We start from the raw sequence: 96,427 nt of genomic DNA, 5'->3' as shown, positions 1-96,427 counted from the left end.
GGGCCGAGGAGGGCGAAGACCGTGCCTTCGGGGACGGTGAGGTCGATGCCGTCCAGGACGGTCTTGTCGCCGTAGGACTTGCGCAGCCCGCTCGCCGCGATGGCCGAGGGCTTGATTGTGGGCATGGGCATGACAGAAGTAGGCATGAGGCCCTCCTGAGGAAGGGATGAGGGATGAGGGGGCTGGGGAGCGGAGGTGGTGCTCAGGCCTTGGCGCGGCGGATGTCGATGTTGCCCCAGTTGGTCCGCGCGCGGACCTTGACGGTCTCCTCGGTCTCCTCCGGGGCCTCGGAGGCGGTGAGGGTGTTGCGTACGTGCCCGCGCTGGGAGGTGACGTCCAGCCAGGCGGCGGTGCCCGAGCGGATGCCGATCTCGATGGAGCCGTTGGAGGTCTCCAGCCGGACCTCACCGCGGGAGACCTCGGAGATGCGGAGGGCGCCGTTGGTGGCGGTGCCGGTGACCGACGACTCGGCGTGCGCGATGTCGATGCTGCCGTTGGCGCCGCTGACGCGCAGTTCGCCGGTCACGGTGTCGACGGTCGTGGCGCCGTTCGAGTTCTTCAGGACGGCGGGGCCGTCGATGAGGCCGATGCGCAGGTTGCCGCTGCTGCTGGTGATCTCGGCCGCGCCCTCGACCCGTTCCACGGTGGTGTGGCCGTGCGACGCGTTCAGGTGCAGGGGGCCGGTGGTGTCGAGGCGGACGTCACCGGCCGTGGTCTTCGCGCGGACCTCGCCGAGCCGTCCCTCGCCGATCAGGGTGGCCGCGGCGCCGGTCATGTCGATCCGCGACCCGGTGGGCAGTTCCACCGTCACGTCGACCGTTCCGCCGCGCCCCAGCAGGTTGGCCTTGGGGGTGGTGATGGTCAGGACGCCGCCGGCGTGGGTGACCTCGGTCTGGTCGGCCGCCCGTACGTCCAGGTCCTTCTTGGGGTTGCGGGGCCGTACCTCGACGACGGTGTCGGGACGGTCGCTCGCGGTGAACTGGAGGGAGCCGGCGTAGACGTAGGCGGTGACCGAGATCGGTGCGGGCGTGTCGAAAGAAGGCATGGCTGTCCCGTCCTCTTGGGTCTTCAGGTCGTCCCCGCAGGTGGGACGCGGTGTGGGTGAAGTGGTGCGGGTGAAGTGCGGTGAGGGTGGGACGCGGTCAGCGCACCCAGCCCGTGATGCTCTGTCCGGTGCTCTGGGACTTCTCCGGCGTGCGCGGCCGGGAGGGGCCGACCGCCGCCGACACGGCCCGTACCAGCCAGGCGTTGACCGACAGGCCCTCGCGGGCCGCGGCCTCCTCGGCGCGGGTCTTGAGGTGGGCCGGCAGGCGCAGGTTGACGCGGGCGGTGCCGCCCTCGTCGCCCTCGGCGGGAGCCGGGGCCGGGAGGGGTTCGGTGGTGGCGTCCGGCTCCGCGGGGGCGCCGCCGGTGGGCGGCGGCGTCACCACGAAGTCGGGGTCGAGGCCCCGGAGCCGTACGTCGACCGAACCGGGCGCGAGCTCACGGGTGATCTCGTCCGTCGCGGCGGAGAGCACGTTGAGCATGGTCAGCCGGGCGGCCGACTCCAGGGGAGCGGTGAGCCGCTCGGCCAGCTCGCGCGCCTCTTCGCCACCGGCTTCGGCGGCCACCGCGAGCTCGCGGCGGAGGGTGTCGACATACGGGGTGAGGTCCATGACGTCATGATGGCACCACTATGGCGCCATATGCAAGCCTCAAGGCGAGATGCAAGGGGTGTCTTTGCTTGACACCCACTCTGACCTGCGTAGACGCGAAATGGCGCCACATGGCACCGAGTGGTGTCATGTGGCGCCATGGTGTGGCGCAGGTGGTGTCAGCTCACGCCGCGTCCCGCACCCTGCCCGTGAACTCCGGGCCCGGGACCCGCTCCCAGGACTCGTCGTACGTGAAGAGCGCGGCCCGGAGGGACTCGGTCGGCTCGGCGGCCCCGTCGCGGACGGTGGGGACGCTCACCTCCGCCGTCGTCTGCCCGGCGGGGACGGAGAGCCACAGGCTCGTGTCGCCCTCGACCGTCGCGGACAGCGGCCTCGCGGGATCCGGCTTCTCCCCGAAGTTCGCCTCCAGCCAGGCCGGGTCCACGTCCTTGGTGGACAGCTCCTGGCCGTCGGTGACCGGCTTGAGGAGGATCCCGCCCGAGATCTCGACGTCGGCCAGCTCGGAGAGCGTCACCCGCCACCTCAGGGCCGAGCCCTCGGTCACGTCGTCCGCGACGGGCGTCAGGCGCATCGCGGGCATGGTGTCGTCGTTCCGCGCGGTCACGCCGCCCCGGTGCGCTCCGACCACGGTGCCGCGCACCGCCTTGACGAAGGCGTCGTACCGCACGTCGTAGCCGTAGCGCGTGTTGCCCCGCACCTCGACCGGTACGTCGATGTCGTGGCGTCCCGGCCGCACGGTCACCGTGCGGGACGTGACCCGGTCGGTGCCCGGTACGGGGACGAACAGGCGGACCTGCCCGCTGCCCCGGCCGGAGACCGTCACCGGCACCCGGTAGGTGCGGACCCCGGAGTCGCCCTCCGCGACCGTCAGGCGGCCGACGTCGACGCGCGTGAGCGGCGCAGGGTTCACCGCCGGGGTGCCGGGGCGCCAGCCCCAGGCGTCCATGAGCCAGGCGCGGCCGGCGCCGCCGCGCGGGGTCAGTTCGAGCGCGCCGATCCGCTTGAGGTCGAGGCCCGCGCGGGTCGCGGCGGACAGCGGTACGCGGACCTCGCGGCTCCAGTACGCGGCGGTGCGCGGGCTGCCCGGCAGTCCGTCGACGCGGACGCGGCCCAGCTGGGCGCGGCGGCCGGAGCCGTCGGTGACGGCGACGTCCAGCGCGGTGCCGGTGCTGTTGGGCGGGACGATCACGCGCAGCGCCAGGGACTGGGCGCCGGCGAGGGAGACCGGCCGGGACGGGCGGACCGTGACCCGGGCTCCCGTGCCCGTCCACTTCAACGCGACGGCGTCACGACCCGGTTCGGAGGCCGTCTCCCAGTACGCGAAGTGCGGCGACCAGCCCTCCTCGGGCGACAGGCAGGCGCGGGCGGCGTCGGGGTCGACCTGGGCGCAGAGCCGGCCGCCGCCGGAGACGGTGACCGAGGAGCCCGGCAGGAACGCCGGTGTGCGGCGGGCGCCGACGGCGTGGGTGAGGACCCGCGCCGGGCCCGCCGAGGGGGCGCGGCGGCCGGTGCCGTCGAGCAGCGGCCGGACCGCGTCGTCGCCGCCGACGAACAGCCGGGCGGAGGCCGCGATGTAGGTGGCGCCGACGGCCTGCTGCTGCGTGGCCGTCAGACGGGTCGCCGTGCCGGGGGAGCAGACCGGGTCGGTCCCGTCCTCGGAGGAGAAGTCGTCGATGGCCGGCGCCTTCGCCTGCCCCGGAGTCCACTCGCTGTTGAAGAAGTTGTGGTTGGCGCCGATCACATAGGCCGCGCTGTGGAGGGCGGCGCCCTTGCCGACCCCTCGGGTGCCGTCGACGTAGATCTGGCCCTGGAGGTCGGACACGTCGCCGTCGCAGCCCGGCAGGATGGTCGTGGACGGCACGTCGGGGACCGGGTTCTGGCCGAACACCGTGGGCCCGATCAGGACGTTGCCGCGGATCTTCCACCGTACGGGGCCCCGGTAGCCGTCCTGGGCGGCGGGCGGCGGGTTCAGGCTGTCGAGCGCGGCCCGGTTGACGCCCTCGCCGCCCCGGGAGTGCCCGACGAGGAGCACCCGCGAGAGGTCGGCGGGCGCGGTCTTCCGTACGGCGGCGGGGGCGGAGGCCCGGTTCGCGGCCCAGTCGGCCCAGCGGGCGAGGTGCAGCCGGACCAGGGAGGAGCGGGCCTGGGCGCCGGCGTCCTCGATGTCCCCGTCCTGGCCGTTGACGCCGTTCGCGGCGATGGACACCGTCACGTACCCCTGGGAGGCCAGGAGCCGCTGGGCGCGCAGGTATCCCTGCTCGCTGGGTATCGGGCGGGTGCCCGCCGGGCACGGCCAGGCGAGCCGGACGTCCTCCGTGCCCGGGGTGTAGCAGGTGGCGTGGCGGCCGTGCAGGAAGAGGGTCACCGGCCGCTTCCCCGGGGCGTCGGCGGGGCCGACGACCGTGGCGCGCATCTCGACGGGCTGCGGAAGGCCGGGCAGGCGCACGGAGCGCAGGGCGTACTCGCCGCCGACGGTCCGGTAGCGGCCCGGCACTCCGGGGTCGACCGGGTTCGCGGGCAGCGGGGCCGGGTTCACGGCGGCGGGGGCGAGGGGGCGTTCGGTGGCGGCGCCGGCGCGTCCCGCCGCGTCGAGCCTCCGTCCGCCGGCCGTCACCCGCAGCTCCGCGCCCCCGTCGAGCCGGACGCCGTCGAGGGGCAGGGCGTAGGAGCGGCCGTCGGGCCGGGGCAGCGGATGGCCGAGGAGCCGGTCCCCGGAACGGAACTCGACCCGGGCGTCGCCCACGGGCACGCGCTCGGGCGACGTCCAGACCAGCTGCCTGCCCGTACCGTCCCCGGTGATCCGCCAGCCCTCGGGGAGGAGGACACCGTCGAAGCGGTCCCCCGGGGCCGCCGACGGTGATCCGGGTGAAGGCTGGGCGGACGCCGGCCAGGGCGCCGCCGCCGTCAGGGCGAGCAATGCCACGGCGGTGGTCACGCCGCGTGTGACACGTATCAAAGCGGTCTTCCTCACGATCGGTCTCGTCGGGGCGCCGGGAGGAGGCCGGATTCCCGGCCCTCCCGCCGCCCCTCTCGTGTCGTGAGGACGGTGACGGACCCCCTTCGGTTGTCCCACGCGGCGTCAGGACGGTGTCAGGGGACGGGTTTCGGCGCGAAAGGGCCGGCCCGGGTGGCGTGAAAGCCACCCGGGCCGGCCCCGGAGTCGCGCTGGGAACCAGCGGCGAGGATCAGGCGATGTCGAACCGGTCCAGGTTCATGACCTTGTCCCACGCCGACACGAAGTCCTTGACGAACTTCTCCTTCGCGTCGTCGCTCGCGTACACCTCGGCCAGCGCGCGCAGTTCGCTGTTGGAGCCGAAGACCAGGTCGGCGCGGCTACCCGTCCACTTGACCGCGCCGGTGGCCGTGTCACGGCCCTCGAACGTGGTCTGGTCGGCGGAGGTGGACTTCCACTCCGTGCCCAGGTCGAGCAGGTTGGCGAAGAAGTCGTTCGTCAGCTTGCCCGGGGTCTCGGTGAGGACACCGAGCGAGGTCTGCGGCTGCGTGACGCCCAGGACGCGCAGGCCGCCGACGAGGACCGTCAGCTCGGGCGCGCTCAGGGTGAGCAGGTTCGCCCGGTCGATGAGCAGGTACTCGGCCGGGAGGCGGTTGCCCTTGCCCAGGTAGTTGCGGAAGCCGTCCGCGGTCGGCTCCAGGGCGGCGAAGGACTCGACGTCCGTCTGCTCCTGGGTGGCGTCCACGCGGCCCGGGGTGAACGGCACCTCGACGGGGTGGCCCGCGTCGGCGGCCGCCTTCTCGACCGCGGCGACGCCCGCGAGGACGACGAGGTCGGCGAGGGAGACGTGCTTGCCGTCGCTCTGCGCGGAGTTGAAGGACTCCTGGACGCCCTCCAGGACGCGCAGCACCTGGGCCAGCTCGTCCGGGTTGTTGACCTCCCAGTTGCGCTGCGGCTCCAGGCGGATGCGGCCGCCGTTGGCGCCACCGCGCTTGTCGCTGCCGCGGAAGGAGGAGGCGGCGGCCCAGGCGGCGGAGACCAGCTGGGTGACCGTGAGGTCCGAGCCGAGGATCTTCTCCTTGAGGGAGGCGATGTCCGCGGCGTCGACGAGCTCGCCGGTGCGCGCCGGCAGCGGGTCCTGCCACAGCAGCACCTCGGACGGGACCTCGGAGCCGAGGTAGCGCACGACCGGACCCATGTCGCGGTGGGTGAGCTTGTACCAGGCGCGGGCGAAGGCGTCCGCGAACTGGTCCGGGTTCTCGTAGAAGCGGCGCGAGATCTGCTCGTAGACCGGGTCGAAGCGCAGCGACAGGTCGGTGGTGAGCATCGTCGGGAGGTGCTTCTTCTCCGGGTCGTACGCGTCCGGGATGATCGCCTCGGCGTTCTTGGCGACCCACTGGTGGGCGCCCGCCGGGCTCTTCGTCAGCTCGTACTCGTACTCGAAGAGGTTCTTGAAGAAGCCGTTGCCCCACTGGGTCGGCGTGGTGGTCCAGGTGACCTCCAGGCCGGAGGTGATGGCGTCGGGGCCCTTGCCGGAGCGGAAGGTGCTCTTCCAGCCGAGGCCCTGGTCCTCCAGGGAGGCGGCCTCCGGGTCCGCGCCCACGTGGTCCGCCGGGCCGGCGCCGTGGGTCTTGCCGAAGGTGTGGCCGCCCGCGATGAGGGCGACGGTCTCCTCGTCGTTCATCGCCATCCGGCGGAAGGTCTCGCGGATGTCACGCGCCGCGGCGACCGGGTCCGGGTTGGCGTTGGGGCCCTCCGGGTTGACGTAGATGAGGCCCATCTGCACCGCGCCGAGCGGGTTCTCCAGCTCGCGGTCGCCGGTGTAGCGCTCGTCGCCGAGCCAGGTGGTCTCCGGGCCCCAGTAGACGTCCTCGTCGGGCTCCCACACGTCCGCGCGGCCGCCGGCGAAGCCGAAGGTCTCGAAGCCCATCGACTCCAGGGCGACGTTGCCCGCGAGGATCATGAGGTCGGCCCAGGAGATGTTCTGGCCGTACTTCTTCTTCACCGGCCACAGCAGACGGCGCGCCTTGTCCAGGTTGCCGTTGTCCGGCCAGCTGTTCAGCGGCGCGAAACGCTGCTGGCCGGCGCCGGCGCCGCCGCGGCCGTCGCTGATGCGGTAGGTGCCGGCGCTGTGCCAGGCCATCCGGATCATGAACGGGCCGTAGTGGCCGAAGTCGGCGGGCCACCAGTCCTGCGAGGTGGTCAGCACCTCGGCGATGTCCTGCTTCACGGCGGCCAGGTCGAGGCTCTCGAAGGCCTGCGCGTAGTCGAAGTCCTCACCGAGCGGGTTGGCCACGGCCGGGTTCTTGGCGAGGATCTTCAGGTTCAGCCGGTTCGGCCACCACTGGCTGTTGCCACCGCCTTGGGTGGGATGGGCAGCGCGGCCGTGCGCGACCGGACAGCCGCCCTGGCCCTCCGCCTTCGCGTCGGTGACGATTGCTTCGTGGTTCTCAGACATGGGAATCCTTCCGGACCTGGCGGATCACAGTGCTCAGGAAGTGCGTTCGGCGGACGGGCCTGGCGCGGGTCTCACGTGTGCTTCTCCCGCCGTGCTGGAGTCTTCCTGTCCCTTGGCCATTTACGAAACCGATCCTACGATGGACGAAGTCCAAGTCAAGAACAACGCCAATTTTGCCCGATTGACGATGACGATGAGGTGAGACATGAGCGATCTGCTGGAGCGACTGCGCGCGCGTGGCTGGCGGATGACGTCCCAGCGCCGGGTCGTCGCCGAGGTCCTGGCCGGGGACCATGTGCACCTCACGGCGGACGAGGTCCACGCGCGCGCGGTGGAACGCCTCCCGGAGATCGCCCGGGCGACGGTCTACAACACCCTCGGCGAGCTGGTCGCCCTGGGGGAGGTCGTCGAGCTCTCCACGGACGGACGGGCCAAGCGCTACGACCCGAACGCGCGCCGCCCGCACCAGCACCTGGTCTGCTCGAACTGCGGGATCATCCGCGACGTCCACCCGACGGGGGACCCGCTCGCCGTCCTGCCGCCCGAGGAGCGCTTCGGCTTCACGGTCTCGAAGGCGGACGTGACGTACCGGGGGCTCTGCCCGGGCTGCGCCTGAGCCCCGGAGAACGAGGAGGAGCCCTCCACCGGCGACGGTGGAGGGCTCCTCGGTGCCCTGTCGGGCAGCTGACTACTTCAGGACGGCGAGCGCCTCGTCGTAGCTCGGCTCGTCGGCGATCTCGCCCACGAGCTGCGCGTGCAGCACCGTGTCGTTCTCGTCGAGGACGACGACGGCGCGGGCGGTCAGACCGGCCAGCGGGCCGTCCGCGATCTCCACGCCGTAGTTGGTGTGGAACTCGCGGCCGCGGAGCGTCGAGAGGTTCTTGACGTTCTCCAGGCCCTCGGCGCCGCAGAAGCGGGCCTGCGCGAAGGGCAGGTCGGCGGAGATGCAGAGGACGACCGTGTTGTCCAGCTGTCCGGCCTTCTCGTTGAAGGCGCGGACGGAGGAGGCGCACGTCGGGGTGTCGACGCTCGGGAAGATGTTGAGGACCTTGCGCAGGCCGGCGAAGTCCTTCAGCGACTTGTCCGCCAGCCCCTCGGCGACGAGCGTGAAGTCGGGGGCCTGGCTGCCGGGGGCCGGCAGAGCGCCGTTGACCTGCACGGGGCTGCCCTTCAGCGTGACCTGGGCCATGGGGATCTCCTTCAGACGTAAGAGTGGCAACGGGGGGAATCGTACGGAAGCCGGGCCCGCTCCCACGACACGGGCCGCCCCGCCGGGCTGAGTATCCGTACCCGGGCGCCTGAGTACGGGACCGGGCCCCCGGCCGCCGCCCGGCGTGTGACAGTGGTTCCGGCGGCGCCGGGGGGCTCCGCGCGTCACGATGCGGGGGGTAGGGCATGGACCTGTTCGACGTCGAGGTGGGCGGCGAGGACGAGCACCACGTGGGGTCCGGAGGCGGCTGCTCCTGGGGCACCGTGGTGCTCCTCGGTGTCGCGGTCCTGCTGGCGGTCCTGACGAGCTGGTTCTTCGACCTGCTCGGCGACGTCTTCTGACGCGGCGGGATCTTCTGGAGCGCCGCCCGGCCGGAGGCCTCAGCCCCGGCCCGCCGTGAAGCGGGACGGCGGTGTGCCGAAGGAGCGGGTGAACGCGGCCGTGAACGCGGCGGGGGAGGCGTACCCGAGGCGGCCGGAGACCTCGCTGACCGTGGCCGTACGCAGCAGGGGCACGGCCGCGAGGAGCCGGGCGCGGGAGCGCCAGACGGCGGGGCTCTCGCCCGTCTCCGCGCGGAAGCGCCGGGTGAACGCCCGCTCGCTCAGCGCGGACCTGGCCGCCCATTCGGTGTTGGTGACCGCGGCGTCCGGGGCGGCCAGGTACTCCCGGCACAGCGCCGCGAGGTCCCCGGAGGCGGGGAGCGCGACGTGGAACGGGAGCGGGGAGCGCGCGGCGATCTCGTGCAGCAGCAGCGTCGCGACGGCGCCCTCCCGTCCCGAGGGGCCGTAGTCGGCCGGGAACTCGACGGCCGCGAGCAGCAGTTCGCGCAGCAGCGGCGGCACGTCCACGACCGTGCAGCGCGCCGGCCACCACGGGACGGCGCCCGGTTCCACGTACAGGCTGCACGTGCTCACGCCCAGCATCCGGACCCGGTGCGGGGTGGCGGCCGGGATCAGGACGGCCCGCTCGGGCGGGACCGTCCACGTCCCGTCGGCGGTGTCGACGACCATGACGCCCGTGGCCCCGTAGAGGAACTGCGCCCGCCGGTGCTCGTGCCAGTCCAGGACCCGCCCGGCCGGATAGTCGGTGCCGATCGGCAGGACCGCCCGGTCGAGGTGGTCGACGTCGTCCAGCGGGATGTTCCTCACCGGCCCACCGTACTGGCCGGGACGCGAAGGAAGACGACCGGCCATCGCATGCGGGAACCCCCGGCGACCTGATGGTCTTGCCCCATGGACATGGTGACGCTGATGGCGATCGGGCTCCTCACCGGGGCGACGACCGTCCTGTTCGGGTTCGGCGGCGGGTTCGTGGCGGTCCCCGTCGTGGTGTGGGCGGACGCCGCCCTCGGCACGGCGGCCCTGCCGGTGGCCACCGCCACCTCGGCCCTCGTGATGGTCGTGAGCGCCGCCTTCGCCACCGCCGTCACCCCACGGCCCGTGCTCCTCGCCCTGCGCGGCAGCGGCGCCCTGCTGCCCCTGCTCGCGGCGGGCGCCTGCGCCGGGGCGTACGCCTCCCGCTTCGCCCCGCCGGCCCTGGCCCGCTGGGCGTTCGTCGCGTACATCGCCCTGACCGCCCTCGACCTGCTGCTCCGGCCCGGCTTCCTGCGCACCGCGAGCGGGACGGGCACCGCGCCGGTGCGGGGCCTGCCGGCCGCGGCCGGCGCCCCGATCGGCGCGGTCGCCGCCTTCCTCGGGGTCGGCGGCAGCGTGATGACCGTCCCCGCGATGCGCCGGGCCGGTCACCCCATGAAGGTCGCGACCGCGCTGGCGAACCCGCTCACCCTCGCCGTCGCCCTCCCCGCCGTCGCGGTCTCCCTCGCCGCCTCCCCGCCCCCGGCCGCCCTCGCGACCGGCCCCGGGACAGGCCTGGTCGGTCTGGTCGACCCGTACGCGGCGGGGGCCCTGCTCCTCGGAGCCCTGCCGGTCATCGCCGTCCTGCGCCGCCGCCCGCCCCGGATCCCGGACCGCCTCCACGCGTGCGCGTACCTCGGGCTGCTCGCCGTGGTGGCCCTCGCGATGGCGCTCGGCGCTCCCTGAGCCCGCCGTCCGTCCCGGTGCCCCTACCCCGGCGCCCGGCGCAGCGCCCGGACGGCCGGCACGGAGAGCATGACGGCGATCAGGACGAGACCCACGGCCGAGGAGAAGAGCAGGACGCGGTCGGCGCCCAGGCTGTCGGCGGCCGGGCCGGACAGGGCGCGGCCCAGGGGGATGACCATGATCGATCCGGCGACGTCGTAGGCGGAGACGCGGCTCATGACGGCGAGGGGGATGTGGGTCTGGACGCTCGTCGCCCACATGACGCCCCAGAAGGCGAAGCCGCAGCCGGCCACGACACCGGTGAGCGCGGTGACGGTGAACGACCAGCCGAGGGCGGGCGCCAGGGGGTTGAGGGAGAAGAAGAACATGGCGCACGCGCCCGCGACGAGCGGACGGCGCGGCCGGACCCTCATGCCGAGCAGTCCGCCGACGATCGTGCCGGCGCCGTCGGCGGAGGCGATCCAGCCGTAGCCGCCGGCGCCGTGCTGCTCGGTGAGCAGGGCCGCGCCGAGCGGCAGGGCCGGGCCGAAGACGAACAGCCCGTAGACCGCCCAGACGGCGATGACCCCCCACAGCCAGGAACGGGACCGGAACTCGTGCCATCCGGTGGCGAGTCGCCGCAGCATCGGCTCGTCGCTCTCGTCCCGGGCCGTGCAGAGCTTCCGCAGCGGCGCCAGGCCGAGCGCGCTGCACGCGTACGCGGCCGCGATGACCACGAAGGACCCGGCGACGTTCCAGTACGCCACGAGCAGGCCGGAGACACCGGGGCCGAGCAGGGTGCAGATCGACTCCGAGATCCGGAGCAGCGCGTTGGCCCGCTGGATGTCCTCGGCGACCCGGGGCACCAGACTCGCCAGACCCGGCTGGAACATGGCGGTCGCGGCGCCGCTGAGCGCGAGCAGCGCCATCATGTGCCACAGCCGCATGTCGCCGGCGGCGAGCAGCACCGCGAGCGCCAGCATGGCCGCCATCCGCACCACGTCGGCGCCGACCATCATCACCTGCGGGGTGAACCGGTCGGCGAGCACGCCGCCGAACAGCACGAGCAGGACGATCGGCGTCATCCACGCGGCCAGCGCGTAGCCCACGCCCGCCGCCCCGTACCCCGCGCCGAGCACGGCGGTCGTGAGCGAGACCATCAGCATGCCGTCGGCGAGGAGCGAGGTGCTGCGGGCGGCGAAGAACAGCCGGAAGCGATGCGAACGCCACGGGCTGGGAAGGGAGTCCTCCTCCCGCTCCACGGTCACGTCATGGTTCGTCGTCATGTCACACCCGCCGGCCCCGGCCGGCCCCTTCCATGAGAATCGGCTGCCGGAGCCACGCGCCGGTGCGGTCCGCCCCGGCCGGTGCGTCCCGCACGATCACGTACCGGCGCGGGGCCAGCACGCCGGGGTGGCCCGGGAGGGCCTCCATCAGCGCCGCATGCGCCTGGGCCGGGGTGAACGGGGAGCCGCCGCAGGCGAGGAAGGCCGTGAGGCCCTCCTCGTCCGGACCCTCCGGCGCGACGTGTACGGGTACGCCTCCCAGCGCCCGGCTCAGGAGGTCCGCCACCTCGGGCGGCGACACCCACGAGCCGTCCACCCGGCGCCAGTTCCCACCGCGCTCGACCGGCCGGACGCCCGTCACCCCGGTGAGCTCCGCCAGCGGCACGTCCCCGGTCGCGGCCGCCTCCAGGAGGCGTACGAGACCGGTGAGGAAGCCCTCGGCCTCGTCCGGCGCGAACAGCGCGGGATCGACCCACAGGCCGAGCCGGAGCACGGGCGCCGTCTCGTGGACGAAGGTCAGCACACGGGCCGGCAGCACCTGCGCCGGCCCCCGGACCACGTCGAGTCCGGGCCCGTCGGAGTCCTCCGTGGATCCCGTGGGGAGGGCGCTGACGTCGTTGAAGACGACGTCGCGCGCGAAGCGGCTGCCGCGCTCGTACGTGACGGCGTCGATCATCTCCCAGAGGCGGGCCGCGTCGAACCGGCTGTGCCGGTAGGCGTTGAGCGCCGCTCCCCACGCCGCGCGCAGGAGCGCGTCGAAGGAGGGCACCCGCACGTCGAGGGAGAGCAGCGCGTCCTGGGACACGGTGTTCACCGAGCGGGCGAGCCGGGGCAGGAACCGGTTGGAGGTCGGCACGGCGGCCACGCAGGAGGACTGGCCGGTGCGGTGCGCGAGCAGCGCGCACCAGGCCGTCAGGAGCACCGTGGACGGCAGGCCGCCCGTGCGCTCGGCCACGAGGGCGAGCGCCCGCGCGCCGCGCGTCGAGCGGAGCGTCAGCTGCTCCGCCTCGACCTCGGTGCCCACGGCGCCCGGCTCCGCGAACATCGCCTGCGGGCCGGTGCGGATGATCCGCTCCCAGTGCCGCAGGGACGCCTCGGCCTTGCGGAGCCCGCCCGGGGTCGCCTCCTCGGCGGCGAGGTCGAGCGGCGTGAAGGCCGTCACGGCGGGGAGCGTCCGGCCGGCGAGCAGATCGAGCCAGTCCTCCTCCAGGACGGAGAGGGCGCTGATGTCCGTCACGGCGTGGCTGGCCGCCAGGGCGACGGACAGCGGCACGCCCTCCACGGCGATAAGGGAGATCCTCAGGCCGAAGTCCCGGTCCAGGTGGAAGCGGTCGACACGGGCCCGGCGGGCCACGTCCTCGGCGTACCCCTCGGGGGGAAGCTCCTCGTGGTCGAGGACCGTGACCGTGAACTCCCCCTCGGACGACACGACCTGCTCGCGCGGCACCTCTCCCGGCGCGTGCGGGAAGGTCGTGCGCAGCGCCTCGTGCCGCACCACCAGGGCGCGCAGCGCGTCGATCGCCGACTCCGTCGTGGTTCCCCCGGGGACGGGCCACACGGCGTGGATGTTGATGTGCTCGGGCTCGTCCCGCAGCATGCAGCGGATCATGTTGGCCTGGCCCATCGTGACGGGGCCCCGGCGCGTCTCGCCGCCCTCGTGGCGGACGGTGACCGTGTACGTCTTCGTCATGTGAGTCGTGTGAGTCATGCGACGCCCCCCGAAGCGGCCTCGTGGACGAGGTCCGCCCAGCTGTCGATCAGGAGGGCGAACTCCGCCATGTCCTCCCGGACTTCGTCGACGAGCCGCTCGCGGCGGGCGGCCAGGAAGTCGGCCGCCTCGGCGTAGCGGCCGCCGAGCTTGCGGTAGGAGCGGTCGACGACGTCGAGGCGCTCGGCGCTCTCCAGCGGATCGAGGCGCGTGCTCTCCCGGACGAGGGCGGCGACGGCGGAGGCGCGGAGCCCGCCCCCGGTGTCGAGCAGCGAATCGCCGGCCGCCCTGGTCCCCGCGTACACGGAGTGGAGGTGCGGGGCCGAGAGCAGGAACTTGGCGAACCTCAGCTGGTAGTCGAGGAAGCCGCTGTCGGAACGCCGTTCGCCGGTGTGGAAGTTGACGATGTGCCGGTTGTGCAGCACGCCGGGCAGCCGGGCGTCGTGGACCAGGTGGAGCAGGAAGTAGTCGCTGCCGATGGTGTCGGTGGCGGGCGGCAGCGGCACCCGGCCGTACACCTCGCGGGCGAGGGCGATGTTGCACATGTCGACGCGCGTGGGGCTGACGGTGGTGAGCGTGGTCAGGTCACCGGTGAACGCGGCGGTCCCGGCGCCCCGGAACGCCTCGGCGATGAGGTTCCCGCGCCAGATCTCCGGATAGCCGTCGGGGACGGACAGGCCGATGACGTCCTCGTAGACGAGCGGGTCGAGCCGGTGGATCTCCTCGACGTCCACGGACATCTCACCGACGAAGGAGCCGCCGACCAGAGCCACCGGCCGGTGCGCGGACGCCGGGTCGATCCTGCTCCGGGACACGAGCCCCGCCACCTCGGCGGCCGGCCGGCCCAGCGCGGTGAGCTCGTGGTGCAGGGGGAAGACGGGCTCCCCGTCCAGGTGCTGGTAGCGGCTGTCGGAGTCCCTGCGGTGCGTCGACGCGCAGCCGAGCGCCTCCGCGAACAGGAAGGCGCGGTTGGTGCAGGCGCCGTACGAGACGCGGGACGGCAGCATCAGGCCGAGCAGCCGCTCCGGCTCGGGGGCGCCGGAGCGGACGATCGTCTCGCGCAGGAAGGAGCGCTGCGCGGCCTCGTCGAGGTGGTGGACGGTCACGCCGGGGACGCGGGGCAGCGCGGCCACCGTCCCCCGGTGCTCGGCGAGGACCGGGGGAGCGGAGGAGTCCAGGATCAGCAGGTGCACCTCGACGCCGAAGTGCCGGGCGCCGTGGGCGGCTTCCTCCGCGACGGCCCGGATCGTCCCGGGGCAGGCGCGGTGGGTGGGCAGGGTCAGGCAGACACGGCGCACGCCGACTCCTCGCCCGCTCCCTCGCCGGAGCCCCTGCCCGCGACCGCGACCTCGTCGGTGGCCTCGCCCGTGTCGTGCCAGGAGGTGAGGCCGAGCAGACGGCTCCCGAGCTCGTTCAGGACGGCCGTGGGGTAGCGCTTGGACTCGTGCAGGACGGGGTCGCCGACCAGGGTGCGGTTCCAGCGCGGGGTGCGCAGGTGCCGCCAGGACTCGACCCGGGACTTCCGCAGCTTCGCGTGCTCCTCCAGGGCCGGCATCATCGACAGGTACTGGACCGCCCGTACCTGGTCCGCCGAGGTGTTGCGGGCCACGCCGTGGGCGAGGAGGCCGTTCCAGATCAGCAGGTCGCCGGGGCGCAGATCGGGCCGGACGACGGGGAACTCCGCGCGGTCCACGGCCGGGCGGACGGGGTCGCGGTCGGCGGGCTGGCCGAGCTTCCACTCCTCGAACCGGCGGAAGAGCTCGGGGCAGCACTGGAAGCCGCCGGACTCCGGGCTCGTGTCGTTGAGCGCGATGATCCCCTGCACCCGCTGCGGGGGCACGCCGAGGGTGGTGTCGATGTCCCAGTGCAGGTCGATGTCGAAGCCCCGGTCGGTGGGTTCGATCAGGGCGCGGTCGCGGTTGCGCACATTGGGCGGGTTGAGGTTGAGCCGGTCCTGGGTGACCCACAGCTCCTCGCAGTCCCACACGTCCACGAAGGCGTCGTACACCCGCTGGGACTGGCGGCTGTCCCAGAGCAGCTGGTGGTGGTACGCCTCCACGAAGCCGTACACGTGCAGCTGCTGGTCCAGCTTGGAGCGGAACGGCCGGTCCTCGTACCAGCTGTCCGGCCGGTCGGGGTCGAGGCCCTGGAAGTCCCAGGCGAAGTCGAGCAGGCGCCGCGCCGCCTCCGCCGGGATCGCCTCGCGGACGACGACGTAGCCGTACGTCTGCCAGTGGGCGAAGTCCTCCTCGGAGAGCACCCGCAGCGGCCGGGACTTCCGCAGCTCCCGCAGGGTGGTCTGCGCGAGGTACGACTCCCCGTCCGCGCTGAAGTACGGCAGGTCGGAGGCCGCCCGGTGCAGATGGGGGCGGCGGGCGCGGCGGGGCGGAGCGGGTGTCGTCATGGGTTCCTCCAGAGGCGGTGGCCGGAGGTCAGTCGGCCACGTCGTTCAGAAGAATTGGTTTAGACCATCTCTTCTGTCAAGTGTTCGATCGGCGTGTCGAGTTGTCGGCACAGGCGACTCGTCAGGGCGACGGCTTTGGTCTAGACAACCATCGACGGGCTGGCTTAGGGTCGCCATGCGCAGTCCCGCCCCTGATGGAGCGTCAGGCGGCTTCTCCGCCGTGCCGCGGTCGACGAGGACCCCACGCCGTGACTGTTCGCCCACGCCCAGAGGGAGCTTTTCCATGAGCACACCCGGCATCGCCGTCCTGCCCGACGGCGGCCTCAAGAGCCCCGGTCCCGGCCTGATCACGCTGGACCCGGTCCACACCGCCCTGCTGCACGGCCTCGACGAACTGCTCACCGGACTGGCCGCGCGCCTCTCCGCCCCCGAGGTGGTGGGCCCGCCGCTGCTCTCCGTCGAAGGCCTCGCGCGCCTCGACTTCTTCCGCAACTTCCCCCATCTCGGCGTCTCCGCCGGACGGTTCGCCCCCGAGGCGCTCGACGGCCTCGCCGCCGGAGAGGCCCCGGGCGAACTGCCGCTCCGGCCGACCGGCCACCTCCTGCCCTCCGCCACCTGCTACGGCCTGCTGCTCTCCCTGGAGGGCCGGGACGTCGGCGAGGGCGGACTGCGGCTCTCCGCGGCCGGCCGCTGCTTCCGCAACGAGACCCACTACGACGGGCTGCGCCGCCTGTGGGGCTTCCACATGCGCGAGGTCCTCTACCTCGGCACCAAGCAGGGCTCCCTCGAGCACCTGGAACACGGCGCCGAGTTCATCCAGGAACTGGCCGGACGCCTCGGCCTGGGGCTCGACCGCGCCGTGGCCGACGACCCCTTCTACGACAAGGGCGGCTCCCGCGCCCGGCTCATGGCGCTCGACCCCGTCAAGCACGAGTTCAGCGCCCCCGACGGCACCGCCATCGCCTCCGTGAACCGGCACCGCAACTTCTTCGGCGAGCGCCTCGACATCCGCGCGGGCTCCGAAGGCCCCGCCTACAGCGCCTGCGTCGCCTTCGGCGTCGAACGCTGGGTGCATGCGATGGTCCTCGCCCACGGCACCCCCGAGCGGGCCCTCGACCGGCTGCGCGACGCGCGCGCCTGACCCCTCCTCCCGACCTCCCCGACCCCGTACCCCGGCACAGCAAGGAGCGCCCCCATGGATCCCATCGCCGCGTGGCTCCACGAGAAGAACCCCGGCCTCGACGGCCCCATCGACGTGGACGAGGACCTCATCGAGGCCCGGCTCATCGACTCCATGGACTTCCTGGAGTTCATCGACCTCCTGGAGGAGCTGTCCGGCAGCTCCATCGACCTCCAGGAGGTCACCATCGACGACTTCCGCACCATCGGGCGCGTCCAGGAGCGCTTCCTGAGTGCCGCCACGTGACCCCTCGCCCGCGCTGGCCGTGGTGGCGACCACCGGGGAGGTCCTGGACCACCCCGGACTGCACGAGGGCCTGCTCGCGCCCTGGGAGCGGCGACGGCTCGACCGGATCCGGGTGCCGCGCCGCCGCGACGACGTGCTGGCCGCCCGCCTCCTCGTCCGGCTGTGCGTCTCCCGGTTCACCGGGCTCCCGCCGCACGCCTGCGGCCCGGACCAGTTCTGCGACGGATGCCGACGGTACGGGCACGGCCGCCCGTACGTGAGCCGCCACCCCGGACTCGGCGTCAGCCTGAGCCACGCCGACGGTCTGGCGGCGGCGGCCGTCGGCCCCGGCCCGGTCGGCGTCGACGTGGAGCCCGCCGCGCGCAGGCCCGGCCCCCTTCCCGTCCTGCGCCGGCTCCTGACCGCGTCCGAGCTGCGGGAGGCGGAGGCCGGCCCGGACCCGGAGGCGGCCCTGCTCCGCCTCTGGGTGCGCGGCGAGGCCCGGTTCAAGGCGGGCGGTCAGGAGGGCCTGCGGGTCCGGGAGTGGACCGACCCAGGACGGGCGGCCGTCGCGGCGTTCGCCGGTACGCACCCGGTCACGGTCATCGCATGCGGGGGCCCAGCGTCCGGACGACCTCGGTGAGGACCTTCTCGGTCCAGTTCCGCTTCGACCGCGGGTACTCGCCGACGCCGTCCGCGGTGGACATGCCGCTCACCTCGAACTGGTACGGGCCCTGGTGGCAGGTGGGCCCGTCGGAGACGTCCGGCAGGAAGCAGCCGTCGGTGCCGAGCGAGGTGCCGAGGTCCCGGAACTCCTTCTTGTACGCGCCCTCGCCCGCCCGCTTGCGCGCGTCGGCGAGGTCCTCGGCGTAGTGCCGCCCGACGAGCGCCGGATCGGCGACGGCCGTGAAGGTGACCTTGATGCTGCTGTTGTGCTCGCTCTCGTACTCGGACGGCAGCCCGAACCTGAACTCGCAGCCGCCCGCCGGGACGTCACCGGTCGTGCCGGGATCGGACTCGGACAACGGGTTGAAGTCGATGATCGTGACCTTCACCGGCTCCCGCGCGAAGCCGGTCGCCTGCGGAAGGATCGACCGGATCTCCGTGTCGCTCAGCACCTCGCAGGCGTTCGGCCACTGAGCGAGCGGCAGCGCGCTGTTCGCGGCCGGCCGCGCGTCCAGCTTCGGGCCCGAGGGCTTCGCCGCGCCGAACTCCAGCGGCGGCGGCTCGCTGCTGCATCCCGCGAGCGCGAGGGGCGCGGCCACGGCCAGGACGAGGCACCACCGGTTGACTCTGGACACGTCACGTTCCCCCGAGAGTGAAGACGCCGGATCGAGGGGCCCATTCTGCCCACGGGCACGGCACCGCCCCCCGGCCTTCACCGCATCTCCGCTGTGATCCTGATCTCCGCTGCGTTCCTGACGACAGGCCGACGTTCCGCAAAGCCCCCCCGCGCGCCCCGGACGGCCGAATGCCGCGACCGGGTCGGGCGAATCCGGTGCCCGGGGCGTGGCCCGGCGATCCGGCGGTGGTACGTCGATGGCCATGCAGCCAGGCACACCCCCGACGGTCAGCCCCTTCCTCCGTACGGCCGCCGCCTACGCGTGGCGGCTGCTCGTCGTCGGCCTCCTCGTCTACGGCCTGTTCGCCGTGCTCGGGCGCTTCCACGAGATCGGCGTGGCCGTCTTCCTCGGCCTGGTGATCACCGCGCTGCTCCGGCCCGTCGCCGACCTGGCCGCCCGGGTGCTGCCCCGCTCGGCGGCGGTCGCCCTCACCCTGCTCGGCGGCATCGCGCTCGTCCTCGGGGTGTTCGCGCTGGTCGGCGAGGCGGTCGCCGGGGAGTGGACGGGGCTCGTACGCGAGTTCAAGGACGGCGTCGGACGGATCGAGCACTGGCTGGAGCGGCCGCCGTTCCGGCTCGACCCGGACGCGCTCTCCGGAGTGCAGGAGAAGATCGGGCAGTTCCTCTCCAGCCACCGTTCGGCCCTGCTCAGCGAGGCGGTGAGCGGCGCCGGCCAGCTGGTCGCCGTCCTCACCGCGCTGGCCCTCGGCCTGTTCAGCGCGGTCTTCTTCATCCACTCCGGGGACCGCCAGTGGGCCTGGTTCCAGGACCAGCTGCCGGCGTCGGTGCGCGACCGCGTGGGCATCGGCGGGCGGGCGGCCTGGAGCACCTTCACCGGCTACACGCACGGCATCGTCCTGGTCGCCGCCGTGAACGCGGTGCTCGTCGGCCTCGCCCTCTGGATCCTCGGGGTCCCGCTCGCCGTGCCGCTCGCCCTCCTGGAGTTCCTGGCCGCCTTCGTCCCGCTGATCGGCTCGCCGATCGCCCTCGCGATCGCCGCCGTCGTGGCCCTCGCCGCGAAGGGCCCGCTCATCGCGGGCATCGTCATCGCCCTGATCGTCGTCATCGGCCAGATCGAGGGGCATCTGCTGCACCCCCTCGTCATGAGCTGGGCCGTGCGGCTCCACCCGCTGGTGGTGGCCATCTCGGTGACCGCCGGTTCGATCGCCGCCGGCGTCGTGGGCGCGGTGGTCGCGGTCCCGCTGGTCTCGGTGGTCTGGTCGGTCCGCACGGCGCTCCGGGACGCGCGCGGTTGAGTCCCGCTGGTGCGCGCGGGATCGTGCGGGCGGACCGCCGAGTCCGCCGGACGGGGCCGGTACTGTCGCATCCATGCTCGAACTGATCACTCCCACCGCCCGCCTGCATGCGGCCTGGACGGAGGCGTACGCCGAATGGCCCGCCGGCGCGCGGCAGGACGGGGCGGGGCTGCGGCTCGCCCCCGAGACCGGCCTCGACCGGCCGGAGGTCTTCGCCGCCTGGGCGGCGCGGCTGCGCGAGCAGGGCGACACCACGGTGCCCGCCGCCCCGGGCCGGGTCCACGCCACGTACCGGTGGATCGTCGACGGCGACACCTGCCTCGGCGCCGCCGAGCTGCGGCACTCGCTCAACGACTTCCTCCACGAGGCCGGCGGCCACATCGGCTACAGCGTCCGGCCGTCCGCCCGCCGCCGGGGCGTGGCGACCCGGGCCCTGGGACAGCTCCTGCTCCGGGCCCGCGACCTGGGCCTGGACCGCGTCCTCGTCACCTGCGACGAGGACAACCCGGGCTCCGCGCGGACGATCGAGCTGGGCGGCGGCGTCCTGGAGGACGTCCGGACGAGCGAGTACGGCACGAAGCGCCGGTACTGGATCGCCCCGCCCCCCGCGCCGAGCGCGCGGCACCGGGTCGCCGCAGAGGACGGGGAGCGCGCCGGATGATCGCGGAACTGCTTCCGGACGCCGTCGTCTCCGCCTGGCGGCGCGACGACACCGAGCCCGTCACGCTCTTCCCCGAGGAGGCCGCCGCCGTCGCGCGCGCCGTCGTCGGACGGCAGCGCGAGTTCGCCACCGTACGGCTGTGCGCGCGGCTCGCGCTGCGCGGCCTCGGCCTGCCCGAGACGCCCCTCGTGCCGGGCCCGCGCCGGGAGCCGCAATGGCCGCACGGGGTGGCCGGAAGCATGACCCACTGCGCGGGATACCGGGCCGCCGCCCTGGCCAGGACCACGGACGTGCTGTCCCTCGGCATCGACGCGGAACCGGCCGCCCCCCTGCCCGAAGGGGTCCTGAACCGCGTGTCCCTGCCCGAGGAACGCAGCCGGCTGCGGACGCTGGCGGACCGCGCGCCGGACGTCCCCTGGGACCGGCTGCTGTTCAGCGCCAAGGAGAGCGTCTTCAAGACCTGGTACCCGCTGACCCGGAGCGAGCTCGGATTCGACGAGGCGTCGGTCGACTTCGAGCAGGCCCCCGGGGACGCGGCCTCGGGCACGTTCACCGCCCGGCTCCTCGTCCCCGGCCCGGTGATCGGCGACACCCGGCGGAACCACTTCACCGGCCGCTGGCTCGTCCGCGAGGGACTGGCGCTGACCGCGATCACCCTGACCCGGCACTAGGGCCTGTCCGTCCCTTCCCGTCGGGTCCAGCCCGCACGCTCGCCGCATGCCGATCGCACGCACCGGACGACCCGGCCCGATCCGACGCGAAGGGGCGGACAGGCCCCAGGACCCGGAACCGGGCGGCGCCGCCCGGCGTCCGTCCCGGGCATGAGCGAGAACCCGTCACAGGAATCGCGGGACCTGGCGGTGAGCGCCGTCGGCTGTCTGCTCGCCGTCGTCGGCGTCGTGGTCGCGGGCGCCTTCGCGCTGCCCCGGGCCGCGTACAGCATCGACGGCGGCTTCGAGAGCCACGCCCGGGACTGGGGCGTGATCCTCGTCGACCTGCCGCTGATCCTCTTCACCGGTCTCGTCGGCCCTCCGCTGGTCTGGGCGGCGGCCACCCGGTGGCTCCGGCCGTGGGCGGCGGCGCTCGTCTGCGCGGCCGCCGCCGGACTCGCGCTGTGGGGCCTCGCGACCTGGTGGCAGCCCCGTCAGGGTCCCGACCCGGGCTACGGGCCCGGCATCTGACGGCCGCTCCCCGGTGGTGAACGGGTGTACGGAACCCGAATTAGGGTTTCCCCGTGCGTGTACTCCTTGTGGAAGACGACGAGCCGGTCGCGGAGTCCCTGCGGCGCGGCCTGCTGCGCTACGGATTCGAGGTGGAGTGGGTCACCACGGGGACGGCGGGGCTCGCCGTCACGACCCCGTACGACCTGGTCCTGCTCGACCTCGGCCTGCCCGACACCGACGGACTCGACGTCTGCCGGGCCCTGCGGCGGCGCGGTGACGTGCCGATCATCGTGATCAGCGCCCGCAGCGACGAGACCGACCGGGTCGTCGGCCTGGAGATCGGCGCCGACGACTACGTCTCCAAGCCCTTCGGGGTCCGCGAGGTCATCGCCCGGATCCGGGCCGTGATGCGCAGGGTGCGGCCGGCGGAACAGCCCACCGGACCCCAGCGGTACGGCGCCCGGCTGAGCGTCGACCGCAAGGCCGCGCGGGTGTGGCTGGACGACGCCGAGGTGGCGCTGACGCCCAAGGAGTACGACCTGCTCGCCTTCCTCACCGAGGAACCGGGCGCGCTGATGTCCCGCGAGCAGATCATGGAAGCCGTCTGGGACGCCAACTGGTTCGGCCCGACCAAGACGCTCGACGTCCACGTGGCGGCGCTGCGGCGCAAGCTGGCCGGGGCCGTGACCGTCGAGGCGGTCCGCGGCGTCGGCTTCCGCCTGGTCGTGGAGCCCGTGGACCGCCTGTGATCAGACGCCTCATCGTCAGCTACGTGGCCCTGGTCGCGGTGGCGCTCGCCGCCTTCACCGTGCCCGTCGCGTTCACGCTCACCGCCCAGCTGCGCGGTGACACCGAGGAGTCCGTACGCCGCGAGGCCACCACGATGGCGCTGCTCCTCGGGGACGGCGACGCGCCCGCCCGGCAGGCGCTCGCCCGGATGTCCGCGGCGTACGCCGACGAGACGCCCGGGACGGTCGAGGTGGTGGCCGCCGACGGCAGGAGCGCGCTGCCGCCGCTGCCGCTGCCGGCGCACCCGGACGACCCGGCGTTCGGCGCGGCGCTGGCACAGGGCAGGACCACCGTCGACTGGGGGTCCCGGCTCGTGTGGGGGCCGGAACTGGTCGTCACCGTGCCCGTGCACGCCCGCCGCGAGGCGGGGGAGCCGGAACGGATCGTCGGCGCGGTGCGCGTCCGGTACGCCACCGCCGACCTCAGCGACCGGCTGTGGCGGATCTGGGGCTTCCGGGCGATCCTCGCCGTCGGCGTGCTCGCGGTCGCCGCCGGTCTCGGCGCGATCGTCGCCCGGCTGCTCACCAAGCCGCTGCGTCAGCTCAACGACATGGCCAGCCGGTTCGGCGACGGCGACCTCACCGCCCGCTCGCCGGTCACCGGCCCGCAGGAGACGCAGACCCTGGCCCGCACCCTCAACCAGGGCGCCGAACGCCTCGACACCCTCGTCGCCTCGCAGCGCATCTTCGTCGCGGACGCCTCGCACCAGCTGCGGACCCCGCTGACGGCGCTGCGCCTCTCGCTCGACAACATCGCCGACGGCGTCGACGACGAGTTCGTCCGCGAGGACGTCGAGCAGGCCACCGCCGAGGTCGTACGGATGAGCCGCCTGGTCAGCGGCCTCCTCGTGCTCGCCCGGGCCGAGGCCAAGGTGTCCGCGCCCGAACCGCTGGCGCTGCGCGAGCTGGTCGAGGAACGGCTGAAGGTCTGGCGCCCCGCCGCCGACGAACGCGGGGTGACCATCGTCCTGACCGGCGACACCGAGGCCCCGCCACGGGTGCTCGCCGGACCCGGCAACCTCGACCAGGTCCTCGACAACGTGCTCTCCAACGCCCTGGAGGTCTCCCCGGACCGGGGGACGATCACCGTACGGCTGGAGGCGGGCGGCCCCGAGGAAGCGGTCCTGGAGGTCCTCGACCAGGGCCCCGGCATGTCCGCCGCCGAACAGGCCCGCGCCTTCGACCGGTTCTGGCGCGGCCAGGGGCTGACCGGCCGCTCCGGTTCCGGCCTGGGGCTCGCCATCGTCAAGCAGCTGGTCACGGACGACGGCGGAGCGGTGGCCCTGCGGGACGCGCCCGGCGGCGGACTGTGCGTACGGATCGGGCTGCGGACCGCGGCCGAAGGACCCCGGTGGATCAGCCCTCGGCCGGGAGCACCGAGGAGTGGTGGTTGACGATCAGCCACGTGCCGCCGCGCTTCTCGTACACATAGGTGTAGCGCGCCTCGACCGGCTTGGTGACACCGGTCTTCGGGTCGGTGAGGTGGAAGCGGTAGAGACCGGCGTCGATCGCCGAATCGGAGTCGAGGACGTCGATCTCCGTACGGATCTTCTCGCCCCGCGGCTTCTTCTGCAGGAAGTGCTCGAAGTAGTCGGCTATCTCCGCGTGGTCCGTGCGGATCCGCGGGGAGGCGGTCGGCAGCAGGACGGCGTCCTCGGCGTACAGGTCCGTGACCCGCTCCGGGTCGCCGGAGCGCAGCGCCGCGTTCCAGCGGTCGAACAGGCCGGCGATCTCCCGCTCGGTGGCCTTGGCGCGCCGGTTGTCCTTCTCCCTGACCTCGACCTGCCGGCCGTCCTTCCCGTCGGCCTGCGCCACGCCGACCCCGGCGGCGAAGGTGCCGAGGGCGGCGACGGCGAGACCGCCGGCGAGGAGGGCGGGGGTACGTGGCATGCGCTTCATCAGAGGCTCCTGCTTCGAGTGAACGTCCCCCGGACGCCGGTGCGTTCCGGGGTGCTGCCACTCTCGCCGCGCGCGGGGAAGCCCCCGTACAACGGACGTCAAGCGTCCGTCCAAGACTGGGGAAAGGCGGCCTAGCGCCGGGTCCCCGCCGTGCGCGCCACGACGAGGAGGAAGAGCCCGCACGCCGACACGAGGAGCCATCCCGGGTGGGCCGCGGCGGCGAGACCGGCGGGGCCGGTGCCCGCGACGAGTCCGCCGGCGACGGCGATGCCGACCGCCACGCCGACCTGGCGTGAGGTGGAGGTGATCGCCCCCGCCACCCCGGCCCGGGACGGCGGCAGACCGCCGACCGCCGTGTTGGTCAGGGGCGCGTTGGCGAAGCCGAAGCCGATGCCGATGAGCAGGAAGGCGAGCAGGATCAGCGGTACGCCCGTGTCCCCGTCCAGGCCCACCAGGCACAGACCGCCGGCGGTGGTGAACCCGCCCGCGAGGAGCAGCGGACGCCGGGGCCCGACCCGGCCCACCAGGACACCGGACCAGGGCGCGCACAGCGTCGCCCCGAGCGCCATGGGCAGCGTCGCGGCGCCGCTCGCGAGCGGCGTCCAGCCACGGCCGTGCTGGAGGTAGAGGGTGCTGAGCAGCAGGGTCACGTTGAGGGCGACGAAGACGGCCGTCGCGCCGAGCACCGCCGTGACGAACGGCGGCCGGCGGAACAGGCCGAGGTCCATCAGGGGCTCCTCGCGCCCCCGCTCGACCCGGACGAAGCCGGCGACGGCCGCCGCGGTCAGCGCGTACCCGGCGAGGGCGGCGGGGGACGACCAGCCGATGCGGGGCCCCTCGATGAGGAGGCCGACGGTGAGGCAGAGCAGCACGGTGAGGAGCGCCTGACCGGGCAGGTCGAGGCGGCGGGCGCGCTCCCCGCGGGACTCCGGCACGAACAGGGCGACCAGGACGAGCGCGAGGACGACCACCGGCACGTTGAACCAGAAGACCGCGCGCCAGCCGAACGCGGCGATGAGCGCCCCGCCGGTGACCGGGCCCGCCGCCATGCTCAGCCCGAAGACCGAGGCCCACACCCCGATCGCGCGGGCCCGCTCACGCGGGTCGGGCATCGCGGCCACCACGATCGCCAGCGCCACCGGACTCAGCATCGAGGCCCCGATCCCCTGGACGGCCCGGGCGGCGACGAGCACCCCGAGGGACGGGGCGAGGGCGCAGGCGACGGAGGCGAGACCGAAGACGAGCAGCCCGCGGCGGAAGACCCGGCGGCGTCCCAGGCGGTCGGCGAGGGCGCCGGAGACGATGAGCAGACTGGCCATCACCACCGTGTAGGCGTCGACGACCCATTCGAGCCCGCGGGTGCCCGTGCCGAGGCCCCTGCCTATCTCGGGCAGTCCCACGTTGACGATGGTGGCGTCGACGCCCACCAGGAACATGCTGAGCGCGCAGACGGCGAGGACCGTCCAGCGGCGGCGCGCGCTGAGCGGGACGGGTGGAGCGGCCAGGGATGTCGTGCGCACGTGAGTTCCCCCTTCGACGAGACGGACGCTGACGCTGCCCAGACTCGGACGGGGGAGAGACACCGGCAAAGAATTTTGCGGAGACCGCAAAAAACGGTCAGGGGGAGGCGGTGAAGAGGTCTCCGGGGGCGTCGTCGAGGACGAGACCGCTGTCGAAGCGGACGCGGACCGTCAGACGGAGCCTGCGCTCCTGGTACGCGGTCCACTCGGGCTCCAGGGCCTCGACCTGCTCCTCCAGTTGCCGCCTGCTGGCCGGGGGCATCTGGTGGCCGAAGTCGTCCAGGAGGGACTTGAGCCGCTCGTACTCGCGGACCTCCCGGCTCTGCGGACGGTCCTCGTCCACCCGCTCGACGGTGCCCTCGGCGCCGGCCGCGAGAGCCAGGAACCCGGCTTCCGCCCCCGTGTCCGAGACGGTGACCGGCCCGCCCAGCCGGAGATCCACCGCCAGTCGCACGCGTCGGCCCTCGTTCAGCGTCATGGTTCGTTCGTCTCCAGGTCGTCGGGGTGCCCATTGTCCGGCATCCGGGCCTTGGGGCCGTCCCGGTTACGCGCGTGACCCCGTACGGGTGGACTCGCCGCCCCCGTACGGGAGGGGAGGGCCACCGCCCCGGCCCCCGGTGGTGATGTGGCCGTCCCGAAGCCCTCGTGACCCGGAAGAGGCACCCCCGACATGCGACGTACCCCCTCCCGACGGCTGTTCGCGGCGACGCTGCTCGTGGCCTCCGTCCTCGCGCCGATGACGCCGGTGACGGCGGCGCCCGCCACCGCCGCCCACGCCGTCACCGCCCAGCGGCACGGCGAGGACGACTGCCCGCCGGGCGGACTCGGACCCGAACTGACCGCCCGGCTCGACAAGGCCATCGAGGACGTCCGCGAGCAGGCCGGCATCCCCGGCGTCGCCGTCGGCCTCTGGATGCCGGGCAGGGGCGGCTACCTCCACGCCACCGGCGTCGCCGACAAGGTCACCGGCGAGCCGATGACCACCGACGGCTTCGTCCGCATCGGCAGCGAGACCAAGACCTTCACGGTCACCGCCCTCCTGAAGCTCGTCGACGACCACCGGATCGGCCTGGACGACCCCATCGCCCGCTACGTCCACGGAGTGCCGAACGGCCACCGCATCACCCTGCGCCACCTCGCCGAGATGCGCAGCGGCCTCTTCCCGTACACCTCCGACCCGGACTTCATCCACGACCTGCTCAGCGATCCGCAGCGCCACTTCACCCCGGAGGAGGCGCTCGCGTACGGCTTCAAGCACAGGAACACGTTCAAGCCGGGCGCGAAGTTCGAGTACTCCAACAGCAATCTGGTGCTCCTCGGCCTGGTCGTCGAGAAGGTCACCGGCCGGCCGCTCCCCGAGTTCCTGCGCAACCGCGTGCTCCGCCCGGCCCACCTGCGCCACACGCTCTTCCCGACCGGCCCGGAGTTCCCCGAGCCGCACCCCCGCGGCTACACGAACCAGACGCTCAGCGGCGCGGTCGTGGACTCCACCGACTGGAACCCCAGCTGGGCCTGGGCGGCCGGGGCGATGATCTCCGACCTGCGCGACCTGCGCCACTGGGCGAAGGTCCTCGCCACCGGCGAACTGCTCAGCCCCGAGACGCAGGCACAGCGGCTCAGGACGCTGCCGACGGGCTTCCCCGGCCTCAGCTACGGCCTCGGCATCTTCGACGCCAACGGCTGGATCGGGCACAACGGCTCGATCCCCGGCTACGAGACGGTGACCGTGTACCTGCCCGAGCGGGACGCCACGCTCGTCATCATGATCAACACCGACATCACCAGCCAGGGCCAGGAGCCCTCGACGCTGCTCGCCCGCGCGATCACGTCGATCGTCACCCCGGACCACGTCTACGCCTCCGCGATCCAGCCGCGGTAGCCCTGCCGGCGCGCCGAGGGCCGGCAGGGACCGCGTCGACGACACCGGGTCAGGCGAGGACCACCGGTTCGCCGCTGAGCTCGACGCCCGCCGCGCGCAGCTCGTCGAGCGCGACGGCGGTCGTGCCGGCGGCGACCCCCGCCGTGTAGTCGAGGAGGACGCGCACGTCGAAGCCGGCACGGGCGCCGTCGAGGGCCGTCGCCTTCACGCAGTGGTCCGTCGCGATCCCGACGACGTCGACCCCGCCGACCTCGCGCTCGCGCAGCCAGTCGCCCAGCGGCGTGCCGCCCTCGGTGAAGCCCTCGAAGCCGCTCTTCGACGCCGAGTGGGCACCCTTGTAGAAGACCTCGTGCACCTCGCCGGAGTCGACGACGGGCGCGAAGTCCGGGTGGAACTCGCCCCCTTCGGTGCCGACGACGCAGTGCACCGGGAAGGAGTTCTCGAAGTCCGGCTCGTCGGAGAAGTGGCCGCCCGGGTCGATGTGGTGGTCGCGGGTGGCCACCACGTGCGCGTACCGCCCGTCGGAGTCCCGGATGAGATCGGCGATGGCGACGGCACGTCCGGCCCCGCCCTTCACGGGGACGTCGCCGCCCTCGCAGAAGTCCTTCTGTACATCGACGACGATCAGGGCACGGCGCACGGCAGCGGCCTTTCCTAGAGGCGGAGGTGTGTCCTCCGTATGCTCCCGTCCACGACGGCCCCGGGGCGCGGCACGCGCCCGCCGTTCACCCGATCGGGATCACTCCACCACACCCCTGACGACGCCCAGGTCGACCAGGTCCCGGGGGCGCAGACGGAGCTGGTCGGCGGTGGTCGCCGCTTCCTCGGGGGCCCGCTTGAGGATCGCGGCGGCGGCCTCGGGCGCGATGACGGAGAAGTAGCTGTCCGGCGTCGCCCAGGTGTTGCCCGGGGCGGCGAGGGCGAGGGCGCCGCCCGAGCCGCCCTCGCCGATGAGCAGCGAGGTCAGCGGGGTACGGGCGGAGGCGACGGCGGCGAACAGATCGGCGATGGCCGTCCCCGCGCCCGCCCGCTCCGCCGCCGCGTCGTTCGCCGCGCCGGGCGTGTCGATCAGGGTGAGCACCGGGATCCCGAGCCGGTCGGCCAGGCGCACCAGGCGGGCCGCCGTGCGGAAGCCGGCCGGGCGGGTCGCGGTGCCGCACTGCGCCGCGTAGGCCGCGGTACGGCCGTCGGGGAGCCGCCCGAAGCCGCACCGCATGCCCGGGTCGACGCCCCCGCACCGGTCGCCGGAGATCTCCTCGCGGAGGGTGAAGTGGGCGTCGAGGTACGCACCGGCCCGGGGCCGCTCCGGGTGCCGGGCGCGCGCCACGGCCTCCCGGCCGCTCACCTCGGGCGAGGCGTCCGGGGCGCCGAGCGCGGACGGCGGGGGGACCGGGCCCTCGGCGGGGCGGACGAGCAGCGAGAGCCAGCGCCCGAGGGTCTCGCGCAGCGCGCCGGGCGGCACGATCGCGTCGATGTGGCCGTGGGCGAGCTGCGCCTCGGCGGTGTACGCGGCCGGGTCCGCGTCCGGCGGCCGCACACGGGAGCCGGCGAAGCCGACCTGGGCGCCCGGCAGGGCGAGGACGACGTCGGCGCCCGCGCCGAGCGTGGCCCAGCCGCCGCCCGTCGTCGGATCCCGCAGCACGGCGATCTGCGGCAGCCCCGCGGCCCGGGTGCGCTCCGACTCGCCGGCCAGGCGCTGGAGTTGGAGCAGGGCGCGCATGCCCTCGTGCATCCGGCTGCCGCCGGTGGCCGGCAGGACGACCACGGGCAGCCGTCGCTCCCGGGCCAGGGCGTGGGCGGCGGCTGCCCGCGCGCCCGTCCGCTCCCCGAGGGACCCGCCGAGGAACCGGAACTCGAAGGAGATCAGCACCGCCGTCACCCCGCCCACCGTGCCCGTGCCGCAGACCACCGACTCGGTCTCGCCGGTGCGGTCGGCGGCGCGGGCGTGCGCGGCGGAGTAGCCGGGCCAGCCGAGCGGCCCGTCACCGGTCAAGGGGCCTTCGTCGAAGGCGAGTTCGCTGAAGTCGTCGGTGACGAGGGCGATCGCCTCGCGTGCCGTCCTCGGGTCGCTCATGCGGGCCTCGCCGCTCCTCGCTGGAGTGTGTACGGGATGGTGCGCTGCTGCACCTCCACCGTACCGCCCGGTAGCCTTCAGCCGCCCGGGACGAAGGCGGGTCGGCGGGCGATCCGCCGCCGGTCGGCCTCCGTGCCGAAGCGGAGGTCGATGGCCCGGGTGGCCTCCGCCCACTCCCGCATGGTCCGCACCGGCGCCAGGGCCTCCCGCACGAAGGGGTCGTCCCAGCGGGCGACGGCCCGCCGCCACAGCTCCGCCGGGGGATCCGTCAGGACGTTCCCGACGGTCCCCTCGTAGGCCGCCATCGCCCGCACCGCGCCGTCCGGTTCGATCTGGAGCACGGGCAGGCACACGCCCGCCGCGATCAGGTCCGGACGCATCTGCAGGGCCAGGTTGTCGGTGCTCGTCACCCGGACGCCCGGCGGCGCGAGCTCCTGGAGCCGCCGCCCGTACTCCGCACTGCCCAGGAGCCGCACCTGCTCCTCGGACAGCAGCTCGTGCTCCGCGAAACCCGCCCGGCTGGCGAGCCCCTCCGGGACGACCGCCCCGAACGACACCTGCCCGAGGCCCGGGAAGCGGGGCGCGACGGCCGTCAGGAACTCCTCGACCTGATGGGCGTTGCTCCGCATGACCACGTAGTCGACGCCGACGGCGGCACCGCCGCCCCCGGTCAGCAGCCCGAGGGCGGCCACCGCCCGGTCGAAGGAGCCGCGCCGGCCGCGGATCCGGTCGTGGACGGCGGCCGTCGCCCCGTCGAGACTCACGCTCACCGCCGTGAAGGCGCCGAGGGCGGCCTCGGCCGACGCCCGGTCGAGCGTCCAGCCGCCGGTGAACAGCGACACCGGCACCCCGGCGGCCGTGAACCGCTCCGCGACCGCGAACAGCTCCGGCACGAGCAGGGGTTCACCTCCCGCCAGGCAGACGCCCTCCGTCCCGAGGGCCAGGATCGCGTCGGCGGCCCGCAGCATGTCCTCGCCGGAGAGCCGGCGCGCCGGGCGCCGCCCGGACTCGGAGTAGCAGTGCGTGCACCGCAGGGGGCAGGCGTACGTGATGTCCCACAGGACTTCCAGCGGGTGGTCGGGGATCTCCACGTCGGCTCCTTCAGCGCGGTACGGGGTCGTGGTCGCCGTCCGGGTCGAGGACCACCCAGAGGCGTCGCCGCTCCGGCTCCTCCTCGGCGCCCGGGGCCGGATCGGCGAGGGCGAGGCGCGGGAAGCGGGCGAGCAGGGCGCCGAAGGCGATCCGGAGCTCGGCACGGGCGAGCGCCGAGCCCAGGCAGTGCTTGTGCCCGAGCCCGAAGGCCAGGTGGGCGTTGGGCGCCCGGCCGGAGTCGGAACGGCCGGGATCGTAGCGGTCCGGGTCGAAGCGGTCCGGGTCCTCGAAGCGCTCCGGATCCCGGTTGACGGCCGCGAGCGCGCAGTGCACCCCGCCGCCGCCGGCCAGCGCCGCCCCGTCCACCTCGGTCGCGGCCGCGGCGTACCGGGACGCGAGCGTCGTCGGGGTGACGTGGCGCAGCAGCTCCTCCACCGTCGCGTCGAGCCGGCCGGGCTCGGCCACGAGCCGCTCCCAGTGCTCCCGCCGCCGAAGCAGCAGCTCCAGGCCGTCGGTGATCAGCCGGGTGACCGGGCGGTGGCCCGCGACGAGCAGGAACCGGACGGCGGCGAGGACGTCCTCCCGCAGCAGCTCGGCGTCCGCGCTGCCCTGCCGGAGCATCGCGCTGATCAGGTCGTCCCCGGGCGCCTGGGCCCGCGCCGCGATCAGCTCCTTCAGATACCGGGACAGCGCGTGGCCCGCGCTCTCCGTGACGGTGCTCGCCCCGCCGTACTCCGCGACCCAGCCGTACAGGTAGTCGCGGACGTACCCCCGCTCCTCCCGGGGGATGCCCAGGAGTTCGCAGAGCACCGCGACCGGGAACGGGCGTGAGAACACCCGCACCAGGTCGACGGCCTCGCCCGGCGGCACGGCCGCGAGCAGCCGGTCGGCCTCCCGCTGGACGCGCGGGACGAGCGCCGCGACCCGGCGGTGGGTGAGCTGACGGGAGACCGTACGGCGCAGCCTGAGGTGCTCCTCGGTCGGCAGGAAGAACAACTGCTCCTCGTCGCAGGCCTCTTCGTCCGCGCCGGTGCGCATGGACACGGCGAGCGGGTGCTCGCCGCGCAGGGCGGGCTCGACCAGGACGGCGGCGGCCACCTCGTACCGGGTGACCATCAGACCGTCCTCGCGGCCGCCGAGGCTGACCTCCACCGTGCCGCTCTCGCGCAGCCGCGTCAGGGCCGCGTGGTCCCGGAGCATCTCCGCGCCGATCACGGGCAGTGGGACGGATCCGGCATGCGGGCATTCCATCGGGCGGATCTCCTTCGGGGTTCAGGCGGTGGGTTCGAGGAACTGGGTCGCGGCCAGCTCGGCGTAGAGGGGATCGCCGGCGAGGAGTTCGGCGTGGGTGCCGACGGCCCGTACGACACCCCCGTCGAGCACGACGATCCGGTCGGCCATGGCCACAGTGGACAGCCGGTGCGCCACGATCAGGACGGTCGTCGTCCGCGAGACGTCGGCGACGGTGTCCCGCAGCGCGGCCTCGTTCACCGCGTCCAGCTGGGACGTCGCCTCGTCCAGGAGCAGCAGCCGGGGGCGGCGGAGCAGCGCGCGGGCGATCGCCACCCGCTGCCGCTGACCTCCGGAGAGCCGGGTGCCGCGGTGTCCCACCAGCGTGTCGAGGCCCTCCGGCAGGCGCTCCACCAACTCGTCGAGACGGGCCGTGCGCAGCACCCGGTCGAGCTCGGGGCCGCTCGCGCCGGGCCGCCCGAGCAGCAGGTTCTCCCGCAGGGAACCGGACACGACGGGCGCGTCCTGCTCCACGTAACCGATGGCGGAGCGCAGTTCGCGCAGGTCCCAGCCGTCCAGGCGGCGCCCGTCGAGGAGGATGCTGCCGGCCGAGGCCTCGTAGAAGCGCTCCAGGAGCGAGAAGAGGGTGGTCTTGCCCGCGCCGGACGGTCCGACGAAGGCCGTGGTGCCCCGGGACGGCACGGAGAAGCTCACCCCCCGGTGCACGGGCGGCAGTTCGGGACCGTAGCGGAAGTGCACGTCGCGGAACTCCAGGGAGGCCGGTACGGGGGAGCCGTCGGGCTCCGGGCCCGGTCCCCGGCCCTTCGGCTCGGCGCGCAGCGCCTCCGTCTCGCGGATGCGGTGCACCGCCGCCGCCCCCAGGTGGTACTGGCTGACGCCGCCGACGAGTTGCTGCACGGCGGGCACCAGGTAGAACACGTACATCAGGAAGGCGATGAGCCGGCCGACGTCCAGGGCGCCGGAGGCGACCCGGCTGCCGCCGATCGCGAGGACGGTGAAGAAGGCCGTCTGCACGGCGAGTTCGGCGGTGTTCCCGGCGAGTGCGAGCCACTTCGCGGCCCGCACCCCGGCCCGCCAAGAGGACTCGGCCGCCTCGTGGACGGCCGCTTCGGCGCGGTCCTCCGCGCCGGAGGCCTTCACCGTGCGCAGCGCGCCGAGCGCCCGCTCCAGGGCCGCCCCGACCAGGCCCACCGACTCCTGGGCGGCGGTCCCCGCCTCGTTGACCCGCGCCATGACCGTGCGGACCACCCAGCCGGCGAGCAGCAGCACGCCGAGCGTGATCCCGGTGAGCACCGGGTCGAGCAGGCACATCAGCGTCGTGGTCACGGCGAGGGTGAGGACCCCGGTGGCGGTGCCGACGAGCGCGTCGGTGGTGACCTGCCGCAGGAGCGCCGTGTCGGAGGTGACCCGGGCGATCAGGTCGCCGGGCTCGGTCCGGTCGAACTCGCCGATCCGCAGCCGCAGCACGTGCGAGGAGAGACGGCGCCGCGCGGTGAGGACGACCGTCTCGGCGGCCCGGCGCAGCACGTACTGCGCGACCGGGCCCGCGAGGGCGGTGACGGCGACGAGGACCCCCATCGCCAGCAGCACGCCGTCCAGGGACCGGTCGTGGGTCAGCCCGTCGATGAGCCGCTCCGCCACGAGCGGGATCGTCAGACCGGCCGCGGCGGTCACCAGGCTCAGCAGACCGCCGAGGGCGAGCGCCGGCCAGGAGGGCCGGACGTGGTCGAGCAGGACGCGCCGGACGGATGCCGTGGGTTCCTCGGGAGGGAGCTCGGGCGGGGGCGGTGTGTTCACGGGATTCCTCGCAGCGGGTCGGGAGGGTGTGCCGGTGCCGGGGCCGCCGTGGGGGACGGCCCCGGCACCGGACCCGTCAGCAGGTGCCCTTGTAGGAGGTCACGATGCTGTTGCACGGGTGCGCGGACTCGGCCTCGCCGAGCGACTGCAGCTGGAGAACGCAGGCCATCTCTCTCACCTCCTCCCGTGTTCCGTGGACGGCTCCCCGGTCGCGGGCGCCCGCAGATCGAGGAAGGGGACGATCGACGCGTTCCGTTCGAACGCGACGCCGAGGGCAACGAGCACACCCGCGTTTCCGCTGTCCAGGTCCATGGACAGGCGCAGCAGCTGGTTGCCGGGGAAGGCCGGGTGGCCTCCGTGGGAGACGGCGTGCCAGGACAGCCGGCGGACGTGCTCGCGCACGTGCGGCCGGTCCTCGGGCACGTCGAGAAGACCGAGGGTGGCGATGATGCCCGCCCGCCCCATGAACAGCGCGGGATGGCGGACGAACGGCGCCCGGCAGGCGTGCCGCACCCCGGCGACGACCCGCGCGAACTCCGCCGCCTCCGGGGCCGTCGGATCCGGCACGCGCGCGAGGTACCGGGCCAGGACCAGCGCGAGACCGCCGCTGCCGGGACCGAGGTAGACCAGGTGCCGGTTGCCGTACAGGAGCCGGAAGCCCCCGTCCGGGAGGAACTGCCCCCGGTCCGTCTCGCGGCGCAGCGCCGTCCGCGCCAGGTCGAGGTGGCGCGGGTCGCCGGTGAGCTCGTGGAGCCGCAGGAAGAAGTACGCCACGCCCGTCAGCCCGTGTTCGAGCCCCACCCGCCCCTGCGGAGGGAACATCGAGGAGCCGCCCTCGCGTCCCAGTTCCGCGGCGAGCGTCTCGCCGATGCCGAGGGCCTCCGCGCGCAGCTCCCCGTCGCCGGTGAGCCCGGCGAACCCGAGCAGGCTCAGCCCGGCGCCCGCCAGACCCGAGTGCACTCCGGGCGCCCGCAGACCGGTGTGCAGCGCGCGGGCCCGGCCGAGCGCCTCCAGGGCCTCGTCGCGGCGCCCGAGCGCGTCGAGCACCGCCGCCACGCCGTGCAGGCCGTCCATCAGTCCCGGGCGCGGCTCCCTCACCCGCCGCACGGCCGCCGCCAGCCACTCCCCGTACTCCTCCGGCACGTCGGCGCCCGCCTGGCGCAGCGCCCACAGCACCCCGGCGGCCCCGGAGGCCACGCCGATGCCGCCCGTGCCGAACTGCTGCGGGTCGCCGGGGAAGAGCCGGTCCGTACGGGCCGGGGTCGCGCTCGCGCGGATGCCGGCGACGAGCGCGTCCCGGACGGCGGGCCAGTCCTCGGGCGCCCCGGCGAACAGCCGGGCCGCGGTGTCCTCCCCGAAGGGCTCCCGGCCCTCGCCGAGCTTGCGGACGAGACGGGCGCCGAAGCCCTCGGGCACCGGGAAGTGCGCGGTGATGACCTCGGTGAGGGTGGCGTACTTGACGGGGTCGCGCTCCTGGAGCGGGTTGATCGGCAGGAACATCCACTGCCGCAGGCAGTTCAGGGCGTACTCGTCGGCCTCCCGCCCGGACATGCCCTCGGGCGCGGTGAACCCGGGCGCGCCGAGCGCCGGGGGCTTCGGGTCGTCGAGGTCGCCGGCGATCTCGAAGTCGATGAGGGCCACGCGCCCGTCGGGACGCAGGATGACGTTCGCCGGGTGCAGGTCGGCGAAGCGCACCCCGCGCGCGTGGACGGACATCAGCGCCCGGTCCACCTTCGCGAGGACGCCGGTCGCCCACCGGGTGTACTCGGCGAGCTGCCCGGCCGAGGGCTCGGGGCTGCCGAGCGGATAGCGGGCGAACACCTCCTCCAGGAGCGTCTCGCCCTCGACGTACTCCTCGACGAGGAAGTGGTGCTCCCAGACGACCAGATGACCGAGGACCCGGGGCACGCAGTCGAGGCCGTCGAGCCGCTGGAGTACCTCCCGCTGCCGGGTGAGCCGGGCGACGGCGTCGGCGCCGTCGTGGTCGAGCCCCGCGTGCGGGCGGGCCTCCACGAGGACGACGTAGCCCCCGCCCTCCCGGGCCCGGGCCAGATAGACCCCGCCGCCGTTGGAGAAGTGCAGCGACTTCTCGATCAGGTACGGGAACTCCTCCCCGCCCGCCGTGCGGCGCTCGACCGAGGCGCGCAGCACCTCCGGGACCGTCACCCACTCCGGGACCGTGAAGACCGGGTCGCGCCGGTCCGGCACCAGCGTGCCGTCCGGTGCCCGCACGGCGTACACGAGCTCGCCGCCGGGCGCCGTGTACGTCAGCGGGACGAACGCTCCGTACCGGACGTACACGGGGGAGTCCTCGTACCGGACGTCGCTCAGCACGTACGGGCCGGTGAGGCCCTTCAGGAGCGCCGCGAGCTCCGGAAGCAGCTCCGTGAGCACGGTGTCGTCGGCCGGGTACAGGGTGAGGAGCTTGCCGCTGCCGCCCCGGTCGGCGTACTTGCTGTTCAGGAGCCGCAGCGCGGCCCCGCTGCGGAGGAACTTGAAGGTGACGCCCCGGGCGAGGCAGAACGCGGACACGAGGTCGCACACGGTGTCCGCGTCGGCGGCCGTGGCCGACACGTGGATCTTCCAGCCCTGCTCGGGCAGGTGCCCGTCCTCGGGCTCGACGACCGTCCACAGGCCGTTGGCGCGGCGGCGCCAGCCGGGCGGGCAGGGCCGTTTCCCGGCCGCGAACAGACTGTCCCCGTCCCGCATGTGCCACGGCGGTTCGAAGTAGGCCGGATCGGCCTGACAGTAGGCCATCAGCTCCGGAATCGTGGTGGCTTCCATGCGGACGTCTCCCGTGCGAGAAGGAAGGAAAGGGAAGAAGAGGGGGGCTACGCGCGGTGCTCGGGTCCCAGGACGACCGGCAGCGCGAGCAGGTACCGCACCCGGCTCCTGCGGTAGTGCAGCTCCCGGGCGCCGGGCGCCAGGTCCAGGCCGGGGAACCGGCCGGCCAGCGTCCCGAGCGCCGTGCGGACCACCGCCCGGGCGAAACCGGCGCCGAGGCACGCATGCGGTCCGTGGCCGAAGGAGGCGTGGGGGTACGGAGCGCGTCCGAGGTCGGGCCCGTCGTGCTCCCCGGGGTGCACGGCCGGGTCGTGGTTCGCGGCCGTCAGGGAGGTCAGGACGCGGTGCCCCGCCGGGATCCGGACACCGGCCGCCTCCACCGGTGCGACGGCCCGTCGCGCGAACCCCACCGGGTACGGGGTGACATGGCGCAGGAGTTCCTCGGTGGCCGGCCCGGCGACGGCGTCCGGATCCCCGGCGAGCCGCCGCCACCGGTCGCGGTCGGCGAGGAGCGCGGCGACGCCGTTCCCGAGGAGCGTCGTCGTCGGCCGGGCCCCGGACACGAGCAGCAGCCGTGCCGCCGCGACCACGTCCTCGTCGCGGACGGCCTCGCACATCCTGCTCAGGAGGTCGTCGGCGGGCCGCTTCCGCCGCTCCGCGACGAGCCCGCCCAGGTAGGCGTCGACGTCCTCGTGCGCGGCGGGCGGCGGCGTCGGGACCCGCCGGACCAGCCAGTCGGCGAGGTACGGCCGGTCCGGTTCCGGCACGCCGAGGAGCGCGCAGAGCGCGGCCACGGGCAGCGGGACCGCGAACCCGGCCACCAGATCGACCTCCCGGTCCCGGGGCAGCGCGTCCAGGAGCCCGTCGGTGACCCGCCGCAGCCGGGGCGGCAGCGAGTCGGTCCACTCCGGGGTGAGGTGCCGCTCGACGAGCCCGCGCAGCCGGGCGTGCTCCCCGGCGCCGACCGTGATCGTGTCGGCGTCGCCGGGATGGAGGGAGGCCAACTCCGGTGGCTGCGGCCGGTATCCGGCCGTCGTCGCGGTGTCCCCCCGGAGCCCGGGATGCGCGAGGACCGCCCGCGCCGCCTCGTACCCCGTGACGACCCAGGTCGGTACGGAGCCGGGCGAGGCGAGCCGGTGGACCGGCCCGGCCCCGGCGAACCGGCGCATGACCGAGGGCTCGTGCAGGTCGGCGGGGGAGAGCGCCCGGTTCCGTACGGGACGGACCTCTTCCCCGGGGCCCGTGACGAGCCGCGCCAGGAACCGCTCGACGGCCCGCCCGGACCCGTCGCCGGGGCCCGGCAGCACCAGGACCGGACAGGCGAGCCCGGACGCCGGGACGTCCGCCGCGGGCTCCGGCGCGAGCGCCACCACGGCGGCCGCCCGTTCCGGATGCCGGTCCGCGAGGGCGAACACCGCGCCGCAGGCCCGGCCCTCCGCGACGAGGACCATCTGGTCCGGGCTGTCCGGCGCCGCCAGGAAGGCGGTGAGCGGCGTGGTCCAGGCGTCCTCCCCGTCCCCCGTGGACGGGGTGAGCGCCCGGACCCGCCAGCCGCCCCGTACCGCGAGCGATGCCAGGCCGTCGGCCCCCGTACCCGTACAGCCCTCGCCGAGGAGCACGAGCTCCCCGGATCCCCCCGACGCCGGCACGGCGCTCATGTCGTACTCCCCCCGAAGCACTTCCGACGACCTGCGGGCTTTCGGTCGTGGTGCCCGCCTGTCGCATAGCCTCCGCCGCCAGGGGGAACGGCGACAGAGTGGACACCTACTCAAACCCCGGCGGACACCTACTCAACGGACAAGCGGAACAAGGACGGAGAAGGGGGTGGGGAGGCCGGTGACGGGCGACGGAAGAGCCCTGTCCGCCAGTGGAACGCCCCTCGGCGGAACGCCCGTGGGGGGAACGTCCCTTGGTGGAACGCCCCTGCCCTTCACCGGGCGCCACGCCGAACTGGAGCGTCTGCGCGGCGGATTGCGCAGGCCCGGTTGCCGGGGGGTCGTCGTCACGGGGGAGGGCGGCGTCGGAAAGAGCAGGCTGGCCGCGGAGTTCGCCGACGAGGTCGCCGCGCACCACCGGACCGTGCGGCTCCCGGTGAGCGAGGCGGCCTCGCGCGTCCCCCTCGCGGCCTTCGCCCCCCATCTCACCGGTCCCGCGCTCCCCGGCGAACTCGGCCGCCACTTCCAGGAGTTACGGAAGCTGCTCGCCGCCCCGGCGGGCCGGCCCCGGGTGCTGCTCCTGGTGGACGACCTCCACCACCTGGACGCCTCCTCGCTGACCCTGCTGTCCGCGCTCGCCGCCGACGCGGCCACCGGGTTCTTCCTCGTCGCCACCCTGCCCCAGGACGCCGACTGGCCCGAGGCGCTGCGCTCGCTCTGGCACCAGGACGCCGTGGAGCACCTCCGCATCGGCCCCTTCGACCGGGCCACCACCGCGCGGCTCCTCGCCGGCACGCTCGGCGCCCCCGTCTCCGCCCCCGCCGTACGGGCCCTGTGGGAGGCGGGCCGGGGCAACGCGCTGTGGACCCGGGAGATCCTGCGCGCCGCCGTGCGGGAGGGCACCCTGCGGCCCGTGGACGAGGTGTGGTGCCTCACCGGACCGCTGGACGACACCCCGCTCGACGCCCCCGCCGAAGGGCGCTTCCCGGCCCTCCCGGAGGACCGGCGCACCCTGCTGCGGCTGCTCGCCCTGTGCGGCCCGCTAGGGCTCGCCGACGCCCTGGCGCGGGTGACGCCCGAGGCCCTCGCCGCGCTGGAGGAGGAGCGGCTCGTCACGGTCACCGAGGACGACCGGCGCGGCCGGGTCCAGCTGGCCCACCCCTGGCATGCCCTGCTCCTGCGCCGGGGCACCCCCCGCCTCCTCGCCCGCTCCCTCCTGCTCGAACAGGCCGGACGCGTACGGGGGTACGGGGCGCGGCGGCACGGCGACGCGCTCTCCCTCGCCCGCTGGGAGCTCGACGCCACCGGCACCGCCGACCCCGAACTGCTCGTCCGCGCGGCCGGGCACGCCCTGGACGACGGCGACGTCGACACCATGTGCCGGCTCGCCCGGGCCGCCCTGGCCCAGGGCCCGCACGTCGTGGCCGGACTGCTGCTCGGCGAAGGCCTCGGCCAGCGCGGCGAGTTCGGCGAGAGCATCCCGGTCCTGGAGCGGGCCTTCGGCGAGGCCCGTACGCCCGGCGAGGTCGAGTCCGCCGCGGCGGCCCTCTCGCAGCACCACCTCTACGGCCTCGGCGACGCCCCCGCCGCGTTCGGGGTCCTCGACCGGGCCGCCGACCGGATCGGGACCCGGCCCGCGCTCACGGCCTGCCGGGCCGGGCTGCTGAGCGCCGTCGGCCGCAACGACGAGGCCGCCGCGGTCCTGGCCCTGGCGGAGGGCGCCGACCCGAAGCCCGGCGACGACGCGGGCGGCGCGTGGAACCAGACCGACGTGCTGCTGCTCCAGGCCCACCTGCGGGTACGGCTCTCCGAGGGGCGCGTCGACGAGGCCGTACGCACCGGCCGCCACGCCTACGCCGTCCAGTCCGGGCTCGCCGACCGGTGGACCGCCTACTACCCGGCCCGCAGCCTGTACCTCGTGGCGGCGGCCCTCCTGGAGTCCGGCCGCCTCGACGAGGCGGAGCGCACCGCCCTCGAAGGCCAGGAGGCGATGCGGGACGCGGTCCCCGCGCTCACCGTCTGGTTCGCCTGGGTCCGGGGCCGCATCGCCCTCGAACGCGGCCTCGTCACCGACTCCCTCGCCCACTTCCGCGAGGCCCGCGCCCTCGCCCGACTCTGCGGGCAGCCCTTCGCCGAACAACGCGCCCTGGCCGGCCTGGTCCTCGCCTCCGCCCAAACGGGCCGCATCGCCCCCGAGGCAGAGGCACTGCCCCCGCCCCCGCAGCCACGAACGGAACCCCTGACACCCGCCCGGACACCCGGAGCGCAAGGCCTGCCGCCCGCCCAGGTCCCCGGAGCACGGGGGCTGCCGCCCGCCCACGCGTCGGAGGGCCCGACGGCCGCCCGGACACCTGGAGCGCAAGGCCTGCCGCCCGCCCACGCGTCGGAGGGCCCGACGGCCGCCCAGGAACCCGGAGCGCAAGGCCTGCCGCCCGCCCCCGCCCCGTACACGCCCCTCTGCCAGCCCGACACCCTCCGCGCCCACGGCTGGGTGCTCCTGCTGCGCGGAGCCGCCGGTCCAGCACGGGAGCTGATGCTCGACGGCGCCCGTGCGGCGCTCGCGCGGGGTGAGGCGACCGTCGCGACGGCGCTCCTCCATGACGTGGTGCGCTGGGGGCCGCCGGACTCCGCTGCGGAGGCGGGGACGGAGCTGGCGGCGGCGACCGCGCTCGTGCAGGGCGAGCTCGCGGAGGTCCGGGCCGCCCACGCGGCGGCGGTGGCCCGGGTGGGAGAACCCGATCCGGCGGACCTGGAGGCCGTCGCGGAGCGGATGGCGGGGCTCGGCCTGCACCTGTACGCGGCCGAGGTCTTCGGGGAGGCCGCCGGGGCGTGGCGGCGCCGGGACCGTGCCGCGAGCGCGGCCCGTGCCGCCGCCCGGGCCCTGGCGCTGCGCGGCCGGTGCCAGGAGGCGGCCACGCCGGGGCTCGCCGGGGCCGCGGCGGCGGTGCCGCTGAGCGCCCGGGAGCGGGACATCGCGCTGATGGCCGCGCGCGGCCGTACGAGCAGGGAGATCGCCGCGGCGTACGTCCTGTCCGTGCGGACCGTGGAGAACCACCTCGGCAGGATCTACCGCAAGCTCGGCGTCACGGGACGGGCGGACCTGGCGGACGTCCTGCTCGCCTAGGACCCCGCCCGGCGCCGTGAAAGCCGTCACGGCGCCGGGCACGGGCGCACGCGCCGCCGTCAGGCCAGGATGCCGCTCCCGTGCGGGGCGTACAGGTCGAGGAGGCGGACCCGGGTCACATGGAGACGGTGGGCGAGGATCGAACCCACCCAGAAGATCACCGCGGCGCCGAACTCCGTGTCCGAGTGGCACATCGACCGGACGGCCGGGGCGTTGAACTCGTACGCCCGCACCGGCGTCATCGCCTCGGCCCCCGACTGGCACAGGTACGGCGGGAACAGCCAGGAGAGACCGACCAGCTCGCCGTGGCGCAAGGTCTCGATCACGGGCGACCCTCGGCCCGGCACCTTCGCGTCGAGCGTCACCGCGCCCGTCTTGACGATCCAGAAGCGGTCGGCATGCTGCTGCTCCTCGAACAGGCGGTCGCCGGACTCGAAGTACACATCCTCGGCGAAGGCCATCAGACGCTCCCGGTGCTCCGGCGGCAACGTGCTGACCTTGGGCGCGGCTCTCGTCATGGCGGACCCTCCTCGCACACTCGGCTCCCACCCCCAGTGTGGGCCCGCCCGCCCCCGGACGCAGGGTCCGGAACGGCCGACCGGGTGCCGACCCGAAGGGTGGTCCCGCGCTCACCTTCCGTGCACTGCTCCGTCCGGGTGCGCGGGCCGGGCGGAGGGCGGAGCATGAACGTGGGGAGGGAGCGGCAAGCGGGGGCGTGACCCTGGAGGGTGCCATGCCCGTCCCGGACGGCGGCGACACGCTCGTCGCGTTGCGCGGGGTCGACAAGCACTTCGGCCCCCTGCACGTCCTCCGGTCCATCGACCTCACGATCCACCGCGGCGAGGTCGTCGTCGTCATCGGGCCCTCCGGCTCGGGGAAGTCGACGCTGTGCCGGGCGATCAACCGCCTGGAGACCATCGACGCGGGGGAGATCGTCGTCGACGGACGGCCACTGCCCGCGGAAGGACGCGAACTGGCGGCCCTGCGGGCCGATGTGGGCATGGTCTTCCAGTCCTTCAACCTCTTCGCGCACAAGACCGTCCTCGACAACGTGACCCTCGGTCAGATCAAGGTCCGCAAGAAGGAGCGGAAGAAGGCCGAGGAACGGGCGCGCGTCCTCCTCGACCGGGTCGGCGTCGCCTCCCAGGCCGACAAGTACCCGGCCCAGCTCTCCGGGGGCCAGCAGCAGCGCGTGGCGATCGCCCGCGCCCTCGCGATGGATCCGAAGGTGATGCTCTTCGACGAGCCGACCTCCGCGCTCGACCCGGAGATGATCAACGAGGTCCTGGAGGTCATGCGGCAGCTGGCCCGGGACGGCATGACGATGGTGGTCGTCACCCACGAGATGGGTTTCGCGCGCTCCGCCGCCCACCGCGTCGTCTTCATGGCCGACGGAGGGATCGTCGAGGAGACGACCCCGGACGAGTTCTTCAGCAACCCGCGCAGCGAGCGCGCCAAGGACTTCCTCTCCAAGATCCTCCACCACTGATCTGTCGCAGCCCCCGAGGTGATCCTCATGAACCCGCTCAGGACCCGCAGGGCCACCGTGGCCGTCGCCGCGGCCGTCGTCCTCTCCTTCACCTCCGCCGGATTCGCGCACGGCGCCGCCGGCGCGCTCCCCGGCCGGGACGACGGCGGCAAGATCACCGTCGGCATCAAGTTCGACCAGCCCGGCATCGGCCTGAAGACCCCGGACGGCACGTACACCGGCTTCGACGTCGACGTGGCCACGTACGTCGCCAAGCAGCTCGGCCACGACCCGAAGGACATCGTCTGGAAGGAGGCCAAGAGCGCCGACCGGGAGACCCTGCTCCAGCGCGGGGACGTGGACTTCATCGCGGCCTCGTACTCGATCACTCCCAAGAGGATGGAGAAGGTCGACTTCGCGGGCCCCTACCTCCTCGCCCACCAGGACGTCCTGATCAGGGCCGATGACAACTCGATCAAGACGCCGTCCGACCTGAACAACAAGAAGCTCTGCTCGGTCACCGGCTCCACCTCCGCGCAGAACGTCAAGACGAAGATCGCCCCGAACGCGCAGCTCCAGGAGTACGGCGGCTACTCCGAGTGCCTCACCGGCCTGGAGAACGGCGTCATCGACGCCATCACCACCGACGACTCGATCCTCGCCGGATACGCCTCGCAGCCCGAGTTCAAGGGCAAGTTCAAGCTCGGCGGCTTCAAGCTGAGCAACGAGAACTACGGCATCGGCGTCCAGAAGGGCAGCGAACTCAAGGCCAAGATCAACACGGCCCTGGAGAAGATGGTCGCCGACGGCTCCTGGGAGAAGGCGGTCCAGAAGAACTTCGGCCCCGCCGGGTACAAGGCGGAACCCGCCCCGAAGATCGGCGTCGTCGTCCAGTGAGCCGGTCGCCGTGTTCGACTTCCTCCAGGGGTACGACCTGCTCGGAGCCTTCTGGGTGACGGTGCAGCTCACCGTCTACTCCGCGATCGGCTCCCTCGTCTGGGGGACGCTGCTGGCCGCGATGCGCGTCAGCCCCGTCCCCCTCATGCGGGGCTTCGGCACCGTCTACGTCAACATCGTCCGCAACATCCCCCTCACCGTCATCATCGTCTTCACCTCGCTCGGCCTCTTCCAGACCCTCGGGGTCAGCCTCGGCGCCGACCGGTTCACCACCATCAACTTCCGGCTCGCCGTCCTCGGACTCACCGCCTACACCAGCGCCTTCGTCTGCGAGGCCCTCCGCTCCGGCATCAACACCGTCCCCCTCGGACAGGTCGAGGCCGCCCGCGCCATCGGCCTCAACTTCCCCCAGGTCCTGCGTCTGATCGTGCTCCCGCAGGCCTTCCGCTCCGTCGTCGGCCCCCTCGCCAACGTCCTCATCGCCCTCACCAAGAACACCACCGTCGCCGCCGCCATCGGCGTCGCCGAAGCGGCCCTGCTCATGCGGGAGATGATCGAGAACGAGGCCCAGCTCCTCCTCATCTCCGCCATCTTCGCCGTCGGCTTCCTCTGCCTCACCCTGCCCACCGGCCTCCTCCTCGGCTGGCTGGCCAAGAAGGTGGCGGTGAAACGGTGAAGGACAAGCCCACCGTCCTCTACGACGTCCCCGGACCGCGCGCCCGGCGGCGCAACCTCCTGTGGACGCTGCTGTTCCTGATCGGCCTGGCCGCCGTGGTGTGGTGGGTCGTGGCGAGCCTCGCCGACAAGGACCAGCTCGACTGGGCCAAGTGGGCGCCCTTCTTCACCGACCCCCGCGTCTGGGAGACGTACCTCCTGCCCGCCCTGAAGAACACCGTGATCGCCGCCGCGCTCGCCATGGTCATCGCCCTGCCCCTGGGCGCGCTGCTCGGCATCCTCCGGCTCTCCGACCACCGCGCCGTCCGCGCGGTGTCGGGCACCGTCGTCGAGTTCTTCCGGGCCATCCCCGTCCTGATCCTGATGCTCTTCGCGAACGCCGCCTACTCCCAGTTCACCGGGATCAGCCCGGACAGCCGCCCCCTGTACGCCGTCGTCACCGGCCTCGTCCTCTACAACGCCTCCGTGCTCGCCGAGGTCGTCCGCGCCGGCATCCTCGCCCTCCCCGCCGGCCAGACCGACGCCGCCAAGGCCATCGGCATGCGCAAGGGCCAGACGATGCTGTACGTCCTCCTGCCGCAGGCCGTCACCGCCATGCTGCCCGCCCTCGTCAGCCAGCTCGTCGTCATCGTCAAGGACACCGCCCTCGGCGGCGCGATGCTCGGCTTCTCCGAGCTCCTCGCCTCCGTACGCCCGATGAGCGCCAACTACGGAGCCAACACGATCGCCTGCTTCACCGTCGTCGCCGTCGTCTTCGTCCTCCTCAACCTCGCCCTCACCACCTTCGCCTCCTGGCTCGAACGCCGGCTCAGGCGAGGCAAGAAGTCCACCGGCGCGGTCGTCGGCGTCGAGGCGGTGGAGGACCTGGCGGTGCCGGGCGAGCACCCGGACACCCGCTGAGGCCCATCCGGGTGAAGGAGCCCGTCCGGGCGCCCCGGTGCGCCGAGAATTCCCCCATGAACGCCACCAGGACCGCGCCCGAGCCGCGCCCCGAAGACCGCGGGCCCACCCGCACCGACCGTCTCCTCGCCGCGCTCGGCGGCCTGGTCTCGGCGTACGTCTCCCTGGCCGTCGCGGACCTCGCCTCCTTCTGGGTGCGGCCCGAGGCGGGCCCCGTCGTGGCCGTCGGCGGCACCGTCGTCGACCGGACCCCCGCGGCCCTCAAGGAATGGGCGATCCGCGCCTTCGGCGAGAACGACAAGACCGTCCTCCAACTCGGCATCCTGCTCCTGCTCGCCCTCCTCGCCCTCGGGATCGGGCTGTTCGCGCTCCGCCACCGCGCGCTCGGCGCGGCGGCCGTCGGCGCCTTCGGCCTCCTCGGAGCCGTCGCCGCCGTCACCCGCCCCGACTCCGAATCCGTCACGGACGCCGTGCCCTCCCTCGTCGGAGGCGCCGCCGGCGCGCTGCTGCTGTACGTCCTGATCGGCCGGCTCCTCGCCCCCGGGCCCGGCACTGCCCGGGCGGACCGGCGCGGCTTCCTGATCGTCGCCGCCTCCACCGGACTCGCCGCGACCGGGGCCGCCGCCGTCGCCCGCGCCGTCGGCACCCCCGTACAGGAGAACGCCACCGCCTCCCGCGAGGCCCTGCGCCTGCCCCGGCCCGCGTCCCCCGCACCGGCCGTGCCCGCCGGGGCACAGCTCCCCGTCCCCGGCATCAGCCCCTTCGTCACCCCGAACCGCGACTTCTACCGGGTCGACACCGCGCTCGTCGTCCCCAAGGTCGACGCCGACCGCTGGCGGCTGCGGATCCACGGCAGCGGCGTCCGCGAGGAACGCACCGTCACCCTGCGCGAGCTCATGGCCCGGCCGGTGGTGGAACGGGACATCACCCTGTGCTGCGTCTCCAACCCGGTCGGCGGCCCGTACGCCGGAAACGCCCGCTGGCTCGGCGTCCGCCTCGCCGACCTGCTCCGCGAGGCCGGCGTCCGCCCGCCCTCCGAGGGCGGCCCCGCCGACCAGCTGGTCGCCCGCTCCGTCGACGGCATGACCATCGGCACCCCCGTCGAGACCGTCATGGACGGCCGCGACGCCCTCCTCGCCTTCGGGATGAACGGCGAACCCCTGCCGTTCAGCCACGGCTTCCCCGTCCGCATGGTCGTCCCCGGCCTGTACGGCTACGTCTCCGCCTGCAAGTGGATCGAGTCGATCGAGCTCACCACCTTCGCCGCGTACGACGCCTACTGGGTCCCGCGCGGCTGGGCGGCCCAGGCCCCCGTCAAGACCCAGTCCCGCATCGACACCCCGCACGCCTTCGCCCGCCCCGCCGCCGGCACCGTCATGGTCGCCGGGGTCGCCTGGGCCCAGCACCGGGGCATCCGCCGGGTCGAGGTACGGGTCGACGACGGCCCCTGGCAGGAGGCCCGGCTCGCGGCGCAGGACGGCCTCGACACCTGGCGCCAGTGGGTCCACCCCTGGGCGGCCACCCCCGGCCGCCACACCCTCACCGTCCGCGCCACCGACGGCACCGGCGCCACCCAGCCGGAACGGCGCACCGACACCATGCCCGACGGGGCGCAGGGATGGCACTCGGTCGAGGTGACGGTCAAGGGAGGATGACCCCGCCGCGCCGCGCGCTCAGAACCAGTGCAGGCAGTGCGGGGCGCGCTCGCCCCGGAACAGGGCGTCGGCGAGGGCGGCCGCGCCCGGACGGCGGGCCCGGACGTGCCCGGCGCGCACGAGCGTGCTCGGCGCGGTGCCGCCGAGGTAGACCGAGCCCAGGTCCCGCACGTCCAGCGACAGGTCCGGCTCCCGGTCCGTCGGCACGCACTCCGCCCTGCCGTCCCTGACGGTCAGCAGATGACGGCCGCGCTCGCCGAGGAACGGGTCGTCGACGTCGAGGACGAGCTCGCCGTCCGCGAACCAGCCGCGCGCGGTCAGCGCCCCCGGGACGTCCAGCAGCCGCACCCACAGCCAGTCGGTGTCGCCGCCCGCCTCGGCTGCGCGGAAGTCTGCCAGCCGCCAGCGCAGCGGATGGTCGGACGGGACGTGCTTGAACGCGACCCGGTCGACGAGGTCGTGGCCGAGCAGGAACCGGGCCAGGGCCGTGAAGACGGCGTCGTCGGTGGCGATGGTCTCGTCGACCGTCAGGGTGCCGTCCTCGCCGAGCGAGTAGCTCGCGTACCCGTCCGGGACCCCGTCGGGGTCCCGGTGGACGGCGACGTGGCGCGGGGCCGGAGCGACCGGCGGCTGCCCCGCGCCCCGGGTCCACCAGCGGTGCGGCCGGGACAGCGCGCCGGGCGTCGCACGCCGGTAGCGGTCGTAGACCTCCTCCAGGATCCCGCCGCACTCGGCACGCCGCAGCACCTCGACCGAGCCGCCGTCCGCGCCGACGTCCGAGCCGCCGTCCGCGTCGCCCGCCCGGGGAGCGGCCAGGGCCGCCCGGTGGCGCGGCACCGTCAGCCGGCCCGTGTAGGTCGCGGGACCGTACCCGTACCGGCCGTAGATCGTGGCCTCGGAGGCGAGGAGTACGGAGAGGAACTCCCCTCGGGCCCGCAGCTCGGTGAGCTGACGCCGCATCAGCGCGGTGAGCACGCCCCGGCGCCGGTGCGAGGGCAGCACGCCGACGGCGGACACCCCGCCCACCGGGACGACGGCCCCACCGGGCAGCGTGAGCTCGAAGGAGTACGCGTTGGCCGTGCCCACGGGCCGCCCGTCCTCCGCCAGCGCGAGCAGACCGCGGTCCATCTCGAACGCCGACCACCAGACCCCGCCGCCGTCCTCCGCCGGCGTCTCCGGGAAGCGGCCGAACGCGGTGTGGAGCGTGTCGACGAAGACCCCGAGGTCCTCGTCGGTCGTGGGACGGATCTCCATGGGCACCGCTGCCTCCCCGGTCGTGCGGGCACCACGCCCCGTGGCCCCGCCACAGTGCAGCGCGCACCCGTGACCAGGTCAAACGAATTAAAGCCGGACCGGTACAGGGTGTCCGGGCCGTAACGAACCGGTGCCAGCGGCCCGTTCGGCGCGCACATGAGGGACACTGCTCCCGTGCGTGGACATCTGCCGGACGAGAACCCCGGCTTCGTGGGGCGCCGCACGGAACTGGAGCGCGTGTCGGCCGCGTTGGCGGAGCACCGTCTCGTCACCGTGACGGGCGTCGGGGGAGTCGGCAAGACCCGGCTCGCACTGCGCGCCGCGCACCGCGCCGCCGACGCGTACCCGGACGGTGCCTGGTGGACCGACCTGTCCCAGCTCGACGACGACCGGCTCCTCGTCGCACTCGTCTCCGACTCCGTCGACCTCGCCGACCACACCCCCGGCGCGGCCACCACCGGGCTCCGCCGCCGGCTCGCCGACGACCGGCTGCTGCTCGTCCTCGACTCCTGCGAGCACCTCGCCGGACCCTGCGCCCGGCTCGTCGCCGAACTCCTCGCCGCCGCCCCCGGACTCACCGTCCTCGCCACCAGCCGGCGCCCCCTCGGCGTCGCCGGCGAGCGGGTCGTCGCCCTCGACCCCCTGCCGCCCGCCGGAGCCGACGCCCTGGAACTGCTCCGCCGGGCCGCCGGGGAGGACTTCCCCGCCGCGGGACCCGCCGGCGAGATCTGCGTACGTCTCGAAGGCATCCCGCTCGCCCTGGAACTGGCCGCCGCGCAGATCCGCCTCCAGGGCGCCGAAGCCGTCCGCGACCAGCTCGGCACCCGCCTCGACGCCCCGCCCGAAGCCCGCTTCGACCTGCTCGCCCACCCCGAACGGGTGTGGCCGAGCCGCCACCAGACCCTGCGCGCCGCCATCGGCTGGAGCCACGAGCTGAGCACCCCCCTCGAACGCCTCCTCTGGGCCCGGCTCTCCGTCTTCCGCGGCCCCTTCGACCTCGCCTCCGCGACCGCCGTGTGCGGCGGCGGCCCCCTGGACCCCACGGTCCTGCCCGGCGCGCTCGACGGACTCGTCCGCTCCTCCGTGGTCCGCCCGCCCGACGCCGCCGGCCGGTTCCGGATGCTCGACACCATCCGCGAGTACGGGGCGACCTGGCTGGAGCGGACCGGCGAGACCGGTACGGTCGCCGACCGGCACGCCGCCCACTTCCGGGACCTGGCCCGCCGGGCGGAGACCGAATGGCACGGCGCCCGCCAGCTCCGCTGGTACCGGACCGTCGACGCCCACCACACCGACCTGCGCACCGCCCTCGACCGGCTGCTGCGCACCGACCCCGACGCCGCCCTCGACCTCGTCGGCGCCGTCGCCTTCGCCTGGTCCTGCCGGGGCCGCCTCCGCGAGGCCCGCGGCGGCCTCGAACAGGCCCTGCTCCTCAGCGGGGCCCGCGGCCGCGTCCGGGCCCGCGCCCTGTGGGCCCTCGGCGTCACCCTGGTCCTCCAGGGCGAGTCCCGCCCCGCCCAGGAGGTGAGCGAGAGCTGCGCCCGCGAGGCCCGGTACGCCGAGCACGCCGAGCAGGCCGGGCACGACGGGCCCGGTGACCTCACCCTCGACGCCGCCGCCCTCGCCGGGCTCCTCGCCCTGACCACCGGACGGCCCGCGGCCGCGTACGTCGTCGTGGGCCACGTCCTCGACGCCGCCCCGGGCGGCCCCGCCGACTCCGCCGCCCGGCTCCGCTGCCACCTCGTGCGGGTCTTCGCCCTCACCGGCCTCGGCCGCCTCGCCGAGGCCCGGGAACGGGCCCTCCACCTGCGCGACCTGTGCCACGCACTCGACGAGCACTGGACCCGTACCGCCCTCGAATACCAGCTCGCCCTCACCGGCCTCCTGGAGGGCGACCCGGCAGCCGCCGCCGGCCACGCCCGCGCCATGCTCGAAGGCACCCGCCGCCTCGGCGCGAGCCTCGGCGTCGCCCTCGGCCTCGACGTCCTCGCCACCGCCCTCGCGGCGGCCGGCGACGGCGAGCGCGCCGCCGACGTCTCCGGCACGGGCGAGGCCTACTGGCGCTCCACCGGCCAGCCCCGGCGCGGCCTCCCCGGCCTGCGGGCCCTGCGCGAGAAGTACACCGGCTCCGCCCGCGCCACCCTCGGCGAACCCGCCTACCAGGAGATCTTCGCCCGCGCCCTCACCGGCCTCCCCCAGGACGGCCTCGAACGGGCCCTGCGCGGCGCCCGGCAGGGGTGACGGGGCCCCCGGGCGCCAGGCCCCGCGCGGCGTCCGAGAGGGGCAGTGCCGGGCCTCGCGCGGCTTCCGGGAGGGGCAGTGCCGGGCCTCGTGAGGCTTCCGGCGGGCCTGACCGGGCCCGGGCGCCGGGCGGGGCGCGGCCCCGGCAGGACCGGCGCGACCCGACGTGCCGGGCACCCCACCCGGGCGGACGATGAGGGCATGGACGGATCCCTGAGCGGTCTGGGCGACATCAGCACCCCGGGGCGCGTGGCCGGGCCCGACGAGGGCATCACCGCGCAGGAGCTCGCCCTCGCCGCCCGGAACCACGGACTGCCGCTGGAGGCCCTGCGGTACGAGGTGACCCCGCCCGGCCTCCACTACGTCCTCACGCACTACGACATCCCCGCCACCGAGGCCGACGGCTGGCGGCTCACCGTCGGCGGGCGGGTCCTGCGGCCGCTCGACCTGGACCTGGCGGCGCTCCGGGCCCGGCCCGCCGTCACCCGCCGGGTGACCCTGGAGTGCGCCGGGAACGGCCGGGCCCGGCTCAGCCCCCGCCCCGTCAGCCAGCCCTGGCTGGACGAGGCCGTCGGCACCGCCGACTGGACCGGCGTCCCGCTGGCCGCCCTCCTCGCGGAGGCGGGCATCGCCGAGGACGCGGCCGAGGCGGTCTTCACCGGCGCCGACCACGGGGTGGAACGCGGCGTCGAGCAGGACTACCGCCGCAGCCTGCCCCTGGCGACGGCCGCCGACCCCGCGCGGGACGTCCTCGTCGCGTACGCGATGAACGGGGCGCCCCTGCCGCCGCAGCACGGCAGCCCGCTCCGGCTCGTCGTCCCCGGCTGGTACGGCATGGCGCACGTGAAGTGGCTCCACGACATCACGCTCGGCGACACCCCGTACACCGGCTTCCAGCAGAGCGTCGCCTACCGCCTGCGCCGGGAGCCGGACGACCCGGGGGAGCCCGTCACCCTCATCGCGCCCCGGGCCCTGATGGTGCCGCCGGGCTTCCCCGACTTCATGTCCCGCACCCGCGTCGTGCGCCCCGGCTCCGTGCCGCTCGTCGGCCGCGCCTGGTCCGGGCACGGCCCGGTCGTCCGCGTCGAGATCAGCGAGGACGGCGGGGCGGTCTGGACCGACGCGGAGATCGAACGGGACCCCGCACACCCGTGGGCCTGGTCCGCCTGGCGCGCCCTGTGGACCGCGACGCCGGGGCTGCGCCACCTGACCGTGCGGGCCACCGACGCCGCGGGGAACGTCCAGCCGCTCACCGGACCGTGGAACCGCGGCGGCTTCGCGAACAACCTCGTCCAGCGGGTCGAGGTGCTGTGCACCCCGGAGGCATCGGCCCGGGAGGTGTCGGGCGGCGCGTAGAGTCGACCCCGGTGCACCCCGTACCAGCGGGTACACCGTCGACCGACCCTGATGAGGAGACCTCCGTGACCGACCCGGCGCCCACCGCCCTCCAGCAGCAGATCGCCCGGGACCTCCAGGTCGCCGAGGCCTTCGACCCGAAGGCGGAGATCGAGCGCCGGGTGGCGTTCCTCACCGAGCGGCTCACCTCCACCGGCCTTCGCTCCCTCGTCCTCGGCATCAGCGGCGGCGTCGACTCCACGACCGCCGGCCGGCTCTGCCAGCTCGCCGTGGAGCGGGCCCGCGCCGCCGGGCACGACGCCACCTTCTACGCGATGCGCCTGCCGTACGGCGTCCAGGCCGACGAGCAGGACGCGCAGACCGCGCTCGGCTTCATCCGCGCCGACCGGGTCCTCACCGTGGACGTCAAGGCGGCCAGCGACGCGGCCCTGGCGGCCTGCCTCGCCGGCGGGACGACCTTCCGCGACGCCCACCACCAGGACTTCGTGCAGGGCAACATCAAGGCCCGGCAGCGGATGATCGCCCAGTACGCGGTCGCGGGCGCCCACGACGGCCTCGTCGTCGGCACCGACCACGCCGCCGAGGCCGTCTCCGGCTTCTTCACCAAGTTCGGCGACGGCGCCGCCGACGTCGTCCCGCTGACCGGCCTGACCAAGCGCCGCGTCCGCGCGATCGCCGACGAGCTCGGCGCCCCGGCCTCGCTCGTGTGGAAGACGCCCACCGCCGACCTGGAGACCCTCGACCCGGGCAAGGCCGACGAGGACGCGCTCGGCGTCACCTACGACGACATCGACGACTTCCTGGAGGGCAAGCCGGTCGCGGAGGCCGCGTACGCCATCATCGTCCGCCGCTACGAGCTCACCGAGCACAAGCGGCAGCTGCCGATCGCTCCCTGAGCCCTGAGCCCTGAGCCCGAGTCCTGAGCCCTCGTACGCCCCCGCCATGTGATCCACTGTCCTCGCGGGGGCGTACGAACAGGCACAGGAACAGGAACAGCGTTGACCACCTACCGCCAGCCGGGCCTCGTCCTCACCGACCACCGCTTCCCCGTCCCCCTGGACCACGACCGCCCCGACGGCGAGCGCATCGAGGTCTTCGGCCGCGAGGTCGTCGCGAGCGGGCAGGCCGGAGCGGGGCGCGAGAAGCTTCCCTGGCTGGTCTACCTGGAGGGCGGGCCCGGCTTCGGCGCCCGTCGCTTCATCGGCCCGCAGGCCTGGCTCGGCCGCGCCGTGAAGGAGTTCCGCGTCCTCCTCCTGGACCAGCGCGGCACCGGCCGCTCCACCCCCGCCAACCGCCAGACCCTGCCGCTGCGCGGCGGCCCGGCCGAGCAGGCGGAGTACCTGGCCCACTTCCGCGCCGACTCCATCGTCAGGGACTGCGAGCTGATCCGGCGCCGGCTCACCGGCGGCGCACCCTGGACCGTCCTCGGCCAGAGCTTCGGCGGCTTCTGCGCCACCCACTACCTGTCCACCGCCCCCGAAGGCCTGGACACCGTCCTCATCACCGGCGGCCTGCCCTCCCTGGACGCCACCGCCGACGAGGTCTACCGCGCCGCCTACCCCCGCGTCCGGCGGAAGAACGAGGCCCACTTCGCCCGCTACCCCCAGGACGCCGAACGGGCCCGCGCGATCGTCGCCCACCTCCTGGACCACGAGGTCACCCTCCCCGGCGGCGGGCTCCTCACCGCCGAGGCCTTCCAGTCCCTCGGCATCCTCCTCGGCTCCGGCGACGGCACCCACCAGCTCCACCTGCTCCTGGAGGGCGCCTTCGTGCCCACCCCGGGCGGGCCCGCGCTCTCCGACGCCTTCCTGGAGCAGGTCCAGGCGCACCTCTCGTACGCCGCACACCCGCTCTACGCCGTACTCCACGAGGCCATCTACGCCCAGGGCCGGGGGCCCACCGACTGGGCCGCCGAGCGCGTCCGCGCCGAGCACCCCGAGTTCGACGCCCGCACGGCGCTCGCCGAGGGCGCGACCCCGCTCTTCACCGGCGAGACCGTCCACCCCTGGCACTTCACCACCGACCCGGCGCTGCGCCCGCTCCGCGAGACCGCCGGACTGCTCGCCGCGCGCGCCGACTGGGCGCCGCTGTACGACCCCGAGCGGCTCGCCGCCAACCAGGTGCCGGTGGCGGCCGCCGTCTACCACGACGACATGTACGTCGACACCGCCCACTCCCTGGAGACCGCGCGCGCCGTGCGCGGCCTGCGGACCTGGGTGACCGACGAGTACGAGCACGACGGGGTGCGGGCCGGCGGGCCGCGCGTCCTCGACCGGCTGCTCTCCCTCGCCCGGGGCGGGATCTGACGGCCGGGGCATAGGATTCGGCGCGCAATCGAGCAGCAAGGGCGCAGGGGGTCCGGATGACGGCACGCGAGACACCGGCCTCCGGCCGGGAGCTGAAGTTCCGGACCCTCATGGCGGAGCTGCGGCGCGGCATCCTCGACGGCACCTGGCCGCCCGGCAGCAAGCTCCCCACCGAACGCGCCCTCGCCACCGAGACGGGCCTGTCCGTCACCACCGTCCGCCGCGCCTACGAGGACCTCGTCGCCCTCGGCCTCGTCGAACGCCGCCAGGGCGCGGGCACCTTCGCCGCCCACCGGCCCGAGCGGGACCGGGCCGACCGCAGGATCGTCGGCGTCCTCGTCCCCGACACCACCTTCTACTACCCGCGCGTCCTCCAGGGCATCGAGAAGGAACTCGCGGCGGCCGGCGCCCGGCTCGTCCTCGCCTGCTCGCACTACGACCCCGCCGAGGAGGACGCCGCCGTCGAACGGCTCCTGTCCGCGGGCGTCCACGGCCTCCTCCTCGTCCCCAGCCTGCACACCGCGACCGACCCGGGACGGCGCGCCGAGGAGCTCCTCGCCCTGCCCGTCCCCGCCGTCCTCGTCGAGCGCCGGCTCGCCGCCCACGGCCCCGGCGACCCCACCGAGCACGTCTGCACCGACCACGAGGGCGGCGCCTACGACGCCGTGCGCCACCTGCGGGCCCTCGGCCACGAGCGGCTCGGGCTCGTCGCCCGCACCGACGCGCCCACCACCGCGCCCATCGAGTCCGGCTTCGCCCGCGCGCTCACGGACCTCGGACTGCCCGCCGCCCCGGCGCCCGAGCGGGACGTGATGGCCCGCTGGGACCCGCGGCGCGCCGACCGGGCGCTCGCCGCGCTGCGCGCCTCCGGCGTGACCGCCGCGCTCTGCTTCGGCGACCGGGAGGCCGCCCTGCTGCTCGGAGCGGCCCGCCGCGCCGGGCTCCGGGTGCCGGAGGACCTCGCCCTGATCAGCTACGACAACGAGTTCGCCGATGTCGCCGAGACCCCGCTGACGGCCGTCTCGCCCCCCAAGTACCAGCTCGGCCGCCTCGCCGCGCAGATCCTGCTCCGGCGGCTCGCCGAGGGCGACGCGGCCCCGCTCCACCAGGTGCAGCTGAGACCGCGCCTGGTGGTCCGCGCCTCCTGCGGCGGACGGGCGGAGGGCAACCCGCAAAAGTCCAAGAAGTGAGTACGGATTGCTCATGGTGTGCTCTGGTCACGCGGGGATACAACTCGGTCCGGACCCGTGAGGGTCCCAGGGCTAGGAGAGGACCCGGACCATGAGCACCCACGTCAGCGCGGAGATCGCCGGCCAGCCCGACTGCTGGCGCCGCGCCGCCGAGATCGCCGACCGCGACACCGGCCTGCTGCCGGCCCGGAGCGAGCGCGTCGCGGTCGTCGGCTGCGGCACCTCGTACTTCATCGCCCGCGCCTACGCGGCCCTGCGGGAGTCCCTCGGCGCGGGCGAGACCGACGCGTTCCCCGCCTCCGACACGACCCCGCTCGGCCGCGGCTACGACCGGATCGTCGCCCTCACCCGCTCCGGCACCACCACGGAGGTGGTGGACCTGCTCGCCCGCGCCGCCGGGAGCATCCCGACGCTCGTCGTCACCGGGGTCCCCGACAGCCCCGCCGGGCGGCTCGCCGACCGGATCGTCGACCTCGGCTTCGCCGACGAACGCTCCGTCGTCCAGACCCGGTTCGCCACCACCGCCCTCCAACTCCTGCGCGCCGGGCTCGGCGTGGACCTCGGCCCGTCGATCGCCGACGCCGAACTCGTCCTGTACGAGGCGCTGCCCGCCGCCTGGGAGCGGCGCGGCCAGTTCACCTTCCTCGGCACCGGCTGGACCGTCGGGCTCGCCGACGAGGCGGCGCTCAAGCTGCGCGAAGTGGCCCGCGCGTGGACGGAGTCGTACGCGGCGATGGAGTACCGCCACGGCCCGATCAGCATCAGCGACCGCGCGAGCCTGGTCTGCTGCATCGGCCCGGAGCCCTCGGGCCTGCGCGACGAAGTGGAGTCCACGGGCGCCCTGTTCGCCGCCGACGCGATCGACCCGGTCGCGGCCCTCGTCCGCGCCCAGCGGTTCGCGGTCGCCCTCGCGGACCGGCGCGGCCTCAACCCCGACCGCCCGCGCCACATCTCACGGTCCGTCATCCTGGCGGGAGCGTTCCGCCCGACGGTGTCGGAGGCGACCCGTATCCTGCGGTCATGATCGACACGGATGCACAGGACCTTCTGGAGATGCCCGGCGACTGGCAGCGCGCGCTGTGCGTCGTCGCCCACCCCGACGACCTGGAGTACGGCTGCGCGGCGGCCGTCGCCGCGTGGACGGACGCGGGGAAGGAGGTCGCGTACGTCCTCGCCACCCGCGGCGAGGCCGGCATCGACACCCTCGCCCCGGACGTCTGCGGCCCGCTCCGCGAGCAGGAGCAGCGGGACAGCGCCGCCGTCGTCGGCGTGGACACCGTCGAGTTCCTCGACCACCGCGACGGCGTGATCGAGTACGGGCTCGACCTCCGCCGCGACATCGCGGCCGCGATCCGCCGCCACCGCCCGGAACTCGTGATCACCCTCAACCACCGGGACACCTGGGGCGGCCACCCGGGCGCCCCCTGGAACACCCCCGACCATCTGGCCGTCGGCCGCGCCACCCTCGACGCGGCCGCCGACGCCGGCAACCGCTGGATCTTCCCCGAGCTGACCGACCGGGGCCTCGATCCCTGGAACGGCGTCCGCTGGGTCGCGGTCGCCGCCTCCAGCACCCCGACCCACGCCGTCGACGCCACCCCCGGCCTCGACCGCGCCGTCCGCTCCCTCCTCTGCCACCGTGCCTACATCGAGGCCCTGACGGACCAGGACCCGGAGGAGTACGTCCGCTCCTTCCTCACCGAGGCCACGGCCCGCGCCTCCGCCCGCTTCGGCGACCGCCCGGCGGTGGCGTTCGAACTCTTCGGCCGCTGACGGGCGGCCCCTCATCCCCTCGGCATGGGCTTCATCACCGCGAAGACCGCGCCGAAGGGGTCGGCGAGCCAGGCGATGCGGCCGACGTCGGGGATGTCGGCGGCGGGCAGCACCACCGAGCCGCCGCCGCCCTGGGCCGTGCGGGAGACCGCGTCGGGGTCCTCCACCGTGAAGTACGGGACCCAGCGCGACGGATCTCCCTCGTTCTGGACCTCGGCGGCGCCGCCGAAGGAGGCCTCCTCCTGGTCGCCCTCGGCGGTGGAGATCACCCGGTAGGTCATGCCGGGCGCGTCCATCCGCGACCAGCGCCAGCCGAACAGGGTCCGGTAGAAGGCGAGCGTGGACTCCGGGTCGGGGACGTGCAGTTCGGCCCAGAGGAGGGTGTTGGTGGCGGAGGTGCGTTCCAGGCCCTTCACCGTCCCCGGCTGCCAGACGGCGAACTCGGCGCCGGCGGGGTCGGTGAGGCAGGCCATGCGGCCCGCGTCCATGACGTCGAAGGGCGCGACGCGGACGGTGCCGCCCGCCGTCTCGGCGGCCTTCGTGGTGGCGTCCGCGTCGGGGGTCTGGAAGTACACCGTCCAGGCGCTGTGGGCGCCCTCCTCGGTGAGCGGGCCGAGGGCGGCGACCGTGGCGCCGTCCTGCTGGAAGAAGCCGTAGCCGCCGGAGTCCGGGCCGGCCGACCGGAACTCCCAGCCGAAGACCGCGCGGTAGAACGCGGCCGCGGCACCGGTGTCCGGGCTGCCGAGGTCGAGCCAGTTGGGTGAGCCCTTGGTGAACTGCGTACCGAGCATGGGAGGTGTCCCGTCCTTGCGTCGTCCGTGGCCGAATGTGGTCACCATGGCCGATCCTCGCCCGCGGGCCCCCGCGGCGCAGCCCGAGGTGTCGCGTTTCATCCGGCCGGGCGACGGGCCGCGGCCTCCTCCAGATCCGCGAACAGCAGTTCGTTGCTGATCGCCACGCCCGCCCGGTAGCCCCGGCTCACCGCGTTGACGACCTGCTCCTGCGGTCCCGTCACGTTCCCGGCGGCCCAGACGCCGGGAACGCTCGTCCGGCCCGTCTCGTCGACCGCGACGAACTCCCCGAACGGGGTCTCGCGCAGCTCCGCGCCCAGCTCCCGCAGCACGGCGTCCCGCGCCGCGAGCCGCCGGGCCCCGACGAAGACCACCGAGCGCGGCACGGTCCGCCCGTCGGCGAGCCGGACGCCGGTCAGCCGGTCGTCCTCGACGGCGAGCCCGGCGACCTCGCCGGTGACGACCTCGACCCCGGCCGCGTCGAGCAGCGCCGCGTCCCGGGCGGAGAGCCCGCCGGCCGTGTGCAGGAAGAGCGTCACGTCCTTCGACCAGCGCGAGACCATCAGCGCCTGGTGCGCGGGCATCGCCGGGTGGGCGATCACGCCGAACGGCAGGTCGCGGACCTCCCAGCCGTGGCAGTACGGGCAGTGCACCACGTCCCGGCCCCAGCGCTCGGCCACTCCCTCGATCTCCGGCAGCTCGTCGACGAGCCCGGTCGTCACCACGAGCCGTCGCGCACGCATGCGCGTGCCGTCCGCCAGCGACACGAGGAAGCCGTCGTCGCCGTCGCGTGCCGCGCCGGTCACCCGGCCGTCCCGCACGTCCACGCCGTACGCGGCGAGTTCCCGGCGGCCGGCCGCGAGGTAGTCGGCGGGGCTCATGCCGTCCCGGGAGAGGACCCCGTGCATGTGGGCGGCCGGAGCGTTGCGGGGCTCGCCCGCGTCGACGACCAGGGTGCGCAGCCGCGAGCGGCCCATGATCAGGGCCGCGCCGAGCCCGGCCGGGCCACCGCCGACCACCACCGCGTCGTACCGCTCGTCAGTGTCGTGTGTGTGCGTGCTCATGCCGGAAGGGTCGTTCCGATTACGGATTTCCGGCAAGGAAACTTGCCGTTTCTGCAAGACTGGCCGTATGACCGAAGACGACCGCATCGACGCCGTCCTGACCGAGGTCGGCCCCCGCCTCCGCCGCGTCCGCCGCGACCGCGGCGTGACCCTGGCCGAGCTCTCCGCCGCCACCGGCATCTCCGTGAGCACCCTCTCCCGCCTGGAGTCCGGGCAGCGCAGGCCCAGCCTCGAACTGCTGCTGCCGCTCGCCCGCGCCCACCAGGTCCCGCTGGACGAGCTGGTCGGCGCCCCACCGGTGGGCGACCCCCGGGTCAAGGCGAAGCCGATCGTGCGCAACGGCCGGACGATGTACCCGCTGACCCGGCAGCCCGGCGGGCTCCAGGCGTACAAGGTGATCCAGGAGAAGCCGCAGGAGGCCCCGGAGCCCCGGGTGCACGAGGGGTACGAGTGGCTGTACGTGCTCTCCGGGAAGCTCCGGCTCGTCCTGGGCGAGCACGACGTCGTCCTGGCCGCCGGGGAGGCCGCCGAGTTCGACACGCGCGTCCCGCACTGGTTCGGCCCCGCCGGGGACGCGCCGGTGGAGTTCCTGAGCCTGTACGGGCCCCAGGGGGAGCGCATGCACGTGCGGGCACGCCCCAAGAAGTCCGGCTGACCCGTTCCCCCGCGAGCAAGCGACCGCTTAGTATGCCACCGACCGCTCGGTACGGAGGAGGCATTCCGGATGCAGGCATGGCGTGTGCACGAGAACGGCGAACCGGGGGCGGTGATGCGCCGCGAGGAGGTGGAACCGCCCACCCCCGGCGACGGCCAGGTCCTCCTCAGGGTCCGCGCCGCGAACGTCAACTTCCCCGACGCGCTGCTCTGCCGCGGCCACTACCAGGTGCGGCCCCCGCTGCCCTTCACCCCCGGCGTCGAGGTCTGCGCCGAGACCGAGGACGGGCGCCGGGTCGTCACCACCGCGGCCCTCCCGCACGGCGGCTTCGCCGAGTACGCCCTCGCCGACGCCGCCGGCCTCCTGCCCGCCCCCGAGGCGCTCGACGACGCCGAGGCCGCCGCGCTGCACATCGGCTACCAGACCGGCTGGTTCGGCCTGCACCGCCGCGCCGCCCTGAAGGAGGGCGAGACCCTCCTCGTGCACGCGGCGGCCGGCGGCGTCGGCAGCGCCGCCGTCCAGCTCGGCAAGGCGGCCGGCGCCACCGTCATCGGCGTCGTCGGCGGACCGGAGAAGGCCGCCATCGCCCGCGCCCTCGGCTGCGACCTGGTGGTCGACCGCCGCTCCGAGGACGTCGTCGCCGCCGTCAAGACCGCCACCGGCGGCCGGGGCGCCGACGTGATCTACGACCCCGTCGGCGGCGAGGCCTACCAGCAGTCCGCCAAGTGCGTCGCCTTCGAGGGCCGGATCGTGGTCGTCGGCTTCGCGAGCGGCACCGTCCCCGCCCCCGCCCTCAACCACGCCCTGGTGAAGAACTACTCGGTCCTCGGCCTCCACTGGGGCCTGTACGCGGCGAAGGACCCGGCCTCCATCGGCCGCTGCCACGAGACCCTGACCGCCTACGCGGCCAAGGGCCTCATCAAGCCCCTCATCGGCGAGCGCGTCCCCTTCGCCCGTGCGGCCGAAGCCGTCCAGCGCGTCGCCGACGGCACCACCACCGGCCGCCTGGTCGTCCTCCCGGAAGGAGCCCACGCATGACCGACGCCGAGGAACTCCGTTCCCTTGTGAGGACGTTGCTCGCCGAGCATCCGCCCGCCACGACCGACCGCACCGACTTCCTGAAGGCCCGCTTCGACGCCGGACTCGCCTGGGTGCACTACCCCGTCGGCCTCGGCGGACTCGACGCGCCCCGCGCCCTCCAGGCCGTCGTCGACGCCGAACTCGCCGCCGCGGGCGCCCCCGACAACGACCCGCGCCGCATCGGCATCGGCCTCGGCATGGCCGCCCCCACCCTCCTCGCGTACGGCTCCGAAGAGGTCAAGTCCCGCTTCCTGCGGCCCCTCTGGGTCGGCGAGGAGGTCTGGTGCCAGCTCTTCAGCGAGCCCGGCGCCGGCTCCGACCTCGCCGCCCTCGGCACCCGCGCCGTACGCGATGGCGACGACTGGGTGGTCGACGGGCAGAAGGTGTGGACCTCCAGCGCCCACCTCGCCCGCTGGGCCATCCTCATCGCCCGCACCGACCCGGACGCGCCCAAGCACCGGGGCATCACCTACTTCGTCTGCGACATGACCGACCCCGGGGTGGAGGTCCGACCGCTGCGCCAGATCACCGGCGAGGCCGAGTTCAACGAGGTCTTCCTCACCGGCGTCCGCATCCCCGACGCCCACCGCCTCGGCGAGGTCGGCGACGGCTGGCGGGTCGCCCAGACCACCCTCATGAACGAGCGGGTCTCCATCGGCGGCGCCCGCGTCCCCCGCGAGGGCGGCATGATCGGGAAGCTCGCCACGACCTGGCGCGAGCGCCCCGAGCTGCGCACCCACGAGCTGCACCGGCGCCTCCTCGACCTCTGGGTCGACGCCGAGGTGGCCCGGCTCACCGGCGAGCGCCTCCGCCAGCAGCTCGTCGCCGGCCAGCCCGGCCCCGAGGGCAGCGCGATGAAGCTCGGCTTCGCCCGGCTCAACCAGGCCATCAGCGGCCTGGAGGTCGAACTCCTCGGCGACGAGGGCCTGCTGTACGGGGAGTGGGAGATGCGGCGCCCCGAGCTCGTCGACTTCACCGGCCGCGACGCCGGCTACCGCTACCTCCGCTCCAAGGGCAACTCGATCGAGGGCGGGACCAGCGAGGTGCTCCTGAACATCGTCGCCGAGCGGGTCCTCGGCCTGCCCCCGGAGCCCCGCAACGACAAGGACGTCGCCTGGAAGGACCTGGCCCGATGACAGCGCAGACCGATCTCCTGTACTCCGAGACCGAGGACGACCTGCGGGCGGCGGTCCGGGCCCTGCTCGCCGACCGGGCCGGGCACCAGGTGCTGCTGGACCGGATCGAGACGGCCGACCCGTACGTCCCCGGCCTCTGGAAGTCCCTCGCGGGCGACATCGGCGCCGCCGGGCTCCTCGTCCCCGAGAAGCTCGGCGGCCAGGGCGCGAGCCACCGCGAGGCCGCCGTGGTCCTGGAGGAGCTGGGCCGCGCGGTGACCCCGCTGCCGTACCTCACCAGCGCGGTGGTGGCCACGGAGACGCTCCTCGGCCTGGTGGGTCCCGCCGGTCCCGCGGGGGAGGGGGACGGCCCGGCGGCCGGGCTCCTGGCGGAGCTCGCGGGCGGCCGGACGGTCGCGGTGCTCGCCGTACCCCTGTCGACCGCACCGGACGCGGAGGTGTTCCCGGCCGGAACGTCGGACGCGGAGCCGCAGGCCCCCGTGGTCGAGGGCGTCGCCGACGCCCTCGCCGCCGACGTCCTCCTCGTCCCGCGCGCCGACGGCCTGTACGCCGTACCCGCCGGGGAGGCGACCGTCGAGCCGCAGACCCCGCTCGACCTCACCCGCCCGCTCGCCCGCGTCACCACGCCGCCCGGGAGCGGCACCCGGCTCGCCGACGGCGACGCGGCCCGCGCGGCCGTCGGGCGCGGACTGCTCGCCGGGGCGGGACTGCTCGCCTCCGAGCAGCTCGGGCTCGCCGAACGGTGCCTGGAGGAGACCGTCCGGTACACCCGTGAGCGGCACCAGTTCAACCGGCCCGTCGGCTCCTTCCAGGCGCTGAAGCACCGCATGGCCCAGCTCTGGCTGGACGTCGTGGGGGCGAGGGCGGCGGCCCGCGCCGCCGCCGACGCCCTCGCCACCGGCAGTCCGGACGCGCCGCTCACCGTGGCGGTCGCCCAGGTCCACTGCTCCAAGGTCGCGGTCCGCGCCGCCGAGGAGTGCGTGCAGCTGCACGGCGGGATCGGCATGACCTGGGAGCACCCGGCGCACCTGGCGCTGAAGCGGGCCAAGTCCGACCAGATCGCGCTGGGTTCGGCGGGCCGCCACCAGGACGCGATCGCCGCCCTGGTGGACCTGCCCGCGCCCAGGTAAGGACCCCCTGTGCCCGCACCCCTTTACCTGCTGTTTAATTGCAACCTGTTCGCAATAACAGTTGATCTTCAAAAGGGGTGTGGGCACGATGACCGCCCGATCCATCCGCAGAGCGGCGGCCGCGATCCTCACGGGGGCGCTCGCCCTCACCACCGCGGCCTGCTCGAACCCCGGCCCCACCGCCGGCGGCTCCGGCGGACCCAAGGATTCCGTGGTCGTCGGCATCGCCTACGAGCCCGAGACCCTCAGCCCCCTCCTCGGCTACGGCAAGGACGGCAACTCCAAGATCTTCGACGGGCTCCTCGCCTTCGACGCCGACATGAGGCTGCGACCCGCCCTCGCCGTGGAGCTGCCCCGCGTCGGCGACGGCGGCCTCACCTACACGTACACCCTCCGCAAGGGCGTCACCTTCAGTGACGGCGTCCCCTTCACCGCGAAGGACGTCGTCCACACGTACCGGACGATCCTCGACCCGAGGACGAACAACCCCTCCCGCACCGAACTCGACGCCCTCGGGAGCGTCGAGGCGGCCGGCGACCACACCGTGGTCTTCCGGCTGAAGTACCCCTACGCGCCCTTCGCCGAGCGCACCGTCCACGCCATCGCCCCCGAGCACATCACCGCGAAGCAGGACGTCAACACCGGCCCGTTCACCAGCAGGCCCATCGGCACCGGCCCGTACGTCCTCACCGGCTGGTCCAGGGGCGAGAAGCTCGGCTTCACGGCCAACCCCCGCTACTGGGGCGGCGCGCCCGCGGTGAAGAAGTTGACCATGGCGATCATCAAGGACGACGACGTCCGCGCCACCCGCCTGCGCGCCGGCGACCTCGACGGCGCGATCCTCCCGCCCGCCCTCGCCGCCGCGTTCAAGGGCGACAAGGCGAAGAAGACCTGGACCGCGAAGACCTTCGACTACCGCACGGTCACCCTCCCCACCCACCACCCGGTCGCGGGCGACACCGCCGTCCGCCGCGCCCTCGACCTCGCCGTCGACCGGCAGGCCATGGTCGACAAGATCCTCGAAGGCGCCGGAAAGCCCGCCTACGGGCCCGTCCCCACCGACAGCCCCTGGTTCGCGAAGGGCACCGAGCGCCGCCACGACCTCGCCGGCGCCGAGCGGATCCTCGACGAGGCCGGCTGGAAGCCCGGCCCCGACGGCATCCGCGTGAGGAACGGCGTCCGCGCCGCCTTCCCCCTCTGGTACCTCTCCGGTGACAAGCTCCGCCAGGACCACGCCCTCGCCTACGCCTCCGACGCCAAGAAGGCCGGCATCGACATCACCACCCAGGCCGGCACCTGGGAGGTCATCGAGCCCCGCATGAAGACGGACGCCGTCCTCGCGGGCGGCGGCTCGCCCGGCGACCCCGACTTCGACCAGTACCTCCTCCTGAAGTCCACCCTCGGCGGCGACGGCTTCAACAACATGGCGTGGTACGACAACAGGACCGTCGACCGCGCCCTGGAGGACGGCCGCCGGACGAACGACCCCGCGAAGCGGCGGGCCGCGTACGACACCGTCCAGCGCGAACTGGCCAAGAACCCCGGCTACACCTTCCTCACCCACATCGACCACCTCTACGTCGTGAACGACGGCTGGGACGGCCTGTCCACCCAGACCGAGCCGCACGACCACGGCCTCGCCTCCGGCCCCTGGTGGAACGTCGAGAGCTGGAAGCCGAAGTCCCCGGGGGAGCGGAAGAAGTGAGCCGCCGCCTCCCCTGGGGGGCCATGGCCCGGATGACGGGACGGCGCACCCTCGCCGCTGTCCCCGTCCTCCTCGGCGTCACCCTCGCCGTGTTCGCCGTCGCCGAAGCCTCCCCCTTCGACCCCGTCAAGGCCTACGCCGGCACCGCCGGACTCACCGCCTCGCAGGAGAACCTCGACCAGCTCCGCGCCAACCTCGGCGCCGACCTGCCCCTCCTCACCCGCTGGTGGGAGTGGCTCACCTCGGCCCTCACCGGCGACCTCGGCGACTCCGTCGCCATGCGCCGCCCCGTCGCCGAGGTCATCGGCGAACGCCTCGGCTGGTCCGTCCTCCTCGCCGCCACCGCCTTCGCCGTCGCCCTCGTCCTCGGCACCCTCCTCGGCGTCCTCGCCGGCCGCCGCCGCGGCGGCCTCCTCGACCGGGCCGCCGGCTCCGCCGCGTACACCCTGGAAGCCGCCCCCGCCTTCTGGCTCGGCCTCCTCGCCATCTGGTTCCTCGCCCTGAAGCTCGGCGCCCTGCCCGCCGGCGGACTCACCGACACCACCAGCGACACCGTCACCCTCGATCAGGTCGCCCGCCACCTCCTGCTGCCCGCGCTCGTCCTCGGCCTCTCCCAACTGCCCTGGTTCTTCCTGTACGTCCGCCAGGGCGTCGGCGACGCCCTCGACGAGGACCCGGTGCGCGGCGCCCGCGCCCGCGGCCTCGGCGAACGGACCGTCCTCACCGGCCACGCCCTGCGCTCCGGAATGCTCCCCGTGCTCGCCCTCGTCGGCTCCCGCGTCCCCGAACTCATCACCGGAGCCCTGCTCGTGGAGACCGTCTTCAGCTGGCCCGGCATCGCCGCCGCCACCGTCACGGCCGCCACCTCCGTCGACTTCCCGCTGCTCGCCGCGCTCACCGTCCTCGCCACCGCCGCCGTCCTCCTCGGCAACCTCCTCTCCGACCTGCTGTACGGGCTCGCCGACCCGAGGGTGGGCTTCGATGGCTGACCCCCGCACCCACCGCCTGCGGCTGTGGACCTCCGCCGGCACCGTCGGCGCGCTCCTCCTCGCCGTCCTCCTCGTGCCCCCGCTGGTCCAGCTCGACGAACAGGCCGTCGACCTCTCCCGCAAGCTCCTCCCGCCGTCCTGGGACCATCCCTTCGGCACCGACGACCTCGGCCGCGACCTCCTCCTGCGCTGCGTCCACGGCCTGCGGATCTCGCTCCTCGTCGGACTCGTCGCCGCGCTCGTCGCCACCGTCGTCGGCACCGCCGTCGGGGCCGCGGCCGGGGCGCTCGGCGGCCGGGCCGACCGCTGGCTGATGAGGCTCGTCGACGCCTTCTCCTCCGTGCCCCACCTGCTGCTCGGCATCTTCGTCGTCGCCCTCTTCCGGCCCGGCGTCTGGCCCGTCATCGCCTCCGTCGCCGTCACCCACTGGCTCTCCACCGCCCGGATCGTCCGCTCCGAGGTCCTCTCGCTCCGCACCCGGCCGTACGTGGACGCCGCGATCTCCGGCGGCTCCTCCCGGTGGCGCGTCGCCGTCCGGCACCTGCTGCCCGCCGTCCTCCCGCAGGCCGGACTCGCCGCCGTCCTGATGATCCCGCACGCCATGTGGCACGAGTCCGCGCTCTCCTTCCTCGGCCTCGGCCTCCCCAGCCACCGGGCCAGCCTCGGCACCCTCGTCCAGAACGCCCGCACCTCGCTGCTCGCCGGTGACTGGTGGCCCACCCTCTTCCCCGGCCTCCTCCTCATCGTCCCGACCCTCGCCATCGCCGGCCTCGCGGGCGTCTGGCGCGACCGCCTCAACCCGCGCCGCCGATCGGAGCTGATGCTGTGAACTCCCGCGTCGAGCGCGCCCTCCAGGCCGTCACCGCCGAGCGGGCCGAGGACGCCGTCCTCAGCGTCCGCGGCCTCACCGTCCGCTTCCGGCTGCGCGGCGGCCGGACCGTCGCCGCCGTCAGCGACGCCGACTTCGACCTCGCGGCGGGGGAGTGCCTCGCCCTCGTCGGCGAGTCCGGCTGCGGGAAGTCCGTCCTCGCCTCCGCCCTCCTCGGCCTCCTCCCCGGAAACGCCGAGACCTCCGGCACGGCCCTCCTCGACGGCACGGATCTGCTCGCCGCCGACGAGAGGACCCTCGCCCGCACCGTACGGGGACGGCGCGTCGGCCTCGTACCGCAGAGCCCCGCCGCCCACCTCACCCCCGTCCGCACCGTACGGTCCCACCTGGAGGAGACCGTCCGCGCCCTCACCTCCACCGCACGGAGAGGGCGGCGCGCGGCCGCGGAGGAGGCCGCCGACCGGGCCGCGTTCCCCGCCGGACACCTCGACCGGTACCCGCACGAGCTCTCCGGCGGACTCGCCCAGCGCGCCGCCACCGCCCTCGCCCTCATCGGCGACGCCCGGCTGCTGCTCGCCGACGAACCCACCACCGGCCTCGACCGCGCACTCGTCGACCGCACCGCCGACGAGCTCCGCCGCCACGCCGACGAGGGCCGCGCCCTGCTCCTCATCACCCACGACCTGACCGCCGCCGCGCGCGTCGCCGACCGCGTCGCCGTCATGTACGCGGGCCGGATCGTCGAAGTCGCCCCCGCCCACCGCTTCTTCGGCCCCACCGGACCCCGCCACCCCTACGCCCGAAGACTCCTCGACGCCCTGCCCGACCGGGCGTTCACCCCGATCCCCGGGATGCCGCCCGAACTCTCCGCCCTGCCCGAGGGCTGCGCCTTCGCCCCGCGCTGCCCCCGCGCCACCGACCGCTGCGCCACCCGCCCCGAACCGGCGGCCGGCGTGGCCTGCCACCACCCGGAGCGGCCCCGTGCTTGAACTCCACTCCGTCACCGCCGGATACGAGCCCCGCAAGCCCGTCTTCCGGGGCGCGAGCCTCACCCTCGCCCCCGGCGAGTCCGTCGGACTGCTCGGCCCCAGCGGCTGCGGCAAATCCACCCTCGCCCGGGTCGCCGCCCTCCTCCACCGCCCCGACGAGGGCCGCCTCGTCCTCGACGGAACCGAGGTGCGGGCCTGGCGCCACCGCGCCCCGCGCGAGCGGCGCACCGCCGTCGGCGTCGTCTTCCAGCAGCCCCGCACCGCCGCCGACCCCCGGCTCACCCTCGCCGACCTGATCGCCGAACCCCTGCGGGCCACCGGCCGCCGCGCCGAGGCCGCCGAACGGGTCGCCGCCCTCGCCCCGGCCGTCGGCCTCACCCCCGACCTCCTCGGCCGCCGCCCCCACGAGGTCAGCGACGGCCAGCTCCAACGCGCCTGCCTGGCCCGCGCCCTGACCCTCCGCCCCCGCTGGCTGATCTGCGACGAGATGACCGCCATGCTCGACGCCTCCACCACCGCGGCCCTCGTCGCCGCCGTCGAGGCCTACCGCGCCGAGACCGGCGCGGGCCTCCTCGCCGTGGGCCACGACCGCGTCCTGCTGAACCGCTGGTGCGACCGCACCGTCGAATGGAAGGACTGTCTGCCCGCCGCGCCCTGACCGAATCTCACCCGTATGGCCGACCCGCCATACGCCCGGACGGACCGCTCATTCCGCCACACTGTCCGCCGAACGCCGCAATTCCGCTGCGGCGACGGAGGGACGTGAGAGCGATGGCCGTTTCCATTTCTGTCGTGGTGCTGCTGCTGGTGCTGACCGTGATCTTCGTGCGGAACAGCGGCCTGAAGTTCACGCACGCCCTCGTCTGCGCCCTGCTCGGCTTCTCCCTCGCCGGCACCGGCATGGCGCCCACCATCCACAACGGCGTGGCCGCCACCGCCGAGGTGGTCTCCAGCCTCCGGCCTTGATCGTTTCGGTGTCGTGAACTGCCCATGAAACACAGGGCAGTTCCATGTACATTTCACGCACTCGGGCCTAGCGTCGGCCGCCGGCGCGACACATGTCAGAACCCCGAGGAGCCGCTTTGACCACCCCACCGCCCCGCAGACGAGGACGCGCGCTCGCGCTGATCGCCGCGCTCGCGGCGACCCTCCTGGCGGGCGCCGCACCCGTCGCCCAGGCCGAGGAGATCCCCCTCGCCCCCGGGTTCCGCCTCGTCGACCACTACGAGGGCGCCCCCGCCACCGCCCGGCCCGTGCCCGGCAAGGGCCCCGTCCAGCACCCGCACCTCGCCCCCAACGGCCGCAGCGGCATGCACGCCGACGGCGCCGGCAGCGCCACCTACCCCTGGTCCGGGCCGCTCGGGCGCGACCCCGAGGTCACCAGCGAGAAGATCGCCGCCCTCGGCGGCGAGTGCGCCACCGTCACCTTCGACGCCGCCGGCCGCCTGGTCACCGTCTGCGGCACCTTCAGCGGCTTCCTCCTGAAGCTCCTCGACCCGCGCACCCTGGCCACCCTCGCCGAGTACAAGCTGCCGCAGCGCTCCTCCACCGTCGAGGCCGTCACCCGCCTCGACTTCGAGAAGATCTTCAAGAAGTCCTCGCCCGCGGGGCGCTGACCTGCGTGGATAAGCCTCTGAAGAGCGTTGACCTGCGCCTTTGCTTCTTTCTGGAGCTTTCACGGTGACACCGTTTGACGCGGTCGATTCTCCCCAGCCGCTCCCCAGCGCAGGTTCATTCTCCCCAGATCCTCCCCGGCGCAGGTTCATTCTCCCCAGATCCTCCCCGGCGGCTTCCGGTTCCCGGCGGTGTTTCGACTGGTGAGGCACCCATTGGGGGCTCGCGCGGTGGTTACACACTGTACTGAAATGGGCTGCGAGCGAACGTCGGGGTACCGGCCTCTATCAGCTGAGTACTGCGTGGTGCCGGGCTTCTTCGTGCAGTGCGGCAGGTGCCTCCAGACACCGGTGCCTCGTATGCCTAGCGAAGGAGCGGGCGCCGTCAGGGGGACGCTGCGGTACGTGCCGATCAGTTGGCGTGGTCTTTGGAGCATGTTCCGCACCTGGTTCGGCCTCGCCTGATGTCGGTCAAGGTCACCGTGGCTTCGGTCCCGCACGCACAGCGGCAGCGCCACCGGTCGGTGGTCTTTCCGGGATAGGTCTCCATAGGCTCGAGCCCGGCCTCTCGAACCTCGGCGGCGGCCTTCGCCGGATCGGTCCGGCCGCCGGCCCGGGGACACTTCTTGCACCCCGTTGTTCCTGACCGGACGAAGGACAGACGCGTCATGACGTCGTTCCCGCAGGAACAGCGGCAGTGCCACGGGTCCGTGGTCCGGCCGGGGTAGGGCTCCAGCGGTTCGAACCCGGCCGCGCGCATCTCGTCCGTGGCTTGCTCGGCGTTCGATGATCTGGAGGAGCAGAAGCGGCAGCGGCTCCCTCCGTTGTTGACGTTGGAATAGGTGGGGGTGCTCTCGCGGCCGCATGTGGTGCAGCGGCAGCGCCAGGGGGTCTGACTCGTGGGGTAGGGCTCCAGCGGTTCGAAGCCTGCCGCGCGCATCACTTCAACCGCCTTGGGGGCGGTTGCGGCGGCACGTTTGGCCTGCGCCGCTCTGGTACGGCAGATGCGGCAGCCCTGGCCCCCGTTGCGTACGGCGTTGAAGGTGGGTCGGCCCTCGTGCCCGCACGTGGTGCACCGGGAGGGCCAGGTCGCGTTCGTGCGGCCCGGGTATGGCACGAGCGGCTCGTACCCGCGGGCGCGCATCTCCTCGGCGGCGGCCTCCGCGTCGAACAGGACAGCGGCACGGGGCCGGGCACCGGCCCGGGGAACGTAGGCGCCGGGTGCGCGGCGGGTCTCCTCCTCGACCATGGCCCACATCGCGTCCGCGGTGACGCGGTCGGCGGAGCAGGTCTCGCTCCACCCGTTCGGCATGACGTCCTTGGTGAGGAACGGACACAGCTTGGCGCCGCGCAGGCGGTCCAATACAGCCTGTTCGACGTCGTAGGCGGCGGCGCCGGTCGTGTAGTCGCCGACCTGGTACAGCTCCCACCCCTGGCGCTCGTGCTGCAGGAGGCGGGAGTTGTAGCCGGTGCAGGCGCCGATGCCGACCTTGACCGCGTTCCACTCCCGGTGAGTGATCACGTAGAGCTTCGCCGGCCCGGCCAGGTCGATTCCGTGGGTGGCGCACATGCGGCATCCCTTGCCGGTACGGACACCGGTCAGCCGAAGATGCACTTCGTGGCCTGCCGGGCAGCGGCACAGCCACCGCTTGTCACTGCCGGGGTACGGCTCCAGCGGCTCGAACCCGGCCGCCCGCATCTCGGCCGCGCACGCCGCAGGGTTGAGCGGTGCACTTCCCGCGCAGTGACCGCAACGGTACCCGCGACCCTTGACCCCCGAGTACAGGGGCTTCGACTCCTTCCCACAGGTGGTGCAGCGGCAGCGCCAGCCCACTGAAGAGCCGGGATACAGTTCCAGAGGTTCGAAGCCGTGCGCCCGCATCAGGGCGGTGGCCTCGGCCGGGTCGGTACGGCGGGCAGCAGCCCGCTGCCTGTACCCCTCCGCCCGGCACACCGGACACGGGTCGTAGCCGCTACGGACGCTCGACACCTTTACCCGGACCACCTTGCCGCACGCCGCGTGACGGCAGTTCCACGGCGCCGCGGCGGACAGATACGGCTCCAGCGGCTCGTACCCCGCGTTGCGCATCATGGCCTCCGCCTTCTCGGCGTTGGCCTCGCGCTGCCGCCGGCCGCGCGTCCTGCGGTTGCACGTGGCGCAGCCCGACGCGGCCTTCTCCTTGATCAGGTTCCGGACCGCGGACAGCCGCGGTGCGCCGACGGCCCCGCACGCGGTGCAGCGGCAGCGCCACGGCGTCTGACTGTTGCGGTATGGCTCCAGCGGCTCCAGACCGACCGACCGCATGTCCGCCTCGGCCCGCTCGGCCCCGCCCGCGCGCTCCTGGAAGATCGCCCGGCGGCTCTCCTTCGCGCACTCCGTGCACCCGACCTGGCCGGCGCTGAGGTACGCCGGTCTCGGGGAGACAATGCTTCCGCATGCCAGGTGCCGGGACCGCCACGGCTTCCCGTTCCCGGGGTAGGGCTCCAGCGGCTCGTATCCGGCCGCCCGCATGGCGGTGGTGTGCCTGGCCTCGGCCGCTTCACTACGCAACCGCCCTGCACGTGCCCGTCCGCACGTAGAGCATCCGGACGCGCCCGCACGGAGCCGATGGAGGATCACGTCGACTTCATGACCGGCAGGGCAACGGCAGCGCCAGGGGACACCACCTGTTCCCGGGTAGGGCTCCAACGGTTCGAAGCCCCGAGACCGAACCTCGTGGTCAGGATCGTAAGAAGCCATGCCCATGCACCCGGTCCCTCAGCGACGTTCCGCTTCCCTCCACGGACAGGCCCTTGTCCTGTCCGGCTGGACTCTGCATCTTCCCAAGCTCCTTGGATAACCCGATCAGTCACTCTCGGTCTGTCACAGCCCCTCCCCTTCGTGCGCCTGCTGAGTGGGCGTTAAGTCCGTTTCTGGTAGCGGCCTCGTCCGGGTTGAGTGAGGAAGCCTTGGCGGGTGAGGCGTCCGAGGCGGCTGCGGGTGATGTTGACGGAGGCGTCGTCGGTGGGCATGTTGAGGAGTTCGTGCAGCTCACGGGCCCGGAACACCCGATCGGGGTGCTGGTTGAAGGCGCTCACGATTGCCTGGTAGGCGGTGCTCGATTCAGGCGGATTAGGTTCGGTCCCGGTCGGTGCGAGTTCAGTGATGATCTTGCGGGTGGTGGCCAGGTCCGCAAGACGCGCTTCGGTTTCGGTGAGGGTGGCGGTGAGGTGCGCGATCTGATTGCGGAGTTCGTCCGCCCGGGCCGTGGCCTCGTTCTCCCGGATGTGAAGGTCCGCCAGGAGTTCGGTGATGTTCACGCGGCAAGGCCGATGGTGTCGCGCCAGGCGGGGGTGGGTGTGGTGAGGCGGCGGGCCATGTTCGCGGTGGAGGCCCAGTAGACGCGTGAGGCGGAGGTGTCGGGCCGGTGGTCGTACTCACGGGTCAGACGGCGGTGCAGCATCAGTGTGCCGTTCGTCTGCTCGACCACCCACCGCTTCGGCTGCGGGACGAACCCTTTTCCCTGGTCGGCGGGGTTGCGGCGGACGATCTCGACGTCGATGTCCTGCAGTGCGCCGTGAACGATGACTTCGTCCTTGAATCCTTGGTCCACCAGCACTTTCTCCAGGCGCATCCCGCACCGTTCGGCGGCCTGGTCGAGCAGGGCGGTGCCGGCGGCGTTGTCGTGCGCTGAGGCGGCAGTGACGACGACGCCGATGATCAATCCCAGCACGTCGACGGCCAGTCCGCGCTTGCGCCCCGAGACTTTCTTGTTCGCGTCCAGCCCCGTCGTGGTCCTGGGGACACCCGCCGCGGCGCGGACGGACTGGGTGTCGATGATCACGAGGGACGGGTCCTCTAATCGGCGGGCCTTCTCCCGCACCTGGCAGCGAAGGAGTTGCTGAATCCGCTGGTCAAGCCCGTCCTGACGCCAAAGGCCGAAGTAGTAGAACACCGCCGACCAGGCCGGGAAGTCATGCGGCAGCATGCGCCACTGACAGCCCGTCCGGTTCTGATAGAAGATCGCGTTCACAACCTCCCTCAGGTCGCAGGAACCGGGATCCCCGGTCGCCGACCGCGTCACCCTCTCCTGTTTCCAGGCCGTGATCATCGGTTCGATCAACGCCCACTGCCCGTCCGACAGGTCGCTGAGGTACGGCTTTCTCTTCACGCCTCGCATCTCAACATGGACATGCCCATCGAGCAGCCCAGACGACGATCAGTACCCCGATCGAGCGACCACGAACGAAGAGAAGCCGGACTTAACGCCCACTGACAGCCGCGTTCTCCCCAGATTCTCCCCAGCGCTTCCGGATCCCTAAAAAGGCCAGGTCAGAGGGCCTATGCAGGGAAGGGCGAGGAGATCACCCGCATCACTTCTCCCCAGCGCCCGGTATGGGCGGTTTGCGCGGCGATGTATGCGCAAACAGTGCGTGGCGCGTGTTTGAGACAGGTGCCCGCTACAGCCGGCCTCTCCGCTTGAAAATAACGTACAAACTGCCTCATACCACCCCCATCAAGCCGATGGCGAAGGGTACCCGAGGCCCCGGCGCAGCTCCGGCATGGAGTCGAAGCTCATGCCATAAATAGTTCCCACCCCTGGGGGAGCAAAGGGAATCGCCGCCCACGAGAAGACCTTCAAGAAGTCCTCGCCCTCGGGGCGCTGACCTGCGTAGACGTCCAAATTGGGCGGCCTGACCAGCGAGTTTGCTCCTTTCTGGAGCTTTCATGGTGACGCTGTTTTGCGCGATCGATTCTCCCCAGCCGCCCCCCGGGCGGCTCATTCTCCCCAGATTCTCCCCAGCGGGAGTTGGATTGGGGGCGGATCGCTGCTCGTCAGGGAGCAGGTCACGAATGCTGCCCGTGTCGCGCAGCGTAGTCACCTCACAAGTCGGGAACCGATGGTGTCGTCTAGAGGCGGTCGGCAGCTGCATCGGTCGTGGTGTGGTGCCCCGGGCCGACGCCGGGCAGCCCAGCGTCAGGCCTGACACGGTCATCGCAGGCAAGGCGTACTCGCCCCGGGCTATCCGTCAAGTCCTGCGCAGGCTGGGCATCCGGGCCCAGGAGGGGCTTCCCGGTGCGCCCCGTGGCCGGTAGGGACGTGGCGCCATGTATCTGGACTCGATGATCCTCGGACTGCTGTCCCTCACCGGCTTCTCCGGATACGACCTGAAGCAGTGGATGGACGGCCCGCTCAAGTACATCGGAAACCAGGTTCAGGGCCCGCAGATCTACCGGCGGCTGGCCAAGCTGGTCGAGCGCGGCTGGGTCGAGTTCGAAGTCGCCCCGCGCGACGGCCGGCCCGACGCGAAGGTGTACTCGCTGACCGAAGCGGGCCGCGAGGCGCTGTGGGAGTGGGCCCGCTCGCCGTACCAGCCGTCACCGCGCCTGGCGGACCCGGACTTCGTGGGGACCGGCCGACCAGCGCGTTTGCACCGGTGGACAGTCGGGACAGGACGATGTTGAACCCGAAGACGCTCCGCCGGACCGGAGCGGGCAGCTCGTGCTGGTCATCGGCGCTCGTGGGAAGCGCGCGATGCCCCTGCTGATGGGATCGGCACACGCCGGGGCGTCGGCTGTCGCCGTCAAGGCCGGCCCGGACGACGAGGTGGTGGAGGCGCTCCGAGACGCGGCGACCGAATGCGGGATCACCCTCTTCGGCGTCGCCGACGAGGCGCGCGGCCGGGTCCTGGTCCTCGCCCGGTGTCGTGTCCCTGTGCAGCCCGGGGTCCACGTCACGTTCCGTACTCGTGCCGCGCACCGTAGGGAGCGAGGAGGGAGACCTCCTCGCTGCCCGTGACGGGGCCGGCGATGACGGCGGCCGGCGACGCCGGGCGGTCGCACCGCCACAGTCCGGCGCCGGCCGGTTCGTTCAGGAGCTGGGTACGGAGTCCTTGAAGGCGGTCCCGGACGTGCGGAAGCCGGCGACCTTCGCGGCCACCTGGGCCGGGGTGAGGACCTCGTCCTTCACGTGGAGCATGTAGTCGACCCTCTCCTCGTAGGCGCGGGTGGTCGTGGAGGTCTGGCCGACGAGGTCGATCAGCCACTGGTTGAAGTGGATCGACATGGGCCGCTCGGGCAGGTAGCGGGCGTCGTGGCGGGCGAACTCCTTGCCGTCGATGTAGTAGACGAGTCCCGTGTCGTCGATGGTCAGGACGAGGTCGTGCCAGCCCGCCTGGCTCGTGCGGGTCTCGGTGTGCTGGTTGACCGCCTCCCAGGGGTCGGGGCGGAAGGTCTCCCAGGAGGTGGTGTAGAGGACGTTCGCCGTCTCGCCCCAGCCGCCGTTGGGGAGGTACTCGAAGTCGTACTCGGCGTAGTCGTCCGCCATCGGTGCGGTGAGGTCGTTGATGGTGAAGAAGCTCTGGACCAGGTGGTCGCCGTCCGGGCCGCTGGTCGGGGTGTCCGCGAAGCGCACCCGGGCGGCGTAGGTGCCGTTCTTGAACTTCCGTTCTGCGGTGTGCACTTCGGTCTGCCGGGTCGACGCGCCGGATCCCGCGGTCGACGTGCGCAGCGTCATGATCGAGTTCGTGCCCTCTTTGGTGAAGGTGACGTTCTCGGGAGCCCACGTCGCCGCGCCGACGCCGGGGCCGCCACCGCCGGAGCGGATGGTCCAGCCGTGTGCGGTGATCGCCGGGTCGGTGTGGCCGGTGTAGTCGAAGTCGTCGAAGAGGACGCCCTGTCGGGCCGGAGGAGTTGTCGGACTTGTGGGTGACGGGTCGGTCGGGGTCGGCGTCGGGGTTGCCTCGTTGCCGGCGGGGGCGGTGCCCCAGACCTGGACTCCGCCGATGGTGGCGGTGACCTTGGTCCAGTTCCCGTACGTGGTCTGAGCGGGTCCGAACGAGTAGTCGTCGGACTGGTCGAGTGGCTGCCAGTCGGAGCGGTGGAAGCGCAGCTGTACGTCCCCGGTGTCGGCGCCCGGTGCCAGGGAGCCGGCCCCTGCCGTGAACCCGACCTCCAGGTACCGGTCCGCCGTGGCGGTGGGCGTGGCCGGCGTGCCGAACGTACCCATCAGATGCGCGCAGCCCTTGACGGCCCAGTCGCAGGCGTAGGTGTACGAGGCGCCGGGGTCGGCCTTGAAGTAGTAGCGCAGCTTGACCTGGCTCAACGGGATGTTTGTCGTCCCGGTGTTGACCACGGTGAACCAGGGCGCCGCCTGGTCGCTGCCCGCGCCGCCGTGCCGGTACCGGACGGCGATGCTCTCGTCCGCGGCAGCGGCGGGAAGGACCGTCAGGGCGGTGGCGCCGAGGACGAGCACGGTGGTGGCGGCGAGCGCGGTGCGCATGCCGGTCTTCCGGCGGCTGGTTCCGTTGCGCATGGGGGTTCCTCTCGGGGAGGTGATGGGGGGAAGGCAGCACGGTGCCGAGGGTGAGGAGTTGCTTCAACACCCGTGTGGGGAAAGGCTGATCATGCGCCCAGGAGAAATTGGCATAGACCAATACTGGCGTCAACCCCTCGCACTGCGACCGGACAGCCGCTGAGGGTCCGCGTCAGCTCCGCAGGGCGGTGCAGAGGGCGGCGCGGGCGGCTCTGCCTTCGGGGATCGGCAGGAGGGGGTAGACGTGCAGCATCTCCGGCGCCTCGTGGAAGTCCAGCTCGACGCCCGCGGCCGTGGCGCGGGCGGCCAGTCGTCGGGCGTCGGCGTTGACGATGTCCCGGGTTCCGCTGAACAACGTGATCGGGTTCAGTCCGGTCAGGTCGGCGAGCAGAGGGCTGACGTGCGGGTGGTCGACAGGGAGCGTGCCGCGGTAGAGGTCGCCGGCGTAGCGCGCACCGGGGACGGCGAGCCAGGGGTCGCGGTCTTCGAGCAGGGCGATGCGCGGGTCGGTCAGGCTGACGTCCAGCCACGGGGAGATGAGGACGGTGCGGGCGGGGGCGGGAAGTCCTCGGTCCCGCAGGTGGACGGCGACGGCGAGGGCCATCCCGCCGCCGGCGGAGTCGCCGATGAGGCTGAGGGCCGTGGTGGCAGCGTTGTCGAGGAGCTCGGCGGCCAGGTCGGTGACGGCCGGCACCACCTCGGATGCCGTCGCCAGGGGAGCGAGGGGGTAGATCGGCACCGTGATCCGGGTGTCCGTCTCGGCGGCCACGTGGGCGATCAGCTTCCAGTGCTGGGGCGCTATCTCGTTGATGTACGCGCCGCCGTGCAGATAGATCGCCCGCCGTCCGGGGCTGAGAGCGCCGCGAGGGGTGACCTCGTAGACGGGCCATCCGGCCACCCGGCGTACGGAGAGGTCGACCGTGCGCTCCAGTCCGGCCGGTGGGGCGTACCCGGTCGGCCGCAGGGAACGGGCGAGGACCTGTTCCCGGACGGCCTCCGCCGAGCCGAACACCTTCTTGGCCCCACGGAGCCGCACCACGGTCGGCATCGCTCTGCTGGTCAGGCTCGGCACGGTACGGCTCCGTTCTCGTGGTCCTCGGCGTTCTTCGGTGTCACGTCAGGTCGGTGTTCTTCGTCTCCGGCATCCGGTGCACCACGGCCAGGGCGAGGAGCAGCAGGACCACCGTGTAGCCGAGGAAGAGGTCACCCTTCCCGTTGCTGGCCAGCCATGTCTGAAGATACGGCGCACTGCCGCCGCAGGCGGCCACGGCGATCGCGTAGGGGAAGCCCGCACCCGTCGTGCGCAGCCGGGTCGGGAACATCTCCGCGAACACCGCGGGGGTGATCGCCGCGCCGGCGGACATGAAGAGCATGGCCGTCGTCATGGACACAGCCAGCTGCCAGGCCTGGTCCTGGATGAACCAGTTCAGGGGGAAGGCCAGGACGGCTCCGCCGATGTAGGAGCCGTACAGGATGGGCTTGCGGCCCACGCGGTCGGAGAGGGCGCCGAACAGCGGCAGCGCCACGAGGAAGACCAGGTTGGCGAGGACGCCCGCCCACAGCGCGGAGGAGGCCTCGATGCCCTTGAGCGAGATGGCCTGGGCCGGGGCGGAGACGGCCCAGGTGTAGTAGACGACCGTGCCGCCCAGGGTGAGGCCGATCACGCGCAGGCACGCCGCCCGGTTCTCCCAGAAGCCGCGCCACACCGACGTGCGCGGTTCGTGGTCCGGGGTGTCGGCCTGCTTCTCGAACGCGTCGGTCTCCTCAAGACGGAGCCGCATGATCAGCGCGTACAGGCCGAGAAGTCCACCCATGACGAAGGGCACGCGCCAGCCCCACGCGTGGAGCTGGTCCTCGCTGAGGAAGGAGGAGAGGACCGCTGCGAGCACGGTGGCGACCATGATGCCGCAGGTGCCGGAGATGTAGATCAGGCTCGACCAGAGCCCTCGCCGTTCGCGGGGGGCCATCTCCGCCACGTACGTCTGGGCCGCGGGAAGCTCCCCGCCGTGGGCCAGGCCCTGGACGAGCCGCGCGAACACCAGCAGGGCCGAGGCGCCCACGCCGATCGTGGCGTAGGTCGGTGCGAGGCCGATCAGCAGGCTTCCGGCGGCGGCCAGCGCGATGGAGCCGACCATCGCCGCACGCCGCCCCTTGCGGTCGCTGAGCCGGCCGAAGACCAGGCCGCCCAGGGGGCGCATGAGGAAGCCCACGGCGAAGATCGCCAGGGTGCTCAGCAGGGCCGAGGTCGGATCGGCGGAGGGGAAGAACTGCGAGGCGAAGAACGGGGTGAAGATCGCGTAGACGTTCCAGTCGTACCACTCCAGGGCGTTGCCCACACCGGTGCCGATGACAGTGCGCAGCCGGGACGGGGCGGGGGTGCTCTTGGTCGTGGCGCTCGTGGCCGAGGCCTCTGGTGCGTCGGATCTGCTGGCCGGGGACGGGGAGGCTTGGTCGGGCACGGGATTCTCCTGGGGGACGGGGCGCAGTGTGGATGAGCTGCGTCCGGCGGGGCTGCGGGAAGTGCGGTCAGGAGGCGGCGGGTGTCGCCTTCGCCAGGCGGCGCAGGGCGAGTTCGGCGTAGAGCGCGGCTCCGTCACCGAGCACGCTGTCGTCGAAGACGGCCAAGGGCGAGTGGTTGTACGGGGCGCGCTGCACCTCCCGGTCAGGCGGACAGGCGCCCAGGACCACGAACGCGCCGGGGACCTCGTCCAGCACCCGGGAGAAGTCCTCCGATCCGGTGGCCGGCCGGGGCGCCCACGCGTAGCGCTCCTCTCCGTGCACCTCCGCCACCACGTCGGCGACGAACTCCGCCTCGGCCGGGTCGTTGACGGTGAGGGGGTACAACTCGGCGAAGTCCACCTCGACATCGAGACCGTGGGCGGCCGCGATGCCCCGGCACACCTGCGCGGCGCCGTCCTTGATCCGGCCGTGCGACGACGCGGAGAACGACCGTACGGTCGCCGTGAACCGGGCCTCGTCGGGAATGACGTTGCCGGCCGTGCCCGCGTGGAAGGCGCCCACGGTCAGCACCACGGGGTCGAAGGGATCGAACCTCCGGCTGATGAAGGTCTGCAGCGCGGTGACCATCTCGCACGCCGCCGGTACGGGGTCGTTGGCCAGGTGCGGCATCGAACCGTGGCCTCCCGCCCCGCGGACGGTCACGCGAAGGCTGTCGGAAGACGCCAGGACCGGGCCCCGGCGGGTCGCGAACAGCCCGCTCGGCTGGCCCGCCGACGTCACGTGCAGTGCGTAGGCAGCCACCGGTCGTTCACCGGAGGCGTCCAGGACCCCTTCGGCGAGCATGTGGCCGGCCCCGTCCTGCCCCTCCTCGCCGGGCTGGAACATGAAGACCACATCGCCCGCGAGCTCGTCCCGGCGGGCGGAGAGGAGCTGTGCCGCGCCGGCGAGCATGGATGTGTGCAGGTCGTGACCGCAGGCGTGCATGATCCCGTCCGTGCGGGAGGCGTACGTGAGATCCGCGCGTTCGGTGACGGGCAGTGCGTCCATGTCGGCGCGCAGGAGCACCGTGGGGCCGGGACGAGCGCCCCGCAGGACCGCGGTGACGGAGGTCAGCCGGTTCCCCGTGGTGACCTCCAGCGGCAGTCCGTCCAGGGCGGCCAGGACCTTGTCCCGCGTACGCGGCAACTCCAGGCCCAGTTCGGGCTCCCCATGAAGCGCCCGCCGCAGGCGGATCAGATCACCCTGCACACTCCGTGCGTCCTCGCGCACCGACACCGGCATCCCCTTTCACTGACGTTCACCTCGCTGTCGCTCGGTTGCCAGCGATGATGGATACTCGGCACTCACTCCCCTCGAAAACGCAGGATCTTTCTTCCATGCCTGATCGTTTGCAGGAATCTGCACATCTGGACGAGCTCGACCTCAGCCTGGTCAACACGCTGCAGATCGACCCCCGAGCCCCCTGGTCGCGCATCGGGCGGGCACTCGACCTGGATCCCGTCACCGTGGCCCGACGCTGGTCCCGGCTGACCGGGACGGGCGTCGCGTGGATCACGGCACAGCCCGGGCGCGCACAGATCTCCCAGGGCTGCCTGGCCTTCGTCGAAGTGGACTGTCAGGCCGGCCGTGCGCTCGACGTGGCCAACACCCTCGCGCAGTGGCCCCACGTCCTGACAGTGGATCACACCAGCGGCGGCCGGGACCTCCTGCTCACGGTGTCGATGCCCACGCTTCCCGCGCTCTCCGTATACGTGCTGGAACGTCTGGGAACGCTCCCCGGAATCAGCGCCACCCGCACCCAGCTCGGCACCCATGTCTTCACGCACGCCACCGACTGGCGCCTGCGTGCGCTCGACCCCCGCCAGCGGGCACGCATCACCGCCGAGCGGCCGGCCAGGTCGCCGTCGACGCCCCAGACGCTCACCGCGAGGGACCGCCTCCTCGCCGTGCGCCTCGGGACCGAAGGACGTACCTCGCTCACGGACCTCGCGGAGGAACTGGGCGTAGGGATCACCACCGTACGCAAGCGGCTCGCCCTCCTCATCGCCAACGAGGACCTGGAACTGCGCTGCGAGGTCGCCCAGCCCCTGTGCGGCTGGCCGATCTCCACCACGATCTGGGCCCAGGCCCAGATCGACGACCGCGACGCCCTGAACAGACTCCTGGCCGCCGTCCCCGAGATCCGGGCGTGCATCGGTCTCGCCGGGGGCACGGCGAACCTCCTCATCAGTGTCTGGCTCCGTTCCCTTCCCGACATCCGCGGCCTTGAGGCCCGCCTCACCAGCGCACTGCCTCAGCTGAAGGTGCTCGACCAGGCGGTCTCCCTGCGCTTCGTGAAGCGCATGGGCCGCATCCTCGACCCGGCCGGCCGCAGTGTGAGCACCGTCCCCATGGACATCTGGTCCGAGCCTTCCTGAGGCGTCGGATCAGGCGTGTGCGCGGCGGACTCGCGGACGGCCCGGTTGACGTGCTCCGGCTCCTCGATGTTGCTGACATGGCCCGTGCCGGGGAGAACGACGAGCGTGGCGTCCGCAATCGCCTCCTGGAACGTCCTGACCAGAGCCGAACGGCGACGACGGAGTTCCCGTACGACGGTCCCGCCCCAGGAGAGACCTGCGACGTGTGCGGGGCCGAGCCGCAGATCGTCGATCTCCGGTCACCTCCGGAAGCGGCTCCCGCTCCGGAAGCGGACGGGAGCGTCCGCTCCGTCCCGGTCTATCCGGCGAGAGCCGCCTGCCGCCGGCTTTCGAGCGCCTGCTGGACGCGGGCCACATCGGTGGCGTAGGTGCGGTAGAGCAAGGTGAGGAAGGCGCCGTTGACGAGCACGAGTCCGACGAGGACCCACAGGAACACCGCGCGCAGTCCGAAGGCGTCGCCGAGGAAGCCGGCTCCGAGGCTGAACGCGGCGATGGCGACGGCCTCGAAGACGCTGAGGTAGATGGCGAAGGCGGCGCCGCGGAGTTCGGGAAGCGTCACAGCCATGATCATGGGTCGGTTGACCACCGGGTTGACGCCCTGGACGAGGCCCATGAGGGAGAAGAAGACGGCGAACACACCGATCCCGCCCCAGTCGAGCTGGGTGCCGAAGAAGGCCACTGCCGCGAAGGCGAACTGAGCGGTCTGGAGAATGACCACGAGGCCGTGGCGCGGGTTGCGGCGGACGGCCCAGTCGGCGAGGAAGCCGCCGAGCACGGTGCCGGTGAAGAAGCCGATGCCCATGGGGAAGAGGACGACGGAGGCGACCTGGGTGCTGAATCCGTAGACGTCCACCAGGAAGATCACACCGAACATCGCGGCGAGAAGTTGCCCCGACAGGAGTCGGGAGACGAGCAGGACCACCAGGCTCGGGATCCGGAAGAGCGCGGTCACCTGCTTCATGGTGACCTTGGTATGGGCCTCGCGGGTCCGTCGGTCGAGGCCGGCGAGCTGGTGCTCGGACGCGCCTCTGCCCGGGTCGCGCATCCAGATCAACAGGGCGACACCGCACAGGACGTTGACGGCGCCGATGCCCCACAGGCCCCAGCGCCAGCCGTCGTCGAACGCGGCGAGCTGTCCCTTCAGGGTGGCGAAGAGGGATGCGGCGAGGTTGATGACGCCGTACAGCATGCCGACGGCACGTCCCCGGGACTCGCTGTCGAAGAGGTCCCCCAGGATTTCCGTGGCGAGAGGTCCGGAGGCGGCGTACCCGGCGGCGAGGATGGTGATCAGGATGAGGAGCTGGGTGAAGTTCTGGGCGAAGCCCGCGGCTATGCCCCACACTCCCCAGAACCCGGTGGCCAGGACGAGGACGCCCTTGCGGGACCAGTGCTGGGCGACCCACACCCAGAACGGGCCGGCGAACACGCCGACGATCCGGCCCGCGGCGGTCAGGACGCCGAGCGCGCCGAGCGAGACTCCGAGCGAGTGGCGGATCACCGGGAACAGCCCGCTGATCAGACTCGCCTCGGTGTTCTCGACGAGCATGGTGCCGCCGAGCAGGGACAGCTGGCGCCAGCGGCCCTTCACGAGGACGGCCTTTCTCTCCTTCGTCGTGCCGACGGGTGCCTCGGTAAGATCGGGCAAGACGCCACCTCTTCTTCGTCTCGTTCTTCGCTGGATGGGCGGGGAGGAAAGGCTGGCCGGTGACGGGGTAGCCGCCCCGTCACCGGCGTTCATCTGTGGTCCGAGACCGGCTCTCAGAGTTGCGCGAGTTCCTCGGCGACCAGGCGCAGCCGGTGGGGCGGGATCATTCCGCCCGACATCGCGGCGATGTCGATGAGCGGGGTCGGCCCCAGGAACTGCAGGAGTTCCGAGTCGGCGATCCCCGGCAGGTGCCGCTTGAGCACCTCCAGAGCCACCGGATCGCCGATCAGCGTCGCGACCGGCGTTCGCAGCGAGAGCCGCCCCTCGGGATACTCCTCGGCGCGAGGCAGGGGCACCGCCGCCCGCCGGGCCTGGTCCCGCTGCGCCCGTACGAGGAGGTGCGCGCCGGTCACCGGACCCTCGGCGGGCAGGCCGAGACGTTCGTACTGACTGGGCGGAGCCTCCGTATCCCGCATGAGCTCCACCAGCAGCGTCGCGAGCCGCAGCTCCACCTCGTCGTCGACGAGCGGGTCCAACTGCTCGGGGTCGTTCTCCAGGTCGAAGAGCAGGCTGCCGTGGTGGTACGGATTGACGAAGGTGCGGCCGGCCGTACGCAAGGTGCGGAGGCCCTTGGTGAAGCCGAACGGCTCGGCCAGCTCCACGTCGGCGAGTTCGGCGGGGGTGAAGCGGCCGCGCATGTGCGTCGGCATCAACGTGTGCTCCTGCAGCGGGGCGTTGCCGGGGGAGACGGGTGCGCGCATGTAGACGTACCGGCCGTCGGTGATGTTCACGTGACCGCCGTGGATGCCGAAGAGGCCGGCCTCGCGTACGGGGTCGTCCGCGACGGAGACGGGCAGCGGTGCGCCCTGCATGTCGGCCGGGCGCTCGACGCCGAAGTACTCCAGGAGGGTGGGGGCGAGGTCGATGGTCTGCACGAGGGTGTCGCGCCGCTCGCCCGCGCCGCCGGAGCGCGGGTCCCAGACGAACAGCGGCAGATGGACCAGCTCGTTGTACCAGGGCTGGACGCCCTTGCCCCACCAACCCTTCTCACCGAGCAGCAGACCGTGGTCGGTGTTGACGATCAGGAGCGTGTCGTCCCACAGTCCGTACTCGTCCATGGCGTCCAGGACCCGGCCCAGGGAGTGGTCGCACATGGAGAGGAGGGCGGCGTACTCGTAACCGGCGTGCGCGACCTGCTCGTCCGTCTCCACCACCTGCTTGTAGTCGGGCCAGTCGAAGTGCGGCCCGTCGTACGCATGCGGGTAGAGGTCCTTGTAGCGCTGGTGGGAGAAGAACGGCTCGTGCGGGTCGAAGGTCTCGATTTGGACGAACCACCGGTCCGCGTCCTTGTTGGTGCGGAGGAACTCCAGGCCGGCGTCGAAGGTGAGGGTCTGCGGATGCCGGTCCTCGGTCGCCATGTGCGGCCGGTTCACCCAGTCCTGCCGGTATACGGCCGAGCGCATCCGCTTCAGGTCCTCGGGCATCTCCGGATCGGCCACCTGACCCTTCCACGGATCGCCTTCCTGCCCGCGGAAGAACTCCCAGGAGTTGTAGCGGCCGTGGTAGGTGGCGCCGCCGTCCTCCCAGTAGTGCGGGTGGTCGCTGGCCAGATGGGTGTACACGCCGTTCTGCTTGAGCAGTTCGGGCATCGAGTCGTCGAAGGGCTCCAGCGGTCCCCAGCTGCGGTGCAGGAAGTTGTAGCGCCCCGTGTGCAGTTCGCGGCGGGCCGGCATGCACGGCATCGACCCCGCGTACGCCTTGTCGAAGGTCACCGTCCGCTCGGCGAGGCGCGCGAAGTTCGGGGCGTGCGTCCAGTCCCCTCCGTACGGCGGCAGCATGCGCCGATTGAGACTGTCGAACATCACCATGATCGCCCTCATCGGACGGACTTCCCTTCTGTCGCCTCTGCTGTCGCCGTCTTCGTGGCGCGTTCCTGGAAGATCTCCATCCAGCGCCCGAAGAGCTCCGCGGAACGCGGTGGCGCCGGTGCGTGCCAGGGAACCGGCACCGAGGCACGGGGTACGGCCAGACGCTGTTCCAGGTCCTCGGCCAGGTGGGACCGGCCGGTGTCGCGCAGATGCCGGGCGTACCGGGTGGGATCCGCGTAGTAGACGGGCCCGGCCTGGAGATTGCTCAGCATCGGATCAGGCAGGCAGCCGGGGCGGCCGGCGTGCTCGTGCCACCACTCGGCCAGGTGGGAGCGCATCGTCCCGGCGAGAGCGGGCTCCTCGTCCAGGAGGTCACGCGTCAGGTACGGATCGTCGGTGACGTCGTACAGCTGCTCCCAGGCCGTCTTGAAGCACCCCGGGTGATAGGTGCGGACGTAGAGGTGGTCGCGGGTGCGGACGGCACGCTGGTAGGTGTGGGCGCCGTGGCCGAGGACCAGGTACGGCCGGGAGTCGGTCTCCTCGCCGCGTACCGCGCCCGCGAAGGAGGCGCCCTGCCAGCCCTCGGGCGCGTCGAGGCCGAGCAGGTCGCACAGGGTGGGCGCAAGGTCGATGTTGTACAGGAGGTCGTCGTTGCGGCGGGCCTCGGCCGGAAGGGTGTCGGTGACCCCGGGCCAGTACACGACGAGGGGGATCCGCTGGACGGACTCCGTGGCCAGCCCGTGTTCCGCGTACATGCCGTGCTCGCCGAACGCCTCGCCGTGGTCGGCACTGACGACGATCGCCGTCTCGCCCGCGATGCCCAGTTCCTCCAGGGTGGCCAGGAGCCGGCCGAAGTGGTGGTCCCAGTAGGCGATGGCGCCGTCGAAGCCGTTGATCAGGTGCTCGAAGTCGGCGCGGGAGCGTATCGCGTCGGGCATGTTGTGCGGCACGGGCGAGGTGCCGCCGCCTCCGGTGAGCGAGTAGTGCAGGTCCAGGGCGCTGCGGGGGCCGTAGATCTCGGCGTGCTCCCGGATCGTCTGCTCGTCCGGCCAGGGCTGCACAGGGGCGGAGGCCGCCATGCGTTCGGTCCACTCGGCGGGCTGGGTGTAGTCGGTGTGCGGGTCCCAGTAGGTGAGGTGGAGGTACCAGTCGTCGTCCTCGGCGTGCCTGCGGATCCAGCCGAGGGCGGCGCGGTTGACGTCGGCGGCGTCCTCGTCGCCCCAGTTGCCGGTGGCGCGGACGGACTCGCGGAAGTTGCCGTGGAACCAGTACGCGCGGTGACGTTCGGCGAAGACGGAGACGGCCGCGGTGTAGTAGCCGTCGAGCTGGAGGCGTTGGCCGAGGAGCGGCCGGTCGGGTTCGGGGCCGTGGCCGGAGTCGAGCCGGAACTGCGCGTCGGCGCCGTAGTGGCCGATCACGCCGTTCGTGATCCCGAACTGTCCGCTGGTCAGAGCGGTCCGGGACGGCAGGCAGGGCGAGTCGGAGCAGTAGTAGCGGTCGAAGACCACCGACTTGTCGGCGAGCTTCTGGAGGTGAGGCGTGGTGGGCCGGTGGTAGCCGTACGGGGTGGTGTGGTCGGCCCGCAGGGTGTCGACGTCCACATAGATGATGCGCAAGGTGAACTCCGGGGGGAAAAAGGCGGGAGCCGCATGCGGCCGGCATCCGATGAGCGCTCGAGGAGATATGTGCGCCAGCAGCTATGCCCCTCAGGTTTCAGGGCTGTTGCCGAAGGTGTCAAGATGTCGCACCGCAGTTCTCGCACTTGAAATATTCCCGCATCACTCCGCTGCTTGCGTTCTCTGACGGAGAGGTCGCCAACCTCTCAGGCTTGCCGGTTCATGAGTTCTCGCGTACATATGAAGGCGTCCCGGAGCCGCAGCCGGGGAGCGAGGAGAAGTCGGCCATGGACAGCTGTTGCACCCCGGGCCGCACGGCCGTGCACACGACACTCCTGCCGGTGCCGTCCGTACCCACCCCGCCCGCCGCTCGGCCGGAGAGCCGGTCGAAAGGGGCGGAGGGGGCGGAGTTCGTGGCCCTTCCCGGTGGGGAGTTCTTGATGGGCGACTGCTTCGGCGAGGGATACCCGTCGGACGGGGAGCAGCCCGTGCACCGGGTGGAGCTGGCCCCCTTCGCCATCGCCGCCACCGCGGTCACCAACGCCCAGTTCGCCGCGTTCGCCGCCGCGACCGGCCACCGCACGGACGCCGAGCGCTACGGCTCGTCCGCCGTCTTCCACCTCGCCCTGCGCGCCCGCGCCCGGGACGTCCTGGGGCGCGCTCCCCGTACCCCGTGGTGGCTCGACGTCGCCGGCGCCGACTGGGCCCACCCCGCCGGACCGCTCTCCCACTGGGAGGAGATCCCTGACCATCCCGTCGTGCACGTGTCCTGGGACGACGCCGTCGCCTACTGCCGCTGGGCCGGTGCCCGCCTGCCCAGCGAGGCCGAATGGGAGTACGCGGCCAGGGGCGGACACCGCGGCCGCCGCTATCCCTGGGGCGACACGCTCACCCCTGACGGCGAGGACCGGTGCAACATCTGGCACGGCACCTTCCCCACCCACAACACCCTGAGCGACGGCCACCTCACCACAGCGCCCGTACGTTCCTACCCGCCCAACGAACACGGCCTGTACGAGACGGCCGGCAACGTCTGGGAGTGGTGCGCCGACTGGTTCTCCCCGGCCTACTACCGTCGCTCGCCCCGGCACAACCCGCTCGGCCCGCGCACCGGTACCGCGCGTGTCACCCGGGGCGGCTCCTACCTCTGCCACGACAGCTACTGCAACCGCTACCGGCTCGCCGCCCGCTCCGCCAACACCCCCGAGTCCTCCGCCGGCAACTGCGGCTTCCGGATCGCCCGCGACCTCACCGAGGACATTCGGCCCGGCACGGCGGACGGGCCCCGGTGGGCTGCCCCGACCAGCCCCCATCAGCAGCCCCCGACCCCTCTCCGCTGAGGACCGCCATGCGTCTGGAACACGTCATTCTCGGCCTGCTCGCCCTGCGCCCGCTCTCGGGCTACGACATGCGCAAGTGGATGGACGGCCCGGGCAAGTACCTCGGCTACGGCGTGCAGCTGCCCCAGATCTACCGTGTCCTGCCCCGCCTCGTGGCCAACGGGTGGGCGGAGTTCGAGGTCGACCCCCGTGACGGCAAACCCGACGCCAAGGTCTACCGGCTCACCGACGCCGGCCGCGACGAACTCCTGGCCTGGGCCCGCGCACCGTACGAACCGTTTCCACGCCCCATGGACCCCGACTTCAAACTCCGGTTCCTCTTCGCCGGACAGCTCGGCCCCGAGCTCACCGTCGAAATCCTCCGCACCGAACTCGACTACCGACTCGCCCGACTCCGCGAACCCGGATGGATGGACTTCACCACCATCCCATTGGACCCGGTCCCCGAGATCGACCTCGCGTGGGCACGCGCCATTCAGCTCTCGGCCCACGAATTCGGCTACAGCAGCACCGCCGCGTACATCGCGTGGCTTCAGCTCACCCTCGCCAAGGCGGAGGTCGCGGCAGGCCAGGCCCCGAGCAGAGCCCCCTACCGCGGTCGCGCAGCCATTGGCGAGCAGGGCGGCTCCTGATCAGCACATGAGGCGTGGGTCCCAGTCGTCCAGGACCGCGGCCAGGTGGTGGGGGAGGATCAGCGGTACGCCGACCTGCGGGCCGAGCTGCCGGTAGACGAAGTCGACGCCGCGCACGGACACGGAACGGGTCACGCCATCGTGACGACGACCTTGCCGGCCTTGGCGCGGCCCTTCTCGACGTACTCCATGGCTTCCCGGGTCTGATTGAACGGGAAGACTCGGTCGACGACGGGACGGATCTTTCCTGCTTCGATGAGCGCAGTGAGTTTGCGCAGCTGGTCGCCGCCGGCCTTCATGAACAGGAACGAGTACGTCACGTGGCGGCGCTTGGCGCGGCGCCGGGTCTTGAAGCTCAGCGCGCTCATCGCCAGCCGGAGGATCGCGTTGGCGTCCAGCTCGCGGGCGAAGGCGGCGTCGGGAGGGCCTGCGACGCTGATGACCTTCCCGCCGGGCTTGAGTACCTGCAGGGACTTCTCGAGCGTCTCGCCGCCGAGGCTGTCCAGGACGACGTCGTAGTCGTGGAGGACCGTCTCGAAGTCCTGCTTCTTGTAGTCGACGACGATGTCCGCGCCGAGGTCCTTTACCAGGTCGACCTTGGCCGTGCTCGCGGTGGCGGCCACGTGCGCGCCCAGCGCCTTCGCCAGCTGGACGGCGATGGTGCCCAGGCCGCCGGAGCCCGCGTGGATCAGGACCTTCTGGCCTGGCTGCACGTGCGCCCGTTCGACCAGGGCCTGCCAGGAGGTGAGGGCGACCAGGGGGAGTGACGCGGCTTCCTCCATGGTGAGGGTGGCCGGTTTGATCGCCAGGTCGTCCTGGTGGACGGCGATGAGTTCGGCGAACGTGCCGATGCGGTCCTGGTCGGGCCGGGCGTAGACCTCGTCGCCCACCGCGAACCGTGTGACGGCCGATCCGACCTGGACCACCGTCCCGGCGAGGTCGTTGCCCAGGATGAGCGGGAGACGGTACGGCAGGATCGCCTTGAGGTCCCCGTCGCGGATCTTGAGGTCCAGCGGGTTGACGCTCGCCGCGTGGATCCGGACCATAACGTCGTCGGCGCCCACCTGCGGGTCGGGCATATCGGCGGCGCGGACACCGGCCTTGTCGTCGTACCGCTCGATCATGAAGGTCTTCATCGTCGTCTCCGTTGCCCGTCCGCATGGGGCGGGATCCCTGTCTCTCCTGGGCTTCTCCCAGTACGAGACATTTCGTGGCACTTGCTTCAGCTCCTCGGGGCCCCTCGCCGATGCAGGAGGTGTCATCTCACCGGCGCGGCCGGGGCGATGAGGCGGCTGGTGTCGCCTCCCTGGATGCCGCTCAGGGATCCGGTGATCGCCTCGTGAGGAACTTCGAGGGGCACCGCGCTGACCTCCGACAGCCGGGCGAACTGCTGCGGCGTCAGGTGGACGTCGAGCGCGCCCAGGTAGTGGTCGAGCTGGGTGAGATCGCGGCCCGATGACCGGGCTGTCCGGTCCGGCGTCCGAAGGTCGTGTAACGCATCAGGTGTCCTCACAGAGGGGGTTGGCAGGGGAAGGGGGCGGGACGTGTCTCACGCCGCATTCGGTGAAGAGGCCAGGCTCTGCCTGACGTACCGGGTGGTCTCGTCGGCGAGGATCTCGGGCAGTCCCGTCTCGATGCCGTGCAGGGCCTGTGCGGCGACGTCGGCGGGGTCGGCTTTCTGATCGGCGGGAACGCCTGCTGCCATGTCGGTGTCCATGTATCCGACGTGCAGCGCCGAGACGGTGATGCCGCGGGGTGCCAGTTCCTCCCGGGTCGCGTCGGTCAGGGCCCATGCCGCGGCCTTGGCCGCGGCGTAGGACCCGAGGTCGGCCGGGTGCAGCCAGGACAGGACGGACAGGACGTTGAGCACGGCGCCGCCGCCGTTGCCCTCGATGACGGGGGCGAAGGCCCGCGTTACGGCGAGCGGACCGAAGAAGTTCGTCTCCATCTCCAGGCGTACCGCGTCCAGGCCTCCCGCGATCAGCGGCGTGGCGGTGGAGATGCCCGCGTTGTTCACCAGCAGCGTCGCGTCGGACGCGGTGCGGGCCGCGGCCCTGATCGACTCCTCGTCCGTCACGTCCAGCCGCAGCGGGATGACGCCGGGCAGGTCCACCGTCTCGGGGCGGCGGGCCGCCGCGTACACCGTCGCTCCGCGCTCCACGAGCTGTGCGGCCAGCTGTCGCCCGAGCCCCCGGTTGGCGCCGGTGACCACCGCGACCGCGTCCTTCAGTTCCATGCCTACTCCCAACGTTGCGGGCATCGAGCGACCCGCGCTAATTAGATTACGGTTGCAATCTAACTCTCGGACTATGATAGATGTCAAACGACATCCAATTGGGAGGTGGCTGATGGGCCGCGTATCGCAGGCTCAAGCGGAGGAGAACCGCCGACGGGTCGTGGAAACCGCCTCCCGGCTGTTCCGGGAGCAGGGCACCCACGTCAGCGTCGCCGACCTCATGAAGGCGTCCGGCCTGACCCACGGCGGCTTCTACAAGCAGTTCGCCTCCAAGGAGGCACTCATCGACGAAGCCACTGCCCATGCATTCGACGAACTCACCCGGCTCCGCAACGACGGACTCGAGCAGCATGCTGGGCAGCGTGACGCCGCCCAGCAGGAGTTGATCGACACCTACCTCTCCATCGAGCACCGCGATAGGGCAGCGGACGGGTGTCCCGCCGCCGCACTCGCCGGCGACATGGCGCGCGAACCCGGAGATCGCGAGGCCCGCCGTGTTTACACCGAGGGAGTGAGTGACTTCGCCGAGTGGCTCGCCACCGAGGGCGGCCAGGACGGCATCACGCGACTGTGCACGATGGTCGGCGCACTCGTCCTGGCCCGGGCCACCAAGGGCTCCCCGCTCTCCGAGGAGATCCTCACCACCGCGCGCACGGCATTGACGGAAACCAACTGATCAGGGACACGGTGCCGGGCGGTACGCCGCAGGAACGTACCGGCCCGCCAGGAGCAACAGCTGTCCACGCGGCCGCCGCCTGGCGGCCCGAGGAACGGCATCGGAGGCCGGAAGCGGCTGCGCTGGTGTCGGAGGCGGAGAGGAGTCAGGCTGGGAGGGGTGAGCAGGCCACATCGGGCATGTACACGGCCGAAGGGGCTCAGGATGATCGGGATGGCGGATATCCGTGAGTGGCGTACCCACGACGTGCTCGACGCCGGAGGGCACAGGATCGGAGTGCTGGAGGCCGTCTACGTGGACACCAGCACCGACGAGCCGGCCATGGTCACGGTCCAGATCGGCCTGCCCACCCGCCACCGTCTGGTCTTCGTCCCGCTGGACGGGGCGATCGTCGGGCCGGGCTATGTGAAGGTCGCCCACGACAAGGCGCTGGTGAAGGACTGCCCTTCGATCGGCATGGACGATGTGCTGCCCTTCGAGGACGAGGAAGCCGTCTTCCAGCACTACGGCCTGCCCTACCAGCCGGGGCCGAACGGCGAGCGGCAGTTGGCCCGCCGCTGAGCTGCCCCGCCCGACCGAGGAGGTGTCCGTCGTGACTCTCTTTCTGGCCGTGCTCGTCGTCGCGATGGTCTTGGGCATCATCGGCGCCACCGCCGAAGGGCTGCTCTACCTGCTGATCATCGGTATCGTCCTGCTCGCCGCGGACATCGTCTACTTCGGCCTGCGCCTGCGACACTCCTCACGCCGCCCCCTTCGCTGAGGTGCGCGGTGATGGGGGTGCCGTTGCGCTGGTGACACCCGCTCTTCCTCACATCCCAGGAGTGATCATGATCCCTGTTTCCAGGGTAGGTCCGGCCCTCGGGTGGTGACTTCCGGGACGGGACAGCCCTACCGTGGAGAGAACAGACGGAGAAATCGCGCCCTGGGACCGAAGACCCGCGGTGACCGGACCAGGGCCGGTACGAAACAGGCGTGGGCGGAGGTCAAGGACGCCGTCGAACACTGACCACCGTGTCCGCCCCGCTCTACGGGTGCGCTGTTCGGTTCTATCCGGCACGTGGAGGTGCCAGATATGGCCATCAGGAAGGGCGACAGTGTCGCCCAGCCCAAGTCCCGGGGCCTGCGCCTGGCTGACAGCCGTGCCGTGGAGGTCGCGTCCAGGGTCGGGCTCTGTGCCCGGGGAGTGATCTACGTGCTGGTGGGGATTCTGGCCGTGCGGATCGGCCTCGGCAACGACAGCGGCCAGGAGGCCGACCGGTCCGGCGCGGTGGAGACCCTCGGCGAGCAGCCGTTCGGCCGGGTGCTGCTGTGGGCGCTGGTGGTGGGGCTGGCGGCGATGGCGCTGTGGCGGCTGTCGGAGGCCGTGTTCGGGCAGACGGGGGAAGGCGGGGACAAGTGGACGCGTCGCCTGGGTTCTCTGGGGTTGGCGGTGTTCTACACCGTGATCTGTATCGGTGTGGTGCAGACGGCGCTGGCCGGTGGATCCTCCGGGGGCCGCCCTGGCGACGAGACGTCGAAGGAGTACACCGCGAGGGTGCTGAACTGGCCGGGTGGGCGAGTGATCGTCGGGGTGTTCGGGGCTGTTCTGGTCATCGTGGGCGTGGTGATCCTGGTGCGCGGCCTGATGCGGAAGTTCGAGAAGAATCTCCGGACGGACGAGATGAGCTCGGCGACGCGGCGGGTCGTCGCGGTGCTGGGAACCGTCGGCGGAGTGGCGTGCGGCGCGCTCGCGGCGGTGGCCGGCCTGTTCGTCCTGCTGGCCGCGGTGCGGTTCGACCCCAGCGAGGCCAAGGGCCTGGACGAGGCGTTGCGTTCGTTCGCCGAAACCCCCGCCGGGCCCGTACTCCTGATCGCCGCCGCGGTGGGCCTCGTGCTGTTCGGCCTCTACTCGTTCTGCGAAGCCCGCTGGCGCAAAGCCGCTGAGCACGGGGATCCGGCAGAACGGCCGACCGGGGCTTCAACCTCGGGGCCACGCCCCAACGCGTCCTAGAAAGGCGAACCTGTCCACCGCCCCGGGCCATTGGTCTCCGTTCGGGGCGGTTGCGGCGCGCGATCCGCCGTGCGCGGGACAGGGGGTGCAGGCGTACTCGGAGTCCGGACGCGGTCCCGCCTTCGGCGCCCGGCGGTTCCGGTATCCCAGCCCGTGCGGGCCTGGACGGGGAGATCGAGCAGGCCGCGGAGCGTGCCACTGACCCGGCGGAGCGTCAGCGGCCGAAGGACAAGCCCGCCGGATCGAGGAGCAGGGCACGAGGGAGAGCGAGCGGGGCCGCGGGGACGCCGCTCCCATGTGACTGGCCTGTACCGGTACCGGCCGGTGTCTGCCCACGCGATCCTCTCCGCGTGAGGGAGAAACCGGCCGGTGTTGTGTGCAGCGTGGAGTGGTGACGAGCGGCTCAGTGGGCCGGGCGGCGGCTCGCCACGGAGCACACACCGAGGCTCGGATCAGGCGGCGGCCTGGAGGGCGGGCAGGTAGGCCCCCGACTGGCCGGCCGCGTTGGGGTGGAAGGACTGTCCGATGGGCCAGTTGAGGGCATGGAGCCAGGGGGGCGGCGTCGCACAGCTGGTGGCTCGTGAAGCGGTCGGCGACGTCTTCGTGGACGAAGCCGCTGTGCTGGGCGACCTCGTCGCGGATCACGTTGTTGAGGGCGTCGGCTCCCTTGTTGAGCGCGGTGCGCTTGGTGGCGCTGATGCCGGGGCAGGCGGGGACGGTGAGGTCGTAGAACCTGGGGTAGCCGAGGATGACGACGCGGGCCTGTGGGGCGCGGGCGCGGACGGCGTCGTACACGGTGTCGAGCTTGCCGGGGAGCTCGGTGCGCGCGGTGGTCTCGGCGGTGGCGACGGCATCCAGGCAGGCGCTGTCGCTGCCGAACAGGCAGGTCGCCATGACCGTGCCGAGCCCGATGTCGTTGCCACCGATGGTCATGCTGACCAGCGTGGTGGTGCTGTCCAGCGGACTCAGCTGGTTGGCCAGGACGTCGGTGGTCTTCGCGGCGCCGCACGCCAGGAAGGCGAAGGTGTCGGGGGTGGTGAGCCGGGCGTAGAGGTAGGGGTAGGAGTTGACGCTCTGGTTGCAGTCGTTGAGGTAGGTGGTGGAGGAACCGCCGCCGGCGGAGTAGGAGTCACCGAGGGCCACGTAATGGACGCCTGCGGTGGGGGCGGCGAGGGCGGAACCGGTGGTGTGAGGCAGAGGGCCGCCGTCGTCAGCGCGGCGAGGACGGTGGCGAGGGCACGGACGCGGGGTCTGGGCATGCCGAAGATGCGGCTCTTGCGCATGACGGTCTCCGGGTGGGTGGGTGCGGGTGAGATGTGTTCAGGCGCTGCGGGCACAGCGGAATCCGGCGTGGCCCCTGGTGCTGTCGGGGTGATCACGGTGCGGGCGGCGCCCCGGCGCAGGGCCGCGGGCAGGAATCCGGCGAACACGTAGGACCAGCCGAAGCGTTCGGCCTCGGTGACGTGCCCTGTGTCGTCGACGAACCGCGCGAAGGCGTCGTTGGTGACGGCGCAGACGTCGATCAGGAACGGCTTCAGCCGCACCGACCTCACCGGCCCCTCGCCGTCGGAGGGAAAGCCTTCCGTGTCGTCCGTGCCCGTGAGAAACGTGCCGCCGGGCAGCAGCACCATGCCGTCAGCCGGGGGTCGTGGCGGGGCCGCGGTGAGGAGAGCAGCGGCAGAAGGGCGTCGGAACCGCCGCGCGACCGTACCGGCGCACAGCAGGCGGCGAGCGCATCGGGGGCGTGTCCCGCAGTCTCGTCGCCCGGTTCTCGCGCGGGGGAGTCCAGCTTCATGAAGGGGTGTGTCGGCTGGTGACGGGGCGGCCACCCCGTCACCAGCCACCTCTTGGGCCACGCTCCGGTCCAGCTCGGGCAGCGGGTCCTGGAACCGGTGGACCTTCGCGTCCGGCCGTCCCTCCCGAGGGTCGACCTCGATCTCCACCCAGCCGACGTCCGCCATCCGGCCGAACACCGGTAGATCTGGCTGTGGTGGGCCCGCGACCGCAGGCCCTTCCGTCTCCACCCATCGCCCCAGGTCGAAACCGCTCCGGGGGCGCCCGGCGAGCAACGCGGGCAGCACGCACTCGAACTTCACCATCTGCGGCCCACCCTCTATGTGCACTGTCATCTATGTGATGAGTGTTCTAGGGCCTGCGGAGCGATGGGTCAATGGATTCGGCTCGTGCTTATCAAGGCCGTATCAAGCCGTTCATGATGGACGTGACCGATTCGGAGGACGTGCGGGTCTCTCGCAGGGGGCCCATGAGGACGCCGTGCAGGGCCGCGAGGTCCGAGGTGGGGTCGCCGGGGTCGACGCGGTCCCCGGCCCCGGGGTCGACAACAAGCGCAGGGATCGCCTATGTCCGCCTGGACTGAGAACAGCCGCAGCAGGTGGGGCGGTAGTCGTCGCACCCCTCCCGTGCTGCCGTCACGATGCCTGGATCAATGGCTCGGCACTTGTGCCGTTGGATCCGTGCCTCAAGGCCGGCCCGGTGAGTGGCCGGGTTCGGGGTCGTTGCCGCCCTCGGGCTTCGGGCCGGTGCCAGGGCTGGTCATGGCGGGGCCTCGGTACGGGGTGGGGCTGGGCGGGAGTCCGGCTTCGGCTTCCAGGCTGGCCAGGGTGAGCTGGAGCCAGGCGATGTAGGCGGCCGTGGAGGCGTAGCCGTGTTGGTGGGCGGCGAGGTGGAGTTTGCGGACCCAGGTGGTGTCGATGTCGGGGATGGGGTCGAGGCCGAGGGCGGTGAAGTCCATCCAGCCGGGCTCCCCGAAGTGGGCCAGCCTGTAGTCGAGTTCAGTGCGCAGGACGGCGATCGCGTGCTCGGGACCGAGTTGGCCGGCGAAGAGGAAGCGCAGCTGGAAGTCGGGGTCGGCCGGGCGCGGTGAGGGCTCGTACGGTGAGCGTGCCCAGTCGAGGAGAGCGTCGCGGCCGGCTTGGGTCAGCCGGTAGACCTTGGCGTCCGGGCGGCCTTCGCGCGGGTCGAGGTCGAACTCCGCCCAGCCGTTGTCCACCAGGCGCGGAAGGGTGCGGTAGATCTGCGGCAGCTGCACGTCGTAGCTCAGGTACTTGCCCTTGCCCTCCATCCATTTGCGGATGTCGTAGCCGGAGGCGGGGCGCAGGGCCAGCAGGCCGAGGATCACGTGCTCAAGGCGCATCGGCTGCTTCCTCCGGAGAG

Annotated in this window: 85 protein-coding genes and 3 pseudogenes; 45 read left to right on the top strand and 43 right to left on the bottom strand. The window is 73.1% G+C overall.

What is annotated here, in order from left to right; all coding sequences use genetic code 11:
* The 5 genes and pseudogenes from ACH4TP_RS09745 to katG all read right to left on the bottom strand — a co-directional run.
* Positions 1-146: pseudogene (locus tag ACH4TP_RS09745) on the bottom strand (ABC transporter); the annotation flags it as partial.
* A 56-nt stretch (positions 147-202) separates the two neighbouring features.
* Positions 203-1,045: a DUF4097 family beta strand repeat-containing protein gene (locus tag ACH4TP_RS09740; protein WP_398436834.1), complete on the bottom strand. Its 843-nt coding sequence runs from the start codon at positions 1,043-1,045 to the stop codon at positions 203-205.
* 97 nt (positions 1,046-1,142) lie between these two features.
* Positions 1,143-1,655 carry a toxin-antitoxin system HicB family antitoxin gene (locus tag ACH4TP_RS09735; RefSeq protein WP_398436833.1) on the bottom strand — a complete coding sequence of 171 codons (513 nt, stop codon included), beginning with the start codon at positions 1,653-1,655 and terminating at the stop codon, positions 1,143-1,145.
* A gap of 163 nt (positions 1,656-1,818) precedes the next feature.
* Positions 1,819-4,611, bottom strand: coding sequence for a hypothetical protein (locus ACH4TP_RS09730; protein ID WP_398436831.1), 2,793 nt, complete (start codon positions 4,609-4,611; stop codon positions 1,819-1,821).
* A gap of 229 nt (positions 4,612-4,840) precedes the next feature.
* Positions 4,841-7,066 (bottom strand): catalase/peroxidase HPI, encoded by a 2,226-nt coding sequence (katG, locus tag ACH4TP_RS09725; protein ID WP_398436829.1) that lies wholly within the window; start codon positions 7,064-7,066, stop codon positions 4,841-4,843.
* A gap of 205 nt (positions 7,067-7,271) precedes the next feature.
* Between katG and ACH4TP_RS09720 the strand changes: the two genes are divergently transcribed.
* Entirely contained in the window at positions 7,272-7,682 is a 411-nt protein-coding gene (locus tag ACH4TP_RS09720) for a Fur family transcriptional regulator (RefSeq protein WP_389224289.1), read from the top strand.
* Positions 7,683-7,754: 72 nt separating this feature from the next.
* Here ACH4TP_RS09720 and tpx read toward each other — a convergent pair whose 3' ends face one another.
* A complete protein-coding gene (tpx, locus tag ACH4TP_RS09715; protein ID WP_389224293.1) occupies positions 7,755-8,255 on the bottom strand; it encodes a thiol peroxidase in 501 nt (166 codons plus the stop codon).
* Between the two features lie 206 nt (positions 8,256-8,461).
* On the opposite strand from tpx, the gene ACH4TP_RS09710 reads away from it, so the two are divergent.
* Entirely contained in the window at positions 8,462-8,617 is a 156-nt protein-coding gene (locus ACH4TP_RS09710; RefSeq protein ID WP_398436826.1) for a hypothetical protein, read from the top strand.
* 39 nt (positions 8,618-8,656) lie between these two features.
* On the opposite strand, the gene ACH4TP_RS09705 is transcribed toward ACH4TP_RS09710, so the two are convergent.
* On the bottom strand, positions 8,657-9,424 hold the full coding sequence (locus tag ACH4TP_RS09705; protein ID WP_398436824.1) for an AraC family transcriptional regulator: 768 nt from the start codon (positions 9,422-9,424) through the stop codon (positions 8,657-8,659).
* Positions 9,425-9,508: 84 nt separating this feature from the next.
* Between ACH4TP_RS09705 and ACH4TP_RS09700 the strand changes: the two genes are divergently transcribed.
* Entirely contained in the window at positions 9,509-10,315 is an 807-nt protein-coding gene (locus ACH4TP_RS09700) for a TSUP family transporter (protein ID WP_398436822.1), read from the top strand.
* A gap of 23 nt (positions 10,316-10,338) precedes the next feature.
* On the opposite strand, the gene ACH4TP_RS09695 is transcribed toward ACH4TP_RS09700, so the two are convergent.
* From ACH4TP_RS09695 to ACH4TP_RS09680, 4 genes are read right to left on the bottom strand one after another with little or no spacing between them, the layout of a single operon-like run.
* The gene (locus tag ACH4TP_RS09695) at positions 10,339-11,580 is read right to left on the bottom strand and encodes an MFS transporter (RefSeq protein WP_398192231.1); all 1,242 of its coding nucleotides are present in this window, start codon (positions 11,578-11,580) and stop codon (positions 10,339-10,341) included.
* A 1-nt stretch (position 11,581) separates the two neighbouring features.
* Positions 11,582-13,288: a condensation domain-containing protein gene (locus tag ACH4TP_RS09690; protein ID WP_398436820.1), complete on the bottom strand. Its 1,707-nt coding sequence runs from the start codon at positions 13,286-13,288 to the stop codon at positions 11,582-11,584.
* Positions 13,285-14,586, bottom strand: coding sequence for a DUF6271 family protein (locus ACH4TP_RS09685; protein WP_398436818.1), 1,302 nt, complete (start codon positions 14,584-14,586; stop codon positions 13,285-13,287). The genes ACH4TP_RS09690 and ACH4TP_RS09685 overlap by 4 nt, the downstream gene beginning before the upstream one ends.
* On the bottom strand, positions 14,568-15,692 hold the full coding sequence (locus tag ACH4TP_RS09680; RefSeq protein WP_398436817.1) for a phytanoyl-CoA dioxygenase family protein: 1,125 nt from the start codon (positions 15,690-15,692) through the stop codon (positions 14,568-14,570). Before ACH4TP_RS09680 ends, ACH4TP_RS09685 begins: the two co-directional genes overlap by 19 nt.
* A 283-nt stretch (positions 15,693-15,975) precedes the next feature.
* Here ACH4TP_RS09680 and ACH4TP_RS09675 point away from each other — a divergent pair, with 283 nt between their 5' ends.
* From ACH4TP_RS09675 to ACH4TP_RS09665, 3 genes are read left to right on the top strand one after another with little or no spacing between them, the layout of a single operon-like run.
* Positions 15,976-16,833, top strand: coding sequence for a hypothetical protein (locus ACH4TP_RS09675; protein WP_398192239.1), 858 nt, complete (start codon positions 15,976-15,978; stop codon positions 16,831-16,833).
* Between the two features lie 54 nt (positions 16,834-16,887).
* A complete protein-coding gene (locus ACH4TP_RS09670; RefSeq protein ID WP_389224316.1) occupies positions 16,888-17,118 on the top strand; it encodes an acyl carrier protein in 231 nt (76 codons plus the stop codon).
* On the top strand, positions 17,105-17,740 hold the full coding sequence (locus tag ACH4TP_RS09665) for a 4'-phosphopantetheinyl transferase family protein (RefSeq protein WP_398436814.1): 636 nt from the start codon (positions 17,105-17,107) through the stop codon (positions 17,738-17,740). Before ACH4TP_RS09670 ends, ACH4TP_RS09665 begins: the two co-directional genes overlap by 14 nt.
* Here ACH4TP_RS09665 and ACH4TP_RS09660 read toward each other — a convergent pair.
* On the bottom strand, positions 17,700-18,398 hold the full coding sequence (locus ACH4TP_RS09660) for a hypothetical protein (RefSeq protein WP_398436813.1): 699 nt from the start codon (positions 18,396-18,398) through the stop codon (positions 17,700-17,702). The genes ACH4TP_RS09665 and ACH4TP_RS09660 overlap by 41 nt on opposite strands.
* 244 nt (positions 18,399-18,642) lie before the next feature.
* Between ACH4TP_RS09660 and ACH4TP_RS09655 the strand changes: the two genes are divergently transcribed.
* The 6 genes from ACH4TP_RS09655 to ACH4TP_RS09630 all read left to right on the top strand — a co-directional run bounded on the left by ACH4TP_RS09655 (position 18,643) and on the right by ACH4TP_RS09630 (position 23,701).
* Entirely contained in the window at positions 18,643-19,695 is a 1,053-nt protein-coding gene (locus ACH4TP_RS09655; RefSeq protein WP_398192304.1) for an AI-2E family transporter, read from the top strand.
* A 73-nt stretch (positions 19,696-19,768) separates the two neighbouring features.
* A complete protein-coding gene (locus ACH4TP_RS09650; protein WP_398436812.1) occupies positions 19,769-20,356 on the top strand; it encodes a GNAT family N-acetyltransferase in 588 nt (195 codons plus the stop codon).
* Entirely contained in the window at positions 20,353-21,027 is a 675-nt protein-coding gene (locus tag ACH4TP_RS09645) for a 4'-phosphopantetheinyl transferase (protein WP_389224327.1), read from the top strand. Before ACH4TP_RS09650 ends, ACH4TP_RS09645 begins: the two co-directional genes overlap by 4 nt.
* Positions 21,028-21,177: 150 nt before the next feature.
* Complete coding sequence (locus ACH4TP_RS09640; RefSeq protein WP_389224330.1) at positions 21,178-21,537, top strand: hypothetical protein; 360 nt, start codon at positions 21,178-21,180, stop codon at positions 21,535-21,537.
* Positions 21,538-21,590: 53 nt separating this feature from the next.
* Positions 21,591-22,268, top strand: coding sequence for a response regulator transcription factor (locus ACH4TP_RS09635; protein ID WP_398436810.1), 678 nt, complete (start codon positions 21,591-21,593; stop codon positions 22,266-22,268).
* The gene (locus ACH4TP_RS09630; RefSeq protein WP_398436808.1) at positions 22,265-23,701 is read left to right on the top strand and encodes a sensor histidine kinase; all 1,437 of its coding nucleotides are present in this window, start codon (positions 22,265-22,267) and stop codon (positions 23,699-23,701) included. The genes ACH4TP_RS09635 and ACH4TP_RS09630 overlap by 4 nt, the downstream gene beginning before the upstream one ends.
* Here the strand turns inward: ACH4TP_RS09630 and ACH4TP_RS09625 are convergent.
* The 3 genes from ACH4TP_RS09625 to ACH4TP_RS09615 form a co-directional block, all read right to left on the bottom strand.
* A complete protein-coding gene (locus ACH4TP_RS09625; protein ID WP_398436806.1) occupies positions 23,664-24,206 on the bottom strand; it encodes an SgcJ/EcaC family oxidoreductase in 543 nt (180 codons plus the stop codon). The two genes, ACH4TP_RS09630 and ACH4TP_RS09625, sit on opposite strands and share 38 nt — an antisense overlap.
* A 131-nt stretch (positions 24,207-24,337) precedes the next feature.
* The gene (locus ACH4TP_RS09620) at positions 24,338-25,726 is read right to left on the bottom strand and encodes an MFS transporter (RefSeq protein ID WP_398436804.1); all 1,389 of its coding nucleotides are present in this window, start codon (positions 25,724-25,726) and stop codon (positions 24,338-24,340) included.
* A gap of 97 nt (positions 25,727-25,823) precedes the next feature.
* Entirely contained in the window at positions 25,824-26,204 is a 381-nt protein-coding gene (locus ACH4TP_RS09615) for a hypothetical protein (protein WP_389224344.1), read from the bottom strand.
* 192 nt (positions 26,205-26,396) lie between these two features.
* Here ACH4TP_RS09615 and ACH4TP_RS09610 point away from each other — a divergent pair, with 192 nt between their 5' ends.
* Positions 26,397-27,605, top strand: coding sequence for a serine hydrolase domain-containing protein (locus tag ACH4TP_RS09610; protein ID WP_398436802.1), 1,209 nt, complete (start codon positions 26,397-26,399; stop codon positions 27,603-27,605).
* 49 nt (positions 27,606-27,654) lie between these two features.
* Here the strand turns inward: ACH4TP_RS09610 and ACH4TP_RS09605 are convergent, their stop codons facing one another.
* The 7 genes from ACH4TP_RS09605 to ACH4TP_RS09575 all read right to left on the bottom strand — a co-directional run bounded on the left by ACH4TP_RS09605 (position 27,655) and on the right by ACH4TP_RS09575 (position 38,261).
* Entirely contained in the window at positions 27,655-28,245 is a 591-nt protein-coding gene (locus tag ACH4TP_RS09605) for an isochorismatase family protein (RefSeq protein WP_398192251.1), read from the bottom strand.
* A 99-nt stretch (positions 28,246-28,344) separates the two neighbouring features.
* Positions 28,345-29,679: a carboxyl transferase domain-containing protein gene (locus ACH4TP_RS09600; protein ID WP_398436801.1), complete on the bottom strand. Its 1,335-nt coding sequence runs from the start codon at positions 29,677-29,679 to the stop codon at positions 28,345-28,347.
* 77 nt (positions 29,680-29,756) lie between these two features.
* Positions 29,757-30,770, bottom strand: a complete 1,014-nt coding sequence (locus tag ACH4TP_RS09595) for a radical SAM protein (RefSeq protein ID WP_398436799.1) — start codon at positions 30,768-30,770, stop codon at positions 29,757-29,759.
* 10 nt (positions 30,771-30,780) lie between these two features.
* On the bottom strand, positions 30,781-32,022 hold the full coding sequence (locus ACH4TP_RS09590) for a cytochrome P450 (protein WP_398436797.1): 1,242 nt from the start codon (positions 32,020-32,022) through the stop codon (positions 30,781-30,783).
* Positions 32,023-32,043: 21 nt separating this feature from the next.
* Positions 32,044-33,819, bottom strand: a complete 1,776-nt coding sequence (locus ACH4TP_RS09585; RefSeq protein WP_398436795.1) for an ABC transporter ATP-binding protein — start codon at positions 33,817-33,819, stop codon at positions 32,044-32,046.
* Positions 33,820-33,993: 174 nt separating this feature from the next.
* Positions 33,994-36,603: a class III lanthionine synthetase LanKC gene (lanKC, locus tag ACH4TP_RS09580; RefSeq protein ID WP_398436794.1), complete on the bottom strand. Its 2,610-nt coding sequence runs from the start codon at positions 36,601-36,603 to the stop codon at positions 33,994-33,996.
* Between the two features lie 47 nt (positions 36,604-36,650).
* Positions 36,651-38,261 carry a cytochrome P450 gene (locus ACH4TP_RS09575; RefSeq protein WP_398436792.1) on the bottom strand — a complete coding sequence of 537 codons (1,611 nt, stop codon included), beginning with the start codon at positions 38,259-38,261 and terminating at the stop codon, positions 36,651-36,653.
* A 235-nt stretch (positions 38,262-38,496) separates the two neighbouring features.
* On the opposite strand from ACH4TP_RS09575, the gene ACH4TP_RS09570 reads away from it, so the two are divergent.
* Positions 38,497-41,382, top strand: a complete 2,886-nt coding sequence (locus tag ACH4TP_RS09570; RefSeq protein ID WP_398436790.1) for a LuxR C-terminal-related transcriptional regulator — start codon at positions 38,497-38,499, stop codon at positions 41,380-41,382.
* Between the two features lie 59 nt (positions 41,383-41,441).
* Here ACH4TP_RS09570 and ACH4TP_RS09565 read toward each other — a convergent pair whose 3' ends face one another.
* On the bottom strand, positions 41,442-41,900 hold the full coding sequence (locus tag ACH4TP_RS09565; protein WP_389224371.1) for a Crp/Fnr family transcriptional regulator: 459 nt from the start codon (positions 41,898-41,900) through the stop codon (positions 41,442-41,444).
* A gap of 215 nt (positions 41,901-42,115) precedes the next feature.
* Here ACH4TP_RS09565 and ACH4TP_RS09560 point away from each other — a divergent pair, with 215 nt between their 5' ends.
* Genes ACH4TP_RS09560 through ACH4TP_RS09540 form a run of 5 tightly spaced genes read left to right on the top strand, consistent with a single transcriptional unit; the run spans position 42,116 to position 46,977 of the window.
* A complete protein-coding gene (locus ACH4TP_RS09560; RefSeq protein ID WP_389224374.1) occupies positions 42,116-42,871 on the top strand; it encodes an amino acid ABC transporter ATP-binding protein in 756 nt (251 codons plus the stop codon).
* Positions 42,872-42,889: 18 nt separating this feature from the next.
* Positions 42,890-43,747, top strand: coding sequence for a glutamate ABC transporter substrate-binding protein (locus tag ACH4TP_RS09555; protein WP_398436788.1), 858 nt, complete (start codon positions 42,890-42,892; stop codon positions 43,745-43,747).
* Positions 43,748-43,757: 10 nt separating this feature from the next.
* Positions 43,758-44,423 carry an amino acid ABC transporter permease gene (locus tag ACH4TP_RS09550; protein WP_398436786.1) on the top strand — a complete coding sequence of 222 codons (666 nt, stop codon included), beginning with the start codon at positions 43,758-43,760 and terminating at the stop codon, positions 44,421-44,423.
* Positions 44,420-45,322 carry an amino acid ABC transporter permease gene (locus tag ACH4TP_RS09545; protein WP_398192270.1) on the top strand — a complete coding sequence of 301 codons (903 nt, stop codon included), beginning with the start codon at positions 44,420-44,422 and terminating at the stop codon, positions 45,320-45,322. Before ACH4TP_RS09550 ends, ACH4TP_RS09545 begins: the two co-directional genes overlap by 4 nt.
* Positions 45,323-45,378: 56 nt before the next feature.
* Positions 45,379-46,977: a molybdopterin-dependent oxidoreductase gene (locus ACH4TP_RS09540; RefSeq protein WP_398436784.1), complete on the top strand. Its 1,599-nt coding sequence runs from the start codon at positions 45,379-45,381 to the stop codon at positions 46,975-46,977.
* An 18-nt stretch (positions 46,978-46,995) separates the two neighbouring features.
* On the opposite strand, the gene ACH4TP_RS09535 is transcribed toward ACH4TP_RS09540, so the two are convergent.
* Entirely contained in the window at positions 46,996-48,231 is a 1,236-nt protein-coding gene (locus ACH4TP_RS09535) for a GNAT family N-acetyltransferase (RefSeq protein WP_398436782.1), read from the bottom strand.
* Positions 48,232-48,387: 156 nt separating this feature from the next.
* Between ACH4TP_RS09535 and ACH4TP_RS09530 the strand changes: the two genes are divergently transcribed.
* The 7 genes from ACH4TP_RS09530 (at position 48,388) to ACH4TP_RS09500 (ending at position 57,097) form a co-directional block, all read left to right on the top strand.
* Positions 48,388-50,472 (top strand): ATP-binding protein, encoded by a 2,085-nt coding sequence (locus ACH4TP_RS09530; RefSeq protein WP_398436781.1) that lies wholly within the window; start codon positions 48,388-48,390, stop codon positions 50,470-50,472.
* Positions 50,473-50,673: 201 nt separating this feature from the next.
* Complete coding sequence (locus ACH4TP_RS09525) at positions 50,674-51,828, top strand: sulfite oxidase (RefSeq protein WP_398436779.1); 1,155 nt, start codon at positions 50,674-50,676, stop codon at positions 51,826-51,828.
* A 65-nt stretch (positions 51,829-51,893) separates the two neighbouring features.
* On the top strand, positions 51,894-52,724 hold the full coding sequence (gene nadE, locus ACH4TP_RS09520; RefSeq protein WP_389224395.1) for an ammonia-dependent NAD(+) synthetase: 831 nt from the start codon (positions 51,894-51,896) through the stop codon (positions 52,722-52,724).
* Between the two features lie 102 nt (positions 52,725-52,826).
* Positions 52,827-54,134, top strand: coding sequence for an alpha/beta fold hydrolase (locus ACH4TP_RS09515; RefSeq protein WP_398436777.1), 1,308 nt, complete (start codon positions 52,827-52,829; stop codon positions 54,132-54,134).
* Between the two features lie 56 nt (positions 54,135-54,190).
* The gene (locus ACH4TP_RS09510) at positions 54,191-55,324 is read left to right on the top strand and encodes a GntR family transcriptional regulator (protein ID WP_389224399.1); all 1,134 of its coding nucleotides are present in this window, start codon (positions 54,191-54,193) and stop codon (positions 55,322-55,324) included.
* Between the two features lie 91 nt (positions 55,325-55,415).
* Positions 55,416-56,348, top strand: a complete 933-nt coding sequence (locus ACH4TP_RS09505) for an SIS domain-containing protein (protein ID WP_398436775.1) — start codon at positions 55,416-55,418, stop codon at positions 56,346-56,348.
* Complete coding sequence (locus ACH4TP_RS09500) at positions 56,345-57,097, top strand: PIG-L deacetylase family protein (protein ID WP_398192284.1); 753 nt, start codon at positions 56,345-56,347, stop codon at positions 57,095-57,097. The genes ACH4TP_RS09505 and ACH4TP_RS09500 overlap by 4 nt, the downstream gene beginning before the upstream one ends.
* A gap of 11 nt (positions 57,098-57,108) precedes the next feature.
* Here the strand turns inward: ACH4TP_RS09500 and ACH4TP_RS09495 are convergent, their stop codons facing one another.
* Both ACH4TP_RS09495 and ACH4TP_RS09490 read right to left on the bottom strand, forming a co-directional pair.
* Entirely contained in the window at positions 57,109-57,888 is a 780-nt protein-coding gene (locus ACH4TP_RS09495) for a VOC family protein (RefSeq protein ID WP_398436868.1), read from the bottom strand.
* 98 nt (positions 57,889-57,986) lie between these two features.
* Positions 57,987-58,952, bottom strand: a complete 966-nt coding sequence (locus tag ACH4TP_RS09490; RefSeq protein WP_398192286.1) for an NAD(P)/FAD-dependent oxidoreductase — start codon at positions 58,950-58,952, stop codon at positions 57,987-57,989.
* A 67-nt stretch (positions 58,953-59,019) separates the two neighbouring features.
* Here ACH4TP_RS09490 and ACH4TP_RS09485 point away from each other — a divergent pair, with 67 nt between their 5' ends.
* The 11 genes and pseudogenes from ACH4TP_RS09485 to ACH4TP_RS09435 all read left to right on the top strand — a co-directional run.
* Positions 59,020-59,607: a helix-turn-helix domain-containing protein gene (locus ACH4TP_RS09485; RefSeq protein WP_398436772.1), complete on the top strand. Its 588-nt coding sequence runs from the start codon at positions 59,020-59,022 to the stop codon at positions 59,605-59,607.
* A 69-nt stretch (positions 59,608-59,676) separates the two neighbouring features.
* On the top strand, positions 59,677-60,645 hold the full coding sequence (locus ACH4TP_RS09480; RefSeq protein WP_398436770.1) for an NADPH:quinone oxidoreductase family protein: 969 nt from the start codon (positions 59,677-59,679) through the stop codon (positions 60,643-60,645).
* Positions 60,642-61,823, top strand: coding sequence for an acyl-CoA dehydrogenase family protein (locus ACH4TP_RS09475; protein ID WP_398436768.1), 1,182 nt, complete (start codon positions 60,642-60,644; stop codon positions 61,821-61,823). The genes ACH4TP_RS09480 and ACH4TP_RS09475 overlap by 4 nt, the downstream gene beginning before the upstream one ends.
* Positions 61,820-62,953 (top strand): acyl-CoA dehydrogenase family protein, encoded by a 1,134-nt coding sequence (locus tag ACH4TP_RS09470; RefSeq protein WP_398436766.1) that lies wholly within the window; start codon positions 61,820-61,822, stop codon positions 62,951-62,953. Before ACH4TP_RS09475 ends, ACH4TP_RS09470 begins: the two co-directional genes overlap by 4 nt.
* Before the next feature lie 88 nt (positions 62,954-63,041).
* On the top strand, positions 63,042-64,658 hold the full coding sequence (locus ACH4TP_RS09465) for an ABC transporter substrate-binding protein (RefSeq protein WP_398436765.1): 1,617 nt from the start codon (positions 63,042-63,044) through the stop codon (positions 64,656-64,658).
* Entirely contained in the window at positions 64,655-65,647 is a 993-nt protein-coding gene (locus ACH4TP_RS09460; protein WP_398436763.1) for an ABC transporter permease, read from the top strand. Before ACH4TP_RS09465 ends, ACH4TP_RS09460 begins: the two co-directional genes overlap by 4 nt.
* Positions 65,640-66,476: an ABC transporter permease gene (locus tag ACH4TP_RS09455; RefSeq protein WP_389224419.1), complete on the top strand. Its 837-nt coding sequence runs from the start codon at positions 65,640-65,642 to the stop codon at positions 66,474-66,476. Before ACH4TP_RS09460 ends, ACH4TP_RS09455 begins: the two co-directional genes overlap by 8 nt.
* Positions 66,473-67,465, top strand: coding sequence for an ABC transporter ATP-binding protein (locus tag ACH4TP_RS09450; RefSeq protein ID WP_398192298.1), 993 nt, complete (start codon positions 66,473-66,475; stop codon positions 67,463-67,465). Before ACH4TP_RS09455 ends, ACH4TP_RS09450 begins: the two co-directional genes overlap by 4 nt.
* Entirely contained in the window at positions 67,458-68,123 is a 666-nt protein-coding gene (locus ACH4TP_RS09445) for an ABC transporter ATP-binding protein (RefSeq protein ID WP_398192300.1), read from the top strand. Before ACH4TP_RS09450 ends, ACH4TP_RS09445 begins: the two co-directional genes overlap by 8 nt.
* A gap of 113 nt (positions 68,124-68,236) precedes the next feature.
* A complete protein-coding gene (locus tag ACH4TP_RS09440; RefSeq protein ID WP_389224425.1) occupies positions 68,237-68,431 on the top strand; it encodes a hypothetical protein in 195 nt (64 codons plus the stop codon).
* 92 nt (positions 68,432-68,523) lie between these two features.
* A pseudogene (locus ACH4TP_RS09435) lies at positions 68,524-69,066 on the top strand (hypothetical protein); the annotation flags it as partial.
* 424 nt (positions 69,067-69,490) lie between these two features.
* On the opposite strand, the gene ACH4TP_RS09430 reads toward ACH4TP_RS09435, so the two are convergent.
* The 3 genes from ACH4TP_RS09430 to ACH4TP_RS09420 all read right to left on the bottom strand — a co-directional run bounded on the left by ACH4TP_RS09430 (position 69,491) and on the right by ACH4TP_RS09420 (position 73,238).
* The gene (locus tag ACH4TP_RS09430) at positions 69,491-71,383 is read right to left on the bottom strand and encodes a hypothetical protein (protein WP_398436760.1); all 1,893 of its coding nucleotides are present in this window, start codon (positions 71,381-71,383) and stop codon (positions 69,491-69,493) included.
* Between the two features lie 596 nt (positions 71,384-71,979).
* Positions 71,980-72,378 (bottom strand): hypothetical protein, encoded by a 399-nt coding sequence (locus ACH4TP_RS09425; RefSeq protein ID WP_398436758.1) that lies wholly within the window; start codon positions 72,376-72,378, stop codon positions 71,980-71,982.
* Positions 72,375-73,238 (bottom strand): IS5 family transposase, encoded by an 864-nt coding sequence (locus ACH4TP_RS09420; protein ID WP_398436756.1) that lies wholly within the window; start codon positions 73,236-73,238, stop codon positions 72,375-72,377. Before ACH4TP_RS09420 ends, ACH4TP_RS09425 begins: the two co-directional genes overlap by 4 nt.
* A gap of 929 nt (positions 73,239-74,167) precedes the next feature.
* Between ACH4TP_RS09420 and ACH4TP_RS09415 the strand changes: the two genes are divergently transcribed.
* Positions 74,168-74,524, top strand: coding sequence for a PadR family transcriptional regulator (locus ACH4TP_RS09415; protein ID WP_398436754.1), 357 nt, complete (start codon positions 74,168-74,170; stop codon positions 74,522-74,524).
* A 406-nt stretch (positions 74,525-74,930) separates the two neighbouring features.
* On the opposite strand, the gene ACH4TP_RS09410 is transcribed toward ACH4TP_RS09415, so the two are convergent.
* The 4 genes from ACH4TP_RS09410 to ACH4TP_RS09395 form a co-directional block, all read right to left on the bottom strand.
* Positions 74,931-76,373 (bottom strand): cellulose binding domain-containing protein, encoded by a 1,443-nt coding sequence (locus ACH4TP_RS09410; protein WP_398436752.1) that lies wholly within the window; start codon positions 76,371-76,373, stop codon positions 74,931-74,933.
* 172 nt (positions 76,374-76,545) lie between these two features.
* Complete coding sequence (locus ACH4TP_RS09405) at positions 76,546-77,445, bottom strand: alpha/beta hydrolase fold domain-containing protein (protein ID WP_398436751.1); 900 nt, start codon at positions 77,443-77,445, stop codon at positions 76,546-76,548.
* 40 nt (positions 77,446-77,485) lie between these two features.
* A complete protein-coding gene (locus ACH4TP_RS09400; protein ID WP_398436749.1) occupies positions 77,486-78,832 on the bottom strand; it encodes an MFS transporter in 1,347 nt (448 codons plus the stop codon).
* 67 nt (positions 78,833-78,899) lie between these two features.
* Positions 78,900-80,108 (bottom strand): M20 family metallopeptidase, encoded by a 1,209-nt coding sequence (locus tag ACH4TP_RS09395; protein WP_398436748.1) that lies wholly within the window; start codon positions 80,106-80,108, stop codon positions 78,900-78,902.
* 101 nt (positions 80,109-80,209) lie between these two features.
* Here ACH4TP_RS09395 and ACH4TP_RS09390 point away from each other — a divergent pair, with 101 nt between their 5' ends.
* Positions 80,210-81,250, top strand: coding sequence for an Lrp/AsnC family transcriptional regulator (locus tag ACH4TP_RS09390; RefSeq protein WP_398436745.1), 1,041 nt, complete (start codon positions 80,210-80,212; stop codon positions 81,248-81,250).
* A gap of 298 nt (positions 81,251-81,548) precedes the next feature.
* Here ACH4TP_RS09390 and ACH4TP_RS09385 read toward each other — a convergent pair whose 3' ends face one another.
* From ACH4TP_RS09385 to ACH4TP_RS09375, 3 genes are all read right to left on the bottom strand, one after another.
* Positions 81,549-82,895, bottom strand: coding sequence for an MFS transporter (locus ACH4TP_RS09385; RefSeq protein WP_398436743.1), 1,347 nt, complete (start codon positions 82,893-82,895; stop codon positions 81,549-81,551).
* Between the two features lie 113 nt (positions 82,896-83,008).
* Entirely contained in the window at positions 83,009-84,775 is a 1,767-nt protein-coding gene (locus tag ACH4TP_RS09380) for a sulfatase (RefSeq protein ID WP_398436741.1), read from the bottom strand.
* Entirely contained in the window at positions 84,772-86,379 is a 1,608-nt protein-coding gene (locus tag ACH4TP_RS09375; RefSeq protein WP_398436740.1) for a sulfatase, read from the bottom strand. Before ACH4TP_RS09375 ends, ACH4TP_RS09380 begins: the two co-directional genes overlap by 4 nt.
* A gap of 287 nt (positions 86,380-86,666) precedes the next feature.
* Here ACH4TP_RS09375 and ACH4TP_RS09370 point away from each other — a divergent pair, with 287 nt between their 5' ends.
* A complete protein-coding gene (locus tag ACH4TP_RS09370) occupies positions 86,667-87,719 on the top strand; it encodes a formylglycine-generating enzyme family protein (RefSeq protein WP_398436738.1) in 1,053 nt (350 codons plus the stop codon).
* An 8-nt stretch (positions 87,720-87,727) separates the two neighbouring features.
* On the top strand, positions 87,728-88,351 hold the full coding sequence (locus ACH4TP_RS09365) for a PadR family transcriptional regulator (RefSeq protein WP_398436736.1): 624 nt from the start codon (positions 87,728-87,730) through the stop codon (positions 88,349-88,351).
* On the opposite strand, the gene ACH4TP_RS09360 is transcribed toward ACH4TP_RS09365, so the two are convergent.
* The 4 genes from ACH4TP_RS09360 to ACH4TP_RS09345 all read right to left on the bottom strand — a co-directional run bounded on the left by ACH4TP_RS09360 (position 88,352) and on the right by ACH4TP_RS09345 (position 90,587).
* Positions 88,352-88,486 (bottom strand): hypothetical protein, encoded by a 135-nt coding sequence (locus ACH4TP_RS09360; RefSeq protein WP_398436734.1) that lies wholly within the window; start codon positions 88,484-88,486, stop codon positions 88,352-88,354. It lies immediately after the preceding gene.
* Positions 88,483-89,487 carry an NADP-dependent oxidoreductase gene (locus ACH4TP_RS09355; RefSeq protein ID WP_398436732.1) on the bottom strand — a complete coding sequence of 335 codons (1,005 nt, stop codon included), beginning with the start codon at positions 89,485-89,487 and terminating at the stop codon, positions 88,483-88,485. Before ACH4TP_RS09355 ends, ACH4TP_RS09360 begins: the two co-directional genes overlap by 4 nt.
* 122 nt (positions 89,488-89,609) lie before the next feature.
* Entirely contained in the window at positions 89,610-89,864 is a 255-nt protein-coding gene (locus tag ACH4TP_RS09350; protein ID WP_398436731.1) for a hypothetical protein, read from the bottom strand.
* A 36-nt stretch (positions 89,865-89,900) separates the two neighbouring features.
* The gene (locus ACH4TP_RS09345) at positions 89,901-90,587 is read right to left on the bottom strand and encodes an SDR family oxidoreductase (protein WP_328940875.1); all 687 of its coding nucleotides are present in this window, start codon (positions 90,585-90,587) and stop codon (positions 89,901-89,903) included.
* 112 nt (positions 90,588-90,699) lie between these two features.
* Between ACH4TP_RS09345 and ACH4TP_RS09340 the strand changes: the two genes are divergently transcribed.
* The 4 genes from ACH4TP_RS09340 to ACH4TP_RS09325 all read left to right on the top strand — a co-directional run bounded on the left by ACH4TP_RS09340 (position 90,700) and on the right by ACH4TP_RS09325 (position 93,253).
* The gene (locus ACH4TP_RS09340; RefSeq protein ID WP_398436730.1) at positions 90,700-91,263 is read left to right on the top strand and encodes a TetR/AcrR family transcriptional regulator; all 564 of its coding nucleotides are present in this window, start codon (positions 90,700-90,702) and stop codon (positions 91,261-91,263) included.
* A gap of 204 nt (positions 91,264-91,467) precedes the next feature.
* The gene (locus ACH4TP_RS09335) at positions 91,468-91,824 is read left to right on the top strand and encodes a PRC-barrel domain-containing protein (protein ID WP_328940873.1); all 357 of its coding nucleotides are present in this window, start codon (positions 91,468-91,470) and stop codon (positions 91,822-91,824) included.
* A 31-nt stretch (positions 91,825-91,855) separates the two neighbouring features.
* Positions 91,856-92,023 carry a hypothetical protein gene (locus ACH4TP_RS09330; RefSeq protein ID WP_362252838.1) on the top strand — a complete coding sequence of 56 codons (168 nt, stop codon included), beginning with the start codon at positions 91,856-91,858 and terminating at the stop codon, positions 92,021-92,023.
* 312 nt (positions 92,024-92,335) lie between these two features.
* Positions 92,336-93,253, top strand: a complete 918-nt coding sequence (locus ACH4TP_RS09325; RefSeq protein WP_398436729.1) for a DUF1206 domain-containing protein — start codon at positions 92,336-92,338, stop codon at positions 93,251-93,253.
* Here the strand turns inward: ACH4TP_RS09325 and ACH4TP_RS09320 are convergent.
* From ACH4TP_RS09320 to ACH4TP_RS09310, 3 genes and pseudogenes are all read right to left on the bottom strand, one after another.
* Positions 93,221-94,396, bottom strand: a complete 1,176-nt coding sequence (locus ACH4TP_RS09320) for a GDSL-type esterase/lipase family protein (RefSeq protein WP_398436728.1) — start codon at positions 94,394-94,396, stop codon at positions 93,221-93,223. The genes ACH4TP_RS09325 and ACH4TP_RS09320 overlap by 33 nt on opposite strands.
* 350 nt (positions 94,397-94,746) lie before the next feature.
* A pseudogene (locus tag ACH4TP_RS09315) lies at positions 94,747-94,884 on the bottom strand (SUMF1/EgtB/PvdO family nonheme iron enzyme); the annotation flags it as partial.
* A gap of 848 nt (positions 94,885-95,732) precedes the next feature.
* The gene (locus ACH4TP_RS09310) at positions 95,733-96,407 is read right to left on the bottom strand and encodes a PadR family transcriptional regulator (protein ID WP_328940868.1); all 675 of its coding nucleotides are present in this window, start codon (positions 96,405-96,407) and stop codon (positions 95,733-95,735) included.
* Positions 96,408-96,427 lie beyond the last annotated feature (20 nt).

The organism is Streptomyces sp. NPDC021012, from assembly GCF_044333355.1.
Taxonomy (GTDB): domain Bacteria; phylum Actinomycetota; class Actinomycetes; order Streptomycetales; family Streptomycetaceae; genus Streptomyces.
This window is presented reverse-complemented; position numbering and strand designations above follow the sequence as displayed.

What these genes read in the sequence shown, in the direction of transcription:
- ACH4TP_RS09740 (WP_398436834.1), bottom strand. Translation starts at nt 1,045, where the DNA reads ATGCCTTCTTTCGACACGCCCGCACCGATCTCGGTCACCGCCTACGTC.
- ACH4TP_RS09735 (WP_398436833.1), bottom strand. Translation starts at nt 1,655, where the DNA reads ATGGACCTCACCCCGTATGTCGACACCCTCCGCCGCGAGCTCGCGGTG.
- katG (WP_398436829.1), bottom strand. Translation starts at nt 7,066, where the DNA reads ATGTCTGAGAACCACGAAGCAATCGTCACCGACGCGAAGGCGGAGGGC.
- ACH4TP_RS09720 (WP_389224289.1), top strand. Translation starts at nt 7,272, where the DNA reads ATGAGCGATCTGCTGGAGCGACTGCGCGCGCGTGGCTGGCGGATGACG.
- tpx (WP_389224293.1), bottom strand. Translation starts at nt 8,255, where the DNA reads ATGGCCCAGGTCACGCTGAAGGGCAGCCCCGTGCAGGTCAACGGCGCT.
- ACH4TP_RS09710 (WP_398436826.1), top strand. Translation starts at nt 8,462, where the DNA reads ATGGACCTGTTCGACGTCGAGGTGGGCGGCGAGGACGAGCACCACGTG.
- ACH4TP_RS09700 (WP_398436822.1), top strand. Translation starts at nt 9,509, where the DNA reads ATGGACATGGTGACGCTGATGGCGATCGGGCTCCTCACCGGGGCGACG.
- ACH4TP_RS09695 (WP_398192231.1), bottom strand. Translation starts at nt 11,580, where the DNA reads ATGACGACGAACCATGACGTGACCGTGGAGCGGGAGGAGGACTCCCTT.
- ACH4TP_RS09690 (WP_398436820.1), bottom strand. Translation starts at nt 13,288, where the DNA reads ATGACTCACACGACTCACATGACGAAGACGTACACGGTCACCGTCCGC.
- ACH4TP_RS09680 (WP_398436817.1), bottom strand. Translation starts at nt 15,692, where the DNA reads ATGACGACACCCGCTCCGCCCCGCCGCGCCCGCCGCCCCCATCTGCAC.
- ACH4TP_RS09675 (WP_398192239.1), top strand. Translation starts at nt 15,976, where the DNA reads ATGAGCACACCCGGCATCGCCGTCCTGCCCGACGGCGGCCTCAAGAGC.
- ACH4TP_RS09670 (WP_389224316.1), top strand. Translation starts at nt 16,888, where the DNA reads ATGGATCCCATCGCCGCGTGGCTCCACGAGAAGAACCCCGGCCTCGAC.
- ACH4TP_RS09655 (WP_398192304.1), top strand. Translation starts at nt 18,643, where the DNA reads ATGCAGCCAGGCACACCCCCGACGGTCAGCCCCTTCCTCCGTACGGCC.
- ACH4TP_RS09650 (WP_398436812.1), top strand. Translation starts at nt 19,769, where the DNA reads ATGCTCGAACTGATCACTCCCACCGCCCGCCTGCATGCGGCCTGGACG.
- ACH4TP_RS09645 (WP_389224327.1), top strand. Translation starts at nt 20,353, where the DNA reads ATGATCGCGGAACTGCTTCCGGACGCCGTCGTCTCCGCCTGGCGGCGC.
- ACH4TP_RS09640 (WP_389224330.1), top strand. Translation starts at nt 21,178, where the DNA reads ATGAGCGAGAACCCGTCACAGGAATCGCGGGACCTGGCGGTGAGCGCC.
- ACH4TP_RS09625 (WP_398436806.1), bottom strand. Translation starts at nt 24,206, where the DNA reads ATGAAGCGCATGCCACGTACCCCCGCCCTCCTCGCCGGCGGTCTCGCC.
- ACH4TP_RS09615 (WP_389224344.1), bottom strand. Translation starts at nt 26,204, where the DNA reads ATGACGCTGAACGAGGGCCGACGCGTGCGACTGGCGGTGGATCTCCGG.
- ACH4TP_RS09610 (WP_398436802.1), top strand. Translation starts at nt 26,397, where the DNA reads ATGCGACGTACCCCCTCCCGACGGCTGTTCGCGGCGACGCTGCTCGTG.
- ACH4TP_RS09600 (WP_398436801.1), bottom strand. Translation starts at nt 29,679, where the DNA reads ATGAGCGACCCGAGGACGGCACGCGAGGCGATCGCCCTCGTCACCGAC.
- ACH4TP_RS09590 (WP_398436797.1), bottom strand. Translation starts at nt 32,022, where the DNA reads ATGGAATGCCCGCATGCCGGATCCGTCCCACTGCCCGTGATCGGCGCG.
- lanKC (WP_398436794.1), bottom strand. Translation starts at nt 36,603, where the DNA reads ATGGAAGCCACCACGATTCCGGAGCTGATGGCCTACTGTCAGGCCGAT.
- ACH4TP_RS09575 (WP_398436792.1), bottom strand. Translation starts at nt 38,261, where the DNA reads ATGAGCGCCGTGCCGGCGTCGGGGGGATCCGGGGAGCTCGTGCTCCTC.
- ACH4TP_RS09565 (WP_389224371.1), bottom strand. Translation starts at nt 41,900, where the DNA reads ATGACGAGAGCCGCGCCCAAGGTCAGCACGTTGCCGCCGGAGCACCGG.
- ACH4TP_RS09560 (WP_389224374.1), top strand. Translation starts at nt 42,116, where the DNA reads ATGCCCGTCCCGGACGGCGGCGACACGCTCGTCGCGTTGCGCGGGGTC.
- ACH4TP_RS09540 (WP_398436784.1), top strand. Translation starts at nt 45,379, where the DNA reads ATGAACGCCACCAGGACCGCGCCCGAGCCGCGCCCCGAAGACCGCGGG.
- ACH4TP_RS09535 (WP_398436782.1), bottom strand. Translation starts at nt 48,231, where the DNA reads ATGGAGATCCGTCCCACGACCGACGAGGACCTCGGGGTCTTCGTCGAC.
- ACH4TP_RS09530 (WP_398436781.1), top strand. Translation starts at nt 48,388, where the DNA reads ATGAGGGACACTGCTCCCGTGCGTGGACATCTGCCGGACGAGAACCCC.
- ACH4TP_RS09525 (WP_398436779.1), top strand. Translation starts at nt 50,674, where the DNA reads ATGGACGGATCCCTGAGCGGTCTGGGCGACATCAGCACCCCGGGGCGC.
- ACH4TP_RS09510 (WP_389224399.1), top strand. Translation starts at nt 54,191, where the DNA reads ATGACGGCACGCGAGACACCGGCCTCCGGCCGGGAGCTGAAGTTCCGG.
- ACH4TP_RS09505 (WP_398436775.1), top strand. Translation starts at nt 55,416, where the DNA reads ATGAGCACCCACGTCAGCGCGGAGATCGCCGGCCAGCCCGACTGCTGG.
- ACH4TP_RS09500 (WP_398192284.1), top strand. Translation starts at nt 56,345, where the DNA reads ATGATCGACACGGATGCACAGGACCTTCTGGAGATGCCCGGCGACTGG.
- ACH4TP_RS09495 (WP_398436868.1), bottom strand. Translation starts at nt 57,888, where the DNA reads ATGCTCGGTACGCAGTTCACCAAGGGCTCACCCAACTGGCTCGACCTC.
- ACH4TP_RS09490 (WP_398192286.1), bottom strand. Translation starts at nt 58,952, where the DNA reads ATGAGCACGCACACACACGACACTGACGAGCGGTACGACGCGGTGGTG.
- ACH4TP_RS09485 (WP_398436772.1), top strand. Translation starts at nt 59,020, where the DNA reads ATGACCGAAGACGACCGCATCGACGCCGTCCTGACCGAGGTCGGCCCC.
- ACH4TP_RS09480 (WP_398436770.1), top strand. Translation starts at nt 59,677, where the DNA reads ATGCAGGCATGGCGTGTGCACGAGAACGGCGAACCGGGGGCGGTGATG.
- ACH4TP_RS09475 (WP_398436768.1), top strand. Translation starts at nt 60,642, where the DNA reads ATGACCGACGCCGAGGAACTCCGTTCCCTTGTGAGGACGTTGCTCGCC.
- ACH4TP_RS09470 (WP_398436766.1), top strand. Translation starts at nt 61,820, where the DNA reads ATGACAGCGCAGACCGATCTCCTGTACTCCGAGACCGAGGACGACCTG.
- ACH4TP_RS09465 (WP_398436765.1), top strand. Translation starts at nt 63,042, where the DNA reads ATGACCGCCCGATCCATCCGCAGAGCGGCGGCCGCGATCCTCACGGGG.
- ACH4TP_RS09455 (WP_389224419.1), top strand. Translation starts at nt 65,640, where the DNA reads ATGGCTGACCCCCGCACCCACCGCCTGCGGCTGTGGACCTCCGCCGGC.
- ACH4TP_RS09440 (WP_389224425.1), top strand. Translation starts at nt 68,237, where the DNA reads ATGGCCGTTTCCATTTCTGTCGTGGTGCTGCTGCTGGTGCTGACCGTG.
- ACH4TP_RS09430 (WP_398436760.1), bottom strand. Translation starts at nt 71,383, where the DNA reads ATGCGGTCGGTCGGTCTGGAGCCGCTGGAGCCATACCGCAACAGTCAG.
- ACH4TP_RS09420 (WP_398436756.1), bottom strand. Translation starts at nt 73,238, where the DNA reads ATGCGAGGCGTGAAGAGAAAGCCGTACCTCAGCGACCTGTCGGACGGG.
- ACH4TP_RS09415 (WP_398436754.1), top strand. Translation starts at nt 74,168, where the DNA reads ATGTATCTGGACTCGATGATCCTCGGACTGCTGTCCCTCACCGGCTTC.
- ACH4TP_RS09410 (WP_398436752.1), bottom strand. Translation starts at nt 76,373, where the DNA reads ATGCGCAACGGAACCAGCCGCCGGAAGACCGGCATGCGCACCGCGCTC.
- ACH4TP_RS09390 (WP_398436745.1), top strand. Translation starts at nt 80,210, where the DNA reads ATGCCTGATCGTTTGCAGGAATCTGCACATCTGGACGAGCTCGACCTC.
- ACH4TP_RS09380 (WP_398436741.1), bottom strand. Translation starts at nt 84,775, where the DNA reads ATGAGGGCGATCATGGTGATGTTCGACAGTCTCAATCGGCGCATGCTG.
- ACH4TP_RS09370 (WP_398436738.1), top strand. Translation starts at nt 86,667, where the DNA reads ATGGACAGCTGTTGCACCCCGGGCCGCACGGCCGTGCACACGACACTC.
- ACH4TP_RS09365 (WP_398436736.1), top strand. Translation starts at nt 87,728, where the DNA reads ATGCGTCTGGAACACGTCATTCTCGGCCTGCTCGCCCTGCGCCCGCTC.
- ACH4TP_RS09355 (WP_398436732.1), bottom strand. Translation starts at nt 89,487, where the DNA reads ATGAAGACCTTCATGATCGAGCGGTACGACGACAAGGCCGGTGTCCGC.
- ACH4TP_RS09345 (WP_328940875.1), bottom strand. Translation starts at nt 90,587, where the DNA reads ATGGAACTGAAGGACGCGGTCGCGGTGGTCACCGGCGCCAACCGGGGG.
- ACH4TP_RS09340 (WP_398436730.1), top strand. Translation starts at nt 90,700, where the DNA reads ATGGGCCGCGTATCGCAGGCTCAAGCGGAGGAGAACCGCCGACGGGTC.
- ACH4TP_RS09335 (WP_328940873.1), top strand. Translation starts at nt 91,468, where the DNA reads ATGATCGGGATGGCGGATATCCGTGAGTGGCGTACCCACGACGTGCTC.
- ACH4TP_RS09325 (WP_398436729.1), top strand. Translation starts at nt 92,336, where the DNA reads ATGGCCATCAGGAAGGGCGACAGTGTCGCCCAGCCCAAGTCCCGGGGC.
- ACH4TP_RS09310 (WP_328940868.1), bottom strand. Translation starts at nt 96,407, where the DNA reads ATGCGCCTTGAGCACGTGATCCTCGGCCTGCTGGCCCTGCGCCCCGCC.